Raw genomic sequence first — 110,420 nt, forward strand, 5'->3', positions numbered from 1 at the left:
GCGGGCCTCGTCGGGCGTGATCGTGGCGCATTTCACGCCGACGCCGATCTCCTTGATCTTCTCGGCGGCGTCGATGGTGATCTGGTCGTCGGTCGCGTCCCGCGACTCGATGCCGAGATCGTAGTAGAGCAGGTCCACGTCGAGATAGGGCAGGATCAGCTTGTCCTTGATGAACTGCCAGATGATGCGGGTCATCTCGTCGCCGTCGAGCTCGACGACGGGGTTCTCTACCTTGATCTTGGTCATGTGTGGGCCTCCGGTCCGGTGTTCTGATTGCGCGTCTAGCGCAGGCCGAGCCGTGGTTCCAGTGTCGTATGCGATGGCATACCGAAAATGAAAGCGGCCCGGCCGTAACCTTGGCCGGGCCTGCCACCCTCGCCATACGTTGCAGGCACTAGAGGGCGGGTGAAGGGGCCACCTCTCGATGACCCAGCGTATTTAGATGAGACCCGCTTGACGCGGGCGGGGCGGAGTAAGGGTTTGTCGTCAGGCGATTGGCCCGCCAGGTCGGAGCAATCCGGGTGATGGAACCCGTTCCGTTGACGGCTCAGAGGCGATGCCATCAGCCGGTCACGTTCCGGGGACGTTTCCGATGCGTTTGCGTCAGATTGGTTCAGTCTTTGGTGAAAAAACGCGCAATTCGGGGCGAGAGCCACGCCCAGAGACTCGGCGCGCCGTTCGATATGCGGGTGCCGACCCGCCTGCGGACCATCTCCGCGTCCACGTTGTAGGTCGTCCAGGACCCGCCGCCGGTCGCAAGGTTGAGATTGGGCGGCTGGAATCGGTCCAATGCCTTGGCGAAGCGGGCATCGAGCGTCTCGTTGGCCTCGAACTCGTCCCACAGCGCGCGGAAGGCCGCGCCCTGATCGGGCGGCAGCAGGCCGAAGATGCGGTCGGCGGCGCGGGTCTCGGCCGCGGCCTGCGCCGCGCTATCCTCGGCCCCGTCCGCGAAGAAGGGCAGGTCGCCCGAGTCGATCTCCACGAGGTCATGAAGCAGCAGCATCCGGATGACGCGGTCGATCGAGACCCCCTCGGGCGCCTCGTCGGACAGGGTCATCGCGAAGAGCGCGAGATGCCAGGAATGCTCGGCCGAGTTCTCCATCCGCGCGCCGTCGACGGTCCAGGTGGCGCGCTCCACTGCCGTCAGGCGCCCGGCCTCCATGAGGAAGGCCATGCGCGCATCCAGCGGATCGGTTCCGTCAGCCAAGGCGGGGATCGGACTTGACCTCGGGCACGGCGCGGCGTCCGCGGCGGGCGGCGCCATCGGCCTCGGCGCGGCGGGCCTCTTCGGCGGCTTCGCGTTCGGCCTTGCGGCGCTCCAGCAATTCGCGGGCGCGCTGCGCGGCCCGGGTGGTTTTGGGGGCTTCGGCCTCCGTCGCCTCCGCGGCCTCTGCGTCTGCTTCGGGTGAAGCCGCCTGCTCGTGCTCCGCCTCCGCCTCCGGCTCGGGCGGGATGGTCGGCTGTGGCGCGGCCGCCGGCTTGGCCGGCTCGTCGGCCGGGCGCCGAGCAATCTCCTCCGCGCGCGCGGCCAGCATCTGATTGGCCCGGATCGCGGCCCGCTGCACCCGCACCGAGGTCACGAACGCCTCCTGCAAGGTCTGGGAACTGTCGCCCAGCGACTTGGAGATCAACGTGATGATGTCCTCGTCGCCCGTCGCCTCGATATGGGCGATCACGGCGGCGGCCAGTTTGTCGGCGGTCTCTTCGGCTATGCCCATGGCGTCCTCCGGATACCGGAGGAGGCTAGCGGTCTCTCCACCGGGTGCAAGCCCCGCTCAGCGCGTGGTCTCCGTAAGCCGGCGAGATACATACTGCTTCACCTCTTCGATCATCGGATCCATCATCGGATCTTCGAAGAAGTGGCCCGCGCCATCCATCTCCTTGTGGGTGATGGTGATGCCCTTCTGCTCGTGCAGCTTGTTGACCAGCGCGGTGGTGTCCGCTGGCGGCGCCACGCGGTCGGCGCTGCCGTTGATGATCAGGCCGGAGGAGGGGCAGGGGGCGAGGAAGCTGAAATCGTAGCGGTCCGCAGGCGGCGAAACCGAGACGAAGCCGGTGAATTCGGGCCGCCGCATCAGCAGCTGCATCCCGATCCAGGCCCCGAAGGAGAAGCCCGCGACCCAGCAATGCTTGGAATTCGGGTTCATTGACTGGAGATAGTCGAGCGCCGCAGCCGCATCCGACAGTTCTCCGATGCCTTGGTCGTATTCACCCTGGCTGCGGCCCACGCCGCGGAAGTTGAAGCGCAGGACCGTGAAGCCCAGAGAGTGGAAGGCGTAGTGGAGGTTGTAGACCACGCGGTTGTTCATCGTCCCGCCGAATTGCGGATGCGGATGCAGGACGATCGCGATGGGCGCGTCCTTGACCTTCTGCGGGTGGTAGCGGCCTTCGAGGCGGCCGTCCGGGCCGGGGAAGATCACTTCGGGCATCGTTGCTCCTCGTGCGGGGTTCGTCTGGGTGCGGCGTGGCAAAGTCTTGCCGAGCGCGGCCTGCCAGAGGTAAGCGCGAGGAGCGAGAACGTCAATTGGGAGGGCGCCATGAAGCTGAGCACCAAGGGGCGCTATGCCATGGTCGCCTTGGCCGATCTGGCGATGCAGCCCGAAGGCAAGCTCTCGGCCTTGGCCGAGGTCTCCGCCCGCCAGGACATCTCGCTGCCTTATCTGGAGCAGCTCTTCGTCAAGTTGCGGCGGGCGGATCTGGTCACCTCGGTCCGCGGCCCCGGGGGCGGGTATCGCCTGGCACGGCCCGCCACGGAGATCCGCGTCTCCGACATCCTGGAGGCGGTCGACGAGACCGTCAGCGCGATGCAGCCGGGCGCGGGCGCGAAGGGCGGCGTCTCCGGCTCGCGCGCGCAGTCCATGACGAACAGGCTATGGGAGTCGCTCTCGGCGCATGTCTATGTGTTCTTGCACCAGACACGCCTGTCCGATGTGGTCCGCAATGAGCTGACTCCCTGTCCGGCGGTGCCCCATCTGTTCCAGTTGGTGGACGAATAGGGGCGGCTTAATCGGTCGGGGTCCGGGCTGACGGCGGCGCCTGCCGGACGGGCGGGACCGGGGGCCAGCCCCCGGACCCCCGGGATATTTGAGCAGGGAAGAAAAGGCGAGCGGTTCGGAGAGCTTAGGGGCGGTGACCTGTCCGCTCGGGGCGGCCTTAACCCTTCCTCAAAGCGAATCTGTGACCCTCGACGCCGAGGAATTCGTGCCCGGCCTCGGCGCAGAAATGCGGCACGTCCACATGTGCGGCCGGGTCGTCGGCCAGCAGATCCACGCGGGCGCCCTTGGGCAAGCTCTGCATCCGTTTGCGCAGGCGCAGCACCGGCAGGGGGCAAAGCAGGCCGAGCGCGTCGACCTCAAGGTCGGGGTCCATTGTGAACTCCTTAATTTCGCCGCGGGGCCGTGGCAGGATCGCGCGCGAAAGGGCTAGCCATGACCGTCACGCGCCGTCGCGTCCTCTATATCCCGGGATACGACCCGTTCCACCCCCGCCGCTACCGGGAACTCTACCGCAAGGAAGGAGCCGCTCAGGCCGCGATATCGGGCTACACGATCTCGCAGAGGAAGGGCGCGGGCCCCTATTCCTGGGTGGTCGAGACGGAGATGGAAGGCGCGCGGACCGAAGCGCATGTGGAGGTGCTGGTCTGGTCCGATATCGTGTCGGACTCCATGTCTGGGACGCTGTGGGCGACTTATGCCGCGCTGTTCCGCACCGCCTGGACCTATATCGCCTCGGGCGCGCTCTGGCGGCTGGCCAAACTGCGCAAGGGGCCGGTGATCGCGGCGCTCTATCCGGTTGTGTTCCTGCTGCTTCAGGCGCTGGCCGCGCTGGCGGTTGTGGGGCTGGCCGTCCGCATCGGGGCCGGGTTCGGGGGGGGCGGGGCGTTGCTTGGGCTCGTGGCTGGGGCGGCGGGGGGCTATGGGCTGCTTCGCTGGTTCAAGGCCAAGGATTCCAAGGTCTTCGCCCATTACCTGATGCACGATTACGCCTTTTCGGCCCGCCTGCGCGGCGCCAACCCGCCGGAGCTGGAGGCGCGCATGGCCGTCTTCGGCGACCGCATCGCCGAGGCGCTCGGCGCGGATTGGGACGAAGTGCTGATCGTCGGCCATTCCTCGGGCGCGCATCTCGCGATCTCGGTCCTCGCGGACCTGATCCGTGCGGATCGGGTGCCCGAGGGGCGCTGTGCGCTGCTGACGCTGGGACATGTCGTCCCGATGGTCAGCTTCCTGCCCGAGGCCGGGCGGCTGCGCGCGGACCTGCACCTGATGGGCGCGCAGGACCGGATCGCCTGGATCGACGTGACCGCGCCGGGCGATGGCTGCGCCTTTGCGCTCTGCGATCCGGTCGCGGTGTCGGGCGTGGCTCCCGAGGGACAACGCTGGCCGCTGGTGATCTCGGCGGCCTTCACGAAGACGCTCTCGCCCGAGCGTTGGGCGCAACTGCGTCGCCGCTGGTTCCGTCTGCATTTCCAGTATCTTTGCGCCTTCGACCGACCGGGCGATTACGACTATTTCCGCATCACCGCGGGGCCGCAGAGGCTGGGCGATCGCTTTTCGGGCCGCAAGCCGAGTCCGTCACGCCTCACCGCGCCGATCAACCGGTACACGAGCCACGCCGCATGATTCCGCCCAAGCCCGTGTCCCGGCCGGACCGGGTCGGGTTGCTCGACTACGGGCGGCGGTTCCGCGCCGATATCCTGTCGGCGCAACCGGCACGGCTTTATGGGGCCTGGATGGCGGAGTTTCGAACGCCCTTCTTTCGCAGCTACATGATGAACGATCCGGCGCTCTTGGACCTGGTCCTGAAGGAGCGGCCCGACGACTTTCCCAAGTCGGACCGTATTCGCGAGGGGCTGGCCCCCCTGCTCGGCCGGTCCGTCTTCGTCACCAATGGCGCGGAATGGAAGCGCCAGCGCCGCATCATCGACCCGGCCTTCGGTCGCGGGCGCCTGAGGGAGGCGTTCCCGGCCATGCGGGATGCGGCCGAGGCCATGATCGCGCGCTTGCCCGCGGGGCCCATCGAGATCGAAGAGGCGGCCAGCTACGCCGCCGCCGATGTCATCTTCCGCACGCTCTTTTCGGTGCCGATCGAGGACAGGCTCGCGGCGCAGGTCTTCCGCGAGTTCCGCGCCTATCAGCGCAGCCAGCCCCTGCTGAACCTGGCTGCCCTGATCCCGCTGCCCCGCTGGTTGCCTCGCCCGCACCGCCGCCGCACGCGCGCGGCCGCGCGCGCCATTCGCGGGGCCATCGCCGCGTTGGTGGACCGACGCGCGGACGAAATCGCCCGCGGGGCAGCGCCGGACGACCTCGCCACCAAGATCATGACCTATCCTGACCCGGAGACGGGCCACCGCTTTGACGCGGCGGAGATGGTGGATCAGGTGGCGATCTTCTTCCTCGCCGGGCACGAGACCAGCGCCTCGGCGCTGGCCTGGGCGCTCTACCTGCTGGCGACGCACCCGGAGGCGCAGGCGCGGGTCGCGGCGGAGGGGCAGGGGGTCGACTGGGCGGGTCTCGCGTTTTCGGACCTGTCCCGCTTTGCCTTCACCCGCGATGTCTTCCGCGAGACGCTGCGGCTCTATCCTCCCGTGCCGATGATGGTGCGGGAGACGACCCGGCCCGAGACCTTCCGTGGCCGCGTCGCGCCGAAGGGGGCGCAATGCGTGCTAAGCCCCTGGCATCTGCATCGGCACACGCGCCTCTGGGCAGACCCGGACAGCTTCGACCCCGGGCGCTGGGGGCGGAGCGAAACCGTCGACAGCCAGCGCACGGCTTACCTGCCATTCAGCGCCGGGCCTCGGGTCTGTCCGGGGGCCGGCTTCGCGATGGCCGAAGGGGTTCTGCTGCTGGCACGGCTGGTCTCGGCCTTCGAAGTCGCGCCCGAGGGGCCGCCGCCGGTGCCGGTCGCGCATCTGACGGTCCGCGCGCGGGACGGGATAGGGCTGCGGCTTGCGCTGCGGGGGTAGGCGGGGAGATCCCCGCCCTACGAGGCCCCGCTCCCCCCGCTCAGGGCGCCCTTGATCTCCGATGCGCGTAGGGCGGGGGTCGTCCCGCCCCCTGTCTCAGGTGGTGCCGCGATAGGGCTCTACATATTGCAGCGCCATGTCCCAGGGGAAGAAGATCCAGGTGTCCTGGCTCACCCCGGTGATGAAGGTATCGACCATCGGCTCGCCCTTGGGCTTGGCGTAGACGGTGGCGAAATGCGCCTTGGGATACATCTTGCGGATGACTTCCAGCGTTTTGCCGCTGTCCACCAGATCGTCGATCACCAGGATTCCCGTGCCGTCGCCGACCATCCCCTCGTCGGGCTTGGAGAGGACCTGCGCCTCGCCTTGGGTCTGGTGGTCGTAGGACTTGATCGAGATCGTGTCGACGAGGCGGATGTCGAGCTCCCGCGCGACGATCATGGCGGGCGCCATGCCGCCGCGGGTCACGGCCACGATCGCCTTCCACGCGCCGTTATCCGGCCCGCGCCCGTCCAGCCGCCAGGCCAGCGCGCGGCTGTCGCGGTGGATCTGGTCCCAGCTGATGTGGAAGCCTTTCTCGTGGGGAAGCTGCGTGGCCATCGGGGCCTCCTAGATCAGGAAGTTGTGAGGAGCCGCAGGCCGAGCCCGCCCAACACCAGCGCGGTCACGCGGGAGATGGCAGGCTTGTAGGCCAGGTAGCGGGCCTGGACGGCCGGCCGGCTGAGAAGCGTCGCGAGGAGGCCATAGACCACCATTTCGAGCGCGATGTGGTTCAGCGTGATCGCGGTCATGGCCGCGGCGGACAGGCCCGGCGGAAAGATCACCAGCAGCACGCCGGCCGAGAAGAGGATCGACTTCGGATTGCCGAGGTTGAGCGCGAAGCCCCGCAGGAAGGCGCGATGCGACGAGATCGGCGGGGTCGCATCGACCGGCGCGAGCGCCGTCCGCCAAGTGTAGATCGCGAAGGCCAGGACCAGCAGCGCGCCGCCGATCTTGAGCACCGTGTAAGCGGCCGGCACGACGGTAAAGAGCGTCTCCAGCCCCAGCAGCGCGGCCAGCGTCCAGAGCCCGGCCATCACCGCGAGCCCCGCGCCGGTCAGCACTCCTTCGCGCCGCCCGCCGCGGAGCGAGGCCTGCACGCAGAGCACGAAGGCGGGACCCGGACCCAGCACCGCGACCAGCAGCGCGGCGTTGAACGCGAGGAGCGTGCCGAGACCGAGAGGCTCCATCAGCCGTCCTTCTTCTCCAGCGTCATGTCCGGCGCCTCCGGATTCTTCATGCCGATGACGTGATAGCCCGAATCCACATGGTGGATCGTGCCGGTCACGGCGGAACTCAGATCCGACAGCAAATACATCGCCGAGGCGCCCACCTCGTCGATGGTGACGGTGCGGCGCAACGGAGCATTGTTCTCGTTCCACTTCAGGATGTAGCGGAAATCGCCGATGCCCGAGGCGGCCAGCGTCTTGATCGTGCCCGCCGAGATCGCGTTTACGCGGATGCCGTCGCGGCCCAGATCTTCGGCGAGATACTGCACCGAGGATTCCAGCGCGGCCTTCGCCAGACCCATCACGTTGTAATGGGGCATGACCTTCTCGGCGCCGTAATAGGTCAGGGTCAGGGCCGACCCGCCTTCGGTCATCATCTTTTCGGCGCGCTGCATCACGGCGGTGAAGGAATAGACCGAGATGTTCATCGTCATCAGGAAGTTATCGAGCGACGTATCCAGATAGCGCCCGCGCAGTTCCGACTTGTCCGAAAATCCGATCGCGTGGACCACGAAGTCGAGCCGGTCCCAATGCTCGCGCAGACTGTCGAAGAGCGCGTCGATCGAGGCGCCCTCGGCAACGTCGCAGGGCAGCACGATCTCGGAGCCAACCTTTTCCGCCAGCGGTTTCACCCGCTTGAGCAGCGCGTCGCCCTGATAGCTGAATGCCAGCTCCGCGCCTTGCTCGGCGCAGGCCTTGGCGATGCCCCAGGCGATGGATTTGTCGTTCGCGAGACCCATGATGAGCCCCCGCTTGCCCGCCATGATGCCCGACATGTCAGCCCTCCGCTTGCGTCGCTCAGGGCTTTAGGCGATTGGCGGGGATGCGGCAAGAAGGGGGCGCGAATGACTGACAGGACCGGAATATTCGCGGGCGACGACCCGTTCGCCCTGGCGCGCGACTGGCTGGCCGAGGCCGAGAAGACCGAGCCGGAGGATGCGAACGCCATCGCGCTGGCCACCTCCGACGAATCTGGCTTGCCCAATGTCCGTATGGTGCTGCTCAAGGAGATCGAGGCGGATGCCTTCGTCTTCTACACGAATTTCGAGGGTAAGAAGGGCCAGGAGCTGGCCGCCAACCCTCAGGCGGCCTTCGTGATGCACTGGAAGTCCCTGCGTCGACAGATCCGGGTGCGCGGGCCCGTCGAGCGGGTCGAGGACGCCCAGGCGGATGCCTACTACAAATCGCGCAGCCTCCAGTCCCGGCTGGGCGCCTGGGCCTCGCAGCAATCGAGGCCGTTGGCGGGACGTGGCACTTTGATGGCGGAGGTGGCGAAAGTCACGGCGCAGAAGGGACCCGATCCCGCACGGCCGTCTTTCTGGGGCGGATTCCGTATCCGGCCGGTTGAAATCGAGTTCTGGGCGGACGGCCGATTCCGGTTGCACGACCGCTTCCGTTGGACGAAGGAAGCGGCCGGATGGACAACAATGCGGCTCTATCCGTAGGATTGGCGATCTCCTGCCGATAGTGTCACAAAAATAAACCAAAGACGCCGCGTCAGGCACATTGTCGCTTGTTTCGTTGGTACACCGGCGTAGTTAACAAGGCTTGGTCGGTAATTCGTCGCTGAGTTAAAGCGAGCTCTCGGTATCTGGACTTCGGGAAAAAGTAAGTGACGGATTCTACGCGCCCAAATTGGAATGCAGGTGACGAAGATGTCATCCATGGCCATGTAAAGTGGTTCGATGCGGCGCGCGGGTTCGGCTTCGTGGTCTCGCCGGCGGTCGATCGCGACATTTTGCTGCATATCAATGTCCTTCGTAACTTCGGGCAGGGCTCCATCGGAGACGGGAGCGGCGTCGCCTTGCGCGTTCAGCGCAGCGAGCGCGGTCTTCAGGCCACCGAGGTGCTGGAGATCGAAGAGCCGGACATCACCGCCGACCTGCCCAAGGACGGGCCGATCCCGGACTACCTTCAGCCGATCGACGATTCGCTGCCCTACCTGCCGGCGCGGGTGAAGTGGTTCGACAAGGCCAAGGGCTTCGGCTTCGCCAATGTGTTCGGCCGGACCGAGGACGTGTTCATCCATATCGAGGTTCTGCGCCGCTTCGGCCTTGCGGACCTCGCCCCCGGGGAGGCAGTCTGCCTGCGCGCCGTGGACGGCGCGCGCGGAAAGCTGGCCCTGGAGGTGCGGAGATGGGAATACTTCATCGAGTGATCGCGGCCGCGCTGGCCGTCGCGATCTCGGGACCGGCCCTTGCCGCCTGCGACCCGGGCCGCGTCGATTTGCGCGGAGATTTCGGCACGGTCCGCTTCCGCGTTGAGCTTGCGCTGACGCCCGAGGAGCAGGCGCGCGGCCTGATGTTCCGGGAGGAGATGGCGCGCATGGCGGGCATGCTCTTCGTCTATCCTCGCCAGCAGCGGCTGGCGTTCTGGATGCGCAACACGCTGATCCCGCTCGACATGATCTTCCTGGACGAGACCGGCACCGTCATCAACGTCCACGCCGAGGCGGTGCCGCTCGACGAGACGCCGATCCTGTCCGAGGCGCCGGGCCTCGCCGTGCTGGAGATCAATGGCGGCATGGCCGCGACCCTGGGCATCGGGCCGGGGGACGAATTGCGCTCGCCCGCCATGCCGCAAGACCGCGCGGCCTGGCCCTGCGAATAGCGCAACCCGGGACATCGGCCCGCCTCGTCTGTCGGGCGGCCGCAGCGGCGACCCGCGCCTGTGCGCGGGCCAGAACCAGCGGGGCGAAATTCGACGGATGCGCAACGGCGCGCCTGCGCGTCGCTCTGAGGCTTCCCCCGCCCCCGCGAGGATGGTAGGCGGGCGTCACGGTCGGGGTGTGGCGCAGTCTGGTAGCGCACCTGTTTTGGGTACAGGGGGTCGTGAGTTCGAATCTCGCCGCCCCGACCATCTTCTCCGCACCGTCACCTTCCATTCCCCTTTGACGTGACGTCGCTGCAACGGGGTGCTCACAGGTGCGGCCGGACGCGGCGTCAGTTTCGCGCCATCTTCCTGCCATCTTTCCGACACTTATTCGGAGCGCCGGAGCGGGGGGGGCGGGCGCGCGTTCCTCGGCTGCGATTCCCCCAAATCGTTCCCCCGACTTCTCCACATGATTCTTCGCGCGAATCGTTGACCACTCTCCAATTCGCCCTCTAGTTTGTGTCCGTGCTGGCGCCCCACACTAAATCTAGCGTCGGCGAGAGCAGAAGTTCGGTGCAGTCCAAGCAGCTCCGCAAGAGAGCGCGGTACGGGGAGGGCGACCTCCGCGGCCGGGGACAGCGTGCCACCGGCCACCGAGTGATATATTGGGGAGACGATAGATGCGGCTCGAACGCAAGCTCACGACCGAGGGACAGGACGCCTACGCGGCGCTCGACTTCGCTACCACCACCTCCGAGATCCGCAATCCCGACGGGACCGTCGTGTTCAAGCTCGACGCGGTCGAGGTGCCCACGGGCTGGAGCCAGGTCGCGTCCGACATCATCGCGCAGAAATATTTCCGTAAGGCGGGCGTCCCCACGCGCCTCAAGCGCGTCAAGGAAAAGGGCGTCCCCGAGTTCCTCTGGCGCTCCGTCCCCGACGAGGAGGCGCTGGCCGAGCTGCCCGAAGACCAGCGCTACGGGGGTGAGACCTCGTCCAAGCAGGTCTTCGACCGTCTGGCTGGCGCCTGGGCCTATTGGGGCTGGAAGGGCGGCTACTTCACCACCGAGGCCGATGCGCGGACCTATTTCGACGAGATGCGCATGATGCTGGCCCGCCAAATGGGTGCGCCGAACTCCCCGCAATGGTTCAACACCGGCTTGCACTGGGCCTATGGCATCGACGGACCGGCGCAGGGCCACCACTATGTCGACCCCAAGACCGGCAAGCTGACCCGCTCCAAGTCGAGCTACGAGCATCCGCAGCCCCATGCCTGCTTCATCCAGTCCGTCGCCGACGATCTGGTGAACGATGGCGGCATCATGGATCTCTGGGTCCGGGAGGCGCGGCTGTTCAAGTATGGCTCCGGCACCGGGACCAACTTCAGCCACCTGCGCGGCGAGGGCGAGCCGCTGTCCGGCGGCGGCAAATCCTCGGGCCTGATGGGTTTCCTCAAGATCGGCGACCGCGCGGCGGGCGCGATCAAGTCGGGCGGCACCACGCGGCGCGCGGCCAAGATGGTCATCGTCGACATGGACCACCCGGATATCGAGGCCTTCATCGACTGGAAGGTCGTCGAGGAGCAGAAGGTCGCCGCGCTGGTCGCCGGCTCCAAGGCGACGCAGGCTAAGCTGAACGAGGTGATGGCCGCCGTGACCGCCTGGGACGGCAGCATGGACGATGCCGTAGACCCGGCGAAGAACGCGGGTCTCAAGTCTGCGATCCGCAGCGCCAAAAAGGCCATGGTGCCAGAGGCCTACGTCATGCGCGTGCTGCAATATGCGCGGCAGGGCTATGAGTCGATCGAGTTCCCGACCTATGACACCGACTGGGACTCCAAGGCCTACGAGACCGTCGCGGGGCAGAACTCCAACAACTCCGTGCGCGTGACCAACGCCTTCCTGCACGCCGTCGAGAAGGACGCCGACTGGGAGCTGACCAACCGCACCAACGGCAAGGTCGCCAAGACCGTCAAGGCCCGCGATCTGTGGGAGAAGGTCGGCCACGCCGCCTGGGCCTGCGCGGATCCGGGCATCCAGTTCCACGACACGGTCAACGACTGGCACACCTGCCCCGAGGACGGGCCGATCCGCGGCTCGAACCCGTGCTCGGAATACATGTTCCTGGACGACACGGCCTGTAACCTAGCCTCCATGAACCTGCTGAAGTTCCTCAAGGACGACGGCACGTTCGACGCCGATCTCTATGTCCACGCCTCGCGCCTCTGGACGATCACGCTGGAGATCAGCGTCGCCATGGCGCAGTTCCCCTCGAAGGAGATCGCGCAGCGCAGCTACGATTTCCGCACGCTGGGCCTGGGCTACGCCAATATCGGCGGCCTGCTGATGAACCTCGGCTACGGCTACGATAGCCGCGAGGGCCGGGCGCTTTGCGGTGCGTTGACGGCGGTGATGACCGGCACCTCCTACGCGACTTCGGCCGAGATGGCCGGAGAGCTGGGGCCGTTCCCGGGCTACGCGAAGAACGCCGAGCACATGGCTCGCGTGATCCGCAACCACCGGACCGCGGCCAGGGGCCAGACCGAGGGCTACGAGAAGCTCGCGGTGAAGCCCGTCGCGCTCGATATCGAAGGCTGCCCCGACCGCGCGCTGACCGACCTGGCCGCGAAGGTCTGGGACGACGCCGTCGCGCTGGGCGAGAAGCACGGCTTCCGCAACGCCCAGGCCACCGTGATCGCGCCGACCGGCACGATCGGTCTGGTGATGGATTGCGACACCACCGGGATCGAGCCGGACTTCGCCCTGGTGAAGTTCAAGAAGCTGGCCGGCGGCGGCTACTTCAAAATCATCAACCAGTCGGTTCCGGCCGCCCTGCGCACGCTCGGCTATCGCGAGAGCGAGATCGGCGAGATCGTGTCCTATGCCGTGGGCCACGGCTCCCTCGGGCAGGCGCCGGGGATCAACCACACCTCGCTGATCGGCCATGGCTTCGGCAAGGCGGAGATCGAGAAGATTGAGGCGGCGCTGCCCTCGGCCTTCGACATCCGCTTCGTCTTCAATCAGTGGACGCTGGGTGAGGACTTCCTGACCGGCACGCTGGGCGTTCCGGCGGCCAAGCTGGCCGACCCGTCCTTCGACCTGCTGCGTCACCTGGGCTTCAGCAAGGCCGAGATCGAGGCGGCGAACGACCATGTTTGCGGGACGATGACGCTGGAAGGCGCGCCGGGGCTCAAGGACGAGCACCTGCCGATCTTCGACTGCGCCAACCCCTGCGGCAAGAAGGGCAAGCGGTTCCTGTCGGTCGACAGCCACATCCACATGATGGCCGCGGCGCAGAGCTTCATCTCGGGCGCGATCTCCAAGACGATCAACATGCCCAACTCGGCCACGATCGAGGACTGCCAGAAGGCCTATGAGCTGTCCTGGTCCCTCGGCGTGAAGGCCAACGCGCTCTATCGCGACGGCTCCAAGCTGTCGCAACCGTTGGCCGCGAGCCTGGTCGAGGACGATGACGAGGCCGCTGAGGTGCTGGAGGCGGGCACGCCCGCGCAAAAGGCCGAGGTGCTGGCCGAGAAGGTGATCGAGAAGATCGTCGTCAAGGAGGTCGCCCGCGGCCGCTCCAAGATGCCGGAGCGCCGCAAGGGCTATACACAGAAGGCGGTGGTCGGCGGCCACAAGGTCTATCTGCGGACCGGCGAATACGCCAATGGCGAGCTGGGCGAGATCTTCATCGACATGCACAAGGAAGGCGCCGGCTTCCGCGCGATGATGAACAACTTCGCCATCGCCGTCTCGGTCGGCCTGCAATACGGTGTGCCGCTGGAGGAGTTCGTGGACGCCTTCACCTTCACCAAGTTCGAACCCGCGGGGATGGTGCAGGGCAACGACTCGATCAAGAACGCGACCTCGGTGCTCGACTACATCTTCCGCGAACTGGCCGTGTCCTATCTCGACCGGGAGGATCTGGCCCATGTGAAGCCGCAGGGCGAGACCTTCGACTCGATCGGCGAGGCGCAGGCGGCCAGGGGCGAGGACGGCAATATCGCTCCGGTGGGCGCTTCGGCGACCAAATCGCTGGAGGTCATCAAGTCGGTCACGTCCTCGGGCTATCTGCGCAAGCGCCTGCCCAAGGATCTGGTCGCTCTGCGCGGCGGGGCGGACCGGGTGGCGGCCCAAATCGCCGACGCGGGCGGCGCGGTCGCTGTGGCGACGCCGGAAGGGTCCGCCGCCATTGCGGTGGCGCCCAAGATGGACGCCCGCGCCAAGGCCAAGATGCAGGGCTACGAGGGCGAGGCCTGCGGCGAGTGCGGCAACTACACGCTGGTCCGCAACGGAACCTGCATGAAGTGCAACACCTGCGGCTCGACCTCTGGCTGTAGCTGATCGAACCAGGGTGGGGCGGGATCCTGGCGGATCCCGCCCCACTGCCATCAGGGGGACGCGTTAGCCGGACGCCCGCCCAGAAAAGCAGTACATCGTCCTGGTCGGTCCGCCCGCCGCCTTCGAGCACGACGATCAGGGCGAGCGGATCCCGCCCATATCGAAGAGATCGACGCCCGGACTGCCGGGACGCCTCTAGGTCAGAACAATGGCGCCCCGACAGGGCTGGTACCGGCGGCTCGGAAATCCAGAAAGACGGCTTCGGTGAACGCGGCGCTGCCGCCATTCTCGACCCCATGCAGGATCACGTTATGGGCCGTCACCCTGTCGTCGGCGCGCTGCGTCAGAGACATCGGGGTGAACCGATCCGTGAATGGCCCGTCCGGTTCGGCGGGATCGCCAGTTTCCGAGCGGAAAGTGAAGGCAGGGCCGACGAAATCACCGTTCATGCCCGATAATTCATAGGGTCATGCGGAATCAAAAGGTTCGGACCCTCCCACCTTCGCAGAAGGCAGTTTCGCTTGGCCCTCCTGTTGGGGGGGCAAAGCGACCGACGAATGGTGCAGGCCGCTCCGTCTCGGCACGGCAACGCCCGCTATCGCCAATCGCCGCCACACGTGCGGCCATGACCTCTCTGGCGTCCTTTATGAGGGGGACGAAACGGGCGGCATTGTCCGACTTGCCGGCGCGAAGGTAGAACGCCGATCCGTCCTCGGCCACGTCGGCGGCCTTCAGCAACAGCAGTTCGTTGATTCAGACGCCGGTCGCTAGGGAGAGACGGAAGGCGTCCCCGCCTCTGGTGCCGCGCTGGGTCGCCTTGAGGGGCTGGCGGCAGTCGTCCGCCTTGAAGGCTTCCCGCTCCGGCTTGTCGGACTTCTTGCCGCGAGGGACAGAACGCCCGAAGTCCCAAGGGTTCGCTTTGTACGAGGCTGCAGTCACTCTGCGCTCGAAGATCGCCCAGTCCCAGAGAGGGCGGAGCATCGTGATATACTTATCCGCCGTTCGGGCCGACATGGGCCGCTTCGTCTGCTTTGAGATGACCGACGGGAGGTACGCCCGTCAGCACAAGCCACTCTGACCGGTCTCGACGCTGTGACTTCTGACTTGGCTGGGCCTCTGCCACCACAAGGCAAACTCCCGCCTCCGGGAGACGCTCGGGCACGCGACGGTCAACCGCGGGGGCAGCCAACCGAAGCGCTTCGTCGCGTTGGGCCGGACCGAGAGTCCGATCCGGAACGCGACCCATCCATCACCGACTAGCGACCGATGCCACGCGGATCATTCGGAGCCGCAGACGCTCTCTTGCCGCTCAAGGGCTTGCTCCATCAGTGCGATCTGTGCGCGACACTCGCTCCTTGCGGCTGTGCCATCTTCGAGGCAGGGGCCGGTCGCCGCTAGAACCTCTCGTGTGACTCTCCGGACCGCCTCGCAGTCTTCGCTGCGAAGCTGCTCGCGGGCTTGCTCGCGCCTTTCGTCGTCCCAAACAGCATTGGATGCTCCGTCACCATCCTGGTCGCGGGTCTGGTCCCGATCGCGATCCTGAGCCTTGTCGTCCTGCCGATCGCGGTCCTGGTCACGGTCCTAGTCACGGTCTTGCAGCTGCGCGACCTCCATCGTGGCCTCATCCGCAGACAACGCACCGACCTGCCATGCGGTCGCCACCACGACCACCGCGACGCCGATGAGACCGCTTCGCACCATCGACTTGCCGGATATGCTCCCGGGGTATCCTCGTGCCTCCATTTCCTCCGCTCCTCCCTTGCAAGTGGAGCCAAAGCTAGATCCTCTCGATGCGCTGGCATTGACGTCCGTCAATGATGGCGGGCGGCATCTACATAGACTCGCGACACGGCAATTTTGCATGTTAGCGAGGAGGCGAGTGAAATGCCCCATCAGAATGGCAAACCCGATTTTACTGGAGGAAACCCCGGACTGAACCCGGGGCGTGGCGGTGGCGGCAAGCCCGACGGCGCCGGGAACAAGAAGGGCGATCTCTTCGGCGATCAGCTCGTCCTTTACCGTGACCTCGATCCGAGCGATGGCGGCGGCAATGGTGAGCCGATGCTCGACGGCAACGGCCAACTGATCCCGGTCGGCTACGACCCGACGTTCACGCTTGGCGGCGCCGACGGCCTCTTCCCAATCTATTTCGAGGCCGACGCGGAAGGCGACTACGAAATCCCGGCCGATCTTCTGCCTTATGTTCAGGAAGTGGAACTGGAGCGCGCCAACGTGGCCCGCGCGCCGGCCAAGGTGCAGGAGAAAGCGCTGAACGCGGCGCTGGAGAAGATCCTGAACGCCGATGTGATCAAAACCGACCCGGCCGGGCGAATCATGTACAGCAACGACGGCGGTGCCACCTTCGGCACAATCGACGCGCCGCTCGAGAACCTAGCGCTCTATCAATACCTGATGACGAACCCGGACGGGACGGTCGGCGCTTGGCCCGACGTCGCCGGAAACTGGGATCCCGTGTTCCAGGCCCTGCTGGGCGATGAGGTCGAGACCGACGGCTACACCGACCCCGACTGGGATCCCTCGGCGCTGATCGGCGCCGCGTGGAGCAAGGAGGGCAAGATCACCCTCGATGCGCTGATCTATGAAAACACCACGCTCGGGGTGAACAAGGTCACCGGCTCCGGCGCGACGCTGAACATCACCTATTTCGACTTCAGCGATCCCGAGGGCGAACTCTACGACTACGATCGCGCGGCGACCTACAGCGACACCTGGCTGCGCTGGATCGAGATCGAGGACGGCGCGCCCGTCTTCAAGTACGGCACGGCCTACGATGCCGTGTTCGGCGAGACGCCGTGGCAGGACGAGTATCTCCTGCTCGACGACAACGAGACGCCCGGGGATACCTCCGACGACGAATTTGTCCTGGCGGGGGCGCCCAATTCCGGTGTCAACGACTTCACAGCGGCAGCCGACGACAGCCGGGCGGTGATCCAGTTCATCCACAATGTGCAGGCGGTCGAGGTCGATGTGAGCGAGGTCCCGCCCGAGTTCCTGCCTTCGCCGACGCCTCTTCCGCTGAATGCGTCCGTCGTCGCCCCGTTTGACGACAATGATGACGACCATGGTGACGACCATGGCGACGGCCACGATCACGAGCCCCAAATCGTCATGGGCACCAACAAGTCGGACGTCATCGAGACCGGCGGCGGCGGACAGAAGATCTATGGCCTGAACGGAAGCGACGTGATCCATGCGGGCGGCGGCGCGGATGAAGTCCATGGCGGCAATGGGCGCGACCAGTTGTTCGGCCAGGGTGGACCCGACAAGCTCTATGGCGGCAACGGAGCCGACCTTCTGGTTGGCGGGGGCGGGCCCGACCTCCTGGTGGGCGGTAATGGCGCCGACATCCTCGTCGGCGGCCGCGGGATGGACACGCTGACCGGCGGCAACGGACCGGACGTCTTCGTCTACAAGGCCGCGCAGGATGTGCCCGGCCATGGCGAGTGCGAAGGCGGACGCCGGGAGACGATCACCGACTTCGATGCAGCCAACGACAGGTTCCACTTCCGCAAGCTGGATCTCGAAGGCTTCTCCGATGTCGCGGAGGCGTATCACGTCTGGGCCGAACAGGTCGGTGGGGACACCGTTCTCTACGTCGACACAGACGGCAATATGGCCGGTGAACACCCCGCGGAGATGGGCATTCTGCTCTTGGGCGTGGATGCTGGCGACCTGTCAGACGCCAATTTCATGTTCTGATCCATCAGACGGGACGTTCCGCGACTGCGGAGCGTCCCGACATGGGCGGGTTTGGCAGGATCGAGCCCGCATAGAACAAAGTGCCCCGCCCGGACCGCGGCAGGTGCCCGGGTTCCGACCTGCCGCGGTCCGGTTGTGCCGAGGGCATCCAGCCAACGGACCAGGAGGTGGCGGCAGAAGGCAGCTGCGGAGGATGAACGAGAGCCGTCGCATGGAGCCGCCATGCTCACGCCTCTGCGCCCAAGCCACGACTGCTCATGCCGCCGCCGGGACGAAGTTCTACAGCGGTCCAAGGTGCTGCCCGAGGTTACTCGGCATCCGCCCGGCGCCACTCGGGCAGGGAATCGCCGCACCATGCGCAAGACCAACTCCCCGCCTTCACGCGGCGCAGGATCGCCGTCGCGCGCTGGGCACGATGGCGGGCCTTCCCGTCCCATCCGTAAGGGACGAACGATGCGAAGAGGCGACCGTCGTAACGCTCGATCCATACAGCATCGGGGGCAGGGCCAAGCATGGGGAGTCAGCTCCTAGAATTGCAGGCGTGCAAGGGGATGACCCGGGAATGAACCCCGAAATAGATGGGGAGGGGAAGCCGCGGCATTTCTTCGGATCGTCCAGAACGGCACGGATATTCTGCCGGATCGCGTTGACCTCGTTGCCACCGGGCCGCCGCCATCATCTCAACATAGGTCGCCATTGGTTTCGCCTTTGCCTGCCTGCCAATGGCCTGATGGTATCATGCTACCCCAAGCAAGGCACCTGCGTTCAGGTGCCGGGCTATCTCTGAAAGCAGTGAAAGGCCCCTTTCCTGAAGGCAGGAAAGCGCCTGTATCGGTGCCTTGCACTGAAAGGCACGCGGATCGCGCGTCAGAACCATAGGTAACCCTCCGGCTCTGGGGGGTAGGGCACGGCGGCCTGCACCGGTCCGCCAGGCGCTCCACACGGCCCGCCAAGACACGCCCTCGACCGCGAGCGACAACAGGCACGCCAACGGCCCGCAAGGCGTCCCAGGCGGCGGCTCCGGGCTTGGGGTAGGGTGCGGGGGCCTGCCGCACCGTCCGGGACGCCCGAGGCGACTCAAGCGCTGCTGACCACCACGGCGGGCGGCGTGGCCCCGATCTTCATCGGCGCGTGGGGCGCGGTGGACATGATCCGCGACCCGTTCAGCGATGCGCAGTCCGGTGGCCTTCGGATCACCGCCCTCGCCACGATGGACGTAACGGTGGCGCGCCCGGCCCAGCTCGAGCTGCTGACCGGTCTCGAACTGGCGGCGGCGTAATGCTCTGGGGCGCACATGTCGGCAGCCTGGAGCTGCGCACCGAAGGCGGGGAAACCCGCCTTCGGGCAACCTTCCCCTATGGCCGGGAAACCGTGTTGGCCGAGCGCCTCGGCATGGTCCGTGAGCGTCGTGAGATGATCGCAGCTCGTGCCTTCGCGGATCGGATCGAGCGCGGCGAGGACGTGCACTTTCTGTCCGGCCATGACTTTAACAAGCCGCTGGCCTCGCGGTCGGCCGGCACCCTGAGCCTGACGGACTCGAATGACGCGCTGACGGTCGAGGCGACCAAGGGCGGGGAGCGGAGGTCCGCTGCACCATGCACCCATGCACGGACGTCCGGTTTGGGCAGTGCGAGCTTTTCGGAAGCAGTCCCTCATCTTCTCAGCGGGTGGTTTTGGCCTCGGCTTTACATGCGTTGCGCAGGTCCATGATGTGCCGCTTCTGCGGGTTGGCCCAACCTGTCAGATTCAGCGGCGGCTGCATCACCCTAATGGTCTCCTTCTCGACCCGGTGCAGATCGACCTCTAACTCTACAGTCGCGTAGTCCAGATTCCTTACCATCCAGTTGGACAGCCGGTGTTCCCCGTCCCCCGCAAACGCAAAGTTCGTGAAGTTGCTCTCCGATGGTCCCGGGGCGCGGGGAACCGCCTGCAGGTTCAGCTCCACTTTCAGGATCGCGCCGAGAGAGCGGCGAGGGGAATGGAAGCCGCTACTCTTCGGAAGAAAATGGTTTCGATTGCCCAGACTTTCCCCAGTCTGGCCGATGTAGATGATTTCGGTGTCCGGAATGGTCATGCCCGGAAGGCAATCCCGTCTTTTGGCGAAGATTCCGTAAAGCCCCGCCTTTTGGGATGAGACGACGTCGGTAATGGGCCGTCGCCCGATCAGCAGGGCTTCTGCGATGTCCATGACACCTCCTCGAAATTGAATACTTGGGACCGAACTTTGCCACGCGGTGCACGAGCGTCCCCTCTCGCCTTAAACTAGAAGATCGCTGATGTAGCGGCTACATAGGCTTGCGCTGTAGTCGCGGTCGTTCGGGCTCGACGCTCATCTGCGGCAGCGCGGTATGAGGGGCATCGTGGCCGCCAGGCCTGGAAGACGCGCACGGCCCTGAGCCGATGTTCGACAGCGCGACTTCATGTGCGTCGCGGCTTCTCCGAAGCGGTCATTCGGATGCGGACGCAGCACGCCCGTGGTTATGGAGGTCCGCTCTGCGGACAAAGCCAAAACTGGCTGGATGTCCGCCTTCTGAAAACCCCCGTTGAGAGCAATTTCTGCACGGTCTAAGCCCTTGAAAAAGTGAAAAAACGCCAGTGTGTGAAAGTCACCCGATTTGTGCGTTTTTTTTGGTAGGTCCGAGATAATCATGCTGGAAAGCGAACATCGCGCCCATAATCGAGGCTGCCCGCCCTGCAAAGCGCGCGCAGTCCCCGCTCCAGATCAACGGTACTAATATTGGCGCTGACCCACCAACCCGATCTCGCCTGCAGGGCCGGGAGGTCGGTTCGCCCGCCATGGATGTCCTCGCGCGCATTGGCGACATAGCGACGGACATTGGCCTTCATCGCTGAGAGCTGTTGGATCACCGCCGGGTCGAGATGGTGGACGGCATCGACCACGTAGCGATGACCTGATCGCCGCCGTGACGGGCCAGAGCCCGGCCATGGTCCTGAACTACACGAAGAAGGTTCGTCAGCGTCTCCGGGCCATTCAGGCCCAGCGAAAACGAACAGAACAAAAGCAGAAAGTTTAGACGGTTGCTTAGACTTTCAAACGCCGCCGTGTCGCTAAATCGCTAACCGATTGAAAGTGGATGGAGGCGAGTACCGGAATCGAACCGGTGTACACGGATTTGCAATCCGCTGCGTAACCACTCCGCCAACTCGCCGCAGGCCCGTGTCGTCTAGGCCTTGCCGGGGCAGGGTGCAAGGCCAAACGGTGCGGCTGGACGCGGGCCCCGGGGCCGCCTACCGTCGGCCGCATGATCGGTCGAGACAATCCTGGGAGCCCCGCCATCGCCGCACCGGCCCTCGGTCAACGGCACCCGCGCTGATGCGACCGCTCGAGGGTATCACTGTGCTCGCGCTCGAGCATGCGGTCGCCGCGCCTTACTGCACGCGGCAATTGGCCGACCGGGGCGCGCGGGTCATCAAGCTGGAGCGCCCCGGGACCGGCGATTTCGCGCGCGGCTACGACCGGAGGGCGCGGGGCCTCAGCAGTCATTTCGTCTGGACCAATCGCGGCAAGGAAAGCCTCGCGCTGGACCTCAAACACCCGGAAGCCGCGCGCGTGCTCACCCGCCTCGTCGAGAAGGCGGACGTGATCGTCCAGAACCTCGCCCCCGGGGCCGCCGCGCGGCTGGGGCTGTCATGGGAGACGCTCCACGCGCGCCATCCGGGGCTGATCCTCTGCGACATTTCCGGTTACGGGCCTGAGAGCGAGCGCAAGGCCTATGACCTGCTGGTGCAGGCGGAGGCCGGTCTGCTCTCGATCACGGGCACGCCGGAGGTGCCCTCCAAGGCGGGCATCTCCGCGGCCGATATCGCCGCGGGCAGCTTCGCGCTCCAAGCCATCCTGACCGCTCTGATCCAGAAGGGGCGGACGGGGGAGGGGGCGCATCTCGAGATCTCGATGCTGCACGCGCTGGCCGAATGGATGGGCTATCCGATGTATTACGCGCTCGACGGCGCGCCGCCGCCGGCGCGGGCGGGCGCGGCGCATCCGACGATCTTTCCCTATGGCCCGTTTCGCGCCGCCGATGGGGAGGTGATCCTCGGCCTGCAGAATGACCGGGAATGGCGGAATTTCTGCGCGACCGTTCTGCGCCGTCCAGACTTGGCGGACGATCCGCGCTTCGACGGAAACGCGGCCCGGGCCGAGAATGCCGGCGCGCTGCGCGCCGAGATCGAAGCGGTCTTCGCAGCCTTCCCCTGCGTCGAGGTCATGGCCCGGCTCGACGCGGCGGGCATCGGCAACGCGCGGCTCAACGAGATGGCCGATCTCTGGGCGCATCCCGCGCTTGCGGGACTCTGGAGCGAGATCGCGTCCCCGGCGGGCCCGCTGCCCGCCCTGCGCCCGCCCGGCCTGCCGCACCCGGCGATGGGGGCGGTCCCCGCGCTGGGCCAGCACTCCCGTGCGATCCTCGAGGAATGCGGCACGCCCGAACCCGTGATTGCCGACCTCGCTCGAAGCGGCGCCGTCACCTTCGGCGAGGAATGATCCTGCGTCCTTCTTCTGGCCGGAAATACTCTGGGGGGAGCCGAAGGCGGGGGGCAAAGCCCCCCTCCGCACGCGCCGCATGCGCTTCAGATCAGGCTGGCCAGAGCCAGCCCGACTACGACCAGCATCGATCCGGCCATCGCGATATTGATCATGCGCTGCGTCCGCTCCGCCAGATCGAGCGAGCGCAGCCAGACGCCCAGCCCCAGCCACAGGAAATGCAGCGGCAGCCAGATCGCGTTCATGATCAGCAGCTTGACCACCGGCTCCGCGACCGGCCCGAGACCGATGGCGAAGCCCGAGAACATGACTGTGTTGACCGCATAGGCCTTGGGGTTCACCGCCTGCAAGGCCAGCCCGTCGCGGATGCCCGGCTTGTGCTGGGCCTCGATGAAGGCGATCCGGCTGCCCGCGGTGGCGATGCGGAACGCGAGATAGAGCAGATATCCGGTCGACAGCACGAACAGCACCGTCCGAATACGGGGATCGGCCAGGACCACCGCCGCCACGCCCGAAATCACCGCCAGCGCCACGATATTGGTGCCGATGCATAGCCCGATCACATAGCGCACGCCCGCGCGGCCGCCGAAGGCCGCGCCGACCCCGGCGGTGGACAGAACGCCAGGACCGGGCGTCACGATCAGGAAGAAGACGGCGGCGGCGAAGGCGATCATCGCCGCTCCCTCCACCAGATCACGAGGCCCGCGACCGCGATGATCGCCGCGCCGAGGATGGTCATCGCGTCAGGCGTCGTGCCGAAGACGAGGAAACTCAAGACGGCGAGATAGATCAGGAAAGAGTAGCTGAATGGCATCAGCACGCTGGCCGGGGCATAGCCATGGGCCGCGCTGAAGAAATGGTGTCCCGCCCAGGCCGAGACGCCGATCCCGACCATCAGCACCCAATCCAGCGGGGTGGCCGGCGCTTCCCACAGAAACCACGCCGCCGGGGCCAGGCTGATCGTGCCGACCAGCCCGGCATAGAGTTGCATCGTGCGCGGGGCGGCCACTCCTGCCAGGCGCCGCGTCAGGATGGAGAACACGGCCAGCGCCGTCGCAGCCGTCAGCGAGGCCAGCGCGGCCCAATGGAAGTCCGCGCCCCAAGGCCGCATCACCACCAGCACCCCGATAAAGCCCACAAGGATCGCGCCCCAACGCCACGGCCCCACCTGCTCGCCCAGCAGCGGCACCGAGAGCGCGCAGACGATGATCGGCGAGGAGAACATGATCGCCGCCACCAGCGTCAGGTCGAGATAGGTCAGGGCCACGAAATTGCTGATCGTGGAGACCATCAGCAGCGCGCCCCGGAACAGCATCACCGCCGCCAGCCGGGGCGGGGCGGTGAAGCCCGAATGGTCGCGCCCCATCATCGGGCCGGTCGACAGCACGAGGTGGACGCTGAAGCGCATGAAGGCCAACTGCAAGGCGGGCAGACCGGCCAGGGCGAGCCATTTCACCGAGGTGTCGGTGAAGGAGAACAGCAGATAGGCCAGCAGCATCAGGGCGATGCCGCGGCCCGGATTGTCCTCGCGCGCGACGGCGAGGTGGCTGACGGGGGCGGGGCTGGCCACTTATTTCCCGTATCGGCTCGCGTAGAAATCGACCATCTGCGGCACGAGGTCCTCGCCCCGGCCGTCCTCGATGGCGGCTTTCAGTCCCTTATCCGCGCAGGCCGACATGATGGACTCGACCCCCAGCCCCTCGGCCATGGAGCGGTAGTAGCCCACATCCTTCGATGCGTTCTTGATCGAGAAGGCGAGCATCTCGGCGTTGCCGTCGACGCCGTAGGCGGCGATGAACTCCATCATCCCGGACCGGAGCGGCCCGGCGCCCATCACGTCGAAGAGCTGCTTGCGGTCGACGCCCGCGAGGTCGGCCATGGCGAAGGCCTCGGACATGGCGTTGGCGGTGGTCATGGCGAAGAAGTTGTTGATCAGTTTGATCGTGTGCCCGTTGCCCAGGGCGCCCAGGTGAAAGACGTTCTCCCCCTGGTCGTCGAGAACGGGCTTCACCTTTTCATAGGCCGCCTTGTCGCCGGAGCACATGATGTTGAGCTTGCCTTCGCGCCCATGGCTCGGCGTGCGGCCCAGCGGCGCGTCCAGATAGGTGCCGCCCGCCGCCGCGACCTCCTCGCCCAGGGCTTTGGTCGAGCCGGGCAGCGAGGTGCCGTAGTCGATGACGATCGCGCCGTCCTTCAGCCCTGCGATCACGCCATCGGGTCCGCGCATCCGGCCTTCGACATGTTCGGAAGTGCCCATGCAGAGCATCACGATGTCGGAGGCCTCCGCCACCTCCCGCGCGGTCGCGGCTTCGGTGGCGCCGCGGGCGAGCGCGGCCTCGATGCCGGTCCGGTCGCGATGGCCCAGCACGGTCAGCGTGTAGCCCTTGTCGAGCAGGTTCTGCACCATGGCCGACCCCATGAGGCCCAGGCCGATGAATCCGATTGCGGGTTTGCTCATGTCATTGCTCCACTGTCTCGAAGGCCCGCGCCGTCAGGCCCTTCTGGATTTCGTAGATCGTCTTGCCGATGGGCGGGGCGGGCAGGGGGATGCGCACCGGGATGTCCGCGAGCCGGGGCTGGCGCGACCTGCCGCAGAGCATCCGGCTGTCGTAATCCTCCAGCGTCGAGAACTTCGTCATCGAGCCCATGATCGGCCAGGCATCGGCGGCCATCATCTCGTAGAACAGAATGCGACGCGCCCGGGTCGAGCGGTTCACCGCCGAGCCGTGGACGATCCGCCCATGGTGGATCGAGATCGACCCCGCCGGCCCCATCAGCGGCACCGCGTCGGCCATGTCGTAGCCGTCGCGCGCGAGGTCCATCGCTCCCACGAAATGCCCGTTCGCGTGGTGGTCGTGGATCGGCCCCCGGTGCGAGCCTGGAAAGACCATCAGCGGCCCGTTCTCCATCCCCATGTCGTCGAGCAGCACGCCCACCGCCAGCACGTCGTCGTTGGTGTGCGGGTAGAAGGCGAAATCCTGGTGCCACTCGACGGCGGCCCCGTGCCCGGCCTCCTTCATGTTGAGCTTGGTCGTGTGCAGCCGCAGGTCCGGCCCGATCAGGTCGCGCACCGGCGCCAGGATCGTGTCGGAGCGCATCAGGTCGGCCATCACCTGCGAATGGGTATGCGGCAGCTTGATCCGCCGCACGCGCGGCGCGTCCGGGCGGTGGCTGTCCTCCAGGTCCAGCTCGTCGGTGCCCTCGGTCAGCCCGCGCGCCTTGGCGGTATAGCGATCGACCTCGGCATGGAGCGCGGTCAGCTCCGCGGGCGAGAGACGGCTTTCGAGCACGAGGTATCCATCCGTCTCGAAGGCGTCTTTCTGGGCCTGGGTCAGAACGTCCATGGGGTTACTCCGGTTTCAGCGCGTCGAGCTTTGGCAGGGTGGTCGCCGGGTCCGGTCGGATGCCGGTATAGGCGGCGAAGCTCGCCATGGCCATGTAGCGGAACAGGTCGAAGCCAGTCATGACGGCAAGCCCGGCGGCGCGCGCGGTCCGCAGGAACGGGGTCTCGGTCGGCGTGTAGACCGCGTCGAACGCCCAGGACTGGCCGCCGATCCAGTCCGCCGGGAAGGCGCTGCCGGTATCGGGCGCCATGCCGCGCGGCGTGCAGTTGACGAGGCCGTCGGCGGCGCGGGTCACCGCCTGCGCCGCGTCGGCGGCGACCGCGCGCGCGCCCGTCCGTGCGGCGAGCTCGGTGGCTGCGTCCGGGTTTAGATCCCAGACGGAGACCTCCGTGGCGCCCAGGGTGATCAGCGCGGGCACGATCGCCCGGGCGACGCCGCCCGCGCCTGCGACGGCGACACGACCGGGAGGGCGTTCGAGGATCGCGGGCCAGGCGGCGAGAAAGCCCGCATGGTCGGTGTTATGCCCCGTCACGGGGTGGAAGGTCAGCGTGTTGGACGCGCCGAGACCTTGCGCCTCGGGAACCATGGCCGCGCCGGCCCAGGCGGCGGCATGGGTCTTCCACGGATGGGTGACGGTGACGCCGGTCCAGCCCTCGGCCATCAGCCGCGCGACGGTCGCGTCGAAATCGAAGGAGGGATCGTCGGCCGTGTCGATCGGCGTGAACTCCAGACGGCCGCCATGGTCCTCGGCCATGATCGCCAGCGCCAGGGCCAGGCGGGAGCGGCCGATATTCTCGCCGATCAGACCGCAGCGCAGGGGGGTGAGGGCAGAGGGGGGCTCTGCCCCCCGCGCCTCTGGCGCCCCCCCGGAGTATTTCTGGCCAGAAGAAGGGGCGGTCATTGCGCTGTCTCTTCGATGCGGAGAATGACCTCCAGGGTGCGGCGGGCAGAGGCGGCATCGACCAGCGGGAGGGCGCGGCCCGCGATCACGTTTGCGAAATGCTCCAACTGGCGGATCAGGGGGACGCCGTCCTCCACCTCCGTCTCGGCGGACGTCGGCGCCTCGCTCCAATCGGCGGCCCCGGACCAGAGGCGCAGGCTGGGGAACTCCACCGCCCCGGCCGTGCCCGCGATGCGCAGGCAGTCTTGCCCGCTGGGCGGGATATGCGGATTCTCCCCGGTCCCGGCCTCGAAACTCCAGGGGGAGGCGGTCGTGTCCGCGTAGGTCAGCGTCGCTGTCACCCCGCTCTCGAAGCGCAGGACGGCGCCGCCCGACTCGGGCCGCGCGGCACCGCGCACCGCGTTGGAGGCGAGGCCCACGACCGCCGTCACCTCGCCAAAGAGCCAGCGCAGCAGGTCCACGTCATGGATCAGGTTCTGCTTGATCGGCGCCCCGTCCATCCCGGCCCGCCACTCCACGTCGAAATAGGCGTCCGGCTTCTTCATCAGCCAGAGCAGCGAGGCCGCGACCGGCTGGCCCAGGATACCGGAGGCGACGATCTTTTTCAGCTTGGCCACGCGGGGGTGATGGCGGCGGTGATGGCCGACCAGGATGTGACGCCCGGCGGCGCGCGCGGCCTCGATCATGCTGTCGGCCGCCGCGAGCGTATCGGCGACGGGTTTCTCGACCAGCACGTGCCAGCCGCGCTGGACGGCGGCGATGGACAGGGGCGCGTGGCTGGCGGTGGGCGTGGCGAGAACGATGCCGTCGGCTGCGACATCGACCTCGTCGATGGTGGCGAAGCCGGGCGCGGTGGGATGGGCGCGGCGCGCCGGATCGGGGTCGACGATTCCCGCCAGGGTCAGGGCGGGATGCGCCTCGATATGGGCGAGGTGGCGCGCGCCGATCAGCCCCGTTCCGGCGAGCAGGAGGCGGGTCATTGCCCCCTCCGGAGCAGGTCACGCGGCCGGCGCGCCGGTCCTCGGGCCCAGTCGGCTTCGCCCCGTCGCCGATGCGGTCCTTTCCCGGTGACCGCGCGCCCGTGCGCCCCGGCGCTCCCCCGCCGAAGGCGATAGGGACCGGCGCCGCAACTCGATACGTCCTCGCCGGGGGCGTCCCCCGCCAGCGGGAAGGGATCGGTCCCCCGGTCGAGCGGACCTCCGTGCACTACCACGCCCGAGCCGTTTCGGGATGTCGCCGCACCGTCCCGATGGCTCACATCACGGCCCCGATCTGCCACGGCACGAATTCGTAATCGCCCAGGCCCTGCGCCTCGGACTTGGTCGCCTCGCCCGAGGCCACGCGTAGGAACATCTCGTAGATCTCGCGGCCCTTGCTCTCGACCGTGGACTCGCCCGACAGGATATCGCCCGCGTTGACGTCCATGTCCTCCGGCATGCGGGTGAAGAGGGCGGTGTTGGTCGCCACCTTGATCGTCGGCGCGGGCTTCGAGCCGAAGGCGGAGCCGCGCCCCGTGGTGAAGCAGACGAGATTGCATCCGCCCGCGATCTGCCCCGTGACCGAGGCGGGGTCATAGCCGGGGCTGTCCATGAAGGTGAAGCCCTTGGCCCGCACCGGCTCCGCGTACTTGTAGACCCCAGTGAGCGGCGTCGTGCCCCCTTTGGCGGCGGCCCCCAGCGACTTCTCCAGGATGGTCGTCAGCCCGCCCTTCTTGTTGCCGGGCGAGGGATTGTTGTCCATCGAGCCCTTGTTGCGCGCGGTGTAATCCTCCCACCACTCGATCAGCCCGACCAGCCGGTCGCCCACGGCGCGGTCGGCGGCACGGCGGGTGAGCAGGTGTTCGGCGCCGTAGATCTCGGGCGTCTCGGCCAGCACCCCGGTCCCGCCCTGCGCCACCAGCAGGTCGCAGGCATAGCCCAGCGCCGGGTTCGCGGTGACGCCGGACCACGCATCCGAGCCGCCGCATTGCAGCGCCACCGTTAGTTCGGAGGCGGGGCAGGGGGTGCGGGTCGCCTCGTTGGCGATTGGCAGCATCGCGCGGATCTTTTCGACTCCCTTCTCGACGGTCCGGCGCAGGCCCGCGACGTTCTGGATGTTCATCACCTGGAAGGTCGGGCCCTGCTCCAGCCCATAGGCCTCCAGCAGCCAGTCGATCTGGTTCATCTCGCAGCCGAGGCCCACCATTAGCACGGCGGCATGGTTCGGGTGGCGCGCATAGCCCCACATAACGCGCTGCAACGCCTCGAACCCGTCCCCGTCCCCGGCCATGCCGCAGCCGGTCCCGTGGACATAGGCGACGACGCCATCGACATTCGGATAGGCGGCCAGTTCCTCCGGGCCGAAGCTGTCGGCGATACGCCGCGCGGCCGTGGCCGAGCAGTTCACGGAGGTGACCACGGCGATGTAGTTGCGCGTCCCCACCGCGCCGTTCGCGCGCCGGTAGCCCTGGAACGTGTCGCCGGTCGCCGGCGTCACGGGGCGCAGGTCGGTGCCGAACTCGTAATCGTGCTCGGTGGCGCGGAAGGCGAGGTTGTGGGTGTGGACATGCGCCCCGGGCGCGATGTCCTCGGAGGCATAGCCGATGATCTGCCCGAACTTGCGGACGGGCGCGCCCTTGGCCACGGCGCGCGTCGCGATCTTGTGGCCGGACGGGATCAGCGCAGTGGTGCGCACCCCCTCAACATCAATCCCGGCCTCCAGGGCGCGGGTGGCGACGACGACGTCGTCTTCGGCGGAAAGGCGGATGGTGAGGCTCATGGGGTCACGCGCAATTGGGGCTGTCAGAGGTCCAGCGGTGGATCGGGATGTGCGGAACTTGCGCGCAGGCGGCGCGGGCGTCCAGCCACATCTCGCGCACCGCGCGCCAGTCGGGGGCTGGGCCGGGACGGACGGGGAAGCTCGGGAAATGGGCGCGGCCCGTGGGCTGGCCCGTGTGCTGGTAGCGCAGGTCGAAGGACCAGCGGAAGCCGTCGGTGCGGTTGTCGAGCGCCGCATGGGGCACCATCGGGTGCAGCAGCACGACGCCGCCCGCGCGCACCGGCAGCGGCTCGGCGCGGGCCGGAGTCAGGTAGCCGGACGGGATCGCGGTCTGATCCAGCGGGCAATGGGGCAGCATCGCCTGCGGGCCATCGAAGGGCTGGGCGATCAGGCAACCATTCTCGGGCGTCGCGTCGGTCATGGCGACCCAGACGGTGACGATGTCGGTTGCGTCGGCCTCGGCATGGGCGACGGCGCGGTCCTGATGCCAGGCGGTGACGGTGGTATGGACGGGCGCGTCCGCGGCCACCGTCTCGGAGGGCGGCTTGATCCGCAGGTGCTGGATCGGGTTCGATGTGATCCGGGGGCCGACGATGGCCTCCGCGAGATCGAGCAGGGCCTCGTTGCAGATCAGGTCGTGGACGGCGGGACCGTAATGGAACGGCGTGTCCGCTTCGATGCGCGAGCCGGGCAGGGTGATGTCCAGCGGTTGGAACCAGTCATGGCCGGCCAGATGCACCGCGCGCAGCGTCTCCAGGAAATTGCCGCGCCAGCCCAGGCCCAGCCCCTCGGCCATCTCCCGGATCAGCGCGGCATATTCCGATTCGACCGCGTCCCTGACCACCGCCGGGACGATGTCTTCCACCACCAGGCATCCCCGGCGGTGGAACTCCTCGATCTGGGTCGCGCTCAACATCGGCGTCTCCGTAGGGTGGGCATCACCATGCCCACCACCCCTAATCCAGCAGGATTTCCACGATGGGCGGCCAGATCAGCAGCACCGAGAGCGCGAGCAACTGGATGCAGATGAACGGCAGGAAGCCCCGGAAGATGTCCGTCAGGGAGATATGCGGCGGGCAGACCGACTTCAGATAGAAGGCGGCGGGACCGAAGGGCGGGCTGAGGAAGCTCACCTGCATGTTCATACAGAAGAGCACCCCGAACCAGACCGCGAGGTTCTTCGGCTCGACATGGCCCAGCAGTCCGATCTCCTCGATGGGAAGGCGCTGCACGATGGGCAGGAAGACCGGGATGATCAGCAGCACGATCCCGACCCAGTCCATGAAGGCGCCCATGAACAGCAGGATCAGCATCATCACCAGCAAGATGCCCATCGTGGGCAGGTCGGCGGAGGTGATGAGGTTGGCCACATAGGTCGGCCCGCCGGCGATCGTGTAGGCGCCGGCCAGCGCCGTCGCGCCGATGGTCACCCAGATGATCGTGCCGGTCGATTTCAGCGTCCGCATCAGCGAATCCCAGACCAGCTCGACCGAGGCCTCGCCGCGGAAGACCGAGATCACGAAGACCGCGACCACGCCCATCCCCGCGGCCTCGGTGATGCCCGAGATGCCGCCATAGATCGACCCCATGACGACCCCGATCACGACGATGGGCGCGACGAGGCCCTTGCCCATGTTCCACCCGGTCTTGGCCCGGTGCGGCTTGAACAGGAAGAAGATGAGCGCCAGGGCCACGGCGGCGACGGCGCCGAGGACATAGACGTGATGCGGCTGGCCCAGGGCGATCGGGTCCACGTTCTCGATCACGACGTTCTGGCCCGTCACCGTGAAGAACAGCGCCCGGAGGAACAGCGCGGTCGCAAAGCCGGCCACGAGAATGGTCAGGAACGCCCCGAAGAGCAGCGCCTTCTCCCGACCTTGGGGCTGCGCGTGCAAATCCGCCAGTTCGGCTTCGGCTGCGGCCAGCTCGGCCTGCGCCTTTTCGACCTCCGCCGGACCGCCCTGCGGCGCGGCTTTCAACTGCGCGATGGTTTGTTCCGCGCGCGCCTTTCGCGCCGACAGGCTGTCCTGGGGCAGGGGGGCGAGGGCTGGGTTCATCTGCGTGCGGATGATGATGTAGATGATGATGAACGAGGCCAGCATGAAGCCCGGCACGAAGGCCGCCGTGAACAGCGCCTTGATCGAGGTCTCGGTGATCAGGCCGAAGATGATCAGGACGATCGAGGGCGGGATCATCGTGCCCAGCGAGCCACTCGCGCAGATCGTGCCGATGGCGAGGTTTTGATCATAGCCTAGGCGCAGCATCTGCGGCAGCGCGATGAGGCCCAGCAGGACGACCTCGCCGCCGATGATGCCGGACATGGCCGCCATGATGACCGCCATGATCGAAGTGACGATGGCGATCCCGCCCCGCGTCCGGTTCAGCCAGACATTGAGCGAGGAATACATGTCCTTGGCGATGCCGGAGCGCTCAAGCAGGGCCGCCATGAAGATGAAGAGCGGGATCGAGATCAGGACGTAATCGGTGAGCAGGCCGTATATGCGCTGCGCCAGGATGTTCAGCGGGCCCGAGCCGAAGCGCCCGGTCAGGATTCCTTCGCCGAATTCCCATGGCGCGGTCAGCAACGCCGGCTCGAACCGCATCACCAGCACCAGGACCGCGAGGATGGCCGAGGCCATGCCCAGCGGCATCCCGATGGCCAGCAACAGCATGAGGCCTATCAACAGGACCAGCGAGATCGTTCCGACGTCCATTATGTCCCCCCTTTGTCGCCTGTCCGGCGCTCTTTAGTTTTCGCCGACCTGGCGGCGCAGCCGCTCCAGCTCGTCCTGGTCGATATCGTCGGCGGCCGTGTGGATCACGGGCTCGGCGTTCCAATCCCGGATCAGGTTCGCGACGGCCTGGATCGCGACGAGGATCACGATGAACAGAAGCATCGGTTTGAGCGTCGCCGGGATCGGCGGATCGAACGCGGTGCCGAAGGTTTCCCAGCGCAGGAACTTGTCCCGCGCCTCGCCCCAGCCGCCGTAGAAAAGCGCGAAGGCGAACACCACGATCAGCAGGGTGGAGAAGGTGTCGCAGCACCGCTGAAGCCAGCGCGGCATCACGTCATAGAGCAGGAAAATGCGGATATGGCTCCGCTGCTGCATCGAATAGAGCCCGGCGAGCATGAAGATGAAACCGGCAAGCCAGAGCGACATCTCGTTGGCCCAAAGCGTCGGGCGCTCGAACACGTAGCGAAGCACGACCTCGTAGACCATGACCGTGACCAGCACGACAATCAGCAGCATGGTCACCCGCCCGACGAAGACCGAGACCCGGTCGAAGAGCCCCCAATCCTCCCATTCGGAGGGGGCGCGGCGCACCGTCTTGACGCCGAGCACCAGGAACAGGATGGATCCCGCGACCGCCACCCAGTCCAGCACCATGATCTCGCCGTATCTGCGGGCGAGCGCATCGACGGCGGGGCCGGCTTCCCGGAAGACCATCAGGAAGGCAGGCATGTTCCAGACGACCCAGGCGAAGCAGGCTGTGAAGGCCATCGGAAAGACGACCTCAAGCGCTCCGGGCTTGTAGACCTCGGGGGCGTCGCCGGTCGTCTCGACCGGGGTGGGGGATGTGCGCTTACTGGACATAGGGGCGGCTCCCTTTCGGATCGCGCGGCCGCGCGAACAATACCCGCGCGTCTTCCGCGCGGGCAAAGGCGCGGCCCCGGGGGCCGCGCGGTGTGCCTCAACTCACTCGGAGACGAGGCCGAGCTGGGTCAGATACGCCATGTGGGAAGCCACCAGCGCTTCCGCCTCGGGCGTCGTCGCGAATTCCGGCCAGGTGGCCTGCGCGGCGGCGCGGAACGTGGCCAGATCCTCGGGCGACCACTGCGACAGGGTCACGCCCTGCTCGCGCAGCATGGCGGCGGCCTCGGCGTTCTTCTTCTCGAAGGTCAGCGCGGTGCGCAGCGCCAGGCTCTCCATCGCGGTCGACATGATCGCGCGGTGATGTTCCGGCATGCTGTCCCAGACGGCCTTGTTGCAAGCCAAGTGGTCCGACGGCATCGAGTGGAAGCCCGGGAAGTTGGCGAATTTCGCGATGTCGTAAAGACCCAGACCGACGTTGTTGGACAGGCCCGAGGCGTCGGCACCGTCGATGATGCCGGTCTCCAGCGCGGTGAAGATCTCGGTGAAGTCCATCACGATGGGCGTCGCGCCCAGCTTTTCGAAGATCTTGGTCTCCATGCCCGGGGGCGAGCGGAATTTCCAATCCTTCAGATCTTCGACGCCGGCGATCGGCTTGGTCGAGGCAAAGCTCTCCTGGCCGTAGACCCACCAGCCGATCAGCTGCATGTCATAGGCGTTGTAGAGCTCCTGCGCGTCCTCGAGGCCGCCACCGTAATACAGCCAGCTCAGCTGCTGATAGGGCGTGTCGTAGCCGCCCATGATGTCGCCGACGAACTGGAACGCGGGGTTCTTGCCGGTCTGGTAGGCGCCGCCCGTCATGTCGCAGTCCAGGATGCCGGTGGCCGCCGCGTCGAAGGTCTCGACCGACTTCACCACCGAAGAGCTGAAGAACGGCTCGATCGTGATTTCGCCATTCGACATGGTCTCGACCTTGTCGAAAAACTCTTGGGCGAGGCGGCCCGACTCCGTCTCAGGAGCGTAATGCGTCTGGATGCGGAGCGTGGTCGTTTGCGCCATCGCGGCGCCGGCAATAGCAGTGGTCGCCGCGGCAACAGCCGCGATCGTAAGCGTCTTCATGGATGTCCTCCCGTTATCTCTGGCCCCGGCAACACCCGAAACGGGCCTCCTGTCACCAGGGCGTGGGGGGACGTTAGCGAGGATTCGGCGTCACGCAAACGGAAAATGAAAATTCGTGGACAAAGGCTCATTTCCCAGAATATCAAAATTCCCGGGGGAGGACCCGATTTGCCAGAAGGCCGCGTCGGCACGCCCGACATCTATGCCGATCTTCAGCGCCGGTTGCTGACCAACGGGTTCGCGCCGGGTGGTCGATTGATGCCGTCAACGCTCAGCCAGGAATATGGCTGTTCCGCCAATACGGTGCGCGACGTGCTGTTGCAGCTGTCGCAGGTCGGACTTGTGGACTTCGCCATCCAGCGGGGGTTCCGCGCGCGCCAGGTGTCGCGCGCGCGGCTGGCGGATATCGCGCGATTCCGAACCATCCTGGAGCAGGAGGGCGCCGTCCGCTCCCAGGCGGCCGGCGGGCTTCCGTGGGAGGCGCGCCTGACCGCCGCGCATCACTCGCTGCGCCATATCGAAAGCCAGATCGCACGCGCCCCCGCCGCCGCGCCCTTTCTGGACCTGTGGTCGGATGCGGAGCACGATTTCCACGAGACGCTGATCTCGGAATGCCGCCTGCCGCCGCTGATCGAGACGTTCAACGCCGTCTATCTCCAATTCCGCCAGCAGATGACCGGGGTGACCGAGACCTTCTCGCCCGGCTATTTCCACCCGATCATCGACGAGCATCAGGCCATTCTGGACGCCGCGCTTTCGGGCGATTCCGGGGCGCTCCGGGCGGCCATCGCCGCCCATCTGGAGCGCCACCTGTGACCCGCTCAAAGCCCGTTGCGCGCCCGAAGCTCCAGGAACAGGGCGGAGTGATCCCAGTCCCCGCCCGCCATCTCGTCGCGGACCACCTTGAAGCGGTCATTGATGGCGCGCACCGTGGGCAGTTCCAGCCCGAGCCCGTCCGCCTCCGCCAGTACGTTGTCCAAGTCCTTGATCTGGAACTTGGTCAGGCCCCCAGGTTCGAAATTCCGCTCGGTCATGCGCTGCCCGTGCTGTTGCAGGATGGTGCTGTCGGCGAATCCTCCCTTGAGCGCGTCGCGCACCGCCGCCGGGTCGGCGCCGCCCTGTTCGAGCAGCAGCATCGCCTCGGCCACCGCGCCGATGGTGCAGGCGACGATCGCCTGGTTGGCGAGCTTGGAGAGCTGCCCCGCGCCGATGGGACCAACGTGAACGGCGCGCCCCAAGTCATTGAGAACGCTTTCGACAGCGGCAAAGGCCTTGGCATCTCCGCCCGCCATGATGGCCAGCGTCCCGGCCTCGGCGCCCTTTGTTCCGCCCGAAACCGGCGCGTCGACATAGCCGATTCCCCGTTCCGCGAAGCGGGCCGCGTGGGCGCGCGCCTCCTCCGGCTTGATCGAGCCCATCTCGACCCAGATCGCGCCGGGGGCGAAGGCGTCCATGGCCTGAACCTGCACTGCGTCCGAGGCCGGCCCATCCGACAGCATCGAGATGACGACCGCCGCGCCCGCAACGGCTTCGGCCGGCGTGTCGGCCACGGCGGCGCCCAACCCCTCGGCCTTGGCGCGCGAGCGGTTCCAGACCGTCAGGTCATGCCCTGCCGCCACGAGGTTCCGCGCCATCGGCGCCCCCATCAATCCTGTCCCCAGCAGTGCAACCTTGGCCATCCGCGCCTCCCTGTTTGCGCTCACAACTGAAACGGCATAGCCCCAATGACAACCAAGGAGTTCCCATGACCGACCGCCTCAAAGGCAAGCGCGCCCTGATCACCGCCGCCGGGCAAGGGATCGGCCGCGCCACCGCCGAGATGTTCATCGCCGAGGGCGCGGAGCTCGTCGCCACGGATCTGAACGCCGACCTGCTCGACGGGCTGGACTGCGAAACCGCCGCGCTTGACGTGAGGAATGACGCGCAAGTCCGAGAAATTATTGATCGGGTGCGCCCCACGGTCCTGTTCAACTGCGCGGGTTTCGTCCATCACGGCACCGCCCTGGACGCGAGTGACGACGACTGGGCCTTCGGCTTCGACCTCAACGTCCACGCCATGTTCCGCACGATCCGCGCCGCGCTGCCCCATATGCTGGCGGCCGGGGGCGGCTCGATCATCAACATGTCCTCGGCCTGTTCCTCGGTGATCGGCGCGCCGAACCGCTTCGTCTACGGCACGACCAAAGCGGCGGTGATCGGGCTGACCAAGTCCGTCGCGGTGGATTACATCAAGCAGGGCATCCGCTGTAACGCGATCTGCCCCGGCACGGTCGAGAGCCCGTCCTGGCACGACCGAGTCAAGGCGCTGGGCGAGGAGATGGGCAGCTACGACAAGGCGTTGGAGGCCTTCGTCTCGCGCCAGCCCATGGGCCGCGTCGCCACCGCCAAGGAGATCGCCGCGCTCGTCACCTATCTCGCCTCCGACGAAAGCGCCTTCACCACCGGCCACCCGCATATCATCGACGGCGGCTGGTCCGGCCAATGACCCGGGGGGTGCGATGACCTATACCGCCCCCGCCGGGACCGGCGTCGGACATGTTCATCTGCGGGTCGGCGACCTGGACCGTGCGGTCGCGTTCTACCGCGACGTGATGGGGTTCGAGGAGCAGGCCAGGATGGACGGCGCGGCGTTCCTCGGCGCGGGCGGCTATCACCATCATATCGGCCTCAACACCTGGGACAGCGCCGGCGGGCCGCCGCCGCGCGGGCATAGCGGCCTGTTCCACGCCGCCTTTCTCTACCCGACGCTGGACGACCTGAAGACCGCCGCGCGCCGGGTGCGCGACGCGGGCGTCCCGATCTACGGCCATGCCGATCACGGCGTCTCCGTGGCGCTCTATTTCGACGATCCCGATGGCAATGGGGTCGAAATCTACTGGGACAAGCCCCGGGACGAGTGGCCACGGGACGCGGAAGGCAACCTGATCCTCTCCAACGACCGCTTCGACCTGGATACCTTTCTTTCCGACTGACTGGACCGACCGATGACCAAGCTCCGCTCTCGCAAGTGGTTCGACAACCCCGACAATCGCGAGATGACCGCGCTCTATCTGGAGCGTTACCTGAACTATGGCCTGACCCGCGAAGAGTTGCAGGGCGACAAGCCGATCATCGCCATCGCGCAGACCGGCAGCGATCTGAGCCCCTGCAACCGGCACCATCTGGAGCTGGAGAAGCGGGTCCGCGACGGGATCATTGCGGCGGGCGGGCTGCCTCTGCAAGTCCCGGTCCATCCCATTCAAGAGACAGGCAAACGGCCCACCGCGTCGCTGGACCGCAACCTCGCCTATCTCAGCCTCACCGAGACGCTCTACGGCTATCCGCTGGATGGCGTGGTGCTGATGATCGGCTGCGACAAGACCACGCCCGCGCTGCTCATGGCGGCCGCGACGATCAACATCCCCGCCATCGCGCTCAGCGTCGGGCCGATGCTGAACGGCTGGTTCAAGGGCCAGCGCACCGGCTCCGGCACGATCGTCTGGAAGGCGCGCGAGATGCACGCGGCGGGCGAGATCGACGATGCGGGCTTCATGGAGATCGTGGCCTCGTCGACGCCCTCGGTCGGCTATTGCAACACGATGGGCACGGCGACGACGATGAACTCGCTGGCCGAGGCTTTGGGCATGCAGCTGCCCGGTTCCGCCGCGATTCCCGCACCCTACCGCCAGCGCGGCCATATCAGCTACCAGACCGGCCTGCGGATCGTGGAGATGGTGCGCGAGGACCTGAAGCCCTCCGACATCATGACGCGCGAGGCGTTCGAGAACGCCATCGTGGTCAACTCCGCCATCGGCGGCTCCACCAACGCGCCGATCCACCTCAACGCCATCGCCCGGCATATGGGCGTGCCGCTCGACAATGACGACTGGCAGCGGCTGGGCTATCACATCCCGCTGCTGACCAACATGCAGCCGGCCGGGGAGTATCTGGGCGAGGATTACTTCCACGCGGGCGGGGTGCCGGCCGTGATCGGGCAGCTGCTCGAGGCCGGCCTTTTCCCGCATCCCGACGCAGGGACCGTCAATGGCAAGACGATGCGCGAGAATTGCGGCGGCCTCTCGTCGGAGCTGCCGGACGTCATCAAACCGGTCGATGCACCGATGGTCGCGGCGGCGGGCTTCCTCAACCTCAAGGGCAACCTCTTCGACAGCGCGATCATGAAGACCTCCGTGATCTCCAAGGAGTTCCGCGACCGCTATCTGTCGAACCCCGACGATCCGGACGCCTTCGAGGGGCGCGCCATCGTTTTCGACGGGCCTGAGGATTTCCACGTGAAGATCGACGATGAAACCCTTGAGATCGATGAGAATTGTATTCTCATCATGCGCGGGGCCGGGCCGATCGGCTATCCCGGCGCGGCCGAGGTCGTGAACATGCGCCCGCCGGCCTATCTGCTCAAGAAGGGCATCCACGCGCTGCCTTGCATCGGCGACGGGCGGCAATCGGGCACCTCCGGCTCTCCCTCCATTCTGAATGCGTCGCCCGAGGCGGCGGCGGGGGGCGGCCTGGCCCTGGTGCGCACCGGCGACCGCCTGCGCATCGACCTGCGGAAGGGAACCGCCGACATGCTAGTCGACGAGGCCGAACTGGCCGAGCGCCGCCGCACCCTGCCGTCCGCGCCCTTCACCCCCGAGAGCCAGACGCCGTGGCAGGAGATCTTCCGCGAGCGGGTCGAGCCCCTCTCCAAGGGCATGACGCTGCGCGGTGCGGATGCCTATCGCGACGTGGCCGGCCGGGGCCTGCCGCGCGACAACCACTGACTGCAAACGTAGGGCGGGGATTTCCCCGCCCCCACCGAACAGGCGGGGCGACCCCCGCCCTACCAGGGAGACCACCTATGAAGCTCGTCCGCTTCGGCGCGCCGGGGGCCGAGAAGCCCGGCATGATCGACCATAACGGCGACCTCCGCGATCTCAGCGAAGAGGTCGCCGACATCGCCCATGAGGTGCTCAGCGACACAAGCCTCGACATCCTGCGCAAGCTCGACCCGATGAGCCTGCCCAAGGTTGAAGGCCCTGTGCGCTTCGGCCCCTGCGTCGGCGGGATCGGCAAGTTCCTCTGCATCGGACTCAACTATTCCGACCACGCCGCCGAGACCGGCGCGGCGATCCCCGAGCATCCGATCCTCTTCCACAAGGCGCTCTCCGCCGTGGTCGGCCCCGATGACGACGTGGTCATGCCCCGCGGGTCGACCCATACCGACTGGGAAGTGGAACTTGGCGTCGTGATCGGCACCAAGGGCAAGTACATCTCGGAGGCCGACGCGCTGAACCACGTCGCCGGCTACTGCATCGTCAACGACGTCTCCGAGCGGCATTTCCAGACCCAGCTGTCGGGCACCTGGACCAAGGGCAAGTCCTGCGACACGTTCGGGCCTACCGGCCCCTGGCTTGTCACTCGCGACGAGGTGCCGGACCCGCAGAATCTCGCCATGTCGCTCGACGTCAACGGGACGCGGATGCAGACCGGGAACACCTCGACGATGATCTTCACCGTCGCCCAATGCATCGCCCATCTGTCCGAACTGATGACCCTCTATCCGGGCGACGTGATTTCCACCGGCACGCCTCCGGGCGTGGGCATGGGCATGAAGCCCGAGCCGAAATACCTCAAGGTTGGCGACGTGATGGAGTTGGAAATCGAGGGGCTCGGCCGCCAGCGGCAGGAGGTCCGTCAGGATGCCTAAGACCAAGCTCCTCCAGATCGGTGAGATCACCGACCGAATGCGCGACGCCCTGACGGACGTGTTCGAGATCGACATCCTGTTCGACCAGGAAGACCGGGCCGCATTCCTGTCCGCCCATGGCGCCGATTATCCGGCCATCCTCACCAACGGCCATTGGGGCGTGCCCGAGGATGTCGCCGCCGCGACGTCCAATCTCAAGGTCGTGTCCAGCTACGGCGTGGGCTATGACGCCATCGACGCCGACGGCTTCGCCGAGCGCGGCGTGCTCATCGCGCATACGCCCGGCGTCCTGTCGGACGAGGTGGCCAACACCTTCCTGATGCTCTGGCTCGCCGTCAGCCGGGAACTGATCCCGGCCGACGCATATGCGCGGTCCGGCCGGTGGGAGAAAGAGGGGAACTACCCGCTCACCCGCTCCGTGATGAAGCGCCGGGTTGGCATTCTCGGTCTGGGCCGGATCGGCGAGACGATCGCGGCGCGCTGCGCCGCGTTCGACGCCGAGATCCACTACCACTCTCGGTCCAAGAAGCAGGTGCCCTACACCTATCACGACAGCGCGGAGAAGCTGGCCGAGGCGGTGGAGGTGCTGGTCGCCATTACGCCCGGCGGGCCGGAGACCAGGCACATGGTGAATGCCGACGTCCTCAAGGCGCTCGGCCCCGATGGCCTGTTCTTCAACGTCGCCCGCGGCTCCGTCGTGGACGAGGCGGCGCTGGTCAAGGCGCTGCAGGACGGCACCATCGCCGGCGCGGGGCTGGACGTCTTCGAACAGGAGCCCAAGATCCCCGACGCGCTCAAGGAGATGACCAACGTGGTTCTCCTCCCCCATGTCGCCTCCGCCACCCACGAGACGCGGCAGGCAATGGGCGATCTGGTGGTTGAGAACCTGCGCACCTGGCTGGAGGACGGCAGCGTCGTCACCCCTGTCCCGGAATGCGCCCACCTTTAACCTCCCGTTAACCCGCCTCCGGTTTGCGCCGCCGCCCCCCTCATCTTGCTTCAAATACCTCGGGGGGGCGGCCCGAAGGCCGCGGGGGGCAGAGCCCCCCTCCGCCGCTTACACCACGCGCCGCGCGCCGGGCATGGCTCCGATCCGCGCCGCGAGCCGGCCCACACGATCCGTGACCTCGGCCCGCACGGGGCCGGGGCGCGGCGGGTCCGCCAGTTCCGTGAACAAGCCTTCGCGGGGGTTCCGCCCGCGGGAATTGCCCTCGAAGGGGATTGCGCGCAGCACCGCTTCCGCGGCGGCGGGCAAGCGATCGGGGATCTCCTGGCCCGAGCAGATCGCCCAGTTTCCGGCCCAGAGCCGGCCGACCGACCAGGGATTGTAGCCGCCGCCGCCCAGCACCAGAACCCGGGGCGCCATCCCGAGAAGGGCGCGGAGGACGGCCCAATGGGCGTTGTTCGACAGGGTCAGCCGCGAGAGCGGGTCCTCCTCCACCGCGTCGGCCCCGCATTGCAGGACGATGGCATCGGGCGCGAAGCGGGCGACCGCCGGCAGGATCAGGCGGTCGCGGGCAAGGGCGAATTCCGTGTCGTTGAGCGCGCGGGGCAGGGGCAGGTTGAAGACCTGACCGACCCCAGCGTCCTCCAGCGCGCCGGTGAAGGGCCAGCGGCGTTCTTCGTGGGTCGAGATCAGAAGCGTGTCGGGATCGTCGGCGAAGGCATGCTCCACCCCGTCCATGTGATGGGCGTCGATATCGATATAGGCGATCCGGGCCGCGCCGTTGCGGCGGAGGCTCAGAATGCCGAGCACGGCATCGTTCAGATAGCAGAAACCGGACGCGCGGTCGGGCATCCCGTGATGGGTGCCGCCTCCCGGATTGTGGATCACGCCGCCCTTGGCCAGAAGCTCCCCCGCGAGCAGCGAGGCGCCCGCGCCGGTGGCGGGGCGGCGATACATCTCGGGAAAGACCGGGTTCGAGGCGGTGCCCAGGCCATGACGGTCGCGGGTCGCGTCATCGACCGTGCCGGTCTCTTCCGCTCTTTGCAGCGCGGCGACATAGCCGGGGGTGTGCCAGGCCGTGAGCGCCGCTGGCTTGGCGCGCGGCGAGGTGCGGAACCGCTCCGGCGGCAGCCATCCCAGTGCGCGGCACAGATCCATCACCGTCGACACCCGAGGCACGCGCAGCGGGTGCCACCGCCCATAGGAGGAGCCGCGATAGATCTCCGATCCGAGAAAGAGCGGGCCCGGGCTCACTCCGGCAGCACGGCCTCGATCGCGCGCAGAAGCCGCGGCGCATCGGGCCGCGTGGCCGCGCCTTCGAAGGCGACCAGATCGCCTTCGGTATCGAGCAACGCCTTGTTGAAGTTCCAGCGCGGCACCGCGCCCTGTTCGGCAAGCCAGCGATAGAAGGGATGCGCGTCCGGGCCGCGCAGCGGCGTGATGGTGGTCAGCGGCAGGGTGAGCCCGTAATTGACCTCGCAGAACTCCGCCACGTCCTCCTCGGAGCCCAGCTCCTGCCGGAAGGTATTCGAGGGCACGCCGATCACGGTCAGTCCGCGCGGCCCGTATTCCTCATGCAGGCGTTGAAGCCCCGCATATTGATCCGTGAAGCCGCAGAGCGATGCGGTGTTCACCACGAGCACCGCGCGTCCGCGCAGGTCGTCGAGGTCGATGAGTCCGCCCTCCAGAGCTTCAAACTGAAAGGCCTGGGCGGGGAGGGCGAAGAGAAGAGGAGCGATCCATTTCAACATGCAGCGGCAGATAGAAGCCTCGGCGTTGCGTTCAAGCCGATTGCGCTTGGGGGCGAAGCGCCTAGATACTGTTGAGACGAAAGGAGGCGTGATGATCCGTTACGCGCTGCGCTGCAAGGACGGCCATGAATTCGAGAGCTGGTTCGCCTCGGCGGACGCCTATGACGCGCTGGCGGCAAAGGGCATGGTCTCCTGCGCGGTCTGCGGTGTCGCCGATGTGTCGAAAGCGTTGATGGCGCCCAAGGTCGCGCCGCGCTCCCAGCCCGAGGGGCCAAGCCCCGACGAGGTCGCCAAACGGATCGCCGAGATCCGCCGCAAGGTCGAAGCGGAGGCCACCTATGTCGGCCCCCGCTTCGCCGCCGAAGCGCGCGCGATCCACGAGGCGGGCGAATCGCGGGCGATCTATGGCGAGGCGAAGCCGGACGAGGCCCGCGCCCTGATCGAGGACGGCATCCCCGTCGCGCCCTTGCCCTTCCTGCCCAAAGCCAAGGCAAACTGATGCGGGCTCTCGTGACCGGTGGGTCGCGCGGCATCGGCGCGGCGCTGGTGGCCGAGGGCCGGGCGCGCGGGCATGACGTGACCGGGACGGCGCGGGACGGCGCGATGGGTCTCGACGTGACGGACGCGGCGGCGCAGGCGCGGCTGGCGGCGGCCACGGGGCCGCTCGACCTGCTGGTGTGCAATGCGGGGATCTATGTGGATCGCGAGGCGGATATCCGCACGATCACGCCCGAGCAGCTTGCCGACAGCTTTGCCGTGAACGTCACCGGCGTGGTGCTGACCGTGCAGGCGCAACTGCCCAACCTGTCGCGGGGCGGGCGAATCGCCGTGATCTCCTCGCAGATGGGGTCCTCCGAAAAGCGCGGTGCGGCGGGCCTAGCCTATCGCGCCTCGAAGGCGGCGGCGATCAACCTCGCGCTGAACCTCGCCGAAGCGCTGCGCCCCGAAGGCATCGCCGTCGGCGTCTACCATCCCGGTTGGGTTCGGACCGATATGGGCGGCGGCTCGGCCGCGATCTCACCCGAGGACGCGGCCCGGGGCCTCTGGGATCGGTTCGAGACGCTCACTCTGGAGACGACCGGCAGATTCGAGACCTGGGATGGCCGCGCGCATCCGATCTGAGCTTTCGCGCCGGACTGTGCTTGGCACTGGGCTCGGCCTTGCGCTGACCACGCCGCTCGCGGCCCAGGAGCCGCTCGTGGTTCTGGCTGCCGCGTCGCTGAAACCCGCTTTGGACGAGGTCGCGGAGTCCTTCCCGCAGTCGGTCGCGCTGTCCTATGGCGGCAGCGGCACGATCGCGCGGCAGGCCGCCCGGGGCGCGCCGGCGGACGCGGTGCTTCTGGCGGCGACGGATTGGATGGACTGGCTCGCCGGGCAGGGGGTGCTGGATGGCGACCCGATCCCGCTGGCGGGCAACCGGCTGATCCTGGCCGCGCCGCCCGGCGCCGCGCCACTGCCGCTGACCGCCGAGGCCATCGACGCCCGGCTCGAAGGGGGGCGCTTCGCCATGGGCGATCCGCTTTCGGTCCCGGCGGGGCGATACGGGCAGCAGGCGTTGGAGACGCTGGGCCTTTGGGCCCATCTTCGCGGGCGGGCGATCCTGGCGGAGAATGTGCGCGCCGCTTTGGCCTATGTGGCGCGGGGCGACGTGGCGCTTGGCCTAGTCTATGGCTCGGACGCCGTGGGGACCGGCGTGGTGGATGTCGCGCAGTTCCCGCCCGACACGCATAGCCCCATCGTCTATCCCGGCGCGCTGCTGCGCGGCGCTCGGCCCGGAGCGCGCGGCTTTCTGGAGGCGGTGGCCGGGTCCGGCCCGGTTTTCGCCCGCCACGGCTTCGCGCCCCGGCCCGCCGCGTGATCGCGCTGCCGCCCGAAGCCTGGGACGCGCTGGCGCTGTCGCTCCGTGTCTCGCTGGTGGCGACGGTCGCGGCCTTGCCGCCGGCGCTGTGGGTGGCGCATCTGCTGGCGCGGGGGCGGTTCCGGGGGCGGTGGCTGCTGGACGCGGCGGTGCATCTGCCACTGGTCCTGCCGCCGGTGGTGACGGGCTACGCGCTGCTGCTGCTGTTCTCGCGCTCCGGGCCACTGGGCGCGGTGTTGGAGCCGCTGGGCCTGGGTCTGGCGTTCCGCTGGACTGGCGCGGCGCTAGCCGCCGGGATCATGGCCTTCCCGCTGATCGTGCGCGCCATCCGTCTCGCTATCGAGGCGGTCGATCCCAAGCTGGAGGAGGCGGCGGCGACGCTGGGCGCTTCGCGCTGGAAGGTCTGGCGCACCGTGACGCTGCCGCTGATCGCGCCGGGGCTCCTGGCCGGGGCCACGCTGGGTTTCGCCAAGGCCTTCGGGGAGTTCGGGGCGACGATCACCTTTGTCGCCTCGATCCCGGGGGAGACGCGGACCCTGCCCTCGGCGATCTATGCCTTCCTGCAAGTGCCGGGCGCGGAGCCCGCCCTGGCCGGGCTCGTGGCCATCGCCGTCGCCGTGGCGGTGGGCGCCGTGCTTGTGTCCAACTGGCTGGCGCCGAAGGTCGCGGCGCGGATCGCGGGGCGCTGATGCTCGATGTCGACATCACGCGGAGGGCGGGGGCGTTCACGCTCGACGTGACGCTGGCTGCCTCATCCGGCGTCACCGCCGTCTTCGGCCCGTCCGGGGCGGGCAAGACGACGCTGGCACGCTGCATCGCGGGGCTGGAGCGGCCCGATTCGGGACGAGTCGCGCTGGGCGGAGAGGTGATGTTCGGCCCGGATCGGGATCTGCCGCCCCATCTCCGCGGAATCGGCTATGTCTTTCAGGAGCCCCGGCTCTTCCCGCATCTCGATGTCACCGCGAACCTTCTCTACGGCGCGCGGCCTGGTACCGATCCGGGGCCGGTGGCTGAAATGCTCGATATCGGCCCGCTGCTCGGGCGGCGGCCCGGCGGCCTGTCCGGGGGAGAGGCGGCCCGGGTGGCGATCGGCCGCGCGCTGCTGCGGTCGCCGCGTCTGCTGATCCTGGACGAGCCCTTGGCCAGCCTGGATCGGCGGCGGCGGGCGGCGATCCTGCCCTATCTCGAACGGCTTCGGGATAGCGGCACGCCGATCCTCTACATCTCCCACGCGATCGAGGAGGTCGCCCGGCTGGCGACGACCTTGGTGCTCTTGCAGGACGGGCGCGTCGCGGCCTCTGGATCGGTGGGCGACCTCCTGTCCGACCCGGATGTGGCGGCGCGGCTGGGGCCCGATCAGGCCGGGGCGCTGATCGAAGGGCGCATCACGGCGCAGGAGGGCGGGCTTGCGACGGTGGAGACGCCGCTGGGGCAGCTGGAGGTCGCCGGGGTCGATGGGCCGCCGGGCGGGCGTGTCCGTGTCCGCATCCGGGCCGAGGACGTGATCGTCGCGCGGATGCGGCCCGAGGGGCTGTCGGCGCGCAACGTGCTGCCCTGCCGGATCGCCACGCTGCGCGCCGGGCAGGGGCCGGGCGTCATGCTGCGGCTTGAGGCGGGTGATGGGCGCCTGCTGGCGCGGCTCACGCGCCGCTCGGTCGAAGAGATGGGCCTCGCCGAGGGCCAGACGGTCTGGGCCGTGGTCAAGACCAGCGGTGTCGCGCGCATGGATGTGGGACGCTAGGGACCCCTGGGCGAGGTCCCCGGGGCCTCACCTACGGAGTTTCACCGCCCCTATCGCGTTCAGCAGCCGCCGTTCCAGCCCCCGCCGTTCCTCGGGCGTGAGAAAGGATCCGATTTCGACCGAGCGGGAGCCGCCCTCCAGCGTCAGATAATCTTCGATCGAGCCCACCTTGTCGTGCCGCTCGACTCGCATCCAGAACGGGTTCGCCTCCCAGTCGCGCGTGGAGCCGTCCGGATCCCGCCGGGTCAGGCGAGCGCTCTCGGCGGTCAGTTCGAATCGCTCCAGGATGTCACGGTCCCTCCAGGAGCGTTGGAGCCCATACCAGAGCGCGCCGAGCACCAGCAGCATGAAGGGCAGAACCCCCCACAGCACCGCCGTTCCGATCAATCCGACCAGCGGAACCATCAGCATGGCGAAGGTTCCGCCGATCATGATGACGAACCCTTTCGGTGTCAGCGATTGGTGCGGCCAGAGTTCGAGCTCCAAGAGCAAAGAGGCCCCGGACTGTGCCGGGGCCTCCCTGTCGCTCTGGTCCGTGATGACACGGATCGGCATTTAGTGTCCCGGCTGCTTGTCCCACATCTCGCGGGTCGGCAGCTGCTCGAAGGTGTGCTCCGGCGGCGGGTTGGGCAGGGTCCACTCCAGGGTGTCCGCATGCTCGCCCCAGTAGGCTTCGTCGGTCACGCGCTTGCCCGCGAAGATCGTGTAGAAGACGATCCCGATGAAGAAGAGGAACGAGGCGAAGGACAGGAACGCACCCCAGCTCGACACCGCGTTCCAGAGCGCGAAGGCGTCCGGATAGTCGATGTAGCGGCGCGGCATGCCCTGACGGCCCAGGAAGTGCTGCGGGAAGAAGGTCAGGTTGGCGCCGATGAAGAACGCCCAGAAGTGAACCTGACCGGCCCATTCCGGATACTGGCGGCCCGACATCTTGCCGATCCAATAGTAGACCCCGGCGAAGATCCCGAACACCGCGCCCAGCGACATCACGTAGTGGAAGTGCGCCACGACGTAGTAGGTGTCGTGATAGGCCCGGTCGATGCCCGCTTGGGACAGGACGATGCCGGTCACGCCGCCGACGGTGAACAGGAAGATGAAGCCGATCGCGAAGAGCATGGGCGTCTTGAAGGTGATCGACCCGCCCCACATCGTCGCGATCCAGGAGAAGATCTTCACGCCGGTCGGCACCGCGATGATCATCGTCGCGACCATGAAGTAGGCCTGCTGCGTCAGCGACATCCCAACGGTGTACATGTGGTGCGCCCAGACGACGAAGCCCAAGCCCCCGATCGCCACCATGGCGTAGACCATCGGCAGGTAGCCGAAGATCGGCTTCTTGGAGAAGGTCGAGACGATGTGGCTGATGATGCCGAAGGCCGGCAGGATCACGATGTAGACCTCGGGATGGCCGAAGAACCACAGGATGTGCTGGTAGAGCACCGGGTCGCCGCCGCCCGCCGGGTCGAAGAAGGTCGTCCCGAAGTTGCGGTCCGTCAGCAGCATGGTGATGGCGCCGGCCAGAACGGGCAGGGCCAGGAGAATCAGCCACGCGGTCACGAAGATCGACCAGGCGAAGAGCGGCACCTTGTGCAGGGTCATCCCCGGCGCGCGCATGTTCAGGAAGGTCGTGATGATGTTGATCGCGCCCAGGATCGACGAGGCGCCCGAGACGTGCACCGCGAAAATCGCGATATCGGTCGAGAAACCCTGCTCGGTGGTCGAGAGCGGCGGGTAGAGAACCCAGCCGATGCCCGAGCCCGTCTGCCCGTTGCCACCCGGCACGAAGACCGACAGCACGGCCAGCGAGGTGCCCGCGGTGAACAGCCAGAAGCTGAGGTTGTTGAGACGCGGGAACGCCATGTCCGGCGCGCCGATATGCAGCGGCATGAAGTAGTTGCCAAAGCCGCCGAACAGCGCGGGGATGACCACGAAGAACATCATCAGGATGCCGTGGCCGGTAATCAGCACGTTCCAGAGATGGCCGTTCGGGGTGCATTCCCCAGCGGCGGCGGCGGTCAGGCGCGCGCCTTCCAGGCACATGTACTGAACGCCCGGATCCATGAGCTCCATGCGCATGTACACGGTGAAGGCCACCGAGATGAACCCGGCGAGGCCAGAGACCCAGAGATAGAGGATCCCGATATCCTTATGGTTCGTGGACATGAACCACCGCGTGAAGAAGCCAGGCTTCTCGTGGTGATCGTGCCCCGAAATGGCGGCGTCTGCCATTTGGTCGCTCCCGAGTAGTGATCGTCTGCGGGCGCGGGGTCCACCCCCGCGCCGGTGTCTGTCCGGACGCTTCCTAGCCCCGTCGCGCGCGCGGGGCAACGCGGCAACCGGACCCATGGGGACGAAAAATCGACGCAGCGGCGGCGATCAGGCCTCGGTGGTGATCCAGGGGCAGGTGCGTTGCAGTGCCGAATCTAGGTCTTCCATCGTCACCGGCAGACCCAGATCGACCAGCGAGGTCACGCCGTGCCCGCTGATCCCGCAGGGGACGATTCCGTCGAAATGGCTCAGGTCCGGTTCGACGTTGATCGAGATGCCGTGGAAGCTTACCCAGCGCCGCAGCCGGATGCCGATAGCGGCGATCTTGTCCTCGCGCGGGGTTCCGTCGGGCAGGGGGGGCTTGTCGGGCCGCGCGATCCAGACGCCGACTCGGCCCGGGCGAATCTCGCCGGTCAGGCCGAACTCGGCCAGGGCGGCGATGACCCAATGCTCCAGCGTCTCGACGAAGGCGCGGACATCGCGGCCCCGTGCGCCCACGTCCAGCATGCAGTAGACGACGCGCTGCCCCGGCCCGTGATAGGTATATTGCCCGCCGCGCCGGGCCTCGAAGACGGGAAAGCGGTCCGGCTCCCGCAGGTCGGCCGGATCGGCCGAGGTGCCGGCGGTATAGAGCGGCGGATGCTCCAGCAGCCACAGCGCCTCGCGCGCGGTGCCGTCGAGGATGCTCGCCACACGCGCTTCCATCTCCGCCAGAGCGGTCGGGTAAGGAACGGGTGCGTCGGAGGTGATCCAGTCGGGCGCCATACGCGCTGGATACGCCGCGTTCGGCATGCCGGCAACGGGAAGCCACGTCCCGCGAAAAACCCCTTTCCATTCCCGCGGCACGAGGCTACACCCCGCCTCGCTCACGATGCGGTCGTGGCGGAATTGGTAGACGCGCAGCGTTGAGGTCGCTGTGGGGTAACTCCCGTGGAAGTTCGAGTCTTCTCGACCGCACCAGAGCTTGACGGCGCCGCCCCTTGGGGCGGCGCTTTCGTTTTGGGCCCGCCGGTCCCGAATGTGGGTTACCCTCGGTTGACTGCCAACGGGGATTATCCTCTGATCTCGAGAATTTACACCTTGCTAGGCGAGACCGGCCAAGGTGATCGCATGACTTCTACCCGCGTGAACGCGCCAAATTCTGGCACTGACGGCAATCCCTCCGCAGTTGCTCTGCCCGATGTCCGCGCCGCTATTGTCTACCAGTCACGTCGTGTCGGCGAACCGTTCGAGATCGTGCTGCGTCTCCGCGAGGCGGATGGCGGCTTCAGCCAGCCGATGGTGCTCGATGCTGTCGGCTCGACGGCCCGAATGCCCGAGGCGACGCTGCTGAACGACGGCAGTCTGCTGGTGTCCTGGCTGGCCGAGACATCGTCCGGCGGCGAAGCGCGCACGAATGTCTTGGGCCAGCGATTCGATATGCAGGGCGGGGCGCTTTCCGATTCGTTTACCTTATCCTCCCGTGCGCTCTCGGAGGGGCGCTATCTCGACACGCAGCTAGAGGCCCGCCGCGAAGGCGGCTTTGTCGTGCAGGTGGTCGGGGTGGAAGCGACCGACGACCGCTGGGAGAACGATTGGGATCAGGCGGTCGTTTTCCCGCGCGACGATAGCATCACGCCGCTCGATCCGGAGGGCCCGGGGTGGCGCACTCAGCTGATCCCCCTGGCGTAGGACAGGACGATTACCTTCTCCGATGGGCGTGGTTTTGCCGATCGCGCGAACGGGGCCGAGGGCAATGACGAAGCGCCGTGCAGCTACGACAACCTGGACTGGCTCGATGACGTCATCTTCGACGGACTCGACAGCCAAGCCTACCGCGTCGCACCGGACCGCGTGCATCAGGGCGGCAACGTCGTCATCGCCGATGGCGCGCTGCCGAGGGTCCGCCCGACGGTGACGGAATTGTCCGATGGCGACCTGTTCTTTGCCTGGCAGGAGAACCGGAACGGCAATCGCGAGGTCATCGCCCGCGAGGTCGCGCCCGAGACGCTGACCGAAGGCAGCTACGAGCAGATCCCGATCACGCAGTTCTACGTCAAGGCCGAGATCGTCGATGCCGACACGTGGAGCTACGACACAACCGTTGGCGAGACCCTGAGCGTCTCCGGGCGCATCGGCTCGAATGTCGCTCTCGCGGGCCTCTCGATCCAATGGTTCGTCTCGGAGGGCACAAAATGGGTGCCGATCGAGGGGGCGACTGGACGAAGATTCACGCCGACGGAGGATCTTGCGGGGGAGACAGTGACGGTCGGAGCCACGCTGACGTTCGAAAATGGCATCGTGGCCGAAACGCTGATCGACGACGACGGCCGATGGGTCGTGCCCGCGGTCACGGCGCCAAGGTGATCGAGGATTTCGAGGTCGGTACCGACCGGGTGGAGTTCGACTTCACCGGCATCGACCGCGCGCGGGATCTCATCCGTGCCGCGGAGATCCGGCAGGACGAGGAGGGGGTTACGCTGGACCTGGGCAACGGCGATGCGCTCACGCTGCTGGGCGTGACGCGGGCCGACCTGTCGCCGGCGGACGCGCTCTTCGCCTGAGGCGGGCGGCAAGCGGTCAGAGGCGCCAGTCCGGCCCGGATAGAGACGGGCCGTCTGCGCGATGGCGTCAACTTGCAGCGGGCACTCCGGCTCGTCGGTCCGGCGCGTGTCATGGCCGCGCCTCCCGGGAGCGGCCAAAGCCCAAATCCCTGTCTCACGGCCCGTCCGCTGGGGGGCGTTGTCGTCGCGGGGCACAGGGCGCGCGCTGGCCGTATTCCCTCGACTGAGGTGTATTTTCGGGCCGTGGCGGGGCTGGGGATCCGCCCTCGATGGTCCATGCTGCGGAATTCGGATCGGTCGCGATAGAGGCCGTCTCAAAGCCCCGCGGCGTTGCCGAAAGCGGGCCGGACCCGGAGCGCCAGCCGCACGGGGCCGGCGCAGGATCTGGGCGATTTGGCTAGGTGCGCGGCTCAGGCGGCCGCACCGGTCAGACGTTGCGGGACAGATAGTCTGACGCCAGAGTCGGCGTCGCAATCTGAGGGTAGTCCTTTTCGGGGATGTCGACCCCAAGTCGATCATGCAGCGCGACGACGAGGTTCAGGACGTCCATCGAATCCAACCCTAGGTCGTCTTGGATGTGGTCACCGTCGCCCACCGTCTCGGGATCGATATCGGGTGCGATGCGGCACAGCTCCGCCAGGAAGATGGCGCGGTAATCGGCTGCGGTCATAGATCCTCCGGTCTTTTCATCAGGTCTTCGAAAACAGCGATGAAGCGCGCGGCCTGGCGGCCGTCGCTGACCCGGTGATCGGCGGACAGGGTGAGCGTCACGACATGGCGGGGCACAACCGCGTCCTCCACGACCCAAGGCCGCAGATGCGGCGCCCCGATGCCGACCAGCGCGACCTGCGGGGGAAAGATGACGCCTGTCATGGCCTCCGCCCCGGTCTCACCAAGGCTGGAGACGGTGATGGTGCCTTCCGTCATCTCCGAGCCCCGGAGCCGCCCGGCCCGCGTGCGGGTCACGAGGTCCCGCATGCCCGCCATGGTCTCCGCAAGGGTCATGGAGCCGGCATCCATCAGCGCGGGCGCCACCAGCCCGCCGCTGCGCAGGGCGATGGCGACACCGGTGTTCACGGCTTCCGACGGAACGAAGCCGCGATCCTCGATATAGTGACCGTTCATCACCTTCACCTTGGCGGCGGCCAGGGTCGCGGCGCGCACGAAGAGAGCCCCGAGGAGGATCCGCTGATCGGGGGGCAGGCCCGCGTTCCGGTCTTCGAGAAAGGCGATGGCGGGATCGACGTCGATCGTCTCGGAGAGGTAGAAATGCGGGATCGTCCGCTTGGCGCGGGTCATCGCGGCGGCGATGGCCTTGCGCATCTCTTCGATGGGGGACGGTTTGGCGGCGGGCCTGCCGGGGGCCGCATGCTCCACATCGGCGAGCAGGATCGCGCCGCCCGGTCCGCTGCCCCGGAGCGTCGAAATGTCCACGCCGAGCGCATCGGCCCGTTGGCGGGCGGCCGGGGAGGCGCGCGGCCGGTCGGTGGCGGGTGGCGGTGCGGGACGGGGCGCAGGCGGCCGGGCCGGCGACGGGGCGGCATCGGGCGCGTCTGTCGGCGGCTGGGAGGGCAGGGCGGGTTCGGGCGCCTCGGCCGCCGCCGGCGGGGCATTTCCTTCGGCCAGCACGACGGCAAGCGGCGCGCCGACGGGCAATTCGCTGCCAAGCTCGGCCAGGATCTCCTGCACGGTCCCGTCCTCGAAGATCTCGATCTCGATCGCGCCCTTCTGCGTCTCGACGACGGCCACGACATCGCCCCGATGGACCTTGTCGCCCGGTTTCACGAGCCACTCGACCAGCGTCCCGGCCTCCATGTCCGCCCCGAGCGACGGCATCGCGAAGACACCCATGTCAGCGCCCCATCTGCGCGCGCACGGCGGCGGCGATCTTGTCGACCTGCGGGATCGAAGCCTGTTCGAGATGGGCGGCATACGGGATCGGCACCTCCTCGGAGCAGACGCGGGACACCGGCCCGTCGAGCGACCAGAACCCGCGCTCCATGATCCGCGCCATGATCTCGGCCGAAAGCGAGCCGGACCGCCAGCCCTCGTCCACGATCACCGCGCGCCGGGTCTTGGCCAGGGAGGCGAGGATCGTCTCCTCGTCGAGGGGGCGGAGGCTGCGCAGATCGATCACCTCCGCGTCGATCCCCTCCTCGGCCAGCTTGGCCGCCGCCTCCAGCGTCTTGAACAGCGAACCGCCATAGGTGACGAGGCTCACGTCCTTGCCGGCGCGCCGGATGGCGGCCTTGGCGATATCGACGGGCCCCGCCGCCGCGTCGATCTGCCCGGTCATGTTGTAGAGCATGACGTTCTCGAAGATCAGCACCGGATCGGGGTCCTCCAGCGCGGTCCAGAGCATGCCGCGCGCATCCTCGATCGTGGCGGGTGCCAGCACCTTCAGACCGGGGATATGCGCATACCAGCCCTCGAGCGAATGCGAATGCTGCGCGGCTAGCTGCTTGCCCGCGCCGGTCGCCATGCGGATCACGACCGGCGCGCCGAACTGCCCGGCCGACATGTGACGGATCGTGGCGGCCGTATTCATGATCTGGTCGAGCGCGAGCAGGCTGAAATTCACGGTCATCACTTCGACGATCGGCCGCATCCCCGCCGCCGCCGCGCCGATGCCCGCGCCGGTAAAGCCGGATTCAGACAGGGGCGTGTCGCGGATACGATCCGCGCCGAACTCCTCCATGAGCCCCTTGCTCACGGCATAGCAGCCGCCATAGGCACCCACGTCCTCGCCCATCAGGAACACGCGCTCGTCCTTCAGCATCGCGTCGCGGATGCCCTGCTTGACCGCTTCGCGGTAGGTCATCTCCAGCATCCGCCCAGAGGGCGCGGGCGGCTCGGGCGGCGCGGGCTGCGGCCCCAGGACATGGCTGGTCAGCGTCTCCACCGGCTCCCAGGTCCCTGCTTCGGCGAAATCGACGGCCTCGGCGATTTCCGCCGCGACTTCGGCTTCGATCTCGTCGACATCGGCCTGATGGATCAGCTTGTTGTCCAGCAGCCAGCTCTGGAAGCGGGCGATCGGCCCCCGGATCCGCCATTGCGCCACCTCCTCCTTGTCGCGGTAGAGCTGGGCGTCGAACATCGAATGGGCCCGGAAGCGGTATGTGCTGCATTCCAGGAAATGCGGGCGCCCGGTCTCGCGGATGCGGGCGATGGCGCGTCGCGCCGCCGCCTCCATCGCGACCACATCCATGCCGTCCACACGCTCGGCTTCTATGCCATAGGCGGCGGCCTTCCGGTGGATGTCGGTTTCCGATTCCGTTCGGTCGAGCGCCGAGCCCATGGCGTAGCCGTTGTTTTCGCAGACAAACAGCGCCGGCAGATCCCAAAGCTCGGCGAGGTTCATGGTCTCGTGGAATTCGCCCTCCGCGACCGCGCCCTCGCCGAAGAAGCAGGCGGTGACGTTCCGCTCGCCGCGGAGCCGGTCGGCCAGCGCGAGCCCGCCCGCCAGCGGCAGGCCGCCGCCGACGATGGCGTTACCGCCGTAGAAATTCGTCGCGCGATCGAAGATATGCATCGACCCGCCGCGGCCGCCGGAGCAGCCCTCGGCCTTGCCATACATCTCAGCCAAGATGGCGGGCATCGGCACGCCGCGCATGAGCGCGTGGCCATGCTCGCGATAGGTCGCGACGATCCGGTCCGTCTCCGCGAGGACGGGGATGACCCCCGCCGCGATCGCCTCCTCTCCGTCATAGAGATGGAGGAAGCCGCGAATTTTCTCCTGCGTGTAGAGCTCGGCGCATTTGTCCTCGAAGCGGCGGATGCGGATCATCCGGCGGAGCAGGTCCAGGACGTGGGGTCGGTCCAGGCGGGGCTTGTCGATCGGCGTCATGTCTCATCGGTCTCCAGCGTGGAAATGTCCCCTTCGGGCAGGCCGAGTTCGCGCGCCTTGAGCAGGCGGCGCATGATCTTGCCGGAGCGGGTTTTGGGCAGGGTCTTGCGAAAAACGATCTCGCGCGGGGCGACGGCGGGGCCGAGCTTCTTGCGCGCATGCCCCCGAATGTCGCGTTCGAGCGCGTCGCTCGCCTCGAAGCCGGGGTTCAGCGTGACATAGGCCTTCACGACCTCGCCGGCCGTCTCGTCGGGAATGCCGATCACGCCCGCCTCGGCCACGGTGTCATGCTCGATCAGGGCGCTTTCCACCTCGAAGGGACCGATCAGGTGGCCGGAGCTCTTGATGAGGTCGTCGGCGCGTCCCACGAACCAGTAATAGCCTTCGGAATCTCGCATCGCGAGGTCGCCCGACAGATACCAGCCATCGACGAAGCACTTGTCGTAGCGGGCCTGCTCGTGGAGATAGGCGCGCATCATCGAGGGCCAGCCGGGGCGGAACGCAAGTTCTCCGATCTCGCCCGTGCCAAGCGCCCTGATCTTTCCGTCCGCGCGCGCGACGATGCCCGCTTCGATGCCCGGCAGCGGTTTGCCCATGGAGCCGGGCCTGACCTCCGCCCCCGGGCAATTGGCGATCATGATGCCGCCCGTCTCGGTCTGCCACCAATTGTCGTGGAAGGGCTGCCCGAAGACCTCGGCGCTCCAGAGCACGGCCTCGGGGTTCAGGGGCTCGCCCACGGAGGCGAGGAATTTCAGCGCCGAGAAATCGAAGGGTTTCGCCGCCTCCGATCCCTCGCGCATCATCATGCGGATGGCGGTCGGGGCGGAGTACCAGACCTCGACCTTCTCGTCCTGCACAAGGGAATACCAGCGCTGCAGGTCGAATTCCGCCTCGTCGATCAGCATCGTGACCCGGTTCACGAGCGGCGAGATGATCCCGTAGGACGTCCCCGTCACCCAGCCCGGATCGGCGGTGCACCAATATGTCACGCCGGGCTCCAGCCCCAGCGCGACACGGCCCGAGAAGGTATGGTAGCGCACGGCATTATGCACGTGGACCGCGCCTTTGGGCTTGCCGGTCGTGCCCGAGGTGAAATGGATGAGCGCAGGGTCCTCGGGTCGGGTGGCCACCGTCTCGAATTCGGGAGAGGCCGCCGCCATGGCGGGCGCCAGCGCGACACAGCCCTCGGGCGCGGTATCGCCGAGGATCAGGACCAGCTTCAGCGTCTCGATCTCATGGGCCCAGGCAGCGATCTTGCGGCGATAGATGCTCTCGGTCGTGACGAGGACGTTGGCGTCACCGATCTCCATCCGGGTGCGCACGGGTTCCGGTCCGAAGGCGGAGAAGAGCGGCGTGAAGATCAGTCCGGCCTTCAGGGTGCCAAGCGCCGCAGCGTAAAGCTCCGGCACCCGCCCCGCCATGGCGAAGACGCTGTCGCCGGCCGCGAGCCCATGGGACGCCAGCACGTTTGCGAACCGGTTGGCCTGCGCCGTAAGCTCGGCGTAGCTCAGGTCGCGCCGCTCCCCCGACTTGCCCAGCCAGCGGATCGCGATCTCATCGCCATGGCCCGCCGCCACGTGCCGGTCGAGCGCCTCATGCGCGATGTTGACGCCCCCCTTCCAGCCGTCGATCAGGCCCCTGGCCTCCGCCCATTTGTCGCCTGAAGCATCGGCATCCACCGCCCGCGCGCCGGAACGTGGGACGCTCTCGGCACCGGGCAACGCGGCGTCGCTGTCATCGGTCATCGGCCTCTCCTCCCACGCCCATTCTGCGAAGGTGGACGCGCGGCGAAATGACGGGTGTCAAAGACCGCGATGCGAAATCGGGGCAGGATCGCCGCCGGGAGCAGTCGCTCTCGTCCCGGGCATGCGGTCGGGCGCCATTGTCCTGCGGGGTCCGGTGGGGCGGCATCGGGCTTCGGAAGCTCTCCCGGATGTCGGCGCTGCGACCATGGGGCGCCCGGGGGGAGGGCATCACGGCTTCCCCACACCCCGTCCTGGGACAGACCGGCTGATCCGCCAATCCGATAAAAGGCTTCGTTCTATGATCCTGCTTTCTGTCAACGGTCGGCAAGTCGACCTCGACGAGGGGGCCACCTTGCTCGATGCGGCGAAGGCAGCAGGCGTTCATGTCCCCACGCTCTGTCATCATCCAGGCCTGCCGGCCCATGCCGCCTGCCGCATCTGCCTCGTGGAGGTGGAGGGCAATCCGCGCCCCCAGCCGGCGTGCAGAACCCTGGCGAGAGACGGCGATGTGGTTCAGACGGATACGGAGGCGTTGCAGGCATTCCGGCGCGCCGATGCGGAATGGCTACTCGCGAACCACCCGAACGACTGTATGCGCTGCGAGGTGAACGGCAGCTGCCGGCTCCAGCGTCTCGTCAGCGAACACCAGTGGGAGGAACGGTGGCCCAAGGTCGTCGCGGTCGCGGCGAAATCCGAGGAGGACGTTTTCACGGACCATACCTCACCCAGCATCTGGCGGGATCTGTCGAAATGTATCGAATGTGGCCTCTGCGCGGATGTCTGCGGGGACGCGGTCCAGCAGCAGGATGTCATCGGCTTTGGCGAACGGGGAGGCGACCGCCGGCCCGTCACCGTCTTCGACGCGCCTCTGGCTGAGACGAACTGCATCTCCTGCGGGCAATGCACCCTCGTCTGTCCGGTTGGGGCCCTGATCGAGTCCCCGCACTGGCATGAGGTGCTTCATACGCTCGATGCCCGGCGGCGGGTGTCCGTCGTTCAGGTCGCGCCGGCAACCCGCATCGCCATCAGCGAGGAGTTCGGTCTCAAGCCCGGGACCGTAAGCACGGGGCGATTGATCAACGCGCTGCGGCAGCTTGGTTTCGATTATGTGTTCGACACGAATTTCGCCGCCGATCTCACGATCATGGAGGAAGGCTCCGAACTGCTCGCGCGGATGGAAGCGCACGAATCGCTGCCGCTGTTCACATCCTGCTGCCCGGGTTGGGTGAATTGGGTCGAGCTCAACCGGCCCGACCTTCTGCCGCATCTCAGCACGACGAAATCGCCCCAGCAAATGCATGGGGCAATCGCCAAGCGCAGCGGCTTCGCGCGGTCACTCGGGCCGGATTTCGCCGAAGGCAAAACCGAGCCGTACGTCGTCAGCGTCATGCCCTGCACCGCCAAGAAGGACGAGGCCCAGCGGCCCGGCAGTTCCGGCGACGTGGATCGCGTGCTCACGACGCGGGAACTGGCCCGCATGATCCGAGCCAGGGGGATTGCGTTCGGGGCGCTCTCCGAGGACGGCCAGTTCGACAGTCCGCTCGGAGAGAGCACGGGCGCGGCGCAGATCTTCGGCGCCTCCGGCGGCGTCATGGAAGCCATGGTTCGAACGGCATCGCATCTCAAAGGCGGGGATGCGTCGCTTCCCCTCGACTGGGAGGCCCTGCGCGGCGTCCGGGAGGGTGTAAAGACCGCGACGATCCCGGGCATCGGCACCGTGGCCGTCTGCAACGGCATCGCGGCGGCCCAGCGCATGCTGGAGCAGGAAGCCTGGCGGGACGAATTCGTCGCAATCGAAGTCATGGCCTGTGTCGGCGGCTGCCTCGGCGGCGGCGGCGAGCCCAAGTCCATGGATCCGCAGATCCTCCAGAAGCGCGCCAAGGCGATCTACGGCGTTGACGCGACGGCGCGGCACCGACGGTCCTACGAGAATGCGGATGTGCGGAAACTCTATGCCCGGGAGCTCGGCGCGCCGAACTCCCCTGCGGCGCATGACTTGCTCCACACCCAGTACACGGCCAGACAGTCCCGACGCTCGCTTCTGATGCGGTTTCTCGACTGTGTGGACAGGCGGGACGGCGCTGCGGCCGCGCGCCTGTTTCATTCCGAGGGCGTTTGGGACACGGCCTCTGCGTTCGGCGTTATTGAGGGGGCTAAGGAAATCGAGGCCCTCATACACTCGAAACTACCGCCAAGATCCTACGGTCCGAAATATGCCCGACACCGGATGGAGTCCGCGGCGGGTCTCGATGACCTCACGGTTGTGACGCCAGAGGGCAGCCGATGCCGGTTTCATCTGGATCTCACCGAGCTGGACGGTGGGGGAACATCGAAGACGGTGATTGGAAAACTGATCCGCACCGTCTTGTGACGTCTGCAACTCGGACGCGCGGACCGGTCCGGTCCCCTGCGATGCGCTCTTCGCCTGAACCCCGCTCAGGCGGGCAAAGGTTCCAGCCCGGCCCGCGCGCGCATCCGGCCCAGGGCGCGCAACGGGTCGCGCATGTCCTCGATCTGCTCCCAGGCGCCTTCGGCGAGATGGGGGCCGATCGCCTCCAGATGCGGGGCGGCGGTCGGCCAGCCAACAAGCGCGGCCATCGAGGCGCCTATGACGTTATGAGCGATCAGGCTTCGGGCGCGGGGCTGCGGGCGCTCCAGCCCGGCCAGGGCCCCGGCCTGAAGCTGGAGCAACTCCGCGGTATAGTTCGGGTCGTCGCGCCGGGTCTTGTGGCGCTCGGCGGCGTCCGGGACGTCGCTCATATGCTCATGCCAGACGCAATCCTGGAGTCGGCCGCGCATCTCCAGCGCGATCCAGGCGGGGCCCTGATGCTCCCGGTCGCGGATCACCGCCCACATGTCTTCCTGCGTGGCCCCCCAGCGCGCCTCCCAGGCGGTCAGCAGCGCGAGGTCGGCGGCGAGGCACGCTTCCGAGGTCGTCAAGAGGATGTCGGTTTGCGCCGCCACGCCCTCATGATCGGAAAGCCCCATCGCCGCCCGCAGCCCGAAGCCGAGCGCCACGATATCGGCCCCGTCGGCCTGGCGGGCCATGTCGAGCGCCATCCGGGCATGGCGCAGCCGATCCTGCATTTCGGCACGGGCCGTCTCGCTGACGCGATGGGCGGGGCCCGCGCCGCGATGCCGCCAGGCCAGCGTCACCAGCAGACCGCCGGCCACCTTCAGCGCCGCGCCGCGCCGCGCGCCCGAAGGCAGGGGGCGAGCCACGGGCCAAAGCCCGCCCATCAGATCGATCCAGAGATAGCGATCGTCCGCCGTCTGGCTGCTATACAGGGCCGCGACCCTGTCCCAGTCGCCATCATGCAGCGCCGCGAGCCCTTCGCGCACCAGCGGCTGGCCTAGGGTCCGGTCGAACTCGGGGGCGCGCAAGCCGCGCAAGCGGCGCAGGCCGTCGCGGACCAGACCGCCCTCGGCGATCGGATGGAACGAGAAACGATCGATAAACATACGGCAGACGCCCTCCCAGGTGCGCACAGGCGAACCTGCGCCGGGAAATGGGCGTCGCCTGGGGCGGCGGGGGGCGTTTTCGCGGCGGGGCCTGGGCGGAGGTCAGGCCGTGCGGGGCCGCCAGGGCCGGAACGCGGGGCGCGTCTCCGTCAGCTTGATCTCTCCCTGGCGTCCCGAGCCGAGGCGCAGCGTCGCCTCCCGCAACTCCTCGATGCCGAGATGGGCATCCTTCGGAAGCGCGCCCCCGTCCAGCGGGCGGCCGAACGTGACATGATAGGGCTGCACGTCCTTGTTGAGCGTCTCGTGGAAGAGGGTGATGTCGCGCAAGGTCGGGTGGATCGCGTCGAAAGCGTAGAACATCGCCGAATTGCGCGCGCGGATATGCACGGGGATGACGGGCAGGGCGAACTTGCGGGCGATCATGGCCGCCGAGGCCATCCATTTCCGCTCATGCAGCTGCAACCCGCGCCGCTTGGCCAGGCGGCCCGACGGGAAGATCACGCCCAGCCGCTCCGCCTCCAGGGCCTTGCGGGTCAGCGTCATGGTCTCGCGCGTCTTGGCGACGGTGCGCTTTTCCTCACGCCATTCGACGGGGACGATGATCTCCTCGAACTGCGGCAAGACCTTCAGGATGTCGGCATTCGCGTAGTAGAATGCGTCCGCGCGCCGCCGCAGGAGCAGATCCTGCAGGATGATGCCGTCCGCGATCCCCGTCGGGTGGTTCGCCACGATCAGGGCGCGGCCGTCGGTCGGCACGTTCTCCAGCCCCTCGAAGGTCACGCGTTGGGCGATGCGGCGGGCGAGATCGGCCATGATGTCGGGCACAGAGAGATCGACATAGCTGGTTCCGATCTCGACCGAGCGTTCATAGGCCAACAGCCGGTCGAGCACGACGCGCGCCCCGCGCGCGGCAAGCGACGGGCGAAAGAGCCAGGGGGCCCTCTCCGCGATCATGGGGTCGAGACGCTCACGCATGGCGTTCTCCTGTCAGTCGTATGTCACGGGCAAATGACGCGACGTGACCATCTGCGCGGCAAATAAGCGCCGCAATGACGCAATTCTACCACAAATTGGAACGGATGGTTGCGATTCCTCTGCATCGGCGGAGCGGCATCGGCGGGTTTCAGCGCCCGCCCGAGACGTCGAGCACCGTATCGGTGACATAGCTGGCCGAGTCGCTGAGCAGCCAGAGGATCGCGCGGGCGACCTCTTCGGCGGTGCCGGCGCGGCCCATCGGCACGGTGGGGCCCAGACGGGCGGCGCGGTCGGGCAGGCCGCCCTTGGCGTGGATCTCGGTCTCGATGATGCCGGGGCGGATGGCGGTGACGCGGATGCCCTTGGGCGCGAGTTCCTGCGCCAGCCCTTTGGAGAAGACCTCCAGCCCGCCCTTGGTCGCCGCGTAATCGGCATATTGCCCGGGGCTGCCGAAGCGCGCGGCGGCGGAGGAGACGTTGACGATGGCCGCGCCGGGGCCGAGCCGCCGGGCGGACTGCGCGGCGACCAGCATCGGCGCGGTGAGGTTGATGGCGACCATGCGGGCGACGCGCTCGGGCGTGAACTCCGCCACCGGGGCCGCGACATCGACGACGCCCGCATTGTTGACGAGACCGTGCAGGGCGGGGTGGGCCGCGTCGATCTCGTCGAACATCGGGGCGATGCTGGCCGGATCGGCCAGGTCGGCGCGGTGCAGGCTGACCCGGGCCCCGGCGGATCGGGCGTCGCTGGCCACCGCCTCCGCGCCCGCGCGGTTGCCGTTATAGTGCAGCGCCAGGTCGTAATCGGGCGCGGCGAGCCGGGCGGTCGCCGCGCCGATCCCGGAGGACGCGCCGGTGATGAGCAGGGTTTTTCGGGTCATGTCAGTCTCCAGATCGAGCCGGTCCGGCGCGCGGATTTCAGGCGCCGCGCATCCGCCCGACCATCTCGGCGAGGTCGCGGCTGATGCTCTCGCCCGCGATCCGGTCCAGCTGGGCCCGAATCAAGTCCTGCCGATCGGCGTCATAGCGCCGCCAGGTGTCGAAGGCGGTGGACATGCGCGCCGCCATCTGCGGGTTCATCGCGTCCATCTTCAGCAGCCAGTCGGCCAGGAAGCGATAGCCGGACCCGTCCTTCTGGTGGAAGCCCGCCGGGTTGCCCGCCGTGAGCGCGCCGATGACCGAGCGGAAGCGGTTGGGGTTCGCCGCGTCGAAATCGTCCCGCCGGGTCAGGCCGGTGGCGATGCCGACCGCCCGGTCGGGGGCGGAATGCATCACCTGGGCCGCGAACCACTTGTCCATGACGAGCCGGTCATGCTTCCAATCCTCCTCGAAGGCCTTGGCGACCGAGGGGTCGCCGGCCTCCAGCAGGCAGGTGAAGGCCGCCATCCGGTCGGTCATGTTGTCCGCCGCCCCATAGGCCGCGCGGGCGGCGTCACCCCCGTCGAGCCGGGTCGCGAGCCGCAGCAGCACCGCGTCCAGCGCCCGCTTGCCCGCATCCTCCGCGTTCGCATCGTAGGGGCCGGTGACGCGCATGGCGCGGCGCAGCTCCCCCAGGTCGGAGGCGAGCGCCTGCGCGATCGCCAGCCCCGCCGCCTCCCGCGCGGCATGGATTGCGTCGGGGTCCGGGACGATCCCGCCGACATGGAGCGTCTGCGCCAAGTCGTCCTCGGAGGGCAGTGCCAGGGCCAGCGCCCGGAAGGCCGGGTCGGCGGTCTCATCGCGGGCCAGCTTGGCGATCGCCTCCAGCCAGGGCGCGTCGGGCGCCGTCCCCTCGGCGACCATCGCGACCAGCCGTGCCTTGGCCAGCGCGCGCCCCGCCTCCCACCGGTTGAACGGATCCGTGTCATGGGCCAGCAGAACCAGCCGGTCCGCGTCGGATTGGTCGTGCTCCAGGATGACCGGCGCAGAGAAGCCCCGCAGCACCGAGAGAACCGGGCGGGACGCGGTCTCGACTTCGATCACGCCTTCGGCCTCCGAAAGTTCGAACACTTCGGTCGGCCGCAGCTCCGCCCCATCGGCATCCAGCAGACCCCAGGCCACCGGGATCGTCATCGGGATCTTGTCGGTCTGGCCCGGCGTGTCTGGCACAACCTGCCGGAGCGTCGCGCGCCAGACGCCATCCTCCCAGCTTTCCTCGACCGTGACGCGCGGCGTGCCCGCCTGGGAATACCACAGCGCGAACTGAGACAGATCGCGCCCCGTCGCGTCCTCGAAGCATTTCAGCCAGTCCTCAATCGTGCAGGCCTGGCCGTCATGCCGCTCGAAATAGAGGTCGCAGCCCGCCTGATACCCATCCGGCCCGACGAGGCGGCGCAGCATCCCGATCACCTCCGCGCCCTTCTCGTAGACGGTCGCGGTGTAGAAGTTGTTGATCTCGACAAAGCTCTCGGGCCGCACCGGATGGGCCAGCGGCCCGGCATCCTCCCGGAATTGGCGGGCGCGCAGTTGCAACACGTCCCCGATCCGCTGCACCGCGGCCGAGCGCATGTCGGCGCTGAATTGCTGGTCGCGGAAGACGGTCAGCCCTTCCTTGAGGCAGAGCTGGAACCAGTCGCGGCAGGTGATGCGGTTGCCGGTCCAGTTGTGGAAATATTCGTGGGCGACGATCCCCTCGATCAGCGCGTAGTCGGTGTCGGTCGCCGTCTCCGGCGAAGCCAGTACGTATTTGGAGTTGAACACGTTCAACCCCTTGTTCTCCATCGCGCCCATGTTGAAGTCGTCGACCGCGACGATGTTGAAGACGCTAAGGTCATAGGCGCGGCCATAAACCTGCTCGTCCCAGGCCATCGAACGCTTGAGCGCGTCGAGCGCATAGCCCGTCCGCCCCTCATCGCCCGGCCGCACCCAGACGTTCAGCGCGACCTCCCGGCCCTCCATCGTGGTGAAGCGGTCCGAGGCGGCCACGAGGTTCCCGGCGACCAGCGCGAAGAGATAGGTCGGCTTGGGCCAAGGGTCGTGCCACTTGCCGGGCGCGACCTCGTCCCCATTCGACAGAAGCACCGGCAGATCGGCCTCGATCTCCACGTCATAGGTGGCCATCACGTCGGGCCGGTCCAGCATCCAGGTGATCCGGCGGAAGCCCTCGGCCTCGCATTGGGTGCAATACATGCCGTTCGACATATAGAGCCCCTCCAGCGCCTTGTTGGTCTCGGGCGAGATGCGGGCGACCGTCTCCAGCAGGAAGGCGTCCGGCGCGTCGTGCAGGGTAAGCGTCTTGTCGGTGAGCGTGTAGCGGTCGGCGGGCAGATCCTTTCCGTCGAGGCGCAGGGCTACCATCTCCAGCTGTTCGCCGTTCAGCACCATCTCGCCGGGGCCCTGCCGCTTGCAGGTCAGGCGCGCGCTGACCTCGGTGGCGCGCGGGTCGAGCCGGACATGCAGATCGACATGGGTCACGGTCACGGGGACGGGGGCGTAGTCCTTCAGATAGACGGTTTCGTCGGTCTGGGCGGGGGTCGCGTCGCGCATCGCAAGTCTCCTTTGGCTCCGACCTAGCGGGCCGGGCGGGGCGCGGCCAGGGGTCGCGGGCGAAGAGGGCCGATGCGGCCCGATGAGCGGACGCCCCCTATTGGCCGCGCCGCGCGTCGGACTACCTGCCGCTCGCCCAAGCCCGGACCGATCATGCCCGACCCCGCCACCCTCGTCTGGTTCAAGCGCGACCTGCGCATGACCGATCACTCGCCCCTCGCCGCCGCGATCGGCCCCGTGATCCCGCTCTATATCGCGGAGCCCGAGATGTGGGCCCATCCGGACGCCGCCGGCCGCCAATGGGCCTTCGTCGCCGAGAGCCTGAACGAATTGCGCGCTTCCCTCGCCGCCCTCGGCGCGCCATTGATCGTCCGGACCGGTGAGGCCGTCGCCGTGCTCGACGCGCTTCGCCGCGCGCACCCCATCGCCGCGCTGCGTTCCCACGAGGAGACCGGCCTCCTCTGGTCCTGGGAGCGGGACAAGCGCGTCGCCGCCTGGGCCGCGCGCCACGGCATCCCCTGGACCGAGCAGGCCGATAGCGGCGTCGTCCGCCGCCTCGCCAGCCGCGATGGCTGGGCCCAGCGGCGCGAGGCGCTGATGCGACAGCCGCTGATCCCTGCGCCCAAGCGCCTGCAAGGCACCGGCCTCGCCCCCGGCGCCATCCCCACCGCCGCGCAGCTGGGCCTCACCCCCGACCCGTGCCCTCTCCGCCAGACCGGAGGGCGCACCGCCGGCGAAGAGATCCTGACCACCTTCCTCCACGACCGGGGCGAGCAATTCCCGACCGACATGTCCTCGCCCGTGACCGGCGAGACCGGCTGCTCCCGCCTCTCGCCGCATCTGGCCTGGGGCACGATCAGCCCGCGCGAGGCGCAGCAGGCCGCCATGGCCCGCGCCGCCGAGACCAGGGGGCAGGGCACCGGCTGGCCCAAGGCGATGCGCAGCTTCGTCTCGCGCCTGGCCTGGCGCGACCACTTCACCCAGAAGCTGGAGGACTTCCCCCGGCTCGACCGCGACTGCCTGCATTCCGGCATGGAGGGTCTGCGCCCCCGTGTGCCCGAGGGCGATACGGCGGACCGTCTCGCCGCCTTCGCCGAAGGACGCACGGGCCTGCCCTTCGTCGATGCCTGCATGCGCTACGCGCAGGCGACCGGCTGGCTGAACTTCCGGATGCGCGCGATGGTGCAATGCGTGGCCAGCTATCATCTCTGGCTCGACCACCGCGACAGCGGGCCGGTGCTGGCGCGGCTCTGGACCGATTACGCCCCCGGCATCCATTGGGCCCAGAGTCAGATGCAGTCGGGCACGACCGGGATCAACCAGCTGCGCATCTACAACCCGGTCAAGCAGGGCCATGACCAAGACCCGACCGGCGCCTTCACCCGCCGCTGGGTGCCGGAGCTGGCGCATCTGGAGGGCAGGGAGTTGCAAGAGCCCTGGCGCGCCGCGTCCCCGCCTGCGGGCTATCCCGCCCCGCTCGTCGATCCGGTCGCCGCGGCCAAGGAGGCGCGGAGCCGCGTCTACGCCCATCGCCGGGGCGACGCTTTCCGCGAAGAGGCGCAGCGGATCGCCGCGAAACACGGCTCCCGCAAGGGCGGACGCCGGGGCTGGGCCGCCTGATGGCCCGCATGCGCCGCAAGGGCGACCTGCCGGAAAAGGTCTGCGCCACCTGCGGGCGACCGTTCGCCTGGCGCAAGAAATGGGCCAAGGTCTGGGACGAAGTCCGGTATTGCTCCGACGCCTGTCGTCGAAAGCGGTCAAAAAATCTGACCAATCCTGTTGCCGATAGGAAACTTGCGCGTTAATTGCGGCCAAACATCGCAGTTCGGAGGCTCCCATGACCCGTATCGACAAATCCGGCTTGCAGGTCGACGCGGCGCTCGCCCGCTTCGTCGAAGAGGAAGCCCTCCCGGGCACCGGCGTTGCCGCGGAGGCGTTCTGGGACGGGTTCGCCAAGCTTGTCGCCGACCTCGCCCCGCGCAACGCGGCGCTCCTGGCCGAGCGGGCGGAGATCCAGGGCAAGATCGACGATTGGCACCGCGCGCGCACGGGCCAGCCTCATGACGCGGAGGCCTACAAGGCGTTCCTGACCGAGATCGGCTATCTCGTGCCAGAGGGCGCGCCCTTCCAGATCGACACCGCCAATGTCGACCCGGAGATCGCCGAGGTTCCGGGCCCGCAGCTCGTCGTTCCGATCACCAATGCGCGCTATGCGCTCAACGCGGCGAACGCGCGCTGGGGCAATCTCTATGACGCGCTCTATGGCACCGACGCGCTGGGCGACCTGCCCGCGGGCGGCGGCTATGACGCGGCGCGCGGCGCCCGGGTGATCGCCTGGGGCAAGCGCTTCCTGGACGAGGCGGTGCCGCTGGCCGGCGCGTCCTGGTCCGATGTCACCGACATCGGCATCGAGGACGGCAAGCCCGTGATCCGCACCGGCGCCGAGACCGCCGCGCTGGCTGATGCGGAGGCCTACCAGGGCTGGGTCGAGAGCGATGGCACCCTGCGCGTCCTCTTGCGGAACAATGGCTTGGGAATCGTCCTGGTCATCGCCCCCGAGGGCGCGATCGGCAAGGACGACCCGATGGGGCTGGACGCGATCCATCTGGAATCGGCCATGTCGGCGATCATGGATTGCGAAGATTCGGTCGCCTGCGTCGATGCCGAGGACAAGATCGTCGCCTATTCCAACTGGCTCGGGCTGATGAAGGGCGACCTCACCGAAGAGGTGACCAAGGGCGGCACCACCTTCACCCGCGCCCTGAATCCCGACATGGAGTTCAACGCTCCGGGTGGCGGCGTCCTGACCGCCAAGGGCCGGTCGTTGATGCTGGTCCGCAACGTCGGGCACCTGATGACGAACCCGGCCATCCTGATGGCCGATGGCGGCGAAATCCCCGAGGGGCTGATGGATGCCGCGATCACCACGCTGATCGCGATGCACGATCTGAAAAAGACCGAAGGCGCGCGCAACTCCGTCGCGGGCTCGGTCTATGTGGTGAAGCCCAAGATGCATGGCCCCGCCGAGGTCGCCTTCGCCGACGAGATCTTCACCCGGGTCGAGGGCTTCCTGGGCCTGCCCGCCAATACCGTGAAGCTGGGCATCATGGACGAGGAGCGGCGCACCTCCGCCAACCTCGCCGAGTGCATCCGCGCCGCCAAGTCGCGGGTCGCCTTCATCAATACCGGCTTCCTCGATCGCACCGGCGACGAGATCCACACCTCGATGGAGGCGGGACCGATGCTGCCCAAGGGCGAGATGAAGGCCACGCCCTGGATTGCCGCCTACGAGGACCGGAACGTCGATATCGGCCTGGCTTGCGGCCTGCGCGGCAAGGCGCAGATCGGCAAGGGCATGTGGGCCATGCCAGACATGATGCACGCCATGCTGGAGCAAAAGATCGGCCACCCGAAATCCGGCGCCAATTGCGCCTGGGTGCCCTCGCCCACGGCTGCGACGCTGCATGCCACCCACTACCACCAGGTCGACGTCCTGGCCCGCCAGGAGGAACTGGCCCAGGGCGGCCCGCGCGCTTCGCTCGACGCGCTGCTGACGATCCCGGTCATGGAGGGCCGGAACCTCTCCGACGACGAGGTCCAGGCCGAGATCGAGAACAACGCGCAGGGCATCCTGGGCTATGTGGTGCGCTGGATCGATGCCGGGGTCGGCTGCTCCAAGGTGCCGGACATCAACGATGTGGGCCTGATGGAGGACCGCGCGACCTGCCGGATTTCGTCGCAGGCGCTCGCCAACTGGCTGCATCACGGCGTGATCACGCCGGACCGGGTCGAGGAAGGGATGCGCAAGATGGCCGCGAAGGTCGATGCGCAGAACGCCGACACGCCGGGCTACCAGCCGCTGGCGCCGGGCTTCGACGGCGTGGCCTACAAGGCCGCGCAGGATCTGGTGTTCCAGGGCCGCGTTCAGCCCTCGGGCTATACCGAGCCGGTCCTGCACCGCCGCCGCCTGGAACGCAAAGCAAGCTGATCGTTGCCGTCCCGCGCGCGGGGCGGCCCCACCGTCCCTTCGACGGGGCGCACAGGAGACATCATGACCGACATCACCATCGACCAAGCCCGCACCATCGTCAGCGCCACCCTCGCCAAAGGCCGCGAGATGGGGCTGAAGCCCCTCTCCGTGATCGTGCTCGACGCGGGCGGCCACGCCAAGGCGTTCGAGCGCGAGGACGGCGCGTCGCCCGGCCGCTTCGCCATCGCCGAGGGCAAGGCCTATGGCGCCGTCATGCTGGGCATGGGGGGCACGGCCCAGATGGCGCGGGCCGAGCAGCAGGCCTATTTCATGGCCGCCGTGAACGGCGCCTTCGGAGGCCGGGTCGTCCCGGTTCCGGGCGGCATCCTGGTGCGGGACGCGGAGGGCGCGGTGATCGGCGCGGTCGGCGTGACCGGCGATACCTCCGACAACGACCTTGAGGCTGGCGCGGCGGGCATCGCCGCCGCCGGACTCACCGCCGAGGGCTGAGCATCGCGCGCGGCCTGCCGAGGCCGTGCGACGCCGCGCGCCGGGGCCGATCCGGGCGCGCGGACCCCGCGATACGGCATGGCGGTGCGGTGGGCGGAAGGGTTTCGCGCAGCGGCCCGCGCGTGCCGGCGCCGCCCGTGCGAGAGTTGCGTAACATCGCGGCAATCGCCGGGTTTCGCTGCCCTTGCGTAAGACTGTGCGCAGATGCACGCGGCCGCCTGCTATGGCGAAGCTTCTCCCGGCGGCAAGCGTCTATTATGTTGATCTCATGACAAGGCCTATCGTTGGCATCATCTCGAATGCCTATCTCATCAACGATCAGTATCCGGCTCATGCATGCGGGTCGATGAACACCGACGCGGTCGTGCAGGTGTCGGGCGCGATGCCACTGGCCTTTCCGGCTGATCCGGAGGTCGTGACGATCCCCGAGTTGCTCGACGCGTTCGACGGTTTTCTCTTCACCGGCGGCCGACCGAACGTCCACCCGGAGGAATATGGCGAGGAGCCGACCGAGGCGCATGGCACGTTCGACCGCAACCGCGACCGCGTCGCCCTGCCGCTGATCCGCGCCGCGGTGGAGCGGGGCCAGCCCATCCTCGGCATCTGCCGCGGCTTTCAGGAAGTGGCGGTGGCCTTCGGCTCTACCCTCCACCCCGAGATCCGGGAGCTGCCCGGCCGCATGAACCACCGGATGCCGCCCGACGGCACGCTGGAAGAGAAATTCGCGCTTCGGCACGATGTGATCCTCGCTCCCGGGTCGCCTTATGCCCACGTCTTCGGCACGGAGCGGGTGCGGACCAACACGCTGCACGGGCAGGGGATCAAGGTCGCGGGGCCGCGGGTGCGCATCGACGGCTGGGCCGAGGACGACACGCCTGAGGCGATCAGCATCGACGGCGCGCCGGGCTTCGCCATGGCCGTGCAATGGCATCCGGAGGCGAACGCCGCCGAGGATCCGGTCTCCCGACCGCTCTTCGCCGCTTTCGGCGAGGCCTGCCGCGCCTGGCGGGCGAGCGGCGGGCAGCCGCTGCGCGCGGTGGGCTGAGGCGGCGGGCCCGAACCGCCGCCAACCTCATCGCAAAGGATGCCCGTCGGCCCGTCTAGAGGCCGATCAGCCCTGACGCGGCGCGCGCCGCTCCTGCAGCAGATTGCGGATCTGGTCCCAGTTGTTCGCCTCGTCCGTATGGCCGGCCTCCCGCTCGCGAATGGCGCGGGCCGCGGCGACCGCTTCGGACTTTTGGCCCATAAGCTCTTGCAGGGCGTTGGCTTGGTGAACGACCGTCTGTCTCTCGATCATGGTATCCTCCCATGGGTAGGGCGACCACCATAGCACGTATCCGGCAATTTGCCGATTGAGATCGATCAACCGTAGAGGCGCAGCATCTCCAGCAGGTGCTCATGGGTGTCGATGTCGCGCGCGGCCTTGTCGTGCCGCCAGCGCAGCATCCGCGGAAAACGCAGCGCCACGCCGGACTTATGGCGCGTGCTTGCCTGGATGCCCTCGAAGCCGATCTCGAACACCTGCTCGGGCGGAACCTGCCGGACCGGGCCGAACCGGGCCAGCGTATTCCTGCGCACCCAAGCCGTGATCTTGCGGAATTCCGCGTCCGTCAGACCGCTATAAGCCTTGGTGAAGGGCACCAGCTCGTTCCCCTTGGCGACAGCGAAGGTGAAATCGGTGTAGAGATTCGCGCGCCGGCCATGCCCGGCCTGGGCGTAGACCATGACCGCGTCGATGGTCAGCGGGTCCAGCTTCCACTTGTACCAGTCCCCCTTCTTGCGGCCGACATGATAGGGCGAGGCGGCCCGCTTCAGCATCAGCCCTTCGGCCTGCTCATCCCTCGCTGACGCGCGGGTCTTCGCCAGCCCGTCCCATGTCTCGAAGGGCACCTGCGGCGACAGCAGGACCGGCGCCTCGGGGGGCAGGCCGTCGAGCATCGCCTCCAGCCGGGCGCGGCGTTCGGCGAAAGGTAGGGCGCGGATATCCGCGCCGCCCGCTTCCAGCAGGTCGTAGGCATGGAGGATCGCGGGCGCCTCGGTCAGGAGCCTTTTCGGCACGGTCTTGCGGCCGATCCGCTTTTGCAGGGCGGCGAAGGACATCGGGCGCGCCGTCTCCGCATCCCAGGCCAACACTTCCCCGTCGATCACCGTGCCGTCGGGCAGGAAGTCGCGCGCCCGGGCCAGCTCGGGGAACCGGTGGGTCATCAGCTCCTCCCCCCGGCTCCAGAGGTGATGCTGCCCGCCGCGCAGAATCAGCTGGCCGCGGATGCCGTCCCATTTCCACTCTGCCCGCCACTCCTCGGGCGGACCCAACGCCTCCGGTCCACCCTCCACGCCATAGGCGAGGCAGAACGGGTAGGGACGGCTGAGGCTCGCCTCGGGATCCGGCGCCTCGATCAAGGCGGTATAGCTGGTGCTGTCGGGCGTCCAGTCGCCCATCAGGCGATGGGCCAGCTCCGCTTCCGCGATGCCGGTGGCTTGGGCCAGGGCGCGTGTCATCAGCTTTTGGCTCACGCCGACACGGAAGCCGCCGGTGATGAGCTTGTTGAAAACGAAGCGCTCCGCCCCGGCCAGCCGGTCCCACGCCGCCTCGATGAAGGCGCGCTTCTCAGGCTCCTCGGCCTTGGCCAGGGCGCGGATGTCGCCGATCCATTCGGCGAGGCTCCGGTCGCTCTCCCGCGCGGGCGGGGGCAGGACCAGATGCATCGTCTCGGCCAGGTCGCCCACCACGTCATAGCTCGCGCGGAACAGCCAGTCGGGCAGGGCGGCGCGCGCCGCCGCCCATTCCGCGAGGCGCGTGGTCGTCACCGTCCGCCTGGGCCGCCGCCCGGAGAGGAGCGCGATGGTCCAGAGTCGGTCCGCCTCGGGCGCGTCGGCGAAATAGGCGGCCAGGGCGGCCGTCTTGGCCCCGGTCTTCGTCGTCTGATCCAGGGCGGTGAAGAGCGCGGCGAAACGCTTCATGCCGGGCGCAGGAAATCGGCCATCCGGTCGATGGCGCGGTCGGCGGCGGGGCAGAGCCCGGCGAAGATCTGATAGTCATGGGGCAGACCCGTGGCCTTCTCCAGCTGGACCTCTCCCCCCGCCGCGCGCAGGTGCAGCGCCAGCGCGTCGATATCGCCTTCGAGAAACTCCCGCCGGGCGCATTGGATCAGAACCGGCGGCGGATCGCGGTAGGGGGCGCGCAGCGGCGAGATCCGCGGATCCGAAGGGTCGGCCCCGTTCAGATAGTCGGCCACGGCGCGGCGCAGCAGCTGCTCGGGCAGCATCATCTCGTCCATATCGGGCGGCAGATCCCGGCTGGGGTCGATCTCGGGCGCGGGCGAGGCGAGCACGACCCGCTCGGGGCCGCGCCCCCGGGTCAGCATCTCCGACAGGACGACCAGCGCAAGATTGCCGCCCGCGCTATCCCCGGCCAGCCACCACGGGCCGTCCTGGGCGAGCGCCTCGGCGGTGGCGAGCGCATCGTCGGGCGCGGCGGGAAACGGATGCTCCGGCGCGAGCCGATAACGAGGGAGTGCGACGCGTAGCCCCGACCGGATTGCCAGACGATGCGCCAAGCGGCGATAGCTGATGGGATGCCCCAGGACGAAGCCGCCGCCATGGAGCCATAGCACGGTGCCCCGCGCCTCCGGAGGCGTCACGAACAGGGTCCGCCGGTCCGCGAGCCGTCCCCACTGCTCGCGGCACGGGCCGCGTTGTGGCCTGGGCGCGACCAGCGCCATGCCACGGCGATGCACGCTCCAAGGCAGCGGCAAGGCCAGGAACGGGCGCAGGCCATAGCGGGTGCCGGCCGCGACCAGGCGGTCGCGGAAGGTCATCTCGTCGCTCATGCCGCGGATGCCTCTTCTTCCTCGGTCGCGTCGAGCGCTTCGCCCTCGTATTCGGTTGCGACGATGGCGGCGTCGTAGCCTTGTTCCTTAAGCCACTGACGAAACGTCGCGGTGTAGCCATGGGTCGCGAAGATGCGCGTCGCGCCGGTCTCTCGGATGGCCGCGTTGAGGCCCTTCCAATCCGCATGATCTGAGATGACGAACCCCCGATCCGCCGCCCTTCGCCGCCGCACGCCGCGCAGCGCCATCCAGCCCGAGGCGATGCCGGTCGAGAGCGCGCCGAACCGGCGCAGCCACGGCCCGGCCAGGGCCGAGGGGGGTGCCACGACGAGAGCGCCGCGGATCGCTTTCAGGTCAGTCTCCGGCGTGACGCGGACCGTGTCGGGCAGGGCCACACCCTGGGCGCGGAGGACGGCATTGGTGTTCTCGACCGCGCCATGGGTCAGGATCGGGCCGATGGACGGGTCGACCATCGTCATGACGCGCTGCGCCTTGCCCAGCGCATAGGCGCCGATCACGGCGTGCTTGCCCTCGGCCGCGCAGGCGCGCCACCAGTCGTTCAGTCCCGCGGCCAGTTCCGCCTCGGGGCGCCAGTCGAAGACGGGCAGACCGAAGGTGCATTCGGTGATGAAGGCGTGGCAGCGCACCGGCTCCCACGGCTCGGAAAGGGTGTCGGGCGTGGTCTTGTAGTCGCCGGAGACGACCCAAACCTGCCCGCGATGTTCCACGCGGATCTGGGCGGAGCCGGGGACATGGCCGGCCGGATGGAAACTGACCGTCGCCCCACCGATGCGCCGGGTCTCGCCATAGGCGATGGTGTCGAGCGCGATCTCGCCCAGACGGTGGTGCATGACGGGGGCGGCGGCCTCGGTCGCCAGATAGCGGCGGTGCCCCGGGCGCGCGTGGTCCGCATGGCCGTGGGTGATCAGCGCCCGATCGACGGGACGCCAGGGGTCAATGTAGAAATCGCCCGAGGGGCAGTAGATGCCGCTGTCGCGGAATTCGAGAACCATGCCACGAAGGTAGCATGCTCGCCCCGCGGGGCGAGCCCCCCGCCTCCCGCGTCTCAGGTCCCGGGCGGATCCTCGTACTCGTCCGCGAGAAGGTTGATCTCGCCGCTATCGTCCAGTTCTCGGATGGTCGCGACGATCTTCGACCGCGCTTCTTCCACGGCCTCTGGCTTGGGTTTGGTCATCTCCTCGATCTGGTCGCGCAACTGATCGGCCATCCGGCCCGAGACCGAACCCAGGATGAACTCGGCCGCCGCATCTCCCGGGGGGTGCATTGCTACGATCATCAGATCGCTATCGATCGCGCGCAGCAATTTCGGCACGTCGCGGGTCTCGACCCGCTGGGGGATGTTCTCCCAGGTGAAGATTGCGGCGCGGACCCGGGCCGCGAAATCCGGGTCGCCGGCCTCCAGCCGGTCGAGAACGGCATTGCGCAAGGCGCTGGTGGCGACGTTGAGGATAGCGGCGATGCGGATCACCGCATCCGAGTCGAAGGCCCCCCGGATGCGCGCGGCGGAGTGCCGGCCCAGAGACGTGCCGATCCGCGCGACGGCGCCTGGCGTCACGCTTTCGGTTCGGGCGAAGGCGGCGGCGACGCTGTCGGCGCGGTCCTTGGGGAGAGCGGCGAGGAGCGCGGCGGCCCGGTCCGGGGCCAGTTTGGAAACGACGATGGCGACGACCTCGTCCGTCTCGCCCGCCAGCAAGGGCACGAGCGCGTCGACATCCATGGTCGAGATCGCCTGCCACGCGGCCCCGCTGACCAGGGCGGGATCGCCGCCCGATTCGTGCAGCAGGGCGTCGACGACCTCCTGCGAGAGGGCGCCGTCCATGGATTGCAGGATCTTGTCGATTTCCCGCGGGAAATGCAGGCCGATGGCGTCCAGCTCAGCCGAGAATTCGGCGATGACCTCGGCCAGGGTCTGACGATCGACGAAGCGGAGAGACGCCATCTCTCGGACGAGGCGGCGCTGCTGATCGGGCGGCAGGGCCGCGAGGCCGGGATCGGCCCCGCCCATCATCAAGAGCCGGACGACGACGGCGGCCTTTTGGCTCGGCGACAGACGGGGCGACGTCGCCATGCCGGGGAGGGGCGTCAATTGGGACATGCGGGCCTCGAAACACTCTCAAGGCTCGGTTTGACGGCGAAATCTAAAGGTTTGGTTACCGCGCGGCGCGGGTCAGCTGGTTTCGCAGCGGCCGGTCCACTGGTTCCAGATCGTCCCCGGATTGCACGCGCTCCCGTTGGGGACGAGGGTCTGGACCGGGACGCCGAACTCGATGACGGCGGGCTGCTCGACGGTCTCCTCTTCCGCCGCGTCCGCGACCTGTTCGCCGTCGGCCTCCTCGACCGGCATCTCGTCCTCGACCGCCGCGGCTTCGGTTTCCTCGGCGGCGGCCTCCGTCGCGGTGGCGGCGCCGATCGTGGTCCGGGTGGTTTCACCGGTCACCGAGACGAATTTCTGCGCCATGGCCGGCGCGGCGAGCGTGCAGGCGGCAAGGCTGATGAGGAGGAAGCGCATGCGGGCAATCCTTCGGAAAGGGGGACGGGCCCCCTTTCCCTTTCGGACAATCATGGCGAGGTCATGACCGGCTCAGGTCAAACCCTCGGTTTCGTCCACGCCCATCATCAGATTGAGGTTCTGCACGGCCGTTCCCGAGGCGCCCTTGCCCAGATTGTCCAGCACCGCGACGGCCGTGACCCGTCCGGTGCCGTCGCCCTGCACGGACAAGGCCATGCGGTTCGTGCCGTTGAGCTCCTGCGGGTCGATGCGTTCTCCGGCGGTGCGCACGGTGACGAACGGATCGCCCGCGTAGAAGGCGCGCAGCGCCGCCTCCACCCGCGCATGGCCGCGCACCGCGCCGGGCAGCAGATCGGCATGCAGATGCAGTTGCACGATCATGCCCTGCGCATAGGCGCCGACGGCCGGCTGAAACAGCGGCCGGCGAGTCAATCCGCCATGGGCCATGATCTCGGGCAGATGCTTATGGGTCTGGCCGGTGGCGTAGAGGAAATAGTCGGGCGCGCTGCCTGCCTCATACTCCGCGATCAGCGCCTTGCCGCCGCCGGTATAGCCGGAGACGCCGGTCAGCGTGGCGGCGTAGTCGGGCCGGATCACCTCCGCCTCGATCAGCGGGCGGATCAGGGCGATGGCCCCGGTCGCATAGCAGCCGACATTGGCCACGCGGGCGGCGTCGCGGATGCGTTCGCGCTGCCCCGGAAGCTCGGGCATACCATAGACCCAGCCATCGGCCACGCGGTGGGCCGTGGAGGCGTCGATCAACCGGGTGTCCCCCGCGAGGCTCAGCGCGGCGCGCGCGGCTTCGTCGGGCAGGCAGAGGATGCCGAAATCGGCCTGGTCGAACGCCTCCCGCCGCGCACCGGTATCCTTTCGGCGCGACTCGTCCAAAGAGATCAGCGTGATGTCCTCGCGGGCGCTCAGGCGCTCGCGGATCTGCAGGCCGGTCGTTCCGGCCTCGCCGTCGATGAACACGCGGGTAGGCATGATGGCTCCTCTACCGGGGATGAGCCCGTGGATAGGGGAGAGCCGCCCCCCTGGCAACCGTCGCCGATGCGCTTCAGCTCGAGGCGGCGGGCCGCTTTTCGAAGCGGACATTCGGACCCAGCGGCGAGAAGAACAGCCGCCGCACGCCGTCGATATCGGTCACGAAGACCTCGGCGCGGGGGCCGGGGCCGCCATCGGGGCCGACCGGCACGCCCGTCGGATCCTCGATAATGAACCGCGAGGCGACGCCGCCCTGATGGAACTCCACCGTGAAGGGGAGGACATAGCCGCATTCCTCTTCGGTGACGCCGGACCAACCGGCGAGCACGCCCTCGGGGCGTTCGGCGGTGCAGCGCGCGCCGTCGCTCACCCGGATCACCACCCGATTCGGGGACGCATCGACCGATGCCACGCGCGGCGGGCCTTCGAGATCGGCCCGGGTCACGGCGCCATCGGTCATCGGCACGCAAGCGGCGCCGAAAAACGGCAAAGCAAGAATGAATGCGAGGCGCATGGCTGGTCTCCGAAAGGCGGACGCGCTCACAACGGCCAGATCAGAGGGATCAGCGCCGTCGAGACGAGCGCGACGAGAACGTTCATGCCGATACCCACTTTGGCGAAATCCGTAAACCTGTAGCCCCCCGGCCCGTAGACCAGCATGTTCGTCTGGTAGCCGATAGGTGTCGAAAAGGCACAGCTTGCTCCGATCATCACCGCGACCACCAGGGGGCGCGGGTCCACGCCCAGCGTCTCGCCCAGCGCGATGGCGATCGGGGTTACGACCACGGCGACGGCGTTGTTCGACACGACTTCCGTCAGAAACGAGGTGAGCAGGAACACGGCGAGCACGAGCAGGGGGCCCGGAAGACCGCCGAGGACAGGGGCCACCGCATCGACGATCATCGTGACGGCGCCCGAGGCCTCCAACGCGGCGCCGACGGCCAGCATGGCGAAGATCATCGTCAGAAGACGCCCGTCGACGAAGCCGAACGCTTCGTCCGCGTCCACGCTCCGGGTCAGCAGCACCGCCACGGCCCCCAGCACGGCCAGAGCGAAGATCGGCGCCACGCCCCAGGCCGACAAGGCGACGATCGCGGCCACGGCCGCGACCGGCACCCAGAGCTTTTCCCGGCGGAAGGCGCGGGCGCTGGGCTGGTTGACCTCGACCAGGTGATGGTCGGCGGCGAGGCGCGAGATGTCCTCGGCCGCGCCCTCCAGCAGCAGCGTGTCGCCCACGCGAAGGAACACCTCGTCGAGCTGGCCCGAGATGTTCTTGTCCCGGCGATGCAGCGCCAACGGATAGACGCCGTAGCGCCGCCGCAGGCGCAGCGCGCCCAGGCGCCGCCCGACCAGTTTCGCATCGGGGGTGATCAGCACCTCGACGGTCGTCGTCTCGATCGCGCCGACCTGATCGAGCCGCTTGAGCGACTTATTGCGCTGGAGGGTTAGCAACTCCGTCATCTCGGTCCGCAGGACGACCCGGTCTCCGACCTGGAGCGTGACGCCCTTGAGGTTGCGCCGGAGCGAGGCGTCGCCCCGCAGCACGTCGATCAGGCGCACGCCAGGGCGCTTGAAGAGCTGCACGTCCAGCGCTTCGCGTCCGATGAGGTTCGAGTCGGGCGGGATGACCGCTTCGGCGAAGAATTTCGCGCCCTTGCGCCGTCCCAGGGCCGCCGCCATCGAGATGCGCTCCGGAAGCAGGTGACGGCCGACGAGATAGAGATAGGCCAGACCGGCCAGCGCGACGGGGATGGCGAGGGGCGAGACCTCGAAGATTGTGAACGGCTCCAAGCCCCGCTCGCGGGCGACGCCATCGACCAGCAGGTTCGTCGAGGTTCCGATCAGCGTGATCGTGCCCCCCAGGATCGACGCGTAGCTGAGCGGGATCAGAAGCTTGGACGGCGCCATGTTCATCGAGGCGGCCAGCTGCACGAAAACCGGGATCATCACCACGACAACCGGCGTATTGGCCACGAAGCCGGAGGCGATCAGCACGAAGCCCAGCAGGATCCCGATTGCGAGCCGGGGCCGCGTCTTGGTGCGGGCCTCCGCGAAGCGCGTGAACCAGTCGAGCGCGCCGGTCCGCACCAGCGCGCCCATCAGCAGGAACATCGCCGCGATGGTCCAGGGCGCCGGGTTCGACAGCACCGCGACCCCCGCTTCATAGGGCAGGATGCCCATGACCAGCAGAAACGCGGCGCCCGTCAACGCCACGACTTCGGTGGGATAGGTCTCCCGCACGAAGAGGATCAGCATGGCGGCCAGCGTGGCCAGCGTGATCCAGGCCTCAACCGATTGCGGCAGGTCGAGCCAGGTCATCCGGTGGGCGCTTTCAACCCGGCGCCGCCTGCGTCAGGCGCCCGCCCACGCGCACGGGCGCGACCGACCGCGCCAGCCCGGTCGCGTCGTCCGTCTCGACGAAGAGGCCCGACAGCGTCGCCTCGCCGCCCGCCGGCTCGAACCGGGCCTTGGCCATGCCCGTGACGAAGCGGCGCATCGGCTCGGCTTTCTCCATGCCGATGACCGAGTTGTAGTCGCCGCACATCCCCGCATCGGTCATATAGGCCGTGCCGCCCGGCAGGATCGTCGCATCTGCGGTCGGCACATGGGTGTGGGTGCCAACCACGACCGAGGCCCGCCCGTCGCAGAAATGGCCCATCGCCATTTTCTCCGAGGTCGCCTCGCAATGGATGTCGATCAAGATGGCGTCCACGGTCTTGCCCAGCACCTGACCCTTCAGCAGCGTATCCACCGGGGCGAACGGATCGCTATAGGGCCGCGACATGAAGACCTGGCCCAGCACCTGCGCCACCAGCACGCGTTTGCCGCCGATCTGGTAGATCCGGGCGCCCTTTCCCGGCGCCGCTTTGGCGTAATTGATGGGCCGCAGGATACGGGTTTCCTGTTCGATGGCCTGCATCATGTCCTTCTGGTCGAAGGCATGGTCGCCCAGCGTAATCACATCCGCCCCGGCCTCCAACAGGTCCTTGGCTTGCGCGGTGTTGAGGCCGCGCCCCGAGGAGGCGTTCTCCCCGTTGACGATGACCGCATCGAGCCGCCACTCGGCCCGCAGGCCAGGAAGCCGCTCCGCCACGGCGGTCCGGCCCGCCCGCCCCATCACGTCGCCGAGAAAGAGAATACGCATGGAGCGGGGTTACGCGGCCTGACCTGCCGTTGCAACGTCGCCGCTGCGGGCCGAACCCCTCGGGGCGGCTTCGGCCAGAATTTTGGCGAAAACCCTGGCCGACGATCTCACCCTTTGACCGCCCCCGCCGTCAGGCCAGACACGATCTGACGCTGGAAGATCATCACCAGCAGGAAGAGCGGCGCCGTGATGCTGACCGCCGCGGCTACGGCCTCGACCTGGTCGGTGGTTGTCGTCTCGCGGTTGAAATAGCCTGCGATCGCCGGGACCATCGTCTGGTTCGACGCATCCAGCAGCAGCGAGGTCACGAGGAAGTCGTTATAGGCCAGCAGGAAGCTGAACAGCCCGGTCGTGATCACACCCGGCCACATCACCGGCATGATGACCCAGCGGAAGGCCTGGAAATGGGTGCAACCGTCGACGCGAGCGGATTCGTCCAGGTCCACGGGAATGTTCTGGAAGAAGCTGCGCAGCATCCAGATGGTGAAGGGCTGGTTGATCGAGACCAGCACCGCGATCACCGCGAGGGGTTGGCCATAGAGGGTCGGGGCGTTCTCGCCCAGGATCGGGGACAGGATCTCGGCGGAGTTGATGAAGACCGGCAGATAGCCCGCGACCAGCACCGAATGGGGCAGGGCGCGGAACACCAGCGCGATGATCAGGATCCAGAAGGCAAGTGTCGAGCCCGAGCGCGCCAGCCCATAGCCTGCCAAAGTCCCAACCGTCAGCGAGACGGTCACCACGCCCACCGTGACGATGAGCGAGTTGCGGAAGTTCTCGTAGAAGGCGTTCTCGACCCAGACGGCCTGATAATGCTCCGTCGTGATCCCCAGGATTGGCTGGCCCAGCGGGCCCAGCAGACCCTCCAGAGGCGCGGCGACCAGCGGCAGAAAGAAGAAGAAGCCGATCACGAAGAGCGTGCCGAAGCCCAGCGCGACGACGGCCCAGTTGAAGATCCGGTGCAACGTGCCCTCTGCCACGGTCATCGGCATCAGCAGTTTCGTTGCGGCCTTGATCGCGAGCCACGCCAAGGCGATCCCCAGCACGATGTCCACGATCGACACGCCATTGCCATCAGAGAGGGTCCGGGGGCCTGTCAAAACCTCCCACGCGGAGGAGGAGAAGGCGTCGACCGGCGATTTGAACGACATCGCCAGGATCCAGACCAGCGGGAAGGCCGCGAGCAGAAGCCAGACCAGAAGGAACGCGTTCGAGGCGAGCTTCAGCGATAAGGGCTGCCGCATGGCCCGGGGCAGGGAGGCGTCGGACATCGGGTCAGGCTCCGTTTGAGAACGTCATCGGGCGGGCACAGGCGCGGCTCATCTGCCGCGATGCTCTTGCCAGGTGCGCCGCAAGGGCGCGGCCAGCAGGATCACCACCCCGACCATGGTCAGCATCGCCGAGGCCGAGGCCGAGGAAATCGCCCGGTTCCCCGCATCGTCCGGGGTCAGGTAGTCATAGGTGAGATATTGCAGCGTGATGCGGTAGCTCTCGGAAGAGAACGCGATCACTTCCTCGAAGGCGCGATAGGCGTCCATCAGATGGATCAGCGTGATGAACACGATCAGCGGCATCAAGTGAGGGATCACGACATAGCGCAGCCGTTCCCACCGTGAGGCGCCGTCGATCACCGCCGATTCCAGCGTGTCCTGGTTCACGGTCTGGAGCCCCGCATAGAAGATCACGAAAGCGAAGGGCGCTACGTGCCAGACCCGGTAGAACATCATCAGGAACTCGATGGCCCAGCCATTGGCCGCGATGCTGAGATCGGTGTTGAACAGCGCCTCCAGCCAGACCGTCACGATCCCATCGCCATAGAATAGCCACCGGATCGAGAGTCCGCCGATCACCGGGGTGATGATAAAGGGCAAGAGTGAAACGAAGATCACTGGCCCCTTGATCGCCTTGGTCGCGTTGTTGACCACGACCGCGATGGCGAGGCCCAGCCCAAGGACCAGCGGCAGGGTGATCAGCGTGAAGGTCAGCGTGAACCGCAGCGCGCGCCAGAAATCGATCCGCAGGAGCGCGCCGAGGTCGAAGCTGGTGATCGCATCGACGAAGCGCTGTCCGCCCAAGACGTTGGCGTAGGAGGAAAAGCCCACCCATTCGGTCGTGGTCACGGTGTCGCCGTTCTCGTCGAGCACCGGGATGGTCTTGACCTCGGTGACGCAGTTCTGGGTCAGGAAACCGGCGGAACAGGTCTCCACCTCTTGGGTCGTGAAGACGGGCTGCGTGACCTGGAAGGAGTTCAGGAGAACCGACACCAGCGGGAAGGCGATAAAGAGCAACATCAGGAAGACCGATGGCCCCACGAACATCGCGAATGTCTTGAACTTCATCCCCGGACTCCCCACCGCGTTTGTGGGAGCGTTGCATACGTAGTCAGTCGCTGTCGACAGTTTTGTCGCACCCCTGCCTCCAACAGGGCACGGCACGGGCGAGACGGCGCAGAATCGGGCGGCCGGCGAACCCGCCGCGGGCTCTCAGCCGACGAGGGCGGCGGAGATGAGCTGTGCCGCGCGGTGACCGATCGTCATGCTGGGCGCGTTCGTGTTGGAGGATGGGATCGACGGAATCACGGAGGCATCGGCGACCCATAGCCCCTCACGGCCGCGGACGGCGAGATCGGGGGCGACCGGCGCTGTCATGTCCCCCATCCGCTCCCCCATCCGCAGCGTGCCGACCGGATGGTAGGAGGTGCCGCAGCTTTGGGTGACATACTCGGCCAGAGCATCCCGCGTCTGGACATCGGGTCCGGGATGACGCTCGGGCGCGCGGTGCGGCCCCAGCGGCGCGCGGGCCAGCACCTCCCGCAGGCGCGCCAGCCCGGCCACAAGGATGTCCCGGTCTGAGGGGTCCGACAGCAAACCCAAATCGATCTCCGGCGCGGCGCGCGGATCCGCCGAGGCAAGGCGCAACCGCCCCCGGGAGCGGGGGCGGCAGACATTCACATCGGCGAAATAGCCCGACCCCATCGTGATCATCCGGCCCTGCCAGCCCATCATATAGGGGATGAAATGGACCTGGATATCGGGCCGGGCGTCGCCGTCGGACGTGGGCGGCATGGCGCGCAGGAACGCGCCGGCCTCCACGAAGTTGGAGGCCATCCGACCGTCCCGCCGCAAGAGCCACCGAAACGGCGCGCCGGCCCAGGCCGGGAGCTGATCCAGAGTCAGCCCATAGCCGGAGCGCGGCCCGGCATGGTGGAGGCCGACGGAGGGATGGTCGTGCAGGTTGGCGCCGACCCCCGGCGCGTCCTGGACGACCTCGATCCCATGCGCGCGCAGATCCGCCGCCGGGCCGACGCCCGAGCGCATCAGGATCGCCGGAGAGCCGATCGCCCCCGCGCTCAGCACCACGCCGCGCCGCGCCGTCACCACGCGCCCATCGGTCAGGTGGACGCGCGCGGCCCGCGCGCCCTCCCACCCGATGCGGTCCACATTGGCGCCGGTCAGCACCTCCAGCCGGCCCGCCTTTTGCGCGGGGCGCAGGAAGGCATCGGCCGCGGACCAGCGGCGGCCGTTGCGCATGTTGACATGGAAGACGCCCGCGCTTTCGCGCTCGGGCGTGGGGGGGCCGTCGTCATTCGCGCCCAGGGCGCGACCGAAGCCTTCGGAGAGAGGGTGCGGGTCCGGCAGCCGCTTCGGAGAGAGGCGGGCCTCGACTGCCTCGAAGGCGGGCTCCATCTCGGACCAGCCCCAGCCGGGCAGGCCCCATCCGTCGTAATCGTCGGCGCGGCCCCGAAACCAGACCATCGAGTTGATCGACGAGGAGCCACCCAGCATCCGGCCCCGCGTGACCTTGATCGCGCGGTCGCCCAGACTGGCTTGCGGGGCCGAGCGAAATCGCCAGTCCCGCGCGCTGCCCATCGTCCAGAGCAGACCGAAAGGAACCTTTACTTGCGGCACCGCATCCGTGGGCCCGGCCTCCAGCACGCAGACCGTGCCGAGTCCGGTCTCGGCCAGGCCCCCGCCCACGGCGCATCCGGCGGAGCCCGCCCCGATTACGACGATATCGAACTCCGGCACCTAGAATCTCCCCGCGCAAGTCGCGGCCAGGGTAAGCCTCGCCGCTGCCGGGCCAAGCCCTGAATGGGACTCTCAGAGGCCCGACGCGCTGATCGATTCGATCTCGCCGCAGGAATACGCGATGTCGAAGACATAGGTCAGTTTTACCCGGCTGCGGCCGACGCCGACCGCGTCGACCGTGAGGTCGATGCGCTCCAGCCCGGCGGGCAGCGGGGCGGACCAGGCGCTGCGATGGGAGCGCGCGCCCATCAGCACGCTGAGCACCCAATCATGCTCCGCCGTCCAGGGGGAGCCGGCGCTGACGCGTTCGTCCCGCGTGCCGGCGCCGTAGATGCCGTCGAGATGGGCGCGTACCTTATCGTACTCCTCGCGCACCGCGTGGCCCTGGGGATCGTAGCGATGCGGAGCCGTGGTCGCGCTCACCTCGCAGATCTGCCCGCCGGGGCCGACCCGGCCGATATAGGCGACGAACCGGTCGTTCGGCTGCGGTGGGACCAGGAGCAGCCTGTCCTTGATACGGGCGAAAGCCCCGGCCTCGACCGCGGTCATGTCCGGCGCGATACCGAAGGCCTGGGCCCGCGCCATCGTGGCGACCCCTGAGAGCAGGACCACCGCGATGACGGCAAGACGAGCGAAGATCGGCACGGCCCCAACCCCCAAGACGAAAAGACCCCGCGAGTATTCCTCACGGGGTCTTAACGGAGCGTTAAAGACGATCGGTCGCCGTCAGGCGGGCCGGGTCAATCCAGCAGGCCAGCCTCGCGGGCGGCGGAGCTATACGCCTCCTCGACGGCGGCCAGGGCCTCCTCGGCGGTCGCGTCGCCGGTGAAGAAGGCCGGCAATTCGCTGCCCAGCGCGGTGTGCATCAGGCCCATCTGCGAGGTCGAGGGGTAGGAGGGCGGCGGCGGCGTGGCGGTCGCCGTTGCGATGGCGCCCTGCGCCATCTCATCGGGCCGATAGCCGGGCACCAGCCAGATCGCGTCGGAATTGTTGGCCCGGACCATCTCCTCGTCTAGCCCTTCCATGGCGACGCGGAAGGCCGCCTCGGCCTCCTCGTCGGAGATGTTGGCGGCAATTACGATGCCGTCCCACCACAGCGTCGTCGCAGGCGGCATGCCCGGCTCGGCCAGCGGCGCGGAGGCGGTGGCGACCCGCCCGACCACGGCGCTCTCTGCCTCGTCGTTCATCGCACCGGCGCGCGACGCCCAGAGGTTCGCCATGGCGATCTTTTCCTGCTGGAACTGCTGCTGCACGTAGGTCGAATCGGAGACCAGATATTCGGGGTCCATATACTCGGTCAGGCGCTTCATCATCTCCAGCGCCTTCATCCCGGCCTCGGAGTCGACGTTGGGCGTGCTGTCGGCATTGTAGAACGTGCCGCCATAGCCGACGAACATGTTGTTGAAGTCCTGCGCCAGGTTCCAGCCCGAAGCCATCGTGGCGCCCAGCGGATACTCGACCACGCCGGCCTCCTCGATGGCGGCGGCGACTTCGAGCACCTCCTCGTAGGTCGTCGGCACCTCCAGCCCCAGCTCCTCGAAGATGTCCGAGCGGTACATCAGATGCTGGGTGTTCACCATCATCGCGATGGCCATCGTCTTGCCGTCGATCTGAATCAGCTGGTTGGGCGTGAGGTTCTGGCCGTATTTCTCGATCAGGTCGTCGAGCGGACGGATCGTGCCCTCGTTGAGGAGCGGCGTGACCGTGCCGTTCGAGACGCCGCCGATCTGGTAGAGCGACGGGTTGGCGGCGAAGGCGGCGGGCTGCTTCTGGCGGAACTCCTGATCGAGTTCGGCTTCGAAATTGCCGCACTCTGCCATGGCCTCGGACACGGCTTTCCAGGCTTCGAAGCCGGCCGAGAGCATCTTGATCTCGACCTCATTCTCGAAGGCGCAGGCATGGGCCGCGGTGCTGCCCATCAGGGCCACGGCCCCGGCGAGGGCCAGTTTCTGGAATGTCATTCTACGTCTCCCTGTTGAGGCGGGCCGAGTTGTGCCGGCCCTTTTGGCGGGTGCGTCACGGTCCGCATTCTGATCCCGGCCCGGTGCGCGGATCAAACCGAATCCCGCTTCACTTCCGACCGCAATCAGCTACGGTATCGCGCATGCATACGCATGCAAGGGACGCTAGCCGCGGCAGGTCGGCCCTGGCAAGCGTGAATCTCACGAGGACCCGATGACCGATACACGCCATTTCGTCCGCTCTGGACTGGATACCCTGCTCAAGGCGCCCGAGAGCGCCGCAGACATCCTGGTCCGCGATGCGGTCTGGGACATGATGGCCCCGGTGGAGCAGGTGGCGGGCCGCGACGCGATCGTGTCGGAGGTGATCGCGCCGCTGCGAGCGGCCTTCGTCGGGCTCCACCGCCGGGACGAGATCGTGATCGGCGGCAAGAACCGCCGGGAGGTCGGCGGGCGCTGGGTGGCCTGCGTCACCCATTATGTCGGCACCCATCGCGGCCCGCTTTGGGGCGTGGCGCCGTCGGGCAGGCTGGCCTTCCTGCGCGCGGGCGAATTCCACCGCACGGCCGCCGATGGCCGCATCACCGAGAGCCGGATCATCCTCGATCTGCCCGATCTCATGCGCCAGGCCGGACGCATGCCCTTTGCCGAAGGGCTGGGGACGGAGATGCTGTTTCCAGGCCCCGCGACCCATGACGGCGTCTGCCCCGATCCGAGGGGAGGCGAGGCCAGCCTCGATCTGATCGAGCGGATGCTCGCCGGGCTTCATAGCTACGACCCCGGCACCGTCAGCAGCCCGGGCCAGACCGGCGAAGGCGGGGCCTGGGCCGATGACATGCTGTGGTACGGGCCCGGCGGGATCGGGTCGAACTACCGCTGGGAGGGGTTCGTCTCGGACCACCGCGCAGCCTTCCTGACCGCGTTCCCGGATCGGAAGGGGGGCAATCACTACTGCCGGATCGGCGACGGGAATTACGCCGCGATCTCCGGCTGGCCGTCGATGACGATGACGCATCAGGGGCCTTATCTGGGCGTGCCGGCGACGGGAAAGGCGCTGACGCTGCGGGTGATGGACTTCTATCGCTGCGCCAATGGGCGGATCGCGGAGAATTGGGTGCTGCTCGATTATGTGGATCTGTTCCGTCAGATGGGCCGCAACATTTTGAGCTGACCGACGCACCGGCGGGATGACTGGCTGGGCCGGTCGGCGGCGTCGGCTGCGCGGGGGGCAGCTGGGCGGGCGGGCTCATCTGGGCGAGGTGGCTCATCGAGCCTGATGGCTCTCTTCGCCAGGGCGCGTCTTCACTCTCCGGCGAGCAAGAGCCGTCCGCTGTCGCTATCGGGGGCGGGTTCCCGGCCTGCGGGCGGGCGCTTTCCCTCCTCCTTGAGGCGGGCAAGCGCCTCGTTGAGGCGGCGCCGGGCCGAGGCCGCGCCGGTGCGGTCATACATCGCCCCGGCGAAGACGGCTTGCAACCAGGGCCGCCGCATCGTGTCCAGCTTGCGCAGGACGTTTGACAGCCAGACCTCATCCCGGTGCCGGGCGCGCCAGGCACGGGCAAAGCGCTGCGGCGTCAGCGTGCCTTGCTCCGCCTCGGAGAAGAGCTGATCCAGCAGGCCCATCGCTTCGAGCCGGGCGCCAAGGCGCGGGCCGCCATGGTGCGCGCGCAGATGGACGACATGGGGCCCGCGGAACAGGCTGGCATGCATCGCGTCGGCCGGCTCGGCCGGGTCGGTCACGACATAGACGCGCGCGGCGGCGTCCACCATGTCCGGTGCGTAGCCATAGCGGGGTCCGAAAGACAGGCTGCGATCGCCGCGAAAGCGATGCTCCCACGGGGTTTCGTTCGGGTCGAGCGTCGCGAACGGGGCGCAGAGAAAGACCGTGGATCCCGGCGCGGCCACCGAGAACGCCGCCGCGGCATAGCCCTTCACGCCCGCCCCCGCGAAAACCACACTGTCATAGTCGTCGAAAAAACCGCCATCGGTGAGGTCGTCGAAAAAGTCGAACACCGCCGGGTCCCGGAACCAGGTGCGCCCGCGGGAAACGATCGTCAGCGTGGACCAGCCGCGCTTGCGTGCCAGACCGGCCGACCACGGCTCCGCCGATTTGCGGCGCAGGAGCGGCGCGAGCGCCTCGAACTCCACCAGCAGAGTGTTGCCCCGGGGCTGGAACATGGCGAGATGCCGTGGCCCCAACTCTTCCAGCCAGCCGTCCTCGCCCAGCTGCGCGCGCAGGGGGGTGAGCGGCCCAGGGATGGCCGAGTCGGGATCGTTGGTCGGCATGACGGGTCCTCCGGCGAATGACGGCCAGATAAGGGTAGCCCGATAAAGATTAACATTCCGGCACAAAATTGCCCTGATTTGTTCCTAATTCGAGGCGACTGTTCCGCATCGCGATACGAACCGGCCGCTCGGGGCGGATCGTCACCGGACCCAGCCTGGAGCCGCCGCAATCATGGCCCCTTCCGTCACCGATTCCCCGACGATCACCGTGGTGACCTGCCTGCGCGACGAGGGGCCCTATCTCGTCGATTGGGTCGCGCATCTGCTGACGCTCGGGGTAGGCCGGATCCTCGCCTATACCAATGATTGCAGCGACGGAACCGAAGCGCTGCTCGACGCGCTGGCGCCTGCGGGCGTGATCCATGTCGCGCAGGGCGCGTGCCGGGACAGTCCCGGGCCGACGCCGCAATGGCGGGCTTTGCGCGCCGCCTGGGATCATCCGGCGGTGGCCGGGGCCGAGTGGCTGCTGCATCTCGATGTCGACGAATGGATCGCCCTGACGGGGCCGACGACCCTGGCCGATCTGATCGCTGCCTGTGGCAGGGCGCAGGCCATCGCTCTGCCTTGGCGTCTCTTCGGCTGCGACGGCCGATTCGCGCCCGGAGAGGGGCCGGTGCCCGCCCGTTTCACGCGCGCCGCGCCCGAGGCGATGGCCTATCCGGCGCTCGGCGCGTTCTTCAAGACGCTGTTCCGCCGCGACGGGCCTTGGAGCGGCTTCGGCATCCACCGGCCGCTGCAAACCGCGCCGCCGCGTTTCGCCGACGAGACCGGGCATCTGGACGACGCCCTGGCCCGCAGCCCCAAGCGCATCCTTCTGTGGCGGGGGGGCAAGCCGGCGCCGGGCCGGTTGGTCCAGCTCAATCACTATTCGATACGCTCGATTCACGAATTTCTCGTAAAGCGCCGCAGGGGGCTGCCCAACCACACCGACAAGGAGATCGACCTGACCTATTGGGTGGAGCGGAACTTCAACGCGACCCGCTGCCGCGCGATCGAGCCGCATCTGCCTGCCATGGCGGCGCGCGCGGCGGAGTTGCGGGCCCTGGACGGCGTGGCCGAGCGGGAGGCCGCCTGCCGCGCCGCCCAGGCGCGCGCTCTGGACGAGGTGCTGGCCACGCCCGAGGGGGCGGCGCTGTGCGGGCGTCTGGTCCTGGCCGCGGGAAGCGTCGCGCCGGAGCCGCGCTTGGGCCGCCATCTGGTCGCCTTGCAGCGGGCGGCTGTGGCCGGACGGCAGCCGTGATTTTGCATCGCCGCCTTGCTGGGCGGATGCTCCCTGGCTGCGATGTTATCGATGTGCAAGCGGAGCCGGGTCCGGGTCCGGTTCGGCTGTTCCTGGGGCGGGGTGTGGACCCCGAGGCGGTCGCGGCAGTGCCGGGGCTGGCGCCGCGGCGTGTCCTGGTGCTCGGCGGCTCGCTGGTGATCACGTCGGAGTGGGACGGGCAGGGCGCAATGCCGCTGCCCCTGCGCGGCCGAGCGGAGCGGCTGGAGCCCGCCCGCCCGGAGCCTGAAATCCTCGCCGGCCGCGACGTCCTGCTGGCCACGCGCAACGGGGAGAGCGCCGATCTGGTGGCGGACTGGCTCGCCTATCATGCCGCCCGCCACGACATCGGCGGTGCCGTGATCCTGGACCGGCTCCGCCCCGGTGAGGCGCGTCTGGACCTCGCCGGCGCGCCGTGCCCCGTCATCGTCGTCACGTCTCCCGTGCCCCTCGGGCACGACGAGCCGTCCGAGCGTGGTCCCCACCTCGCCCCCGAAGCGCCCGGCCGGGGCCGCCTGCCGCCGGGGCCCCACGATCCCTGGACGGCGCGGTTGGGCCAGCTCTGCGTGCTGGAGGCGCTGCGCTGGCGCTTCCTGTCCCGCGCCCGAGGTGTCGCCTGGATCGACGTCTCGGACCTGCTCGCACCCGAGGCCGCGCCCTTCGCCCGGCTGGCGCAGGCGGCCTCGGGCGTGGTCCCTCTGGAAGGCCGCCGGATCTATCCCTGGCGCGTCCGGCGCGGCGCGCCCCCCGCCCTCGGCGACCATGTCTGCGCCCCGTTCGAGCCGGTCACGCCGAACCGCCGGTGGGCCGCCGCCCCCGCGCGCCTGCCGGAAGAGGCCCCGTTCCGCATGGTGCGCGTCGGTCATGTGACGCCCGACGGTCCGGCTGTGCCGTTCCTGCGGGCCATGGCCGCGCGCCATGGTGAGGCGGGCGACGCTCCGCTGGCCCCCCGTGCCGCGCTGCGGGTCGAGGACGATTTGCTGGCTCTGGCGCGCGACGGCTTCGGCCATGACCCCGTCCTGCCGCCCCGCACCGAGGCCGAGGCGTTTGCGCCGCGGCTCCCCGCCGCGCTGCCGGGACGCACCGCCATCGTGACCTGCATGCGCAACGAAGGGCCGTTCATCCTGGACTGGCTCGCCCATCACCGGGCCATCGGGGTGGATGACGTGCTGGTCTATACCAACGACTGCACTGACGGCACCGATGCGCTGCTCGACCTGCTCCAGTCCCACGGCATCGTGCAGCACCGCGCCAACCCGTTCCGCGGCACCGGCCTGAAGCCGCAGCACGCCGCCCTGGCCGCCGCCGAGGAGGAGGCCGTGATCGCGCGCGCCGGATGGGTGATCTGCATGGATGTGGACGAGTTCCTGAACATCCATGTGGGGCAGGGGACCCTGCCGGATCTCTACGCCGCCGTGGGCGACGCGAACCTGATCTCGGCCACCTGGCGTCTCTTCGGCAATGCCGATCTGAGCCGCTTCGAGGACGTGCCGGTGCCCGCCCGCTTCGACGCCTGCGCGCCCCGGATGATCCGCAAGCCGCATCAGGCCTGGGGCTTCAAGACCCTGGCGCGCAATCTCGGGATCTTCCGCAAGCTGGGGGTCCACCGGCCCAAGGGGCTGAACCCCGAGATGTGGGACCGCGTGGTGTGGGTGAACGGCTCCGGTCAGCCCATGCCGCGGGAGATGCTGCGCAGCGGCTGGCGGTCCACGGTCGAGACGGTGGGTTACGATCTGGTGACGCTGAACCACTATGCCGTCCGCGATGCCGAGAGCTTTCTGGTCAAGCGCGACCGGGGGCGGGTCAACCATGTCGATCGGGACCAGGGGCTGGGCTACTGGTTTCGCATGAATAACAACGCGGAGCGGGATGGCAGCCTCCAGGAGCGGATGCCGTGTCTGATGGCCGAACGCGACGCGCTGATGGCGCTGCCGGGGGTGGCGGCGCAGCATGCGGCCTGCGTCGCCGCCCATCGCGCCAAGATCGCGGAGCTGCGCGAGCGGCCGGATTATGCGGCGCTCTACGAGGCGCTGATTTCGGAGCGGATGCGGCGGCTGAGCCGGATGCACGAAGTGTTCGGGGCGAACGTGTTCCTGGCCGGTCCCGACACGGTGCCGGACGAGGTGGCCTTCGGCGACCATCCCGAGGGGTTCTTCTTCACCGTGGGCGAGGTGGACGAGACGGCGCATTGAGCGACGGCGCCCGCGGCCTACCCATCGCAGACTTCCCGCAATCGCTGCCAGCTATCGTCGTCGAGCGCGCTGGGCATCTGCGAGGCCGGGGCCTCGCCGGGGGCGCGGCCGGTGGCGGTGGCCCAAGGCGCCCAAGCGAGCCGCGCGGCGGCGAAGCCGGGGCGCAAGCGCTCCGGTGCGGCCAGCGGCGGCGCGTCGAGCAGTAGCGTCTCGACATGCTCGGTGATCTCGGCATCGGTGACCACGCCCGCCGTCAGCAGCCGGATCAGGGACGTCGCACCCAAGTCGCGCAGCAGCGCCTCCAAGGGCGGGCGCTCCTGGGCGGTGATGGCCGCGGCCAGGAGATGGCCCGCCGCGACGTCCGGATCGTCCTGGGTCAAAAGCGGGACGTCCGACAGCAACAGCAACCCGCCGGGCAAGGCCAGCGCGGGATGCGGCAGGTCGCGCAGCACCTCGATCCGGCCCGGCGTGGTGGGCAGCAGGCGCGCATGCAGCCGGTCGAGCGCCTCGCGCCCCGTCACCGTCTCGCAGGGCGGGCCGGTCAGCAGCGTGAATTCGGCCAGCATCCGCTCGCCAAGCTCGCTGCGCTTGGACGGCGGCAGCAGACCCGCCGCCTGATCGCGCAAGGCACCCGGCAGCCACATGATGGCGAAGCCGACCGCCGCGCCCAGCACCAGCCCCGTCGCGATGCGCCGAAGCCGTCCGGGCTTGGCGCGGCCCTTCTCGACGGCGGCGACCACCCGGTCGAGCGCGGCGATCATCTCCGGCTCCTCGACCTCCAACTCTTCGTCGGTGCCGGGGGCCGGGGCATAGACGGCGGGCGCGCCCGCATTGACCCGCACCAGCGCGGGCAGGGACCAATGGGTGAGCGCGGTGCCCGCGCTGTCCTGGATCACCAGTTCTGCCTCGCCGATGGAGACATAGACCTCGCGCCGCTGCGCGCCCGCCTCCGGCCGCCAGAGCGCCGTCGTCTCCAGCCGCTCCAGGCCCTCGATTGCGGTCAAGCGGCCTCCTTCGCCCGGTCGCGGAGCACGAATTTCTGGATCTTGCCGGTCGATGTCTTCGGCAATTCTCCGAACACGATGCGTTTTGGCGTCTTGAACCCGGCGAGGCGCGCGCGGACGAAGGCGATGAGATCCTCGGCCGTGACCTCCGCCCCGGGTTTCAACTCGACGAAGGCGCAGGGCACCTCGCCCCAGGTCTCGTCCGGCTGGGCGACCACGGCGCAAAGGTCCACGGCGTCGTGATGCATCAGCGCGCCCTCGACCTCGACCGAGGAGACGTTCTCGCCGCCGGAAATGATGATGTCCTTCGCCCGGTCCGCGATCTGCACATAGCCGTCCGCGTGCTTGACCGCGATGTCACCCGAGCGGAACCAGCCGCCGCGAAACGCCTCTGCCGTGGCCTCCGGATTGCGATAATAGCCCTTCATCACGGCGTTGCCGCGCATGGCGATCTCGCCCTGGGCGATGGCGTCGGCCGGAACCGGCACGTCGCCCTCGCCGAAGACCTCAAGCCCCTCCATCATCGGGAAGGCCACGCCCTGACGGGCTCGCAGGGCGGCCTGTTCCTCGGCGGGTTTCTCGTCCCATTCGCCGGGCTGCCAGACATTCTCGGTGACATGGCCATAGGTCTCGGTCAGGCCGTAGACATGGGTCACCTCAAAGCCCAGCGCCGCCATCTTGGCCAGCGTCGCGGCGGGGGGCGGCGCGCCGGCGGTGAACACCTCCACATGCTGGTCGAAGGCGCGGCGGTCCTCGGGCTTCGCGTTTACCAGCAGGTTCAGCACGATCGGTGCGCCGCCGAAATGTGTGACCCCCTCGTCGGCCAGCGCGTCGAAGATCGCCTTGGCCGAGATGTCGCGGCAGCAGACCACGGTGCCGCCCACCAGCGGCATCATCCAGGTGTGGCACCAGCCGTTGCAGTGGAACAGCGGCACGATCGTCAGCAGCCTGGGATAAAGCACCATCCGCCAGGAGATCACCGTGCCCATCGTCATCAGATAGGCCCCCCGGTGGTGGTAGACGACGCCCTTGGGCCGCCCTGTCGTGCCGGAGGTGTAGTTGAGCGCGAGGCTCTCCCATTCGTCCTCGGGCATGATCCAGGCGAAACCGGGATCGCCGCCCGCCAGAAGACCTTCATAGGTCAGGTGCCGCCCGGTGGCCGGAAAGCCCGCCTCGGGGTCGGGGCATTCGACGATGATCGGGGGCGTGTCCTGCGCGGCGGCGGCCTGTTCGGCGAGTTCGATGAATTGCGTGTCGACCAGCACGGCCTTGGCGCCGCCATGGCCGAAGATATAGCTCACCGTATCCAGATCGAGCCGCGTGTTGATCGTGTTGAGCACCGCACCGCAGGCGGGGACGCCGAAGGCGGCCTCGGCCTGGGCCGGAACGTTCGGCAGGATCGTCGCGACCACGTCGCCCGGCGCTACGCCCAGGCCGGCGAGGGCCGAGGCGAGGCGCGTCACCCGCTCGCGATACTCGGCATAGCTGCGGCGGGTCGCGCCATAGACCAGCGCCTCGCGCCCGGGCCAGATGGCGACGGCCCGGTTCAGATGGGAGAGCGGCGTCAGCGCCACATGGTTGGCCGCGCATCGCTCCAATCCGGTTTCGTCCTGCAACCAGCCCATCGCATCCCCCCGTCTTGCAACTGATCTCCCGGATGGCGATAGTCGCGCGCGCGCCGGGATAGGACAAGGCCGATGACCGACAAACCTTTGCGCGCCGCCGCCTGCATCCTGACGGCGATGGCAATCGTCGGCCTGATCGATCAATACATCCGCCTTGTGGCCGAACAGTCGAGCCTGTGGACATTTCACTTGCTGCGCAGCCTGCTGATGTGGGCGATCGTCCTGGGCTGGGCGCTGGCCGTCGGCCGGCGACTGAAGGTGGTGAGCTGGCGGGGGCTGGCGGGGCGCTCGGCGGCGGTCTCGGTGGCGATGATGATCTACTTCGCGGCGCTGGGCTTCTTGCCCGTGGCGCAGGTGGCGGCAGGGCTGTTCACCGCGCCGCTCTGGATCCTGTTCATGGCGACGGCCTTCGGGCAGAGCATCGGGCCGGTGCGGGTGACGGCGGCGCTGGTGGGCTTTCTCGGGGTGGTCCTGGTGCTGTCGCCGGACCCGTCGAACCTGTCGCCGCTGGCATTGGCGCCGGTCCTCGCGGGGCTGTTCTACGGCATCGGCGCGCTGGCCACCCGGGCGTGGTGCGGGGCCGAGGGGACGGTGGAGATGAGCCTTGGCGTGTTCACCGCGATGGGGCTCTGGGGGCTGGGCGGCGTGCTGGTAATGGGGGGCGGGGACGACTACCTCACCCGCGGCTGGGTGATGCCGGACGCGACCGTCTCGGGCGTGATCGTGATGCAGGCGCTGGGCTCGCTGGTGGCGGTGCTGTTGCTGACCCGAGGCTATCAGCTGGCCGAGGCTTCGGTGGCGTCGCTCTTCGAATATTCGGTGCTGGGGTTCTCGGCGCTGTTCGGCTGGCTGGTCTGGTCCGAGACGATGGGGCCGCTGGGCCTGCTGGGCCTGGCGCTGATCGCGGCGGGGGGCGGCGTCGTCGCGATCCGGGGGGAGCGGGCGGCGGCATGATCGTCTCACCCGGGCGCGGCTATGTCTTCGTGCATATCCCAAAGACCGGCGGCACGTCGATGGCGCTGGCGCTGGAGGACCGGGCGCGGGCCGACGACATCCTCATCGGCGACACGCCCAAGGCCCGGCGGCGGCGCGGGCGCCTTAAGGGCGTGCGAGTGGCCGGGCGGCTGTGGAAGCATTCGAAACTGCGCGATATTCGCGGCCTGCTACCCGAGGCCGAGCTGGCCCGGCTCCGCCCGGTCACTCTGGTGCGCAACCCGTGGGACCGGATGGTGAGCTACTACCATTGGCTGCGGGTCCAGAGCTTCGACCACCCGGCGGTCGCCTTGGCGAAGGCCACGGATTTCGCCGGCTTCCTGCGGGATCGGGAGTTGGGGGAGATGCTGCGCCGCAATCCCTATTCCTCATATGTACGAGGTGGTTGCGACCCGATCTTCATCCGGTTGGAGCATCTGGCGGAAGACCTGCCCTCCTTCGAGAGCTTGCTTGGGTTTCGGATCGAGATGCCTGTGGCCAATCGCTCCGCGCGGGCTGCGGATTGGCGCGGCTATTACGACGCGGAGACGCGCGTGCGGGTCTCGGAGATCTGCGCCGCCGATATCGCGGCCTTCGGCTACCGGTTCGAGCAGGCTCATCGAGCCTGACGGCTCTCTTCGCCCTAGTGGACCTTCCAGACCGTCTCGGTCGAGCGGCCCCGCTTGGTCTGCATGACCACCGTGTTGCCGCGCATCCAGAGCAGGGCGCAATCCTGCTCTACCTCGATCCCGTCGATCCGGGTGCGGTGGCAGAGCGCGCCCTCGTGCCAGATCCAGCCGCCGGTGATGACCGAGCTGTCCTGGCGGCCGCCCAGCCCGCCATTTCCGCCGAAAAGGCGCGTGCCGCCGAACTCGTCGACAAGGGTTCGATCCGCGATGTTGGCCCGGAACATCTCTTCCGAGGTGATCCGGGCGAAGTCCGCCTGCGCGGCGGTGGAGAGGGTGGCGGCCGCAAGCGCGGCCAGGGCTAGAAGTTTCATTTCCCGATCCCATTCCTCTGGGGGGCTGCCCGGTCAGGCTGCCCGTCGAATGGGGCTGAAAGATGAAACGATGCCGGAAAAATCGGGTGACCGTTTCGAAAAGCGGTGCGTTCGGGCCACGCCGCGGAGGGCGCGGCCCGTGGGGCAGGGGTCAGGCGGCCGCGGCCTGGCTGCCGTCGTAGAAGCGGGTGCCGGCCTCGGCCATTTGCGTCAGCAGGGCCGGCGTGGCGAAGCGGGGCCCGTGCTTGGCGGCCAGCGCGCCGGTCGTCTCGACCGCCCAATCGGCGCCGACCATGTCGAGCCAGGAGAAGGGGCCGCCGGACCAGGGCGCGAAGCCCCAGCCCAGGATCGCGCCGACATCGCCTTCGCGGATATCCGTCAGCACGCCGTCTTCCAGCGCACGCACGGCTTCCAGCACTTGCGCGAACATCAGCCGGTTCTGCACCTCGTGCAGGTCGGGCTGGTCCTCCACCAAAGGGTAGTGGCGCCCGAGTTCGCCCCAGAGCCCCTGACGCTTGCCGCTCGCATCATAGTCATAGAAGCCCGCATTGGCCTTGCGGCCAAGACGCCCCGCCTCGGCGAAGGCAAAGAGCACCTCGTCCACCGCGCCGTCCGGATAGGCGTCGCCCATCGCGGCCTTCGTCGCCTTGGCGATTTTGACGCCCAGGTCGATCGAGGTCTCGTCCACCAGTTGCAGCGGCCCCAGCGGGAAGCCCAGCAGCTTCGCCGCGTTCTCGATCAGCGCGGGGTTCACCCCCTCGCCGACCATGCGGATCCCCTCGTTGATATAGGGGATGATGCAGCGGTTGGCGTAGAAGAAGCGGGCGTCGTTGACGACGATGGGCGTCTTGCGGATCTGGCGCACGTAGTCGAGCGCCTTGGCCACCGCGCGGTCGCCGGTCTCCTGGCCCTTGATGATCTCGACCAGCAGCATCTTGTCGACCGGCGAGAAGAAGTGGATGCCGATGAACTGACCGGGCCGCGCGCTGGCCTTGGCCAGCTCGGTGATCGGCAGGGTGGAGGTGTTTGTCGCGAAGATGCAGTCGGGCCCGACCACGGCTTCGACCTTCCGCGTCATCTCGGCCTTGACGGCGACGTCCTCGAAGACGGCCTCGACCACCAGGTCGCAGCCCTTCAGCGCCTCCAGGTCGGTGGTCGCCGCGATCCGGCCCAGCACCTCGGCTTTCTTCTCCTCGGTGACCTTCCTGCGCTTGATGCCCTTGTCGAGCAGCCCCTCGCTATAGGACTTGCCCTTGTCGGCGGCGGCCTGCTCGCGGTCGATGAGCACGACCTCGATGCCGGCATTGGCCGAGACATAGGCGATGCCCGCACCCATCATGCCTGCGCCGATCACGCCGAGCTTGCGCACCGTCTGGTCGTCGACCTGGGGCCGGTTCGCCCCCTTCTCCAGAGCCTCCTTATTGATGAAGAGCGACCTGATCATCGCCTCGGAGGTCGGGTTCATCAGGACATGGGTGAACCAGCGCGCCTCGATCTTGAGCGCCGTGTCGAACGGGACCAGCGCGCCCTCGTAGACGGCCGACAGCAGCGCCTTGGCCGCTGGATAGACGCCTTGGGTCTTGCCGTTGACCATGGCCGAAGCGCCCACGAAGGTCATGAAGCCCGCCGGGTGATAGGGCGCGCCGCCGGGCATCTTGTAGCCCTTCGCGTCCCAGGGCTTCACCAGATCCGCGTCCTTGGCCGACAGCACCCAGGCGCGGGCATCGGCCATCGGGTCGGCGCTGACCTCGTCGATCAGGCCCGCGGCCTTGGCCTTCTTCGGGTCGCTCAGCTTGCCTTCCAGCAGGAAGGGGGAGGCCCCCATCGCGCCCAGCTTGCGCACCAGCCGGGTCGTGCCGCCCATGCCGGGGAAGATGCCGACCAGGATCTCGGGCAGGCCGATCTTGGCCTTGGGGTTGTCGGCGGCGAAGATGCGATGGCAGGCCAGCGGGATCTCCAGCCCGATGCCCAGCGCGGTGCCGGGCAGCACGCAGGCGATCGGCTTGCCGCCCTTGAGCGTCTTGGGGTCCATCCCCGCCCGCTCGATCTTGCGCAGGATGCCATGTGACCGCATCAGCCCGTCCATCAGGCCCTGGGCCGGGTTCTCGCCGGCGCTGGCCTTCATCTTGGCGATGACGTTGAGGTCCATGCCGCCGGCGAAGCTGTCTGGCTTGCCGGAGGTGATGACGATGCCGCGGACGGCGTCATCGGCCAGCGCGCGGGTCAGGCAATCGTCCAGCTCGTCCCAGCCTTCGAGGCTGAGCACGTTCATGGACTTGCCCTTCACGTCCCAGGTGATCGTCGCGATGCCGTCGGCATCGGTGGAGAGGGTGAAATCGGTCATATCTGAGTGTCCTGCCTGGCAAGGGGCGTCATTTCGCTGAGGTGAGGCCGGCTGCTGTGGTATCGGGCGGGATCTTCGCGGGGTTCACCGCGGTCCAGATCCCGACGCCGAGCCATTTGCCGCCCTGCCGCGTCAGACACAGGCGGCCGGTATAGGGCGGCACGATATAGCCGCCGCCGCGCAGCACGAAGGTGGTGTGGGTGCCCAGAATGCGGTCGGTGTCGTCGATGTCGAAGGACGCGCTCTGGCAGACGCGGAGATAGGCTGTCGCACCGACCTTATCGAGTTGGTCGCGCACGGCGAAGGCGTGACGGCGGAATGCGTCCGGCGTCTCGATGGATTGGGCCTTGTCCCCATAGAGGACTTTGTGGGGATAGCTCATCAAGCCCGTCAGCGTGTCCCAGTCGCGGGACCAGACCGCCTCGGAGGCGCGGTCGAGATGCGCCTGGTAAAGGGCAACGGGATCGTCAGTCACTTCTTCGTTCCTTCGAAATGCGATGGGTTTCCCCCGTCCACGGGGACCTTCCATCGGCCCGCTGGCGACAGACCCGCAATCGTGGAATTGCGCGCAAGCGTCTGGAGTTTCGCGGCCCGCCAGCGCCCCTCCGTCTGCACCAGCAGCAACCGGTTGTCATAGGGCGGCACCACGTAGGTCCCGCCGCGCAGGACATAGGAGCGGTGGGTGCCAAGGATTCGGCTGGGGTCGAGCGGGTCCACCTGCGCCGTCTGGCACAGCCGGTAGAAGCTCTGCGCGCCCTGCCGCAGAAGGCTGTCATGCAAGGACTTCAGGTTCTCCAGCATCTGCTCGCGGCTGATGTCCTCGGCCATCGCGTCGAGCATGATGATCGCGTTGGGAAAGACCATGTGCTCGCAGATCTCCTCGTACTGTCCGCGCCAGAGCAGGTCGCAGACGGTGTCGAGATAATTCTGGTAGATGGCGACGGCGTCCGTCATCACACTCGCTCGATGATGGTCGCGGCGCCCATGCCGGAGGCGACGCAAAGCGTGGCGAGACCCACTCCCTTATCGGCGCGCTCCATCTCGTCGAGCAGCGTGCCGATGATGATCGCGCCCGAAGCACCTAGCGGGTGCCCCATGGCGATGGCGCCGCCATTGACGTTGAGCTTACCGTGGTCGACGTCGAAGGCCTGCATGAAGCGCAGCACCACCGAAGAGAACGCCTCGTTCACCTCGAAGAGATCGATATCGCCGATGGCCATGCCGCTATCGGCGAGGATCTTTTCGGTCACGGGTACCGGACCGGTCAGCATGATGGTCGGATCGGTGCCGATCTTGGCGGTGGCCTTGATGCGCGCGCGGGGCTTGAGGCCCCATTTCTCCCCGAACGCCTTGGAGCCCAGCAGCAGACCCGCCGCGCCGTCCACGATGCCGGAGGAATTGCCGGCGGTGTGGACGTGGTTGATCGCCGCCAGATGCGGGTATTTCATCAGCGCGACCTTGTCGAAGCCGGGCATGGTGGTGCCCATCGCCTCGAAGGCGGGGTTGAGTGCGCCCAGCGACTGCATGTCGGTGCCGGGCCGCATGTATTCGTCACGGTCCAGGATCGGCAACCCGTTGATGTCGCGCACGGTGAAGACCGACTTGGCGAAGCGCCCGTCCTCCCAGGCGGCGGCGGCGCGCTTCTGGCTCTCGACGGCGAAGGCATCGGCGTCGTCGCGGCTGAAGCCGTATTCGGTGGCGATGATGTCGGCCGAGATCCCCTGCGGCACGAAATAGCTGTCCATCGCGATCGAGGGGTCGACCGCCACCGCCGCCCCGTCCGAGCCCATGGGCACCCGGCTCATGCACTCCACGCCGCCTGCGATATAGCCCGCACCCGCGCCGCCCCGGATTTGATTGGCGGCGAGGTTCACCGCCTCCATGCCGCTGGCGCAGAAACGGTTGATCGACAGCCCCGGGATTCGCTCGTCGAGCGTGGACGCCAGAACGGCGGTCCGCGCGAGGCAGCCGCCCTGTTCGCCGACCTGCGTAGCGTTGCCCCAGATCACGTCCTCGACCGCGTGGCCCTCGAACCCGTTCCGGTCCTTGAGCGTGTCGAGCACCTGTGCGGAGAGGCGGGCGGCGGTGACTTCGTGCAAGCTCCCGTCCTTGCGCCCCTTACCGCGCGGGGTGCGGATGGCGTCGTAGATATAGGCGTCGGTCATTTCGGGACTCCTTCGCGGTCGGACGGACGTCCGGGCATGAGATCGTAGGGATGTTTCCAGCCGGGCAGGGCGGCGATGCGGTCCAGCCAGGCGTCGATATGCGGCCAGTCGGCACGGTCGAAGCCGAAGGGCTCGGGATAGTACAGATAGCCGCAGCAGGAGAGGTCGGCATTGGTCACGCCATCGCCCACGATCCAGTCGCGGCGCTCCAGATGGCGGTTGAGAGTGTCGTACGCGGCCTTGAGGCGGCCTTGAGAGAAGGCGATCACCTCCTGCGGGCGCTTTTCGGCAGGGAGGAAGTTCATCAGGAAGCGGGTCATGCCGATTTGGGAGCTCAGCTTGTGATTGTCCCACAGCACCCAGCGCAGCACGTCATAGCGCTCCCCTTCGGCGCCGCCGAACTTGCCCGTGCGGTCGGTGATCCATTGCTGGATCGCCCCGGACTGGCTGAGCCGGAACTCGCCATCGACCAGCACCGGGGCCTCGCCCATCACGTTTTCGGTACGCCATTCCGGAGTGCGGGCCTGGCCGCCGAAGAAATCGACGAAGACCGGCTCCCAGTCGAGGCCCGACAGCTCGAGCGCGAGCGCGGCCTTGTAGCTGTTTCCGGACTCTCCGAAGCAGTGGAGCTTGATGGACATGGCGCGCCTCCTCCCAAAGGTCAGGGCCGGTGGTGAGGACGGGACCGGGGGGCTTTCCACCCCCCGGCCCCCCCCGAGGATATTTATGCAGGGAAGAAAGGAGCGGCCCGTTAATCTTAACGCAACCTTTCCGCTTCATCCCTTGTCTTGCGGTACAGGCGGGGACGCCGATGACCGTCAGGGGAGAAGGCGCAGCTTTCTCCGATCCGGGGGCGGCTTCGCCGGGCGTCCCGCCTCCGGGTCTTCTTCCCTGCTCAAATATCCCCGCCGGAGGCATCCGGCCTCTCTGCCCGCGCGGCCCGGAACTCTCGAAGGCGCCGCGCCAGGGCGGTCGGCTCCGCGATCCGGTCCAGGTTCTCCAGCAGGAAGGTCAGCGCCTCGTCCTCGCTCAACCCGGTCTCGGCCGCGAAGGTCCGCAGCCGGCGATGGCCCGGTTCTGTGATCCGCGCCCGTGACGGACGTGTCATCCGTGGAGCAGGGTGCGCCATCCGGTCTCCTTCCGTAGGGCGGGGATGTCCCCGCCTTCGCTTCAGAACGCGGTCGCCTCCAGGCCCATGATCGTCTCGGGGCCGGTCTGGATGCGCCCGAGATGCATCGCCGTCGCCGGAAGCTGGCGCGCCATGTAGTAGCGGCCCGTGGCGATCTTGGCCTCGAGGAAGTCGCGGTCGGCGCCGTCCTTCTTCAGCCCCTCCATCGCGGCCTTGGCCATCCGCGCCCACATCAGTCCCAGGCAGACATGCCCCATCATGTGCATGAAGTCGTAGCTTCCCGCCAGCGCCGCGTTCGGATTCTTCATGCCGTTTTGCATGAAATACATGCCCGCGGCCTGGAGATCCTTGGACGCGGCCTTGAGCGGCGCGACGAAGCCCTTCATCTCGTCGCCGTCGTTTTCCTTGCAGAAGGTCTTGACCATCTCGAAGAAGGCCATGACGTGCTTGCCGCCGTCCTGCGCCAGCTTGCGGCCGACGAGGTCCAGCGCCTGCACGCCGTTCGCGCCCTCGTAGATCATGGCGATCCGCGCATCGCGCGCGAATTGCGACATGCCCCACTCCTCGATATAGCCGTGGCCGCCATAAACCTGCTGCGCGGCGGTCGCGTATTCGAAGCCCTTGTCGGTCAGGAACCCTTTGATGACCGGGGTGAGCAGAGAGATGAGGCCGTCGGCGTCCTTGTCTTCCAGCCTGTGGGCGCGGTCGATCATCGTTGCGCCCCAGAAAGTGAACGCGCGGGCGCCCTCCACGAAGGACTTCTGGTCCATCAGGTTTCGGCGGATGTCCGGGTGCACGATCAGCGGGTCGGCGGGGCCGTCGGGGTTCTTGACGCCGGTGACGTCGCGGCCTTGCAGTCGGTCGAGCGCATAGGCCAGCGCGTTCTGATACGCGATCTCGGACTGGGCGTATCCTTGCAGACCCACGCCCAGCCGCGCCTCGTTCATCATCGTGAACATCGCGCGCATGCCTTTGTGCTCCTGCCCCAGCAGATAGCCCGTGGCCCCGTCGTAATTCATCACGCAGGTGGAGTTCCCGTGGATCCCCATCTTCTCCTCGATCTTGCCGACCGAGACGCCGTTCCGCGCGCCGAGATTGCCTTCGTCGTCGACCAGGATCTTCGGCACGATGAAAAGCGAGACGCCCTTGATGCCCTCGGGCGCGCCCTCGATCTTGGCCAGCACGAGGTGGACGATGTTGTCAGCCATGTCGTGATCGCCGGCGGAGATGAAGATCTTCTGCCCGGTGATCTTGTAAGTGCCGTCCGTCTGCGGGACGGCCTTGGTGCGCATCATGCCCAGATCGGTGCCGGCATGGGGCTCCGTCAGGTTCATGGTGCCGGTCCACTCGCAGCTATGCATTTTTGGCAGCCACTTGGCTTTCTGCGCCTCGGTGCCATGGGCCAGGATCGCGGAGGCGGCGCCGTGGGTCAGGCCGTAATACATGTTGAAGGCCATGTTGGAGGCCGACAGGATCTCGCCCGCGATGGTGTAGGAGAGATAGGGCAGGCCCTGGCCGCCGAACTCTTCGGGGGCGTCGAGCGCGGTCCAGCCGCCGTCGCGCAGCTGGTCGAAGGCGTCCTTGAAACCATCGGGCGTGCGCACGACGCCGTTTTCCAGGGTGCAGCCTTGCCGGTCGCCCACCATGTTGAGAGGGTGGATGACTTCGGTCGCCAACTGCCCAAGCGTGTCGATGATCGCCCCGGTGAACTCGGCATCCATGTCGGAATAGCCCGGCACGTCCTGGGTGCTGATCTCCAGCAGGTCATGCAGGACGAACTGCATGTCCTTTGCGGGGGCGGTATAGCTGGGCATCGAAGTCCTCCTCGGGTCCCGAACGCGGGGGGCGTGTCGTTGGGTTGGGCTTAGCCGGCCTTGCGTTGCTGCATCTGCGCGAGCATCTTCTCGCCCCAGCGCAGCTGCTCCTCCAGGTCCGCGATCGCCGCGTTAAGCTCGTCGCGCTGGGCGACCATGCCGGCCAGGCGCTGACGGCCGATTTCGTAGCTGCGGGCGAGTTGGGTCATCTGACCGTCGCCCAGATCGTAAAGGTCGAGAAGCTGGCGGATTTCCTCCAGCGAAAAGCCGAAGCGCTTGCCGCGCAGGATCAGTTTCAGGCGGGCCCGGTCGCGGCGGGTGAAGAGGCGCTTCTGCCCCTCTCGCTTGGGAAACAGAAGTTCCTTCGCCTCGTAAAAGCGGAGGGTGCGCGGCGTCACCTCGAACTCGTCGCACATCTGTCGGATCGTCATCAACGTCTCGGCCATCTCGGTCGTCTTCCTGTCGCGGTTCACATTGCCCCTTGTCGTAGGGGCATTTGCGGACCGCAACACCGTCTTACAAGACTTCTTTACGTTGACGTAATCGAGACGTTACGTCACCTGAAAGCTGACGTAACTTCCGGTCTAGGGACCGGGGGGGCGGGCAAAGTCCTTGCGTGCCGAAGCGCCGCGTCGTCGGGGGGCCTGCGGTCAGTCGTCCGACCCGGTTGACCGGTCGCTCTGGTCCAGATCCATCAAGACGGTGTCCCGCAGGTCCGACAGCTCCTGGATGGCGTCGTCCAAATGGCGGCGGCGCAGGGTCAACTCCTCCAGCTGGCTCTCGGCCAGTTCGATCCAGCGCAGTTTCTGCGTCCGACCCTCGGGGTCGGAGTCGTAAAGCTCCAGCCATTGGCGGATTTCCTCCAGGGAGAAGCCGAATTTCCGCCCTCGGAGGATGAGGGTCATGCGGGCAATCTCCCGCGGGCCATAGAAGCGCGCGCGGCCGTCGCGTTCCGGAAAGAGAAGCTCGATGTATTCATAGTGCCGCAGCGTCCGCGGGGTGACGTCAAACCGCGCGCACATCTGCTTCATGTCGAGCCGTTCGGTCATCTCGGCCTCCCTCCCCCGGCGGACGGTGTCATAGGGGCGTTCCCATGTCCACGGTGCGGCGCCGGTCGGCGGGGGCTTGCCGGTCGGGGCGCGCTCGGTCAGGAACGTGCCATGACCGATGCCGCCGACCGCAACCGCCTCGCCCTGCAATTCATCTCCGCGCTTCCGCATTGCCGGGCCCTGTCGATGCGGGTCGACGAGGCGGCGGACGGCATGGCGGTGCTGTCTATGCCCTGGGCCGAAGAGCTGGTGGGCGATCCGCGGACGGGGGTCATACATGGCGGTGCGATCTCGGCGCTGATGGACACTTCCGGGGGCGCGGCGGTGCTGTGCCATCCGGAGGCCGCGGTCTCCACCGCGACCATGGATCTGCGGATCGACTACATGCGCGCCGCCACCCCGCGGGAGCGGATCACGGCCCGCGCCCATTGCCACCACGTCACCCGCTCGGTCGCCTTCGTACGGGCCGAGGCCTTCGACGAGAGCGGGGACGGCCCGGTGGCGGTGGCCAACGGCGCCTTTACCATCGACCGGGGGGACCGGACATGAAGCGCCCCGAGCCGATCCAGGTCGTCAAGCAGCGGCGCGACGGCGCCTTGGCCGCTCTGGTGGGCGGCGTGCCTTATGCGCGCTTCCTGGGCATTACCTTCGACCGGCGCGGCGATGAGCTGACCGGGGTGCTGAGTTTCGACCAGAAGCTGATCGGCAACCCGGTCCTGCCGGCGCTCCATGGCGGCGTCACGGCGGCCTTTCTAGAGGTGACGGCCATCGTCACGCTGAGCTGGGCGATGATCTGGGACGATCTGGAGTCGGGTCGGCTGGATGTCGAGACGCTCAGCCCCGAGACGCTGCCCCGCCTGCCCAAGACCATCGACTTCTCGGTGGACTACCTGCGCTCCGGCCTGCCGCGGGACGCCTATGGGCGGGCGCGGCTCAACCGGTCGGGGCGGCGCTATGCCTCGGTCCATGTCGAGGCGTGGCAGGACAACCGCGCGCGGCTCTTCGCGCAAGGCACCGGCCATTTCCTGATGCCCCGGCGCGACGCGTGAGCGAGGTCTCTCACCGGCGGGTCCTGCGGATCGCCATTCCGGTCGTTCTGTCGAACGCGACCATCCCGCTGCTGGGCGCGGTCGATACCGGCGTCGTGGGTCAGATGGGGGAGGCGGTGCCCATCGCCGCCGTGGGCATCGGCGCCATCGCGCTGACCTCGATCTACTGGATCTTCGGCTTTCTGCGGATGGGCACCACGGGGATGACGGCCCAGGCCATCGGCGCGGGGGACGAGGCGGAGACGGTGGCGCTCCTGTCGCGCGCGCTGCTGATCGCGGGCGTGGCGGGGGCGGGGCTCATCGGGCTGCAATCAGCCCTCTTCGCCGGGGCCTTCGCGCTGTCGCCGGCGACGCCCGCCGTCGAGGCGTCGGCGCGGGATTACATGAGCATCCGCATCTGGTCGGCCCCCGCCGCCATCGCCGTCTACGGCATCACCGGATGGCTGATCGCGGCGGAGCGGACCGGCGCGGTGCTGGCCCTGCAACTGGTGATGAATGGCGGCAACATGGCCCTGAGCCTGTGGCTGGGGCTCGGCCTGGGCTGGGGCGTGACCGGCGTGGCCTGGGCGACCTTCGCGTCAGAATGGGTCGGCGCGGGGCTGGGCCTGTGGCTCTGCCGTGGGGCCTTGCGCGTGCCGGCTTGGCGGGATCCGGCGCGGGTCTTCGACGCCGTCCGGCTGAAGCGGATGATGGCGGTGAACGGGGACATCCTGATCCGGTCGGTCCTGCTCCAGGCGACATTCCTGTCCTTCGTCTTCGTCGGCGCGCGGTTCGGCACGGCGACGCTGGCGGCCAACCAGGTGCTGCTGCAGTTCATTTACATCATGGCCTATGCGCTGGACGGGTTCGCCTTTGCCGCAGAGGCGCTGGTGGGCCAGGCCTTCGGCGCGCGGGCGCGGGCGCGGCTGCGCCGGGCGGTCGTGGTGACAGGGATATGGGGCGCGGGGATGGCCGCGGGGCTGGCGGCGGGCTACGCGCTGGGCGGGGTGGCTCTGATCGAGACGCTGGCCACCGACCCGGAGGTGCGGGCGGCGGCGGCGGCCTTCCTCCCTTGGGCGGTGCTGGGGCCGCTGGTGGGCGTCTGGTCCTTCATGCTGGACGGCATCTTCATCGGGGCGACCCGCACGAGGGACATGCGCAACATGATGGCGGTGAGCTTTGCGGTCTATGTCGGCGCCGCGCTGGTGCTGGTGCCCTGGCTGGGCAATCACGGGCTTTGGGCGGCGCTGACCATATCGTTCCTGGCGCGGGCGGCGACGCTGGGGCTGCGCTACCCGGCGTTGGAGGCGGCGGCGGAGGCCGGGGGGCCAGCCCCCCGGGCCCCCCGGGATATTTGATCAGGGAAGAAGGGGCGGGGGCTTCGGGCAGGGCATACGGGCGTCAGAGCCAGCGGTCGCGGTCGGTGCCGACGGCCTCGGCCACATTGGCGAAGCCGTCCCGGGCCAGGAGGCGGTCGAGGCCGGTGGCGAGGCGGGCGGCGAGGCTGGGACCCTCGTAGACGAGCGCCGTGTAGAGCTGAACGGCCGAGGCCCCGGCGCGGATCTTCGCATAGGCCTGGGCCGGGGTGCCGATGCCGCCGACGCCGATCAGCGGTTTGTCCGTGAGGGTCGAGAGGCGGGCCAGGACGCGGGTCGACTTCTCGAAGAGCGGCTGACCGGACAGGCCGCCCGCTTCGTCGCGATGGGGGGAGGTCAGCCCGGCGCGGTCGAGCGTCGTGTTGGTGGCGATGATCGCATCGACGGGAGCGGCGGCGCGGGCGATGTCTGCCAGTTCCGCCTCGGTCAGGTCGGGCGCGATCTTGAGCAGGATGGGGATGCGCCGGGGCAGGGCGTCGCGAGCGGCGAGAACCCCGGCCAGGAGCGCCGTGAGTGCTTGGGGCCCTTGGAGGTCGCGCAGGCGTTCGGTGTTGGGGCTGGAGACGTTGACGGTGGCGAAATCCACATGCGCGCCGCAGGTCTTGAGGACCTGCGCGAAATCCGCCGCGCGGTCGGCGCTGTCCTTGTTCGCGCCGAGGTTCAGCCCGATCACGGCGCCCTTGGGGCGCTTGGCGAGGCGGGTGGCGATGGCCTCGGCCCCGTCATTGTTGAAGCCGAAGCGGTTGATCGCGGCGCGGTCCTCGGTCAGGCGGAAGAGGCGCGGGCGGGGATTGCCGGGCTGGGGGCGCGGGGTTGCGGCGCCGACCTCCAGGAAGCCGAAGGCGGTGCGCGACAGGGGGGCGAGCGCCGTGGCGTTCTTGTCGAACCCCGCCGCGAGGCCGATCGGATTGGGCAGCTTGAGCCCCGCGACCTCGCAGGCGAGGCGGGGCGAGGTGAGAGGTCCGCCCTTTGGCCCAAGCCCGGCGTTCAGCGCGGTCAGCGCCAGCGCATGCGCCCGCTCCGGGTCGAGCCGGCGCAGCGCGGCGAGGCCCAGGCGCTCGATCATGCGAGGCCGGCGGGGAAGCGGTGGGTGCCGTCGATCAGCGGCAGGGGCTGTGCCCAGGCAACCTGATCGAGACGCAGCGGCGCGTAGAGATGGGGGAAGTCGGCGCCTCCGCGGGACGGCTCCCATTTCAGGCTGCTGCCCAGGGCGGCCTCCTCGCAGGCGATGAGCCACAGGCCCTCCACCCCGGCGAAATGCTTTGCTGCCGTTTCCGGCGCCTGAGCCGCGGTGGAGAAGTGGATGAACCCGTCCGCGAGGTCCACGGGCGCGCCCAGCGTCGTCTCGTCCGCCGTGAGCGATTCCCATTCGGGCGTTCTGAATATCTTGTAGATCATGCTTTGGGCTCTGCCGCGCCGGTGCCGCCCCGTCAAGCGAGGCGGGACGTCATATCGCTTTGACACCGGCGCGCCACCTTTGCAGGATCCGCTATCGTTCAACGGGGAGTTCACGAAGATGAACAGATTACTGACCGCAACGGCCGCCCTGGCTCTCACGGCCGGCATGGCCGCCGCAGACGGCCACGCAGCCTATACGCTGCACATTCTGCATTACAACGACATGCACAGCCGCATCCAGCCGATCAACCGGTTCGATTCGACCTGTAATGCCGAGGACGACGCGGCCGGCGAGTGCTTTGGCGGCGCGGCGCGGCTGAAGGCCGCCATCGACATGAAGCGCGCGGAGCTGGCGGGCGAGAACGTCCTGGTGATGGACGCGGGCGACCAGCTCCAGGGCTCGCTGATGTTCACCGTCTATAACGGCGATGCCGAGGCGGAGATGGTCAACGCCATCGCGCCGGACGTGTTCTCGGTGGGCAACCACGAGTTCAACAAGGGCGACGGCAATCTGGCGCGGGTCATCGACCTGATGACCGTCCCGGTCGTCTCCGGAAACCTGGACCTGTCGGGCAACGAGACGTTGAAGGACAAGATCGGCGACACGCTGGTGCTGGAGGTCGGCGGCGCACGGATCGGCATCGTCTCGGCGCTGGCCACGGACACGGCGGAGACGTCGTCGCCCAGCGACACCGTGATCTTCATGGACGAGGCCGAGAGCATCGCGCAGGACGTGGCCACCCTGACCGCGGACGGTATCGACAAGATCATCGCGCTCACCCATGTCGGCTTTCCGATGGACCAGCGCATCGCCGAGGGCGGGGTCGAGGGGCTCGACGCCATCGTCGGCGGGCACAGCCACACGCTTCTGTCGAATACGGTGGAAGGCGCGCCCGCCTATCCGACCATGGTGGGCGGCGTGCCGATCGTGCAGGCCGGGGCCTATTCCAAGTATCTGGGTCATCTGACCCTGGTCTTCGATGCGGATGGCAACGTCATCGAGGCCACCGGCGACACGATGCTGCTGGACGCGTCGGTGGAACCGGACGCCGAGGTCGCCGCGCGCGTGGCCGAGCTGGTCGCGCCGATCCAGGAGATGCAGGAAGAGGTCGTGGGCCAGTCCGCCGGCTTCATCGAGGGCGACCGCTCGGTCTGCCGGGCGATGGAATGCGCGATGGGCAACCTGGTGGCCGACGCCATGCTCGACCGCGTGAAGGACCAAGGCGTGCAGATCGCCATCCAGAACGGCGGGGGCCTGCGCGCCTCCATCGACGAGGGCGAGATCACCATGGGTGAGATCGTCACTGTGCTGCCGTTCCAGAACACGCTGGCCACCTTCGAGCTGACCGGCGCCGAGGTGATCGAGGCGCTGGAGAACGGCGTGAGCCAGGTCGAGGAAGGCGCGGGCCGCTTCCCGCAGGTCGCGGGCATCACCTATACCGCCGATCTGTCGGCCGAGCCGGGCAGCCGGATCGTCTCGGTTATGATCGACGGGGCCGAGATCGACCCCGAGGCGACCTATGGCGTGGTCAGCAACAACTACATGCGCGGCGGCGGCGACGGCTATTCGGTCTTCGAGGGGGGCCGCAACGCCTATGATTACGGCCCGGGCCTGGAGCAAGTCGTGATCGACTACATCGCGGCGCAGGGCGGCGCCTATGAGCCCTATACCGATGGGCGCATCACGCTGAACTGAGCTTTGACTCCCGCCGGGTCCGGGGCCTCAGTGCCTCGGGCCCGGCTCACAACGCCCTTTCCGCAGCGATGGCATGCCGATACAGCGTGTGTCCAAGTGCGGGTTTCAACCGAAGGGGGCAGAGGATGCTGGCACCTACTCCAGCAAATCAGGCGCAGCGCCTTGCCGCGATCCGCGAGTTCGATCTGGGCGCCCAGGTCCACACGCAGCGCCTCGCCGGGCTGGTGGACCTGGCTTCCCAGATTACGGATTGCCCCATCGCGCTCATCTCCATCGTCCGCGAGGAGGGGCAGAGCTTCGAGGCTGCCTGCGGGTTGGATGTGGAGGGCACGGATCTGCAACGCTCCGTCTGTTCCTTTGCGATCCTGCAAGAGGACATTCTTGAAATCGAGGACATGCGCGCCGATCCCCGCACGGCCGATAACCCTCTGGTCACGGATCCCGCCGACCCGCTGCTGTTTTATGCGGGCGCGCCGATCGTGACCGCGGATGGGGTCGTCCTGGGGTCGCTTTGTGTGCTCGACCGGCGGCCCCGGCGGCTGGGCGACCAGCAGCGGCAGGCGCTGCGGGTTCTGGCCGATCAGGCGATGCGCATGCTGGAGCTCCACAAGGCGCTACGCGCGGCGGACGAGTTGCGGCGCGAGGCCGATCATCGCGTCAAGAACAGCCTCGCCTCCATCGCCGCCATGACCCGGATGACCGCCCGCCGCTCCAAAAGCGAGGAGACCAAGGCCGCGCTCGCGCAG

The 110,420-nt window shown here is 68.0% G+C and carries 108 protein-coding genes and 3 tRNA genes (2 of these 111 cut by a window edge); 43 read left to right on the plus strand and 68 right to left on the minus strand.

Translation table 11 applies throughout. The features are described from left to right. From DTQ71_RS10780 to DTQ71_RS10795, 4 genes are all read right to left on the minus strand, one after another. A protein-coding gene (locus DTQ71_RS10780) for an NADP-dependent isocitrate dehydrogenase (RefSeq protein ID WP_109564305.1) crosses the window boundary here: on the minus strand, window positions 1–246 show its start. Its footprint begins 963 nt before the window's first position; 246 of the gene's 1,209 nt are visible here — the first part of the coding sequence; its start codon is at window positions 244–246; its stop codon lies off the left edge, out of view. A gap of 367 nt (window positions 247–613) precedes the next feature. Beyond that, window positions 614–1,207, minus strand: coding sequence for an HD domain-containing protein (locus DTQ71_RS10785; protein WP_342768119.1), 594 nt, complete (start codon window positions 1,205–1,207; stop codon window positions 614–616). Continuing rightward, window positions 1,200–1,718 (minus strand): hypothetical protein, encoded by a 519-nt coding sequence (locus tag DTQ71_RS23775; protein WP_174900358.1) that lies wholly within the window; start codon window positions 1,716–1,718, stop codon window positions 1,200–1,202. Before DTQ71_RS23775 ends, DTQ71_RS10785 begins: the two co-directional genes overlap by 8 nt. A 57-nt stretch (window positions 1,719–1,775) precedes the next feature. Next, complete coding sequence (locus DTQ71_RS10795; RefSeq protein ID WP_109564307.1) at window positions 1,776–2,429, minus strand: alpha/beta hydrolase; 654 nt, start codon at window positions 2,427–2,429, stop codon at window positions 1,776–1,778. A 108-nt stretch (window positions 2,430–2,537) separates the two neighbouring features. Between DTQ71_RS10795 and iscR the strand changes: the two genes are divergently transcribed. Further along, on the plus strand, window positions 2,538–2,996 hold the full coding sequence (gene iscR / locus DTQ71_RS10800; protein WP_109564308.1) for a Fe-S cluster assembly transcriptional regulator IscR: 459 nt from the start codon (window positions 2,538–2,540) through the stop codon (window positions 2,994–2,996). 157 nt (window positions 2,997–3,153) lie between these two features. Here iscR and DTQ71_RS10805 read toward each other — a convergent pair whose 3' ends face one another. Next, a complete protein-coding gene (locus DTQ71_RS10805; protein ID WP_109564309.1) occupies window positions 3,154–3,369 on the minus strand; it encodes a sulfurtransferase TusA family protein in 216 nt (71 codons plus the stop codon). 59 nt (window positions 3,370–3,428) lie between these two features. On the opposite strand from DTQ71_RS10805, the gene DTQ71_RS10810 reads away from it, so the two are divergent. Both DTQ71_RS10810 and DTQ71_RS10815 read left to right on the plus strand, forming a co-directional pair. Beyond that, window positions 3,429–4,619, plus strand: a complete 1,191-nt coding sequence (locus DTQ71_RS10810) for a hypothetical protein (RefSeq protein WP_109564310.1) — start codon at window positions 3,429–3,431, stop codon at window positions 4,617–4,619. Further along, the gene (locus tag DTQ71_RS10815) at window positions 4,616–5,962 is read left to right on the plus strand and encodes a cytochrome P450 (RefSeq protein ID WP_109564311.1); all 1,347 of its coding nucleotides are present in this window, start codon (window positions 4,616–4,618) and stop codon (window positions 5,960–5,962) included. The genes DTQ71_RS10810 and DTQ71_RS10815 overlap by 4 nt, the downstream gene beginning before the upstream one ends. 96 nt (window positions 5,963–6,058) lie before the next feature. Here DTQ71_RS10815 and gpt read toward each other — a convergent pair whose 3' ends face one another. The 3 genes from gpt to fabI are packed head-to-tail and all read right to left on the minus strand — an operon-like array spanning window position 6,059 to window position 8,006. Continuing rightward, window positions 6,059–6,562 carry a xanthine phosphoribosyltransferase gene (gpt, locus tag DTQ71_RS10820; protein WP_109564312.1) on the minus strand — a complete coding sequence of 168 codons (504 nt, stop codon included), beginning with the start codon at window positions 6,560–6,562 and terminating at the stop codon, window positions 6,059–6,061. 14 nt (window positions 6,563–6,576) lie between these two features. Continuing rightward, window positions 6,577–7,191 (minus strand): LysE family translocator, encoded by a 615-nt coding sequence (locus DTQ71_RS10825; protein WP_109564313.1) that lies wholly within the window; start codon window positions 7,189–7,191, stop codon window positions 6,577–6,579. Continuing rightward, window positions 7,191–8,006 carry an enoyl-ACP reductase FabI gene (fabI, locus tag DTQ71_RS10830; protein WP_109564314.1) on the minus strand — a complete coding sequence of 272 codons (816 nt, stop codon included), beginning with the start codon at window positions 8,004–8,006 and terminating at the stop codon, window positions 7,191–7,193. The genes DTQ71_RS10825 and fabI overlap by 1 nt, the downstream gene beginning before the upstream one ends. A gap of 69 nt (window positions 8,007–8,075) precedes the next feature. Here fabI and pdxH point away from each other — a divergent pair, with 69 nt between their 5' ends. The 5 genes from pdxH (at window position 8,076) to DTQ71_RS10855 (ending at window position 14,165) form a co-directional block, all read left to right on the plus strand. Then, window positions 8,076–8,675, plus strand: coding sequence for a pyridoxamine 5'-phosphate oxidase (pdxH, locus tag DTQ71_RS10835; protein WP_109564315.1), 600 nt, complete (start codon window positions 8,076–8,078; stop codon window positions 8,673–8,675). A 167-nt stretch (window positions 8,676–8,842) separates the two neighbouring features. After that, window positions 8,843–9,388: a cold-shock protein gene (locus DTQ71_RS10840; RefSeq protein ID WP_109564316.1), complete on the plus strand. Its 546-nt coding sequence runs from the start codon at window positions 8,843–8,845 to the stop codon at window positions 9,386–9,388. Next, window positions 9,367–9,840, plus strand: a complete 474-nt coding sequence (locus DTQ71_RS10845; protein ID WP_109564317.1) for a DUF192 domain-containing protein — start codon at window positions 9,367–9,369, stop codon at window positions 9,838–9,840. The genes DTQ71_RS10840 and DTQ71_RS10845 overlap by 22 nt, the downstream gene beginning before the upstream one ends. Before the next feature lie 172 nt (window positions 9,841–10,012). Then, window positions 10,013–10,089 (plus strand) — tRNA-Pro (locus DTQ71_RS10850). A 413-nt stretch (window positions 10,090–10,502) separates the two neighbouring features. After that, window positions 10,503–14,165: a vitamin B12-dependent ribonucleotide reductase gene (locus DTQ71_RS10855; RefSeq protein WP_109564318.1), complete on the plus strand. Its 3,663-nt coding sequence runs from the start codon at window positions 10,503–10,505 to the stop codon at window positions 14,163–14,165. Window positions 14,166–14,362: 197 nt separating this feature from the next. Here the strand turns inward: DTQ71_RS10855 and DTQ71_RS10860 are convergent, their stop codons facing one another. Together DTQ71_RS10860 and DTQ71_RS23490 are read right to left on the minus strand one after the other, a co-directional pair. Then, complete coding sequence (locus DTQ71_RS10860; protein WP_109564319.1) at window positions 14,363–14,611, minus strand: hypothetical protein; 249 nt, start codon at window positions 14,609–14,611, stop codon at window positions 14,363–14,365. Between the two features lie 1,132 nt (window positions 14,612–15,743). Next, the gene (locus DTQ71_RS23490; RefSeq protein WP_170125399.1) at window positions 15,744–15,905 is read right to left on the minus strand and encodes a hypothetical protein; all 162 of its coding nucleotides are present in this window, start codon (window positions 15,903–15,905) and stop codon (window positions 15,744–15,746) included. Between the two features lie 141 nt (window positions 15,906–16,046). On the opposite strand from DTQ71_RS23490, the gene DTQ71_RS10875 reads away from it, so the two are divergent. The 3 genes from DTQ71_RS10875 to DTQ71_RS10885 all read left to right on the plus strand — a co-directional run bounded on the left by DTQ71_RS10875 (window position 16,047) and on the right by DTQ71_RS10885 (window position 19,592). Then, window positions 16,047–17,882, plus strand: a complete 1,836-nt coding sequence (locus DTQ71_RS10875) for a calcium-binding protein (protein ID WP_109564322.1) — start codon at window positions 16,047–16,049, stop codon at window positions 17,880–17,882. Between the two features lie 1,036 nt (window positions 17,883–18,918). Next, entirely contained in the window at window positions 18,919–19,161 is a 243-nt protein-coding gene (locus DTQ71_RS10880) for a hypothetical protein (RefSeq protein WP_245947428.1), read from the plus strand. Between the two features lie 134 nt (window positions 19,162–19,295). Next, window positions 19,296–19,592, plus strand: a complete 297-nt coding sequence (locus tag DTQ71_RS10885) for an HK97 family phage prohead protease (RefSeq protein ID WP_245947471.1) — start codon at window positions 19,296–19,298, stop codon at window positions 19,590–19,592. Here the strand turns inward: DTQ71_RS10885 and DTQ71_RS23155 are convergent. The 3 genes from DTQ71_RS23155 to DTQ71_RS10890 all read right to left on the minus strand — a co-directional run bounded on the left by DTQ71_RS23155 (window position 19,543) and on the right by DTQ71_RS10890 (window position 21,052). Beyond that, window positions 19,543–20,070 carry a GIY-YIG nuclease family protein gene (locus DTQ71_RS23155; RefSeq protein ID WP_146204839.1) on the minus strand — a complete coding sequence of 176 codons (528 nt, stop codon included), beginning with the start codon at window positions 20,068–20,070 and terminating at the stop codon, window positions 19,543–19,545. The two genes, DTQ71_RS10885 and DTQ71_RS23155, sit on opposite strands and share 50 nt — an antisense overlap. Before the next feature lie 458 nt (window positions 20,071–20,528). Then, window positions 20,529–20,783 carry a hypothetical protein gene (locus DTQ71_RS23160; RefSeq protein WP_146204840.1) on the minus strand — a complete coding sequence of 85 codons (255 nt, stop codon included), beginning with the start codon at window positions 20,781–20,783 and terminating at the stop codon, window positions 20,529–20,531. A 195-nt stretch (window positions 20,784–20,978) separates the two neighbouring features. After that, window positions 20,979–21,052: transfer RNA gene (locus DTQ71_RS10890), tRNA-Cys, on the minus strand. 164 nt (window positions 21,053–21,216) lie between these two features. Here DTQ71_RS10890 and DTQ71_RS10895 point away from each other — a divergent pair. Further along, window positions 21,217–22,383 carry a CaiB/BaiF CoA transferase family protein gene (locus tag DTQ71_RS10895; protein ID WP_109564324.1) on the plus strand — a complete coding sequence of 389 codons (1,167 nt, stop codon included), beginning with the start codon at window positions 21,217–21,219 and terminating at the stop codon, window positions 22,381–22,383. 86 nt (window positions 22,384–22,469) lie between these two features. Here the strand turns inward: DTQ71_RS10895 and DTQ71_RS10900 are convergent, their stop codons facing one another. The 11 genes from DTQ71_RS10900 to DTQ71_RS10950 all read right to left on the minus strand — a co-directional run bounded on the left by DTQ71_RS10900 (window position 22,470) and on the right by DTQ71_RS10950 (window position 34,097). After that, window positions 22,470–23,057, minus strand: a complete 588-nt coding sequence (locus DTQ71_RS10900) for a LysE family translocator (RefSeq protein WP_109564325.1) — start codon at window positions 23,055–23,057, stop codon at window positions 22,470–22,472. Continuing rightward, the gene (locus tag DTQ71_RS10905) at window positions 23,054–23,953 is read right to left on the minus strand and encodes a DMT family transporter (RefSeq protein WP_245947430.1); all 900 of its coding nucleotides are present in this window, start codon (window positions 23,951–23,953) and stop codon (window positions 23,054–23,056) included. The genes DTQ71_RS10900 and DTQ71_RS10905 overlap by 4 nt, the downstream gene beginning before the upstream one ends. Next, on the minus strand, window positions 23,954–24,841 hold the full coding sequence (locus DTQ71_RS10910; RefSeq protein WP_109564326.1) for an NAD(P)-dependent oxidoreductase: 888 nt from the start codon (window positions 24,839–24,841) through the stop codon (window positions 23,954–23,956). Between the two features lies 1 nt (window position 24,842). Further along, on the minus strand, window positions 24,843–25,727 hold the full coding sequence (locus tag DTQ71_RS10915; RefSeq protein WP_109564327.1) for a phytanoyl-CoA dioxygenase family protein: 885 nt from the start codon (window positions 25,725–25,727) through the stop codon (window positions 24,843–24,845). Window positions 25,728–25,731: 4 nt separating this feature from the next. After that, a complete protein-coding gene (locus DTQ71_RS10920; protein ID WP_109564328.1) occupies window positions 25,732–26,628 on the minus strand; it encodes a shikimate dehydrogenase family protein in 897 nt (298 codons plus the stop codon). Continuing rightward, entirely contained in the window at window positions 26,625–27,608 is a 984-nt protein-coding gene (locus tag DTQ71_RS10925) for a Gfo/Idh/MocA family protein (protein WP_109564329.1), read from the minus strand. Before DTQ71_RS10925 ends, DTQ71_RS10920 begins: the two co-directional genes overlap by 4 nt. Window positions 27,609–27,882: 274 nt before the next feature. Next, window positions 27,883–29,385, minus strand: coding sequence for a UxaA family hydrolase (locus tag DTQ71_RS10930; protein ID WP_109564330.1), 1,503 nt, complete (start codon window positions 29,383–29,385; stop codon window positions 27,883–27,885). 4 nt (window positions 29,386–29,389) lie between these two features. Next, window positions 29,390–30,301, minus strand: a complete 912-nt coding sequence (locus tag DTQ71_RS10935) for a phytanoyl-CoA dioxygenase family protein (RefSeq protein WP_109564331.1) — start codon at window positions 30,299–30,301, stop codon at window positions 29,390–29,392. 40 nt (window positions 30,302–30,341) lie between these two features. Further along, complete coding sequence (locus DTQ71_RS10940; protein ID WP_109564332.1) at window positions 30,342–32,099, minus strand: TRAP transporter large permease; 1,758 nt, start codon at window positions 32,097–32,099, stop codon at window positions 30,342–30,344. A 33-nt stretch (window positions 32,100–32,132) separates the two neighbouring features. Beyond that, window positions 32,133–32,981, minus strand: coding sequence for a TRAP transporter small permease subunit (locus DTQ71_RS10945; RefSeq protein WP_245947432.1), 849 nt, complete (start codon window positions 32,979–32,981; stop codon window positions 32,133–32,135). A 102-nt stretch (window positions 32,982–33,083) separates the two neighbouring features. Beyond that, complete coding sequence (locus tag DTQ71_RS10950; protein ID WP_109564333.1) at window positions 33,084–34,097, minus strand: TRAP transporter substrate-binding protein; 1,014 nt, start codon at window positions 34,095–34,097, stop codon at window positions 33,084–33,086. Window positions 34,098–34,265: 168 nt separating this feature from the next. Here DTQ71_RS10950 and DTQ71_RS23165 point away from each other — a divergent pair, with 168 nt between their 5' ends. Further along, on the plus strand, window positions 34,266–34,913 hold the full coding sequence (locus DTQ71_RS23165; RefSeq protein ID WP_170125400.1) for a GntR family transcriptional regulator: 648 nt from the start codon (window positions 34,266–34,268) through the stop codon (window positions 34,911–34,913). Window positions 34,914–34,918: 5 nt separating this feature from the next. On the opposite strand, the gene DTQ71_RS10965 is transcribed toward DTQ71_RS23165, so the two are convergent. Further along, window positions 34,919–35,776 carry an NAD(P)-dependent oxidoreductase gene (locus DTQ71_RS10965; protein ID WP_109564335.1) on the minus strand — a complete coding sequence of 286 codons (858 nt, stop codon included), beginning with the start codon at window positions 35,774–35,776 and terminating at the stop codon, window positions 34,919–34,921. 65 nt (window positions 35,777–35,841) lie between these two features. On the opposite strand from DTQ71_RS10965, the gene DTQ71_RS10970 reads away from it, so the two are divergent. The 5 genes from DTQ71_RS10970 to DTQ71_RS10990 all read left to right on the plus strand — a co-directional run bounded on the left by DTQ71_RS10970 (window position 35,842) and on the right by DTQ71_RS10990 (window position 40,732). Further along, window positions 35,842–36,582: an SDR family oxidoreductase gene (locus DTQ71_RS10970; protein ID WP_109564336.1), complete on the plus strand. Its 741-nt coding sequence runs from the start codon at window positions 35,842–35,844 to the stop codon at window positions 36,580–36,582. 13 nt (window positions 36,583–36,595) lie between these two features. Next, on the plus strand, window positions 36,596–37,069 hold the full coding sequence (locus tag DTQ71_RS10975; protein ID WP_109564337.1) for a VOC family protein: 474 nt from the start codon (window positions 36,596–36,598) through the stop codon (window positions 37,067–37,069). A gap of 12 nt (window positions 37,070–37,081) precedes the next feature. Then, entirely contained in the window at window positions 37,082–38,857 is a 1,776-nt protein-coding gene (locus DTQ71_RS10980; RefSeq protein WP_109564338.1) for an IlvD/Edd family dehydratase, read from the plus strand. A 77-nt stretch (window positions 38,858–38,934) separates the two neighbouring features. Then, a complete protein-coding gene (locus DTQ71_RS10985; RefSeq protein ID WP_109564339.1) occupies window positions 38,935–39,783 on the plus strand; it encodes a fumarylacetoacetate hydrolase family protein in 849 nt (282 codons plus the stop codon). Continuing rightward, the gene (locus DTQ71_RS10990) at window positions 39,776–40,732 is read left to right on the plus strand and encodes a 2-hydroxyacid dehydrogenase (RefSeq protein WP_109564340.1); all 957 of its coding nucleotides are present in this window, start codon (window positions 39,776–39,778) and stop codon (window positions 40,730–40,732) included. The genes DTQ71_RS10985 and DTQ71_RS10990 overlap by 8 nt, the downstream gene beginning before the upstream one ends. Window positions 40,733–40,840: 108 nt before the next feature. Here DTQ71_RS10990 and DTQ71_RS10995 read toward each other — a convergent pair whose 3' ends face one another. Then, window positions 40,841–41,983 carry an acetoin utilization protein AcuC gene (locus tag DTQ71_RS10995; RefSeq protein ID WP_109564341.1) on the minus strand — a complete coding sequence of 381 codons (1,143 nt, stop codon included), beginning with the start codon at window positions 41,981–41,983 and terminating at the stop codon, window positions 40,841–40,843. Next, window positions 41,980–42,480, minus strand: coding sequence for a glutathione peroxidase (locus DTQ71_RS11000; protein WP_109564342.1), 501 nt, complete (start codon window positions 42,478–42,480; stop codon window positions 41,980–41,982). The genes DTQ71_RS10995 and DTQ71_RS11000 overlap by 4 nt, the downstream gene beginning before the upstream one ends. A 91-nt stretch (window positions 42,481–42,571) precedes the next feature. On the opposite strand from DTQ71_RS11000, the gene DTQ71_RS11005 reads away from it, so the two are divergent. The 5 genes from DTQ71_RS11005 to modC are packed head-to-tail and all read left to right on the plus strand — an operon-like array spanning window position 42,572 to window position 46,079. Next, entirely contained in the window at window positions 42,572–42,979 is a 408-nt protein-coding gene (locus DTQ71_RS11005; RefSeq protein WP_109564343.1) for a DUF1178 family protein, read from the plus strand. Next, window positions 42,979–43,602 carry an SDR family NAD(P)-dependent oxidoreductase gene (locus tag DTQ71_RS11010; RefSeq protein ID WP_109564344.1) on the plus strand — a complete coding sequence of 208 codons (624 nt, stop codon included), beginning with the start codon at window positions 42,979–42,981 and terminating at the stop codon, window positions 43,600–43,602. Before DTQ71_RS11005 ends, DTQ71_RS11010 begins: the two co-directional genes overlap by 1 nt. Continuing rightward, complete coding sequence (modA, locus tag DTQ71_RS11015; protein WP_109564345.1) at window positions 43,580–44,338, plus strand: molybdate ABC transporter substrate-binding protein; 759 nt, start codon at window positions 43,580–43,582, stop codon at window positions 44,336–44,338. The genes DTQ71_RS11010 and modA overlap by 23 nt, the downstream gene beginning before the upstream one ends. Next, a complete protein-coding gene (modB, locus tag DTQ71_RS11020) occupies window positions 44,335–45,027 on the plus strand; it encodes a molybdate ABC transporter permease subunit (RefSeq protein WP_109564346.1) in 693 nt (230 codons plus the stop codon). The genes modA and modB overlap by 4 nt, the downstream gene beginning before the upstream one ends. Next, window positions 45,027–46,079: a molybdenum ABC transporter ATP-binding protein gene (gene modC / locus DTQ71_RS11025; RefSeq protein ID WP_109564347.1), complete on the plus strand. Its 1,053-nt coding sequence runs from the start codon at window positions 45,027–45,029 to the stop codon at window positions 46,077–46,079. The genes modB and modC overlap by 1 nt, the downstream gene beginning before the upstream one ends. A 27-nt stretch (window positions 46,080–46,106) precedes the next feature. Here modC and DTQ71_RS11030 read toward each other — a convergent pair whose 3' ends face one another. The 3 genes from DTQ71_RS11030 to lipB form a co-directional block, all read right to left on the minus strand. Next, a complete protein-coding gene (locus DTQ71_RS11030; protein WP_245947434.1) occupies window positions 46,107–46,571 on the minus strand; it encodes a DUF2244 domain-containing protein in 465 nt (154 codons plus the stop codon). Window positions 46,572–46,634: 63 nt separating this feature from the next. Beyond that, the gene (locus tag DTQ71_RS11035; protein ID WP_109564349.1) at window positions 46,635–48,308 is read right to left on the minus strand and encodes a cytochrome c oxidase subunit I; all 1,674 of its coding nucleotides are present in this window, start codon (window positions 48,306–48,308) and stop codon (window positions 46,635–46,637) included. Between the two features lie 147 nt (window positions 48,309–48,455). Then, the gene (lipB, locus tag DTQ71_RS11040) at window positions 48,456–49,112 is read right to left on the minus strand and encodes a lipoyl(octanoyl) transferase LipB (protein WP_109564350.1); all 657 of its coding nucleotides are present in this window, start codon (window positions 49,110–49,112) and stop codon (window positions 48,456–48,458) included. Window positions 49,113–49,220: 108 nt separating this feature from the next. On the opposite strand from lipB, the gene DTQ71_RS11045 reads away from it, so the two are divergent. The 4 genes from DTQ71_RS11045 to DTQ71_RS11060 all read left to right on the plus strand — a co-directional run bounded on the left by DTQ71_RS11045 (window position 49,221) and on the right by DTQ71_RS11060 (window position 50,890). Further along, window positions 49,221–49,307 (plus strand) — tRNA-Leu (locus DTQ71_RS11045). Window positions 49,308–49,457: 150 nt separating this feature from the next. After that, the gene (locus DTQ71_RS11050; RefSeq protein ID WP_170125401.1) at window positions 49,458–50,018 is read left to right on the plus strand and encodes a hypothetical protein; all 561 of its coding nucleotides are present in this window, start codon (window positions 49,458–49,460) and stop codon (window positions 50,016–50,018) included. Between the two features lie 162 nt (window positions 50,019–50,180). Then, on the plus strand, window positions 50,181–50,693 hold the full coding sequence (locus DTQ71_RS11055) for a hypothetical protein (RefSeq protein ID WP_109564352.1): 513 nt from the start codon (window positions 50,181–50,183) through the stop codon (window positions 50,691–50,693). Continuing rightward, the gene (locus tag DTQ71_RS11060) at window positions 50,660–50,890 is read left to right on the plus strand and encodes a hypothetical protein (RefSeq protein ID WP_109564353.1); all 231 of its coding nucleotides are present in this window, start codon (window positions 50,660–50,662) and stop codon (window positions 50,888–50,890) included. The genes DTQ71_RS11055 and DTQ71_RS11060 overlap by 34 nt, the downstream gene beginning before the upstream one ends. Before the next feature lie 427 nt (window positions 50,891–51,317). Here the strand turns inward: DTQ71_RS11060 and DTQ71_RS11065 are convergent, their stop codons facing one another. From DTQ71_RS11065 to acsA, 4 genes are read right to left on the minus strand one after another with little or no spacing between them, the layout of a single operon-like run. Continuing rightward, window positions 51,318–51,560, minus strand: a complete 243-nt coding sequence (locus DTQ71_RS11065) for an acyl carrier protein (RefSeq protein WP_109564354.1) — start codon at window positions 51,558–51,560, stop codon at window positions 51,318–51,320. Continuing rightward, window positions 51,557–52,741, minus strand: coding sequence for a dihydrolipoamide acetyltransferase family protein (locus DTQ71_RS11070; RefSeq protein WP_109564355.1), 1,185 nt, complete (start codon window positions 52,739–52,741; stop codon window positions 51,557–51,559). The genes DTQ71_RS11065 and DTQ71_RS11070 overlap by 4 nt, the downstream gene beginning before the upstream one ends. A 1-nt stretch (window position 52,742) precedes the next feature. Then, window positions 52,743–54,737 (minus strand): pyruvate dehydrogenase (acetyl-transferring) E1 component subunit alpha, encoded by a 1,995-nt coding sequence (gene pdhA / locus DTQ71_RS11075; RefSeq protein ID WP_109564356.1) that lies wholly within the window; start codon window positions 54,735–54,737, stop codon window positions 52,743–52,745. Beyond that, complete coding sequence (gene acsA / locus DTQ71_RS11080) at window positions 54,734–56,482, minus strand: acetate--CoA ligase (protein WP_109564357.1); 1,749 nt, start codon at window positions 56,480–56,482, stop codon at window positions 54,734–54,736. Before acsA ends, pdhA begins: the two co-directional genes overlap by 4 nt. A gap of 31 nt (window positions 56,483–56,513) precedes the next feature. Here acsA and DTQ71_RS11085 point away from each other — a divergent pair, with 31 nt between their 5' ends. After that, a complete protein-coding gene (locus DTQ71_RS11085) occupies window positions 56,514–58,853 on the plus strand; it encodes a [FeFe] hydrogenase, group A (protein WP_211317132.1) in 2,340 nt (779 codons plus the stop codon). Window positions 58,854–58,918: 65 nt separating this feature from the next. Here the strand turns inward: DTQ71_RS11085 and DTQ71_RS11090 are convergent, their stop codons facing one another. From DTQ71_RS11090 to pepN, 4 genes are all read right to left on the minus strand, one after another. Next, complete coding sequence (locus DTQ71_RS11090; protein ID WP_109564359.1) at window positions 58,919–59,944, minus strand: hypothetical protein; 1,026 nt, start codon at window positions 59,942–59,944, stop codon at window positions 58,919–58,921. 102 nt (window positions 59,945–60,046) lie between these two features. Then, window positions 60,047–60,919, minus strand: a complete 873-nt coding sequence (locus DTQ71_RS11095) for a 1-acyl-sn-glycerol-3-phosphate acyltransferase (RefSeq protein WP_109564360.1) — start codon at window positions 60,917–60,919, stop codon at window positions 60,047–60,049. A gap of 148 nt (window positions 60,920–61,067) precedes the next feature. Next, window positions 61,068–61,799, minus strand: a complete 732-nt coding sequence (locus DTQ71_RS11100) for an SDR family oxidoreductase (protein ID WP_109564361.1) — start codon at window positions 61,797–61,799, stop codon at window positions 61,068–61,070. 37 nt (window positions 61,800–61,836) lie between these two features. Then, complete coding sequence (gene pepN, locus DTQ71_RS11105; RefSeq protein ID WP_109564362.1) at window positions 61,837–64,383, minus strand: aminopeptidase N; 2,547 nt, start codon at window positions 64,381–64,383, stop codon at window positions 61,837–61,839. A 153-nt stretch (window positions 64,384–64,536) separates the two neighbouring features. On the opposite strand from pepN, the gene DTQ71_RS11110 reads away from it, so the two are divergent. The 5 genes from DTQ71_RS11110 to DTQ71_RS11130 all read left to right on the plus strand — a co-directional run bounded on the left by DTQ71_RS11110 (window position 64,537) and on the right by DTQ71_RS11130 (window position 69,908). Then, window positions 64,537–66,003, plus strand: a complete 1,467-nt coding sequence (locus DTQ71_RS11110; protein WP_109564363.1) for an FAD-binding domain-containing protein — start codon at window positions 64,537–64,539, stop codon at window positions 66,001–66,003. An 8-nt stretch (window positions 66,004–66,011) separates the two neighbouring features. Continuing rightward, window positions 66,012–66,188, plus strand: a complete 177-nt coding sequence (locus DTQ71_RS11115; RefSeq protein WP_109564508.1) for a DUF2256 domain-containing protein — start codon at window positions 66,012–66,014, stop codon at window positions 66,186–66,188. Window positions 66,189–66,220: 32 nt separating this feature from the next. Further along, window positions 66,221–68,371: a malate synthase G gene (locus DTQ71_RS11120; RefSeq protein ID WP_109564364.1), complete on the plus strand. Its 2,151-nt coding sequence runs from the start codon at window positions 66,221–66,223 to the stop codon at window positions 68,369–68,371. Between the two features lie 63 nt (window positions 68,372–68,434). Next, window positions 68,435–68,863 (plus strand): GlcG/HbpS family heme-binding protein, encoded by a 429-nt coding sequence (locus DTQ71_RS11125; RefSeq protein ID WP_109564365.1) that lies wholly within the window; start codon window positions 68,435–68,437, stop codon window positions 68,861–68,863. A 268-nt stretch (window positions 68,864–69,131) separates the two neighbouring features. Then, entirely contained in the window at window positions 69,132–69,908 is a 777-nt protein-coding gene (locus tag DTQ71_RS11130) for a gamma-glutamyl-gamma-aminobutyrate hydrolase family protein (RefSeq protein ID WP_109564509.1), read from the plus strand. A gap of 66 nt (window positions 69,909–69,974) precedes the next feature. Here DTQ71_RS11130 and DTQ71_RS11135 read toward each other — a convergent pair whose 3' ends face one another. The 15 genes from DTQ71_RS11135 to DTQ71_RS11205 all read right to left on the minus strand — a co-directional run bounded on the left by DTQ71_RS11135 (window position 69,975) and on the right by DTQ71_RS11205 (window position 85,341). Then, complete coding sequence (locus tag DTQ71_RS11135; protein ID WP_109564366.1) at window positions 69,975–70,160, minus strand: hypothetical protein; 186 nt, start codon at window positions 70,158–70,160, stop codon at window positions 69,975–69,977. Window positions 70,161–70,225: 65 nt separating this feature from the next. Continuing rightward, complete coding sequence (locus tag DTQ71_RS11140; RefSeq protein WP_109564367.1) at window positions 70,226–71,824, minus strand: ATP-dependent DNA ligase; 1,599 nt, start codon at window positions 71,822–71,824, stop codon at window positions 70,226–70,228. Further along, window positions 71,821–72,693 carry an alpha/beta hydrolase fold domain-containing protein gene (locus tag DTQ71_RS11145; protein ID WP_109564368.1) on the minus strand — a complete coding sequence of 291 codons (873 nt, stop codon included), beginning with the start codon at window positions 72,691–72,693 and terminating at the stop codon, window positions 71,821–71,823. Before DTQ71_RS11145 ends, DTQ71_RS11140 begins: the two co-directional genes overlap by 4 nt. Continuing rightward, a complete protein-coding gene (locus DTQ71_RS11150) occupies window positions 72,690–73,706 on the minus strand; it encodes a ligase-associated DNA damage response exonuclease (protein WP_109564369.1) in 1,017 nt (338 codons plus the stop codon). Before DTQ71_RS11150 ends, DTQ71_RS11145 begins: the two co-directional genes overlap by 4 nt. Before the next feature lie 53 nt (window positions 73,707–73,759). Then, window positions 73,760–74,809, minus strand: coding sequence for a FliG C-terminal domain-containing protein (locus tag DTQ71_RS11155; protein WP_109564370.1), 1,050 nt, complete (start codon window positions 74,807–74,809; stop codon window positions 73,760–73,762). Window positions 74,810–74,881: 72 nt separating this feature from the next. Continuing rightward, entirely contained in the window at window positions 74,882–75,223 is a 342-nt protein-coding gene (locus DTQ71_RS11160) for a hypothetical protein (protein WP_109564371.1), read from the minus strand. Between the two features lie 72 nt (window positions 75,224–75,295). Then, a complete protein-coding gene (gene argC, locus DTQ71_RS11165; protein ID WP_109564372.1) occupies window positions 75,296–76,207 on the minus strand; it encodes an N-acetyl-gamma-glutamyl-phosphate reductase in 912 nt (303 codons plus the stop codon). Between the two features lie 73 nt (window positions 76,208–76,280). Next, window positions 76,281–76,721, minus strand: a complete 441-nt coding sequence (locus tag DTQ71_RS11170; protein WP_109564373.1) for a hypothetical protein — start codon at window positions 76,719–76,721, stop codon at window positions 76,281–76,283. 26 nt (window positions 76,722–76,747) lie between these two features. Beyond that, the gene (locus DTQ71_RS11175; protein ID WP_109564374.1) at window positions 76,748–78,526 is read right to left on the minus strand and encodes an SLC13 family permease; all 1,779 of its coding nucleotides are present in this window, start codon (window positions 78,524–78,526) and stop codon (window positions 76,748–76,750) included. Window positions 78,527–78,539: 13 nt separating this feature from the next. Next, entirely contained in the window at window positions 78,540–79,352 is an 813-nt protein-coding gene (locus tag DTQ71_RS11180; RefSeq protein ID WP_109564375.1) for a TIGR00282 family metallophosphoesterase, read from the minus strand. Window positions 79,353–79,459: 107 nt separating this feature from the next. Then, window positions 79,460–80,623 carry a carbohydrate ABC transporter permease gene (locus DTQ71_RS11185; RefSeq protein ID WP_109564376.1) on the minus strand — a complete coding sequence of 388 codons (1,164 nt, stop codon included), beginning with the start codon at window positions 80,621–80,623 and terminating at the stop codon, window positions 79,460–79,462. 48 nt (window positions 80,624–80,671) lie between these two features. Then, entirely contained in the window at window positions 80,672–81,691 is a 1,020-nt protein-coding gene (locus tag DTQ71_RS11190) for a carbohydrate ABC transporter permease (RefSeq protein WP_109564377.1), read from the minus strand. 144 nt (window positions 81,692–81,835) lie between these two features. Continuing rightward, window positions 81,836–83,380, minus strand: coding sequence for a GMC family oxidoreductase (locus DTQ71_RS11195; RefSeq protein ID WP_109564378.1), 1,545 nt, complete (start codon window positions 83,378–83,380; stop codon window positions 81,836–81,838). 72 nt (window positions 83,381–83,452) lie between these two features. Continuing rightward, on the minus strand, window positions 83,453–84,025 hold the full coding sequence (locus DTQ71_RS11200) for a hypothetical protein (protein ID WP_146204843.1): 573 nt from the start codon (window positions 84,023–84,025) through the stop codon (window positions 83,453–83,455). A 95-nt stretch (window positions 84,026–84,120) separates the two neighbouring features. Continuing rightward, window positions 84,121–85,341, minus strand: coding sequence for an ABC transporter substrate-binding protein (locus DTQ71_RS11205; protein ID WP_109564380.1), 1,221 nt, complete (start codon window positions 85,339–85,341; stop codon window positions 84,121–84,123). Window positions 85,342–85,555: 214 nt separating this feature from the next. Between DTQ71_RS11205 and DTQ71_RS11210 the strand changes: the two genes are divergently transcribed. Continuing rightward, the gene (locus DTQ71_RS11210) at window positions 85,556–86,512 is read left to right on the plus strand and encodes an ester cyclase (RefSeq protein WP_109564381.1); all 957 of its coding nucleotides are present in this window, start codon (window positions 85,556–85,558) and stop codon (window positions 86,510–86,512) included. A gap of 131 nt (window positions 86,513–86,643) precedes the next feature. Here the strand turns inward: DTQ71_RS11210 and DTQ71_RS11215 are convergent, their stop codons facing one another. Further along, entirely contained in the window at window positions 86,644–87,624 is a 981-nt protein-coding gene (locus DTQ71_RS11215) for a phosphoadenosine phosphosulfate reductase (RefSeq protein WP_109564382.1), read from the minus strand. A 172-nt stretch (window positions 87,625–87,796) separates the two neighbouring features. On the opposite strand from DTQ71_RS11215, the gene DTQ71_RS11220 reads away from it, so the two are divergent. Next, window positions 87,797–88,864: a glycosyltransferase family 2 protein gene (locus DTQ71_RS11220; RefSeq protein WP_109564383.1), complete on the plus strand. Its 1,068-nt coding sequence runs from the start codon at window positions 87,797–87,799 to the stop codon at window positions 88,862–88,864. Window positions 88,865–88,890: 26 nt separating this feature from the next. Beyond that, window positions 88,891–91,074, plus strand: coding sequence for a glycosyltransferase family 2 protein (locus tag DTQ71_RS11225; protein ID WP_109564384.1), 2,184 nt, complete (start codon window positions 88,891–88,893; stop codon window positions 91,072–91,074). 17 nt (window positions 91,075–91,091) lie between these two features. Here the strand turns inward: DTQ71_RS11225 and DTQ71_RS11230 are convergent, their stop codons facing one another. Both DTQ71_RS11230 and DTQ71_RS11235 read right to left on the minus strand, forming a co-directional pair. Further along, the gene (locus DTQ71_RS11230) at window positions 91,092–92,078 is read right to left on the minus strand and encodes a hypothetical protein (RefSeq protein WP_109564385.1); all 987 of its coding nucleotides are present in this window, start codon (window positions 92,076–92,078) and stop codon (window positions 91,092–91,094) included. Continuing rightward, complete coding sequence (locus tag DTQ71_RS11235) at window positions 92,075–93,703, minus strand: AMP-binding protein (RefSeq protein WP_109564386.1); 1,629 nt, start codon at window positions 93,701–93,703, stop codon at window positions 92,075–92,077. Before DTQ71_RS11235 ends, DTQ71_RS11230 begins: the two co-directional genes overlap by 4 nt. Before the next feature lie 72 nt (window positions 93,704–93,775). Between DTQ71_RS11235 and DTQ71_RS11240 the strand changes: the two genes are divergently transcribed. After that, window positions 93,776–94,657 carry a DMT family transporter gene (locus tag DTQ71_RS11240; protein ID WP_109564387.1) on the plus strand — a complete coding sequence of 294 codons (882 nt, stop codon included), beginning with the start codon at window positions 93,776–93,778 and terminating at the stop codon, window positions 94,655–94,657. Beyond that, entirely contained in the window at window positions 94,654–95,304 is a 651-nt protein-coding gene (locus DTQ71_RS11245; RefSeq protein ID WP_109564388.1) for a sulfotransferase family protein, read from the plus strand. Before DTQ71_RS11240 ends, DTQ71_RS11245 begins: the two co-directional genes overlap by 4 nt. Window positions 95,305–95,318: 14 nt before the next feature. Here the strand turns inward: DTQ71_RS11245 and DTQ71_RS11250 are convergent, their stop codons facing one another. From DTQ71_RS11250 to DTQ71_RS11295, 10 genes are all read right to left on the minus strand, one after another. Next, window positions 95,319–95,675 carry a hypothetical protein gene (locus tag DTQ71_RS11250; RefSeq protein ID WP_109564389.1) on the minus strand — a complete coding sequence of 119 codons (357 nt, stop codon included), beginning with the start codon at window positions 95,673–95,675 and terminating at the stop codon, window positions 95,319–95,321. A gap of 151 nt (window positions 95,676–95,826) precedes the next feature. Beyond that, window positions 95,827–98,019 carry a 3-hydroxyacyl-CoA dehydrogenase NAD-binding domain-containing protein gene (locus DTQ71_RS11255; RefSeq protein ID WP_109564390.1) on the minus strand — a complete coding sequence of 731 codons (2,193 nt, stop codon included), beginning with the start codon at window positions 98,017–98,019 and terminating at the stop codon, window positions 95,827–95,829. A gap of 28 nt (window positions 98,020–98,047) precedes the next feature. After that, complete coding sequence (locus tag DTQ71_RS11260; protein WP_109564391.1) at window positions 98,048–98,494, minus strand: hypothetical protein; 447 nt, start codon at window positions 98,492–98,494, stop codon at window positions 98,048–98,050. Then, window positions 98,491–98,973 (minus strand): hypothetical protein, encoded by a 483-nt coding sequence (locus tag DTQ71_RS11265; RefSeq protein WP_109564392.1) that lies wholly within the window; start codon window positions 98,971–98,973, stop codon window positions 98,491–98,493. The genes DTQ71_RS11260 and DTQ71_RS11265 overlap by 4 nt, the downstream gene beginning before the upstream one ends. Next, on the minus strand, window positions 98,973–100,184 hold the full coding sequence (locus tag DTQ71_RS11270; RefSeq protein ID WP_109564393.1) for an acetyl-CoA C-acetyltransferase: 1,212 nt from the start codon (window positions 100,182–100,184) through the stop codon (window positions 98,973–98,975). Before DTQ71_RS11270 ends, DTQ71_RS11265 begins: the two co-directional genes overlap by 1 nt. After that, entirely contained in the window at window positions 100,181–100,825 is a 645-nt protein-coding gene (locus DTQ71_RS11275) for a glutathione S-transferase family protein (RefSeq protein WP_109564394.1), read from the minus strand. Before DTQ71_RS11275 ends, DTQ71_RS11270 begins: the two co-directional genes overlap by 4 nt. A 254-nt stretch (window positions 100,826–101,079) precedes the next feature. Next, entirely contained in the window at window positions 101,080–101,292 is a 213-nt protein-coding gene (locus DTQ71_RS11280; protein ID WP_109564395.1) for a hypothetical protein, read from the minus strand. 62 nt (window positions 101,293–101,354) lie between these two features. Then, entirely contained in the window at window positions 101,355–103,127 is a 1,773-nt protein-coding gene (locus DTQ71_RS11285; protein WP_109564396.1) for an acyl-CoA dehydrogenase, read from the minus strand. Between the two features lie 50 nt (window positions 103,128–103,177). Next, window positions 103,178–103,573, minus strand: coding sequence for a MerR family transcriptional regulator (locus DTQ71_RS11290; RefSeq protein ID WP_109564397.1), 396 nt, complete (start codon window positions 103,571–103,573; stop codon window positions 103,178–103,180). A 204-nt stretch (window positions 103,574–103,777) separates the two neighbouring features. Continuing rightward, complete coding sequence (locus DTQ71_RS11295; protein ID WP_109564510.1) at window positions 103,778–104,176, minus strand: MerR family transcriptional regulator; 399 nt, start codon at window positions 104,174–104,176, stop codon at window positions 103,778–103,780. Between the two features lie 111 nt (window positions 104,177–104,287). Here DTQ71_RS11295 and DTQ71_RS11300 point away from each other — a divergent pair, with 111 nt between their 5' ends. The 3 genes from DTQ71_RS11300 to DTQ71_RS11310 are packed head-to-tail and all read left to right on the plus strand — an operon-like array spanning window position 104,288 to window position 106,562. After that, window positions 104,288–104,725 (plus strand): PaaI family thioesterase, encoded by a 438-nt coding sequence (locus tag DTQ71_RS11300; protein ID WP_109564398.1) that lies wholly within the window; start codon window positions 104,288–104,290, stop codon window positions 104,723–104,725. Beyond that, window positions 104,722–105,225: a PaaI family thioesterase gene (locus DTQ71_RS11305; RefSeq protein ID WP_109564399.1), complete on the plus strand. Its 504-nt coding sequence runs from the start codon at window positions 104,722–104,724 to the stop codon at window positions 105,223–105,225. The genes DTQ71_RS11300 and DTQ71_RS11305 overlap by 4 nt, the downstream gene beginning before the upstream one ends. Beyond that, complete coding sequence (locus tag DTQ71_RS11310; RefSeq protein ID WP_109564400.1) at window positions 105,222–106,562, plus strand: MATE family efflux transporter; 1,341 nt, start codon at window positions 105,222–105,224, stop codon at window positions 106,560–106,562. Before DTQ71_RS11305 ends, DTQ71_RS11310 begins: the two co-directional genes overlap by 4 nt. A 43-nt stretch (window positions 106,563–106,605) precedes the next feature. Here the strand turns inward: DTQ71_RS11310 and DTQ71_RS11315 are convergent, their stop codons facing one another. Continuing rightward, on the minus strand, window positions 106,606–107,646 hold the full coding sequence (locus DTQ71_RS11315; protein WP_109564401.1) for a quinone-dependent dihydroorotate dehydrogenase: 1,041 nt from the start codon (window positions 107,644–107,646) through the stop codon (window positions 106,606–106,608). Further along, window positions 107,643–107,978 carry a DUF952 domain-containing protein gene (locus DTQ71_RS11320; protein ID WP_109564402.1) on the minus strand — a complete coding sequence of 112 codons (336 nt, stop codon included), beginning with the start codon at window positions 107,976–107,978 and terminating at the stop codon, window positions 107,643–107,645. The genes DTQ71_RS11315 and DTQ71_RS11320 overlap by 4 nt, the downstream gene beginning before the upstream one ends. Before the next feature lie 118 nt (window positions 107,979–108,096). Between DTQ71_RS11320 and DTQ71_RS11325 the strand changes: the two genes are divergently transcribed. Both DTQ71_RS11325 and DTQ71_RS11330 read left to right on the plus strand, forming a co-directional pair. Beyond that, window positions 108,097–109,674 (plus strand): bifunctional metallophosphatase/5'-nucleotidase, encoded by a 1,578-nt coding sequence (locus DTQ71_RS11325; protein WP_109564511.1) that lies wholly within the window; start codon window positions 108,097–108,099, stop codon window positions 109,672–109,674. Between the two features lie 125 nt (window positions 109,675–109,799). Then, window positions 109,800–110,420, plus strand: partial view of a histidine kinase dimerization/phosphoacceptor domain -containing protein gene (locus DTQ71_RS11330; RefSeq protein ID WP_170125402.1) — the 5' portion only. It continues 486 nt past the right edge of the window; the window shows 621 of its 1,107 coding nt (coding positions 1–621); it begins with the start codon at window positions 109,800–109,802; its stop codon lies off the right edge, out of view.

The organism is Jannaschia seohaensis, from assembly GCF_900116765.1.
In the GTDB taxonomy this organism is placed as follows: domain Bacteria; phylum Pseudomonadota; class Alphaproteobacteria; order Rhodobacterales; family Rhodobacteraceae; genus Jannaschia; species Jannaschia seohaensis.

What these genes read in the sequence shown, in the direction of transcription:
- DTQ71_RS23775 (WP_174900358.1), bottom strand. Translation starts at nt 1,718, where the DNA reads ATGGGCATAGCCGAAGAGACCGCCGACAAACTGGCCGCCGCCGTGATC.
- DTQ71_RS10795 (WP_109564307.1), bottom strand. Translation starts at nt 2,429, where the DNA reads ATGCCCGAAGTGATCTTCCCCGGCCCGGACGGCCGCCTCGAAGGCCGC.
- iscR (WP_109564308.1), top strand. Translation starts at nt 2,538, where the DNA reads ATGAAGCTGAGCACCAAGGGGCGCTATGCCATGGTCGCCTTGGCCGAT.
- DTQ71_RS10805 (WP_109564309.1), bottom strand. Translation starts at nt 3,369, where the DNA reads ATGGACCCCGACCTTGAGGTCGACGCGCTCGGCCTGCTTTGCCCCCTG.
- DTQ71_RS10810 (WP_109564310.1), top strand. Translation starts at nt 3,429, where the DNA reads ATGACCGTCACGCGCCGTCGCGTCCTCTATATCCCGGGATACGACCCG.
- DTQ71_RS10815 (WP_109564311.1), top strand. Translation starts at nt 4,616, where the DNA reads ATGATTCCGCCCAAGCCCGTGTCCCGGCCGGACCGGGTCGGGTTGCTC.
- gpt (WP_109564312.1), bottom strand. Translation starts at nt 6,562, where the DNA reads ATGGCCACGCAGCTTCCCCACGAGAAAGGCTTCCACATCAGCTGGGAC.
- DTQ71_RS10825 (WP_109564313.1), bottom strand. Translation starts at nt 7,191, where the DNA reads ATGGAGCCTCTCGGTCTCGGCACGCTCCTCGCGTTCAACGCCGCGCTG.
- fabI (WP_109564314.1), bottom strand. Translation starts at nt 8,006, where the DNA reads ATGTCGGGCATCATGGCGGGCAAGCGGGGGCTCATCATGGGTCTCGCG.
- pdxH (WP_109564315.1), top strand. Translation starts at nt 8,076, where the DNA reads ATGACTGACAGGACCGGAATATTCGCGGGCGACGACCCGTTCGCCCTG.
- DTQ71_RS10845 (WP_109564317.1), top strand. Translation starts at nt 9,367, where the DNA reads ATGGGAATACTTCATCGAGTGATCGCGGCCGCGCTGGCCGTCGCGATC.
- DTQ71_RS10855 (WP_109564318.1), top strand. Translation starts at nt 10,503, where the DNA reads ATGCGGCTCGAACGCAAGCTCACGACCGAGGGACAGGACGCCTACGCG.
- DTQ71_RS10860 (WP_109564319.1), bottom strand. Translation starts at nt 14,611, where the DNA reads ATGAACGGTGATTTCGTCGGCCCTGCCTTCACTTTCCGCTCGGAAACT.
- DTQ71_RS23490 (WP_170125399.1), bottom strand. Translation starts at nt 15,905, where the DNA reads ATGGAGGCACGAGGATACCCCGGGAGCATATCCGGCAAGTCGATGGTG.
- DTQ71_RS10875 (WP_109564322.1), top strand. Translation starts at nt 16,047, where the DNA reads ATGCCCCATCAGAATGGCAAACCCGATTTTACTGGAGGAAACCCCGGA.
- DTQ71_RS10885 (WP_245947471.1), top strand. Translation starts at nt 19,296, where the DNA reads ATGATCGCAGCTCGTGCCTTCGCGGATCGGATCGAGCGCGGCGAGGAC.
- DTQ71_RS23155 (WP_146204839.1), bottom strand. Translation starts at nt 20,070, where the DNA reads ATGGACATCGCAGAAGCCCTGCTGATCGGGCGACGGCCCATTACCGAC.
- DTQ71_RS10895 (WP_109564324.1), top strand. Translation starts at nt 21,217, where the DNA reads ATGCGACCGCTCGAGGGTATCACTGTGCTCGCGCTCGAGCATGCGGTC.
- DTQ71_RS10900 (WP_109564325.1), bottom strand. Translation starts at nt 23,057, where the DNA reads ATGATCGCCTTCGCCGCCGCCGTCTTCTTCCTGATCGTGACGCCCGGT.
- DTQ71_RS10910 (WP_109564326.1), bottom strand. Translation starts at nt 24,841, where the DNA reads ATGAGCAAACCCGCAATCGGATTCATCGGCCTGGGCCTCATGGGGTCG.
- DTQ71_RS10915 (WP_109564327.1), bottom strand. Translation starts at nt 25,727, where the DNA reads ATGGACGTTCTGACCCAGGCCCAGAAAGACGCCTTCGAGACGGATGGA.
- DTQ71_RS10920 (WP_109564328.1), bottom strand. Translation starts at nt 26,628, where the DNA reads ATGACCGCCCCTTCTTCTGGCCAGAAATACTCCGGGGGGGCGCCAGAG.
- DTQ71_RS10925 (WP_109564329.1), bottom strand. Translation starts at nt 27,608, where the DNA reads ATGACCCGCCTCCTGCTCGCCGGAACGGGGCTGATCGGCGCGCGCCAC.
- DTQ71_RS10930 (WP_109564330.1), bottom strand. Translation starts at nt 29,385, where the DNA reads ATGAGCCTCACCATCCGCCTTTCCGCCGAAGACGACGTCGTCGTCGCC.
- DTQ71_RS10935 (WP_109564331.1), bottom strand. Translation starts at nt 30,301, where the DNA reads ATGTTGAGCGCGACCCAGATCGAGGAGTTCCACCGCCGGGGATGCCTG.
- DTQ71_RS10940 (WP_109564332.1), bottom strand. Translation starts at nt 32,099, where the DNA reads ATGGACGTCGGAACGATCTCGCTGGTCCTGTTGATAGGCCTCATGCTG.
- DTQ71_RS10945 (WP_245947432.1), bottom strand. Translation starts at nt 32,981, where the DNA reads ATGTCCAGTAAGCGCACATCCCCCACCCCGGTCGAGACGACCGGCGAC.
- DTQ71_RS10950 (WP_109564333.1), bottom strand. Translation starts at nt 34,097, where the DNA reads ATGAAGACGCTTACGATCGCGGCTGTTGCCGCGGCGACCACTGCTATT.
- DTQ71_RS10965 (WP_109564335.1), bottom strand. Translation starts at nt 35,776, where the DNA reads ATGGCCAAGGTTGCACTGCTGGGGACAGGATTGATGGGGGCGCCGATG.
- DTQ71_RS10970 (WP_109564336.1), top strand. Translation starts at nt 35,842, where the DNA reads ATGACCGACCGCCTCAAAGGCAAGCGCGCCCTGATCACCGCCGCCGGG.
- DTQ71_RS10975 (WP_109564337.1), top strand. Translation starts at nt 36,596, where the DNA reads ATGACCTATACCGCCCCCGCCGGGACCGGCGTCGGACATGTTCATCTG.
- DTQ71_RS10980 (WP_109564338.1), top strand. Translation starts at nt 37,082, where the DNA reads ATGACCAAGCTCCGCTCTCGCAAGTGGTTCGACAACCCCGACAATCGC.
- DTQ71_RS10985 (WP_109564339.1), top strand. Translation starts at nt 38,935, where the DNA reads ATGAAGCTCGTCCGCTTCGGCGCGCCGGGGGCCGAGAAGCCCGGCATG.
- DTQ71_RS10990 (WP_109564340.1), top strand. Translation starts at nt 39,776, where the DNA reads ATGCCTAAGACCAAGCTCCTCCAGATCGGTGAGATCACCGACCGAATG.
- DTQ71_RS11000 (WP_109564342.1), bottom strand. Translation starts at nt 42,480, where the DNA reads ATGTTGAAATGGATCGCTCCTCTTCTCTTCGCCCTCCCCGCCCAGGCC.
- DTQ71_RS11005 (WP_109564343.1), top strand. Translation starts at nt 42,572, where the DNA reads ATGATCCGTTACGCGCTGCGCTGCAAGGACGGCCATGAATTCGAGAGC.
- DTQ71_RS11010 (WP_109564344.1), top strand. Translation starts at nt 42,979, where the DNA reads ATGCGGGCTCTCGTGACCGGTGGGTCGCGCGGCATCGGCGCGGCGCTG.
- modA (WP_109564345.1), top strand. Translation starts at nt 43,580, where the DNA reads ATGGCCGCGCGCATCCGATCTGAGCTTTCGCGCCGGACTGTGCTTGGC.
- modC (WP_109564347.1), top strand. Translation starts at nt 45,027, where the DNA reads ATGCTCGATGTCGACATCACGCGGAGGGCGGGGGCGTTCACGCTCGAC.
- DTQ71_RS11035 (WP_109564349.1), bottom strand. Translation starts at nt 48,308, where the DNA reads ATGGCAGACGCCGCCATTTCGGGGCACGATCACCACGAGAAGCCTGGC.
- lipB (WP_109564350.1), bottom strand. Translation starts at nt 49,112, where the DNA reads ATGGCGCCCGACTGGATCACCTCCGACGCACCCGTTCCTTACCCGACC.
- DTQ71_RS11050 (WP_170125401.1), top strand. Translation starts at nt 49,458, where the DNA reads ATGACTTCTACCCGCGTGAACGCGCCAAATTCTGGCACTGACGGCAAT.
- DTQ71_RS11060 (WP_109564353.1), top strand. Translation starts at nt 50,660, where the DNA reads ATGGGTCGTGCCCGCGGTCACGGCGCCAAGGTGATCGAGGATTTCGAG.
- DTQ71_RS11065 (WP_109564354.1), bottom strand. Translation starts at nt 51,560, where the DNA reads ATGACCGCAGCCGATTACCGCGCCATCTTCCTGGCGGAGCTGTGCCGC.
- DTQ71_RS11070 (WP_109564355.1), bottom strand. Translation starts at nt 52,741, where the DNA reads ATGGGTGTCTTCGCGATGCCGTCGCTCGGGGCGGACATGGAGGCCGGG.
- pdhA (WP_109564356.1), bottom strand. Translation starts at nt 54,737, where the DNA reads ATGACGCCGATCGACAAGCCCCGCCTGGACCGACCCCACGTCCTGGAC.
- acsA (WP_109564357.1), bottom strand. Translation starts at nt 56,482, where the DNA reads ATGACCGATGACAGCGACGCCGCGTTGCCCGGTGCCGAGAGCGTCCCA.
- DTQ71_RS11090 (WP_109564359.1), bottom strand. Translation starts at nt 59,944, where the DNA reads ATGTTTATCGATCGTTTCTCGTTCCATCCGATCGCCGAGGGCGGTCTG.
- DTQ71_RS11095 (WP_109564360.1), bottom strand. Translation starts at nt 60,919, where the DNA reads ATGCGTGAGCGTCTCGACCCCATGATCGCGGAGAGGGCCCCCTGGCTC.
- DTQ71_RS11100 (WP_109564361.1), bottom strand. Translation starts at nt 61,799, where the DNA reads ATGACCCGAAAAACCCTGCTCATCACCGGCGCGTCCTCCGGGATCGGC.
- pepN (WP_109564362.1), bottom strand. Translation starts at nt 64,383, where the DNA reads ATGCGCGACGCGACCCCCGCCCAGACCGACGAAACCGTCTATCTGAAG.
- DTQ71_RS11110 (WP_109564363.1), top strand. Translation starts at nt 64,537, where the DNA reads ATGCCCGACCCCGCCACCCTCGTCTGGTTCAAGCGCGACCTGCGCATG.
- DTQ71_RS11115 (WP_109564508.1), top strand. Translation starts at nt 66,012, where the DNA reads ATGCGCCGCAAGGGCGACCTGCCGGAAAAGGTCTGCGCCACCTGCGGG.
- DTQ71_RS11120 (WP_109564364.1), top strand. Translation starts at nt 66,221, where the DNA reads ATGACCCGTATCGACAAATCCGGCTTGCAGGTCGACGCGGCGCTCGCC.
- DTQ71_RS11125 (WP_109564365.1), top strand. Translation starts at nt 68,435, where the DNA reads ATGACCGACATCACCATCGACCAAGCCCGCACCATCGTCAGCGCCACC.
- DTQ71_RS11130 (WP_109564509.1), top strand. Translation starts at nt 69,132, where the DNA reads ATGACAAGGCCTATCGTTGGCATCATCTCGAATGCCTATCTCATCAAC.
- DTQ71_RS11135 (WP_109564366.1), bottom strand. Translation starts at nt 70,160, where the DNA reads ATGATCGAGAGACAGACGGTCGTTCACCAAGCCAACGCCCTGCAAGAG.
- DTQ71_RS11140 (WP_109564367.1), bottom strand. Translation starts at nt 71,824, where the DNA reads ATGAAGCGTTTCGCCGCGCTCTTCACCGCCCTGGATCAGACGACGAAG.
- DTQ71_RS11145 (WP_109564368.1), bottom strand. Translation starts at nt 72,693, where the DNA reads ATGAGCGACGAGATGACCTTCCGCGACCGCCTGGTCGCGGCCGGCACC.
- DTQ71_RS11150 (WP_109564369.1), bottom strand. Translation starts at nt 73,706, where the DNA reads ATGGTTCTCGAATTCCGCGACAGCGGCATCTACTGCCCCTCGGGCGAT.
- DTQ71_RS11155 (WP_109564370.1), bottom strand. Translation starts at nt 74,809, where the DNA reads ATGTCCCAATTGACGCCCCTCCCCGGCATGGCGACGTCGCCCCGTCTG.
- DTQ71_RS11160 (WP_109564371.1), bottom strand. Translation starts at nt 75,223, where the DNA reads ATGCGCTTCCTCCTCATCAGCCTTGCCGCCTGCACGCTCGCCGCGCCG.
- argC (WP_109564372.1), bottom strand. Translation starts at nt 76,207, where the DNA reads ATGCCTACCCGCGTGTTCATCGACGGCGAGGCCGGAACGACCGGCCTG.
- DTQ71_RS11170 (WP_109564373.1), bottom strand. Translation starts at nt 76,721, where the DNA reads ATGCGCCTCGCATTCATTCTTGCTTTGCCGTTTTTCGGCGCCGCTTGC.
- DTQ71_RS11175 (WP_109564374.1), bottom strand. Translation starts at nt 78,526, where the DNA reads ATGACCTGGCTCGACCTGCCGCAATCGGTTGAGGCCTGGATCACGCTG.
- DTQ71_RS11180 (WP_109564375.1), bottom strand. Translation starts at nt 79,352, where the DNA reads ATGCGTATTCTCTTTCTCGGCGACGTGATGGGGCGGGCGGGCCGGACC.
- DTQ71_RS11185 (WP_109564376.1), bottom strand. Translation starts at nt 80,623, where the DNA reads ATGTCCGACGCCTCCCTGCCCCGGGCCATGCGGCAGCCCTTATCGCTG.
- DTQ71_RS11190 (WP_109564377.1), bottom strand. Translation starts at nt 81,691, where the DNA reads ATGAAGTTCAAGACATTCGCGATGTTCGTGGGGCCATCGGTCTTCCTG.
- DTQ71_RS11205 (WP_109564380.1), bottom strand. Translation starts at nt 85,341, where the DNA reads ATGACATTCCAGAAACTGGCCCTCGCCGGGGCCGTGGCCCTGATGGGC.
- DTQ71_RS11210 (WP_109564381.1), top strand. Translation starts at nt 85,556, where the DNA reads ATGACCGATACACGCCATTTCGTCCGCTCTGGACTGGATACCCTGCTC.
- DTQ71_RS11215 (WP_109564382.1), bottom strand. Translation starts at nt 87,624, where the DNA reads ATGCCGACCAACGATCCCGACTCGGCCATCCCTGGGCCGCTCACCCCC.
- DTQ71_RS11220 (WP_109564383.1), top strand. Translation starts at nt 87,797, where the DNA reads ATGGCCCCTTCCGTCACCGATTCCCCGACGATCACCGTGGTGACCTGC.
- DTQ71_RS11225 (WP_109564384.1), top strand. Translation starts at nt 88,891, where the DNA reads ATGCTCCCTGGCTGCGATGTTATCGATGTGCAAGCGGAGCCGGGTCCG.
- DTQ71_RS11235 (WP_109564386.1), bottom strand. Translation starts at nt 93,703, where the DNA reads ATGGGCTGGTTGCAGGACGAAACCGGATTGGAGCGATGCGCGGCCAAC.
- DTQ71_RS11240 (WP_109564387.1), top strand. Translation starts at nt 93,776, where the DNA reads ATGACCGACAAACCTTTGCGCGCCGCCGCCTGCATCCTGACGGCGATG.
- DTQ71_RS11245 (WP_109564388.1), top strand. Translation starts at nt 94,654, where the DNA reads ATGATCGTCTCACCCGGGCGCGGCTATGTCTTCGTGCATATCCCAAAG.
- DTQ71_RS11250 (WP_109564389.1), bottom strand. Translation starts at nt 95,675, where the DNA reads ATGAAACTTCTAGCCCTGGCCGCGCTTGCGGCCGCCACCCTCTCCACC.
- DTQ71_RS11255 (WP_109564390.1), bottom strand. Translation starts at nt 98,019, where the DNA reads ATGACCGATTTCACCCTCTCCACCGATGCCGACGGCATCGCGACGATC.
- DTQ71_RS11265 (WP_109564392.1), bottom strand. Translation starts at nt 98,973, where the DNA reads ATGACGGACGCCGTCGCCATCTACCAGAATTATCTCGACACCGTCTGC.
- DTQ71_RS11270 (WP_109564393.1), bottom strand. Translation starts at nt 100,184, where the DNA reads ATGACCGACGCCTATATCTACGACGCCATCCGCACCCCGCGCGGTAAG.
- DTQ71_RS11275 (WP_109564394.1), bottom strand. Translation starts at nt 100,825, where the DNA reads ATGTCCATCAAGCTCCACTGCTTCGGAGAGTCCGGAAACAGCTACAAG.
- DTQ71_RS11280 (WP_109564395.1), bottom strand. Translation starts at nt 101,292, where the DNA reads ATGACACGTCCGTCACGGGCGCGGATCACAGAACCGGGCCATCGCCGG.
- DTQ71_RS11285 (WP_109564396.1), bottom strand. Translation starts at nt 103,127, where the DNA reads ATGCCCAGCTATACCGCCCCCGCAAAGGACATGCAGTTCGTCCTGCAT.
- DTQ71_RS11290 (WP_109564397.1), bottom strand. Translation starts at nt 103,573, where the DNA reads ATGGCCGAGACGTTGATGACGATCCGACAGATGTGCGACGAGTTCGAG.
- DTQ71_RS11295 (WP_109564510.1), bottom strand. Translation starts at nt 104,176, where the DNA reads ATGACCGAACGGCTCGACATGAAGCAGATGTGCGCGCGGTTTGACGTC.
- DTQ71_RS11300 (WP_109564398.1), top strand. Translation starts at nt 104,288, where the DNA reads ATGACCGATGCCGCCGACCGCAACCGCCTCGCCCTGCAATTCATCTCC.
- DTQ71_RS11305 (WP_109564399.1), top strand. Translation starts at nt 104,722, where the DNA reads ATGAAGCGCCCCGAGCCGATCCAGGTCGTCAAGCAGCGGCGCGACGGC.
- DTQ71_RS11315 (WP_109564401.1), bottom strand. Translation starts at nt 107,646, where the DNA reads ATGATCGAGCGCCTGGGCCTCGCCGCGCTGCGCCGGCTCGACCCGGAG.
- DTQ71_RS11320 (WP_109564402.1), bottom strand. Translation starts at nt 107,978, where the DNA reads ATGATCTACAAGATATTCAGAACGCCCGAATGGGAATCGCTCACGGCG.
- DTQ71_RS11325 (WP_109564511.1), top strand. Translation starts at nt 108,097, where the DNA reads ATGAACAGATTACTGACCGCAACGGCCGCCCTGGCTCTCACGGCCGGC.